76 protein-coding genes and 1 pseudogene are annotated in these 95,698 nt (G+C 70.7%); 33 read left to right on the forward strand and 44 right to left on the reverse strand.

What is annotated here, in order from left to right; all coding sequences use genetic code 11:
- The 5 genes and pseudogenes from ACWDR3_RS13250 to tkt all read right to left on the reverse strand — a co-directional run.
- Positions 1–643, reverse strand: a pseudogene (locus tag ACWDR3_RS13250) (glucose-6-phosphate isomerase); the annotation flags it as partial.
- Positions 636–1,571, reverse strand: a complete 936-nt coding sequence (opcA, locus tag ACWDR3_RS13255; RefSeq protein ID WP_401712617.1) for a glucose-6-phosphate dehydrogenase assembly protein OpcA — start codon at positions 1,569–1,571, stop codon at positions 636–638. The pseudogene ACWDR3_RS13250 and the gene opcA, both read right to left, overlap by 8 nt.
- On the reverse strand, positions 1,568–3,109 hold the full coding sequence (gene zwf, locus ACWDR3_RS13260; RefSeq protein ID WP_450352595.1) for a glucose-6-phosphate dehydrogenase: 1,542 nt from the start codon (positions 3,107–3,109) through the stop codon (positions 1,568–1,570). Before zwf ends, opcA begins: the two co-directional genes overlap by 4 nt.
- A complete protein-coding gene (gene tal, locus ACWDR3_RS13265; protein WP_450352596.1) occupies positions 3,106–4,251 on the reverse strand; it encodes a transaldolase in 1,146 nt (381 codons plus the stop codon). The genes zwf and tal overlap by 4 nt, the downstream gene beginning before the upstream one ends.
- A 19-nt stretch (positions 4,252–4,270) precedes the next feature.
- Positions 4,271–6,346 carry a transketolase gene (gene tkt / locus ACWDR3_RS13270; RefSeq protein WP_450352666.1) on the reverse strand — a complete coding sequence of 692 codons (2,076 nt, stop codon included), beginning with the start codon at positions 6,344–6,346 and terminating at the stop codon, positions 4,271–4,273.
- Between the two features lie 155 nt (positions 6,347–6,501).
- Between tkt and ACWDR3_RS13275 the strand changes: the two genes are divergently transcribed.
- Positions 6,502–7,407, forward strand: a complete 906-nt coding sequence (locus ACWDR3_RS13275) for a helix-turn-helix domain-containing protein (protein ID WP_450352597.1) — start codon at positions 6,502–6,504, stop codon at positions 7,405–7,407.
- A gap of 124 nt (positions 7,408–7,531) precedes the next feature.
- Complete coding sequence (locus tag ACWDR3_RS13280; RefSeq protein WP_450352598.1) at positions 7,532–7,822, forward strand: hypothetical protein; 291 nt, start codon at positions 7,532–7,534, stop codon at positions 7,820–7,822.
- An 80-nt stretch (positions 7,823–7,902) separates the two neighbouring features.
- Here the strand turns inward: ACWDR3_RS13280 and ACWDR3_RS13285 are convergent, their stop codons facing one another.
- From ACWDR3_RS13285 to ACWDR3_RS13295, 3 genes are all read right to left on the reverse strand, one after another.
- Positions 7,903–9,288 (reverse strand): glycoside hydrolase family 16 protein, encoded by a 1,386-nt coding sequence (locus ACWDR3_RS13285; protein WP_450352599.1) that lies wholly within the window; start codon positions 9,286–9,288, stop codon positions 7,903–7,905.
- Positions 9,289–9,503: 215 nt separating this feature from the next.
- Positions 9,504–9,860 carry a twin-arginine translocation signal domain-containing protein gene (locus ACWDR3_RS13290; RefSeq protein ID WP_450352600.1) on the reverse strand — a complete coding sequence of 119 codons (357 nt, stop codon included), beginning with the start codon at positions 9,858–9,860 and terminating at the stop codon, positions 9,504–9,506.
- Between the two features lie 158 nt (positions 9,861–10,018).
- Entirely contained in the window at positions 10,019–11,263 is a 1,245-nt protein-coding gene (locus tag ACWDR3_RS13295) for a L,D-transpeptidase (RefSeq protein WP_450352601.1), read from the reverse strand.
- Positions 11,264–11,579: 316 nt separating this feature from the next.
- On the opposite strand from ACWDR3_RS13295, the gene ACWDR3_RS13300 reads away from it, so the two are divergent.
- On the forward strand, positions 11,580–14,657 hold the full coding sequence (locus tag ACWDR3_RS13300) for an FAD/NAD(P)-binding protein (RefSeq protein WP_450352602.1): 3,078 nt from the start codon (positions 11,580–11,582) through the stop codon (positions 14,655–14,657).
- Positions 14,658–14,794: 137 nt separating this feature from the next.
- On the opposite strand, the gene ACWDR3_RS13305 is transcribed toward ACWDR3_RS13300, so the two are convergent.
- The 5 genes from ACWDR3_RS13305 to ACWDR3_RS13325 form a co-directional block, all read right to left on the reverse strand.
- On the reverse strand, positions 14,795–16,894 hold the full coding sequence (locus ACWDR3_RS13305) for an MMPL family transporter (RefSeq protein ID WP_450352667.1): 2,100 nt from the start codon (positions 16,892–16,894) through the stop codon (positions 14,795–14,797).
- Between the two features lie 180 nt (positions 16,895–17,074).
- Positions 17,075–17,773, reverse strand: coding sequence for a response regulator (locus ACWDR3_RS13310; RefSeq protein WP_450352603.1), 699 nt, complete (start codon positions 17,771–17,773; stop codon positions 17,075–17,077).
- Positions 17,770–18,972: a sensor histidine kinase gene (locus tag ACWDR3_RS13315; protein ID WP_450352604.1), complete on the reverse strand. Its 1,203-nt coding sequence runs from the start codon at positions 18,970–18,972 to the stop codon at positions 17,770–17,772. Before ACWDR3_RS13315 ends, ACWDR3_RS13310 begins: the two co-directional genes overlap by 4 nt.
- Positions 18,973–19,341: 369 nt before the next feature.
- Positions 19,342–20,103, reverse strand: coding sequence for an IclR family transcriptional regulator (locus ACWDR3_RS13320; RefSeq protein ID WP_450352605.1), 762 nt, complete (start codon positions 20,101–20,103; stop codon positions 19,342–19,344).
- Complete coding sequence (locus ACWDR3_RS13325) at positions 20,100–20,531, reverse strand: MarR family winged helix-turn-helix transcriptional regulator (protein ID WP_450352606.1); 432 nt, start codon at positions 20,529–20,531, stop codon at positions 20,100–20,102. The genes ACWDR3_RS13320 and ACWDR3_RS13325 overlap by 4 nt, the downstream gene beginning before the upstream one ends.
- 242 nt (positions 20,532–20,773) lie before the next feature.
- Here ACWDR3_RS13325 and ACWDR3_RS13330 point away from each other — a divergent pair, with 242 nt between their 5' ends.
- The 4 genes from ACWDR3_RS13330 to ACWDR3_RS13345 are packed head-to-tail and all read left to right on the forward strand — an operon-like array spanning position 20,774 to position 24,597.
- Complete coding sequence (locus ACWDR3_RS13330) at positions 20,774–21,691, forward strand: SDR family NAD(P)-dependent oxidoreductase (protein ID WP_450352607.1); 918 nt, start codon at positions 20,774–20,776, stop codon at positions 21,689–21,691.
- Between the two features lie 38 nt (positions 21,692–21,729).
- Positions 21,730–22,605: an amidohydrolase family protein gene (locus ACWDR3_RS13335; protein WP_450352608.1), complete on the forward strand. Its 876-nt coding sequence runs from the start codon at positions 21,730–21,732 to the stop codon at positions 22,603–22,605.
- Positions 22,606–22,615: 10 nt separating this feature from the next.
- Positions 22,616–24,127, forward strand: coding sequence for an o-succinylbenzoate--CoA ligase (menE, locus tag ACWDR3_RS13340; RefSeq protein WP_450352609.1), 1,512 nt, complete (start codon positions 22,616–22,618; stop codon positions 24,125–24,127).
- Between the two features lie 14 nt (positions 24,128–24,141).
- Positions 24,142–24,597 (forward strand): MaoC family dehydratase, encoded by a 456-nt coding sequence (locus ACWDR3_RS13345; RefSeq protein WP_450352610.1) that lies wholly within the window; start codon positions 24,142–24,144, stop codon positions 24,595–24,597.
- A gap of 13 nt (positions 24,598–24,610) precedes the next feature.
- Here ACWDR3_RS13345 and ACWDR3_RS13350 read toward each other — a convergent pair whose 3' ends face one another.
- The 7 genes from ACWDR3_RS13350 to ACWDR3_RS13380 form a co-directional block, all read right to left on the reverse strand.
- Complete coding sequence (locus tag ACWDR3_RS13350) at positions 24,611–26,287, reverse strand: PHP domain-containing protein (protein WP_450352611.1); 1,677 nt, start codon at positions 26,285–26,287, stop codon at positions 24,611–24,613.
- Between the two features lie 26 nt (positions 26,288–26,313).
- Positions 26,314–28,158: a LamG-like jellyroll fold domain-containing protein gene (locus tag ACWDR3_RS13355; RefSeq protein ID WP_450352612.1), complete on the reverse strand. Its 1,845-nt coding sequence runs from the start codon at positions 28,156–28,158 to the stop codon at positions 26,314–26,316.
- 34 nt (positions 28,159–28,192) lie between these two features.
- The gene (locus ACWDR3_RS13360; protein ID WP_450352613.1) at positions 28,193–31,117 is read right to left on the reverse strand and encodes a glycoside hydrolase family 2 TIM barrel-domain containing protein; all 2,925 of its coding nucleotides are present in this window, start codon (positions 31,115–31,117) and stop codon (positions 28,193–28,195) included.
- Entirely contained in the window at positions 31,114–31,950 is an 837-nt protein-coding gene (locus ACWDR3_RS13365; protein WP_450352614.1) for a carbohydrate ABC transporter permease, read from the reverse strand. The genes ACWDR3_RS13360 and ACWDR3_RS13365 overlap by 4 nt, the downstream gene beginning before the upstream one ends.
- 12 nt (positions 31,951–31,962) lie before the next feature.
- Positions 31,963–32,919 (reverse strand): carbohydrate ABC transporter permease, encoded by a 957-nt coding sequence (locus ACWDR3_RS13370; RefSeq protein WP_450352615.1) that lies wholly within the window; start codon positions 32,917–32,919, stop codon positions 31,963–31,965.
- Positions 32,919–34,205, reverse strand: coding sequence for an ABC transporter substrate-binding protein (locus ACWDR3_RS13375; RefSeq protein WP_450352616.1), 1,287 nt, complete (start codon positions 34,203–34,205; stop codon positions 32,919–32,921). Before ACWDR3_RS13375 ends, ACWDR3_RS13370 begins: the two co-directional genes overlap by 1 nt.
- 66 nt (positions 34,206–34,271) lie before the next feature.
- Positions 34,272–35,330 carry a carbohydrate kinase family protein gene (locus tag ACWDR3_RS13380; RefSeq protein ID WP_450352617.1) on the reverse strand — a complete coding sequence of 353 codons (1,059 nt, stop codon included), beginning with the start codon at positions 35,328–35,330 and terminating at the stop codon, positions 34,272–34,274.
- Positions 35,331–35,459: 129 nt separating this feature from the next.
- On the opposite strand from ACWDR3_RS13380, the gene ACWDR3_RS13385 reads away from it, so the two are divergent.
- From ACWDR3_RS13385 to ACWDR3_RS13405, 5 genes are all read left to right on the forward strand, one after another.
- The gene (locus ACWDR3_RS13385; RefSeq protein WP_124001918.1) at positions 35,460–36,224 is read left to right on the forward strand and encodes a DeoR/GlpR family DNA-binding transcription regulator; all 765 of its coding nucleotides are present in this window, start codon (positions 35,460–35,462) and stop codon (positions 36,222–36,224) included.
- Positions 36,221–37,558, forward strand: a complete 1,338-nt coding sequence (locus tag ACWDR3_RS13390; RefSeq protein ID WP_450352618.1) for a 6-phospho-beta-glucosidase — start codon at positions 36,221–36,223, stop codon at positions 37,556–37,558. Before ACWDR3_RS13385 ends, ACWDR3_RS13390 begins: the two co-directional genes overlap by 4 nt.
- 44 nt (positions 37,559–37,602) lie before the next feature.
- A complete protein-coding gene (locus tag ACWDR3_RS13395) occupies positions 37,603–40,656 on the forward strand; it encodes an alpha-mannosidase (RefSeq protein ID WP_450352619.1) in 3,054 nt (1,017 codons plus the stop codon).
- 2 nt (positions 40,657–40,658) lie between these two features.
- Positions 40,659–41,909 (forward strand): alpha-L-fucosidase, encoded by a 1,251-nt coding sequence (locus tag ACWDR3_RS13400; RefSeq protein ID WP_450352620.1) that lies wholly within the window; start codon positions 40,659–40,661, stop codon positions 41,907–41,909.
- A gap of 192 nt (positions 41,910–42,101) precedes the next feature.
- Complete coding sequence (locus ACWDR3_RS13405) at positions 42,102–43,007, forward strand: sulfotransferase family protein (protein WP_450352621.1); 906 nt, start codon at positions 42,102–42,104, stop codon at positions 43,005–43,007.
- Positions 43,008–43,060: 53 nt separating this feature from the next.
- Here ACWDR3_RS13405 and ACWDR3_RS13410 read toward each other — a convergent pair whose 3' ends face one another.
- The gene (locus ACWDR3_RS13410) at positions 43,061–44,740 is read right to left on the reverse strand and encodes a carbohydrate binding domain-containing protein (RefSeq protein WP_450352622.1); all 1,680 of its coding nucleotides are present in this window, start codon (positions 44,738–44,740) and stop codon (positions 43,061–43,063) included.
- 205 nt (positions 44,741–44,945) lie between these two features.
- The gene (locus ACWDR3_RS13415; RefSeq protein ID WP_450352623.1) at positions 44,946–46,097 is read right to left on the reverse strand and encodes an ATP-grasp domain-containing protein; all 1,152 of its coding nucleotides are present in this window, start codon (positions 46,095–46,097) and stop codon (positions 44,946–44,948) included.
- Between the two features lie 312 nt (positions 46,098–46,409).
- On the opposite strand from ACWDR3_RS13415, the gene ACWDR3_RS13420 reads away from it, so the two are divergent.
- Both ACWDR3_RS13420 and ACWDR3_RS13425 read left to right on the forward strand, forming a co-directional pair.
- Complete coding sequence (locus tag ACWDR3_RS13420) at positions 46,410–47,297, forward strand: metallophosphoesterase family protein (protein WP_450352624.1); 888 nt, start codon at positions 46,410–46,412, stop codon at positions 47,295–47,297.
- On the forward strand, positions 47,294–47,980 hold the full coding sequence (locus tag ACWDR3_RS13425) for a 4'-phosphopantetheinyl transferase family protein (protein ID WP_450352625.1): 687 nt from the start codon (positions 47,294–47,296) through the stop codon (positions 47,978–47,980). The genes ACWDR3_RS13420 and ACWDR3_RS13425 overlap by 4 nt, the downstream gene beginning before the upstream one ends.
- Before the next feature lie 19 nt (positions 47,981–47,999).
- Here ACWDR3_RS13425 and ACWDR3_RS13430 read toward each other — a convergent pair whose 3' ends face one another.
- The gene (locus tag ACWDR3_RS13430) at positions 48,000–48,233 is read right to left on the reverse strand and encodes a hypothetical protein (protein ID WP_450352626.1); all 234 of its coding nucleotides are present in this window, start codon (positions 48,231–48,233) and stop codon (positions 48,000–48,002) included.
- A gap of 207 nt (positions 48,234–48,440) precedes the next feature.
- Between ACWDR3_RS13430 and ACWDR3_RS13435 the strand changes: the two genes are divergently transcribed.
- Positions 48,441–49,469: an alpha/beta fold hydrolase gene (locus tag ACWDR3_RS13435; RefSeq protein WP_450352627.1), complete on the forward strand. Its 1,029-nt coding sequence runs from the start codon at positions 48,441–48,443 to the stop codon at positions 49,467–49,469.
- 140 nt (positions 49,470–49,609) lie between these two features.
- Here ACWDR3_RS13435 and ACWDR3_RS13440 read toward each other — a convergent pair whose 3' ends face one another.
- Together ACWDR3_RS13440 and ACWDR3_RS13445 are read right to left on the reverse strand one after the other, a co-directional pair.
- Positions 49,610–50,140: a toxin-antitoxin system, toxin component gene (locus ACWDR3_RS13440; protein WP_280874680.1), complete on the reverse strand. Its 531-nt coding sequence runs from the start codon at positions 50,138–50,140 to the stop codon at positions 49,610–49,612.
- Positions 50,141–50,172: 32 nt separating this feature from the next.
- Positions 50,173–50,823 (reverse strand): helix-turn-helix domain-containing protein, encoded by a 651-nt coding sequence (locus ACWDR3_RS13445; protein ID WP_450352628.1) that lies wholly within the window; start codon positions 50,821–50,823, stop codon positions 50,173–50,175.
- A gap of 223 nt (positions 50,824–51,046) precedes the next feature.
- Here ACWDR3_RS13445 and ACWDR3_RS13450 point away from each other — a divergent pair, with 223 nt between their 5' ends.
- The gene (locus ACWDR3_RS13450) at positions 51,047–51,709 is read left to right on the forward strand and encodes an MmyB family transcriptional regulator (protein WP_450352629.1); all 663 of its coding nucleotides are present in this window, start codon (positions 51,047–51,049) and stop codon (positions 51,707–51,709) included.
- 39 nt (positions 51,710–51,748) lie between these two features.
- Here ACWDR3_RS13450 and ACWDR3_RS13455 read toward each other — a convergent pair whose 3' ends face one another.
- Complete coding sequence (locus tag ACWDR3_RS13455) at positions 51,749–52,558, reverse strand: cache domain-containing protein (RefSeq protein WP_450352630.1); 810 nt, start codon at positions 52,556–52,558, stop codon at positions 51,749–51,751.
- A gap of 36 nt (positions 52,559–52,594) precedes the next feature.
- Positions 52,595–53,341 (reverse strand): FadR/GntR family transcriptional regulator, encoded by a 747-nt coding sequence (locus tag ACWDR3_RS13460; protein WP_450352631.1) that lies wholly within the window; start codon positions 53,339–53,341, stop codon positions 52,595–52,597.
- A gap of 104 nt (positions 53,342–53,445) precedes the next feature.
- On the opposite strand from ACWDR3_RS13460, the gene ACWDR3_RS13465 reads away from it, so the two are divergent.
- From ACWDR3_RS13465 to ACWDR3_RS13510, 10 genes are all read left to right on the forward strand, one after another.
- The gene (locus tag ACWDR3_RS13465) at positions 53,446–54,489 is read left to right on the forward strand and encodes an ABC transporter ATP-binding protein (protein ID WP_450352632.1); all 1,044 of its coding nucleotides are present in this window, start codon (positions 53,446–53,448) and stop codon (positions 54,487–54,489) included.
- A gap of 17 nt (positions 54,490–54,506) precedes the next feature.
- Complete coding sequence (locus ACWDR3_RS13470; protein WP_450352633.1) at positions 54,507–55,715, forward strand: ABC transporter substrate-binding protein; 1,209 nt, start codon at positions 54,507–54,509, stop codon at positions 55,713–55,715.
- A gap of 3 nt (positions 55,716–55,718) precedes the next feature.
- Positions 55,719–56,609, forward strand: coding sequence for an ABC transporter permease (locus ACWDR3_RS13475; RefSeq protein WP_450352635.1), 891 nt, complete (start codon positions 55,719–55,721; stop codon positions 56,607–56,609).
- Positions 56,610–56,620: 11 nt separating this feature from the next.
- The gene (locus ACWDR3_RS13480; RefSeq protein ID WP_450352636.1) at positions 56,621–57,436 is read left to right on the forward strand and encodes an ABC transporter permease; all 816 of its coding nucleotides are present in this window, start codon (positions 56,621–56,623) and stop codon (positions 57,434–57,436) included.
- 64 nt (positions 57,437–57,500) lie between these two features.
- A complete protein-coding gene (locus ACWDR3_RS13485; protein ID WP_401712510.1) occupies positions 57,501–58,496 on the forward strand; it encodes a LacI family DNA-binding transcriptional regulator in 996 nt (331 codons plus the stop codon).
- Between the two features lie 186 nt (positions 58,497–58,682).
- Positions 58,683–60,032: an ABC transporter substrate-binding protein gene (locus tag ACWDR3_RS13490; RefSeq protein ID WP_450352637.1), complete on the forward strand. Its 1,350-nt coding sequence runs from the start codon at positions 58,683–58,685 to the stop codon at positions 60,030–60,032.
- A 5-nt stretch (positions 60,033–60,037) separates the two neighbouring features.
- The gene (locus tag ACWDR3_RS13495; RefSeq protein WP_450352638.1) at positions 60,038–60,997 is read left to right on the forward strand and encodes a carbohydrate ABC transporter permease; all 960 of its coding nucleotides are present in this window, start codon (positions 60,038–60,040) and stop codon (positions 60,995–60,997) included.
- Positions 60,994–61,869 (forward strand): carbohydrate ABC transporter permease, encoded by an 876-nt coding sequence (locus ACWDR3_RS13500; RefSeq protein ID WP_450352639.1) that lies wholly within the window; start codon positions 60,994–60,996, stop codon positions 61,867–61,869. The genes ACWDR3_RS13495 and ACWDR3_RS13500 overlap by 4 nt, the downstream gene beginning before the upstream one ends.
- A 40-nt stretch (positions 61,870–61,909) precedes the next feature.
- A complete protein-coding gene (locus tag ACWDR3_RS13505; RefSeq protein ID WP_450352640.1) occupies positions 61,910–63,526 on the forward strand; it encodes a glycoside hydrolase family 13 protein in 1,617 nt (538 codons plus the stop codon).
- A 190-nt stretch (positions 63,527–63,716) separates the two neighbouring features.
- Positions 63,717–65,861 carry a galactose-binding domain-containing protein gene (locus ACWDR3_RS13510; RefSeq protein WP_450352641.1) on the forward strand — a complete coding sequence of 715 codons (2,145 nt, stop codon included), beginning with the start codon at positions 63,717–63,719 and terminating at the stop codon, positions 65,859–65,861.
- Here the strand turns inward: ACWDR3_RS13510 and ACWDR3_RS13515 are convergent.
- The 4 genes from ACWDR3_RS13515 to ACWDR3_RS13530 are packed head-to-tail and all read right to left on the reverse strand — an operon-like array spanning position 65,830 to position 69,294.
- Entirely contained in the window at positions 65,830–66,696 is an 867-nt protein-coding gene (locus tag ACWDR3_RS13515; RefSeq protein WP_450352642.1) for an ABC transporter ATP-binding protein, read from the reverse strand. The two genes, ACWDR3_RS13510 and ACWDR3_RS13515, sit on opposite strands and share 32 nt — an antisense overlap.
- Positions 66,697–66,725: 29 nt before the next feature.
- Positions 66,726–67,502, reverse strand: coding sequence for an ABC transporter permease (locus ACWDR3_RS13520; protein WP_450352668.1), 777 nt, complete (start codon positions 67,500–67,502; stop codon positions 66,726–66,728).
- Positions 67,503–67,549: 47 nt separating this feature from the next.
- Positions 67,550–68,323 carry an ABC transporter permease gene (locus tag ACWDR3_RS13525; protein ID WP_450352643.1) on the reverse strand — a complete coding sequence of 258 codons (774 nt, stop codon included), beginning with the start codon at positions 68,321–68,323 and terminating at the stop codon, positions 67,550–67,552.
- Positions 68,320–69,294 (reverse strand): ABC transporter substrate-binding protein, encoded by a 975-nt coding sequence (locus tag ACWDR3_RS13530; protein ID WP_450352644.1) that lies wholly within the window; start codon positions 69,292–69,294, stop codon positions 68,320–68,322. The genes ACWDR3_RS13525 and ACWDR3_RS13530 overlap by 4 nt, the downstream gene beginning before the upstream one ends.
- Before the next feature lie 159 nt (positions 69,295–69,453).
- Between ACWDR3_RS13530 and ACWDR3_RS13535 the strand changes: the two genes are divergently transcribed.
- Positions 69,454–70,305 carry an IclR family transcriptional regulator domain-containing protein gene (locus tag ACWDR3_RS13535; RefSeq protein ID WP_450352645.1) on the forward strand — a complete coding sequence of 284 codons (852 nt, stop codon included), beginning with the start codon at positions 69,454–69,456 and terminating at the stop codon, positions 70,303–70,305.
- Here the strand turns inward: ACWDR3_RS13535 and ACWDR3_RS13540 are convergent.
- Genes ACWDR3_RS13540 through ACWDR3_RS13550 form a run of 3 tightly spaced genes read right to left on the reverse strand, consistent with a single transcriptional unit; the run spans position 70,220 to position 72,386 of the window.
- Entirely contained in the window at positions 70,220–71,155 is a 936-nt protein-coding gene (locus tag ACWDR3_RS13540; RefSeq protein ID WP_450352646.1) for a PDR/VanB family oxidoreductase, read from the reverse strand. The two genes, ACWDR3_RS13535 and ACWDR3_RS13540, sit on opposite strands and share 86 nt — an antisense overlap.
- The gene (locus ACWDR3_RS13545; RefSeq protein WP_450352647.1) at positions 71,152–71,325 is read right to left on the reverse strand and encodes a hypothetical protein; all 174 of its coding nucleotides are present in this window, start codon (positions 71,323–71,325) and stop codon (positions 71,152–71,154) included. The genes ACWDR3_RS13540 and ACWDR3_RS13545 overlap by 4 nt, the downstream gene beginning before the upstream one ends.
- Positions 71,322–72,386 carry an aromatic ring-hydroxylating dioxygenase subunit alpha gene (locus ACWDR3_RS13550; RefSeq protein WP_450352648.1) on the reverse strand — a complete coding sequence of 355 codons (1,065 nt, stop codon included), beginning with the start codon at positions 72,384–72,386 and terminating at the stop codon, positions 71,322–71,324. Before ACWDR3_RS13550 ends, ACWDR3_RS13545 begins: the two co-directional genes overlap by 4 nt.
- A 183-nt stretch (positions 72,387–72,569) precedes the next feature.
- Between ACWDR3_RS13550 and ACWDR3_RS13555 the strand changes: the two genes are divergently transcribed.
- The 4 genes from ACWDR3_RS13555 to ACWDR3_RS13570 all read left to right on the forward strand — a co-directional run bounded on the left by ACWDR3_RS13555 (position 72,570) and on the right by ACWDR3_RS13570 (position 79,397).
- Positions 72,570–73,130 (forward strand): hypothetical protein, encoded by a 561-nt coding sequence (locus ACWDR3_RS13555; protein WP_450352649.1) that lies wholly within the window; start codon positions 72,570–72,572, stop codon positions 73,128–73,130.
- A gap of 195 nt (positions 73,131–73,325) precedes the next feature.
- Positions 73,326–74,312, forward strand: coding sequence for a hypothetical protein (locus ACWDR3_RS13560; RefSeq protein WP_450352650.1), 987 nt, complete (start codon positions 73,326–73,328; stop codon positions 74,310–74,312).
- Positions 74,313–74,358: 46 nt separating this feature from the next.
- Positions 74,359–76,215, forward strand: coding sequence for an HSP90 family protein (locus tag ACWDR3_RS13565; protein WP_450352652.1), 1,857 nt, complete (start codon positions 74,359–74,361; stop codon positions 76,213–76,215).
- A 2-nt stretch (positions 76,216–76,217) separates the two neighbouring features.
- Positions 76,218–79,397, forward strand: coding sequence for a hypothetical protein (locus ACWDR3_RS13570; RefSeq protein WP_450352653.1), 3,180 nt, complete (start codon positions 76,218–76,220; stop codon positions 79,395–79,397).
- Between the two features lie 129 nt (positions 79,398–79,526).
- Here ACWDR3_RS13570 and ligA read toward each other — a convergent pair whose 3' ends face one another.
- Positions 79,527–81,662, reverse strand: coding sequence for an NAD-dependent DNA ligase LigA (ligA, locus tag ACWDR3_RS13575; RefSeq protein WP_450352654.1), 2,136 nt, complete (start codon positions 81,660–81,662; stop codon positions 79,527–79,529).
- 378 nt (positions 81,663–82,040) lie between these two features.
- Here ligA and ACWDR3_RS13580 point away from each other — a divergent pair, with 378 nt between their 5' ends.
- Positions 82,041–82,646, forward strand: coding sequence for a lamin tail domain-containing protein (locus ACWDR3_RS13580; protein ID WP_450352655.1), 606 nt, complete (start codon positions 82,041–82,043; stop codon positions 82,644–82,646).
- A gap of 123 nt (positions 82,647–82,769) precedes the next feature.
- On the opposite strand, the gene ACWDR3_RS13585 is transcribed toward ACWDR3_RS13580, so the two are convergent.
- Entirely contained in the window at positions 82,770–83,546 is a 777-nt protein-coding gene (locus ACWDR3_RS13585; RefSeq protein ID WP_450352656.1) for an alpha/beta fold hydrolase, read from the reverse strand.
- Between the two features lie 205 nt (positions 83,547–83,751).
- On the opposite strand from ACWDR3_RS13585, the gene ACWDR3_RS13590 reads away from it, so the two are divergent.
- Positions 83,752–85,956 (forward strand): protein kinase domain-containing protein, encoded by a 2,205-nt coding sequence (locus ACWDR3_RS13590; RefSeq protein WP_450352657.1) that lies wholly within the window; start codon positions 83,752–83,754, stop codon positions 85,954–85,956.
- Between the two features lie 18 nt (positions 85,957–85,974).
- On the opposite strand, the gene ACWDR3_RS13595 is transcribed toward ACWDR3_RS13590, so the two are convergent.
- The 8 genes from ACWDR3_RS13595 to ACWDR3_RS13630 form a co-directional block, all read right to left on the reverse strand.
- On the reverse strand, positions 85,975–86,916 hold the full coding sequence (locus ACWDR3_RS13595; RefSeq protein ID WP_450352658.1) for an endo alpha-1,4 polygalactosaminidase: 942 nt from the start codon (positions 86,914–86,916) through the stop codon (positions 85,975–85,977).
- Entirely contained in the window at positions 86,916–87,575 is a 660-nt protein-coding gene (locus ACWDR3_RS13600; RefSeq protein ID WP_450352659.1) for a spherulation-specific family 4 protein, read from the reverse strand. Before ACWDR3_RS13600 ends, ACWDR3_RS13595 begins: the two co-directional genes overlap by 1 nt.
- Positions 87,572–88,483, reverse strand: a complete 912-nt coding sequence (locus ACWDR3_RS13605) for an NAD-dependent epimerase/dehydratase family protein (RefSeq protein ID WP_450352660.1) — start codon at positions 88,481–88,483, stop codon at positions 87,572–87,574. Before ACWDR3_RS13605 ends, ACWDR3_RS13600 begins: the two co-directional genes overlap by 4 nt.
- Positions 88,484–88,490: 7 nt before the next feature.
- Positions 88,491–89,204 carry a nucleotidyltransferase family protein gene (locus tag ACWDR3_RS13610; protein ID WP_450352661.1) on the reverse strand — a complete coding sequence of 238 codons (714 nt, stop codon included), beginning with the start codon at positions 89,202–89,204 and terminating at the stop codon, positions 88,491–88,493.
- Between the two features lie 31 nt (positions 89,205–89,235).
- Complete coding sequence (locus tag ACWDR3_RS13615; protein WP_450352662.1) at positions 89,236–90,237, reverse strand: GDP-mannose 4,6-dehydratase; 1,002 nt, start codon at positions 90,235–90,237, stop codon at positions 89,236–89,238.
- A gap of 91 nt (positions 90,238–90,328) precedes the next feature.
- Positions 90,329–91,738, reverse strand: coding sequence for a hypothetical protein (locus ACWDR3_RS13620; RefSeq protein ID WP_450352663.1), 1,410 nt, complete (start codon positions 91,736–91,738; stop codon positions 90,329–90,331).
- Complete coding sequence (pelF, locus tag ACWDR3_RS13625) at positions 91,735–93,267, reverse strand: GT4 family glycosyltransferase PelF (protein ID WP_450352664.1); 1,533 nt, start codon at positions 93,265–93,267, stop codon at positions 91,735–91,737. Before pelF ends, ACWDR3_RS13620 begins: the two co-directional genes overlap by 4 nt.
- Before the next feature lie 85 nt (positions 93,268–93,352).
- Positions 93,353–95,485: a hypothetical protein gene (locus ACWDR3_RS13630; RefSeq protein WP_450352665.1), complete on the reverse strand. Its 2,133-nt coding sequence runs from the start codon at positions 95,483–95,485 to the stop codon at positions 93,353–93,355.
- Positions 95,486–95,698: the final 213 nt, after the last annotated feature.

A 95,698-nucleotide genomic window follows, 5' to 3' on the forward strand; every position in this document is an offset into this window, starting at 1 on the left:
TCTCGATCGTGGTGAACGTCTTGGAGGCGACGATGAACAGCGTCTCCGCCGGGTCGAGGTCGCGGGTGGCCTCGTGGAGGTCGGCGCCGTCCACGTTCGACACGAAGCGGACCGTCAACTCCCGTGCGGTGAACGCCCGCAGGGCCTCGTAGGCCATCGCGGGACCGAGGTCGGAGCCGCCGATGCCGATGTTGACGACGTTCTTGATGCGCTTGCCGGTGTGGCCCGTCCACTCGCCGGAGCGGACCCGGTTCGCGAAGTCGCTCATTTTGTCGAGGACGGCGTGCACGGCCGGGACGACGTTCTCGCCGTCGACCTCGATGACCGCGTCGCGCGGGGCGCGCAGTGCGGTGTGCAGGACCGCGCGGTCCTCGGTGGAGTTGATGTGGTCGCCGCGGAACATGGCGTCGCGCCGCCCGAACACGTCGGTGGCGGTGGCCAGTTCCTGGAGCAGGGCCAGCGTCTCGTCGGTGATCAGGTGCTTGGAGTAGTCGATGCGCAGGTCGCCCACGCGCACGACGTACCGCTCGGCGCGTCCGGGGTCCGTCGCGAACAGCTCGCGCAACTGCGGCTGTCCCTGGGCGCGGTGGTCCTCGAGTGCCGCCCACTCGGGGCGCCGGTCCAGCGTCGGGGAGTCAGACATGAGAGGGGGTCTCCTTGGTGGCCTCGCCCCGCAGGGCGATGGCGTACATCTCGTCGGCGTCGAGGCGCCTGAGCTCCTCGGCGATGAGTTCGGAGGTGGGGCGTACCTTCAGGGCGAGGGTGCGCGGCGGCTGGTCCGGCAGGGTCAGCGTGGCCAGCGGGCCCTCGGGTCGGTCGATGACGATCTCGCCGCTCGTGGTGCCCAGGCGCACGGCCGTGACCACCGGGCCCGCGCTCTCGACCCGGTCGACGGACACCTTCAGACGGGCCTCCAGCCACCGGGCGAGCAGCTCGGCCGCCGGGTTGTCCGCCTCGCTCTCCACGGCCGCCGAGATGATCGGCATCCGCGCCTGGTCCAGGGCCGCAGCCAGCATCGAGCGCCACGGCGTCAGCCGGGTCCAGGCCAGGTCCGTGTCGCCGGGCGTGTAGGCACGGGCCCGTCCCGCCAGCGCCTCCAGCGGCCGCTCGACCGCGTACAGGTCGGTGATCCGGCGCTGGGCGAGGGCGCCCAGCGGGTCCTTGGCGGGCACCTCGGGCGCGTCCGCCGGCCACCACACGACCACCGGCGCGTCCGGCAGCAGCAGCGGCAGGACGACCGAGTCGGCGTGGTCGGACACCTCGCCGTAGGTGCGCAGCACGACCGTCTCGCCGGTGCCGGCGTCGGCGCCCACCCGGACCTCGGCGTCCAGGCGGGACGTCGTGCGGTCGCGGGGCGAGCGGGCGAGCCGCTTGATGACGACCAGGGTGCGCGAGGGGTGCTCGTGCGAGGCCTCCTCGGCCGCCTTGATCGCGTCGTAGGCGTTCTCCTCGTCCGTGACGATGACCATCGTCAGGACCATGCCCACGGCAGGGGTGCCGATGGCGCGGCGACCCTGCACCAACGCCTTGTTGATCTTGCTTGCCGTGGTGTCGGTCAGGTCGATCTTCATGGCCTGCGCCAGCTCCGTCCGTCTCGTGCGAGCATCTCGTCGGCTTCCTTCGGCCCCCAGCTGCCCGAGGGGTACTGGGCGGGTTTACCCTGCTTCGCCCAGTACTCCTCGATCGGGTCGAGGATCTTCCAGGACTCTTCCACTTCCTGGGGACGCGGGAACAGGTTGGCGTCACCCAGCAGCACGTCAAGGATGAGCCGCTCGTACGCCTCCGGGCTGGACTCCGTGAAGGACTCGCCGTACGCGAAGTCCATCGACACGTCCCGGATCTCCATCGAGGTGCCCGGCACCTTGGAGCCGAACCGGACCGTCATGCCCTCGTCCGGCTGGACGCGGATCACGATCGCGTTGGCGCCCAGTTCCTCGGTGGCCGTGGAGTCGAAGGGGGAGTGCGGGGCGACCTTGAAGACGACCGCGATCTCGGTGACCCGGCGGCCCAGGCGCTTGCCGGTGCGCAGGTAGAAGGGGATGCCCGCCCAGCGGCGGTTGTCCACCTCCAGCTTGACGGCCGCGTAGGTGTCGGTCTTCGAGTGGGGGTCGGTGCCCTCCTCCTGGAGGTAGCCGGCCACCTTCTCGCCGCCCTGCCAGCCGGTCGCGTACTGCGCCAGCACGGTGTGCTCGCCCAGGTTCTCCGGCAGCCGCACCTGCTTGAGCACCTTGAGCTTCTCGGTGAGCAGCGACTCGGCGTCGAAGGCGATGGGCTCCTCCATGGCGGTGAGCGCCATCAGCTGGAGCAGGTGGTTCTGGATGACGTCACGGGCGGCGCCGATGCCGTCGTAGTAGCCGGCCCGGCCGCCGATGCCGATGTCCTCGGCCATCGTGATCTGCACATGGTCGACGTAGGAGCGGTTCCAGATCGGCTCATACATCTGGTTGGCGAAGCGCAGCGCCAGGATGTTCTGGACCGTCTCCTTGCCCAGGTAGTGGTCGATGCGGAACACCTGGTCCGGCTCGAACACGTCGTGCACGAGCGCGTTCAGCTCCCGCGCGCTCGCCAGGTCGCGGCCGAACGGCTTCTCGATGACCGCGCGCCGCCAGGACCCCTCGGGCGCGTTCGCCAGACCGTGCTTCTTGAGCTGCTTGACGACCTTGGGGAAGAACTTCGGCGGTACGGAGAGGTAGAAGGCGAAGTTGCCCCCGGTGCCCCGGGAGGCATCCAGCTCCTCGACGGCCGACTTGAGCTGCTTGAACGCCGTGTCGTCGTCGAAGTCGCCCGGGATGAACCGCATCCCCTCGGCGAGCTGCTGCCACACCTCCTCGCGGAACGGGGTGCGGGAGTGCTCGCGCACGGAGTCGTGCACGATCTGCGCGAAGTCCTCGTCCTCCCAGTCCCGGCGGGCGAACCCGACGAGCGAGAAGCCCGGCGGCAGCATCCCGCGGTTGGCGAGGTCGTAGACGGCCGGCATCAGCTTCTTGCGGGACAGGTCGCCGGTGACGCCGAAGATGACAAGGCCGGACGGACCGGCGATGGTGGGCAGCCGCCGGTCGCGCGCGTCGCGCAGCGGGTTCGCCCAGTCGATGGCGGGACTCTCGGTCATTCTCCGTCGACCCCTTCGCTGTTCAGGGACTTCGTCACGGCGTCCAGCAGGTCCTGCCAGGCCGCCTCGAACTTGGCCACGCCCTCGTCCTCCAGCTGCTTGACGACCTCCTCGTACGAGATCCCGAGCCGCTCGACGGCCGCGAGATCGGCGCGTGCCTGGGCGTAACCGCCGGTGACCGTGTCACCGGTGATCACACCGTGGTCCGCCGTCGCCTTCAAGGTGCCCTCCGGCATCGTGTTGACGGTGCCCGGCGCGACCAGTTCGTCCACGTACAGGGTGTCCTTGTACGCCGGGTCCTTCACCCCGGTCGAGGCCCACAGCGGACGCTGCTTGTTGGCCCTCGCGCCGGCGAGAGCGGTCCAGCGACCGCCCTGGAATACATCTTCGTACGCCTCGTAGGCGAGGCGCGCGTTGGCCAGCGCCGCCCGACCCTTGAGGGCGAGGGCCTCGTCGGTGCCCAGCACGGTCAGGCGCTTGTCGATCTCGGAGTCGACGCGGGAGACGAAGAAGGAGGCCACGGAGTGGATCGTGGAGAGGTCCAGGCCCTTCGCGGCGGCCTTCTCCAGGCCCGCCAGGTAGGCGTCCATGACCTCGCGGTAGCGCTCCAGGGAGAAGATCAGCGTGACGTTGACGCTGATCCCGAGGCCGATGACCTCGGTGATCGCGGGCAGGCCCGCCTTGGTCGCCGGGATCTTGATCATGACGTTCGGGCGGTCGACCAGCCAGGACAGCTGCTTGGCCTCGGCGATCGTGGGCGCCGTCTCGTGGGCCAGACGGGGGTCGACCTCGATGGAGACCCGGCCGTCCCGGCCGCCGGTGGCGTCGTACACGGGCCGCAGCACGTCGGCGGCGGCGCGGACGTCGGCGGTCGTCATCATCCGTACGGCCTCGTCGACCGTGACACCGCGGACGGCGAGGTCGGCGAGCTGCTCCTGGTAACCCTCGCCCGTGCCGATCGCGGCCTGGAAGATCGAGGGGTTCGTCGTGACGCCCACGACGTGCTGCTTCGCGACGAGTTCGGCCAGGTTGCCGGACTCGATCCGCTTGCGCGAGAGGTCGTCCAGCCAGATGGAGACGCCTTCGTCGGACAGGCGCTTGAGGTTGTCCGCGGACGCGGTTGCATCGGTCACAATGATCATCTTCTTTCTGGCGAACGGATCAACCGCGCGCGGCGGCCACGGATTCCCGGGCGACTGCGGCGACGTTCTCGGGGGTGAAACCGAACTCGGCGAAAAGGGTCTTTGCATCGGCGGAGGCGCCGAAGTGCTCAAGAGAGACGATGCGTCCTGCGTCACCTACGAACCGGTACCACGTGAGACCCACACCCGCCTCGACGGCGACACGGGCCTTCACGGCCGGCGGCAGGATCCGCTCGCGGTACTCCCGCGGCTGCTCCTCGAACCACTCCACGGACGGCATCGACACCACGCGCGTGCCGATCCCCTCCGCCTCCAGCGCCTCACGCGCCTCGACCGCGAGGTGGACCTCGGAGCCGGTGGCGATGAGGATCACGTCCGGGGTGTCCTTGGAGGACTCGCGCAGGACGTAACCGCCCTTGGCCGCGTCCGGATTCGGCGCGTACGTCGGCACGCCCTGCCGGGTGAGGGCGAGGCCGTGCGGGGCCGGGTCGGTGGCGTGCCGCTTCAGGATCTCGGCCCAGGCGATCGCGGTCTCGTTGGCGTCGGCCGGGCGGACCACGTTCAGACCCGGGATCGCGCGCAGCGAGGCGAGGTGCTCGACCGGCTGGTGGGTCGGCCCGTCCTCGCCGAGCCCGACGGAGTCGTGCGTCCAGACGTAGGTCACCGGGAGCTGCATCAGCGCGGCCATGCGGACGGCGTTGCGCATGTAGTCGGAGAACACCAGGAAGGTGCCGCCGTAGATACGGGTGTTGCCGTGCAGCGCGATGCCGTTCATCTCGGCCGCCATGGAGAACTCGCGGATGCCGAAGTGGATCGTACGGCCGTACGGGTCGGCGCCGGGCAGCGGGTTGCCCTCGGGCAGGAACGACGACGTCTTGTCGATGGTGGTGTTGTTCGAGCCGGCCAGGTCGGCCGAGCCGCCCCACAGCTCGGGCAGCACCCCGCCGAGCGCCTGGAGCACCTTGCCGGAGGCGGCACGGGTCGCGACAGAGGCGCCCTCCTCGAAGACCGGCAGGACGTCCTGCCAGCCCTCGGGTAGCTGACCGGCGACGATCCGGTCGAACAGGGCGGCCCGCTCGGCGTCGGCGCCGCGCCACTTGTCGAGCTGCTTGTCCCAGGCCGCGTGCGCCTCCGCGCCCCGGTCCAGGGCGGTACGGGTGTGGGCGAGGACGTCGTCGGCGACCTCGAAGGACTTCTCCGGGTCGAAGCCGAGCAGCCGCTTGGTCGCGGCCACCTCGTCGGCGCCGAGCGCGGAGCCGTGGGAGGCCTCGGTGTTCTGCGCGTTCGGGGCGGGCCAGGCGATGATCGTGCGCATGGCGATGATCGAGGGCCGCGCGGTCTCGGCCTGCGCGGCCTTCAGCGCCGCGTACAGGGCCGCTACGTCGATGTCGCCGCCGAGCGCCGGCTCGATCCGCTGCACGTGCCAGCCGTAGGCCTCGTAGCGCTTGAGCACGTCCTCGGAGAACGCGGTGGCGGTGTCGCCCTCGATGGAGATGTGGTTGTCGTCGTAGAGGAAGACCAGGTTGCCGAGCTTCTGGTGGCCGGCCATCGAGGAGGCCTCGGCGGAGACGCCCTCCTCAAGGTCGCCGTCGGAGACGATCGCCCAGATGGTGTGGTCGAAGGGGGAGGTGCCCTCGGGGGCCTCGGGGTCGAAGAGGCCGCGCTCGTAGCGGGCTGCCATCGCCATGCCCACGGCGTTGGCGACGCCCTGGCCGAGCGGGCCCGTGGTGGTCTCGACGCCGGCGGTGTGCCCGTACTCGGGGTGACCCGGGGTCTTGGAGCCGTGGGTGCGGAAGGACTTGAGGTCGTCGAGTCCGACCTCGTACCCCGCGAGGAAGAGCTGGGTGTAGAGCGTCAGCGAGGTGTGGCCGGGGGAGAGGACGAAGCGGTCACGTCCGGTCCACTCCGGATCCGCCGGGTCGTGACGCATCAGCTTCTGAAAGATCGTGTATGCGGCAGGGGCCAGGCTCATCGCGGTGCCCGGGTGGCCGTTGCCGACCTTCTGCACGGCATCGGCAGCCAACACGCGGGCCGTGTCGACGGCACGCCGGTCGAGTTCGGTCCATTCGAAGCTGTCCGGTGTCTGCGCGCTCATCGTGCTCATCTTCAAGAAGTCCTCGATCGGAGCGGAGTAGCTGGTCTGACGCGTTCAAAACTAAAAGTCTGACTTTTTAGAGGGAAGGTCCCTGTGTGTCAGCCTGTGGTGAAAGTGGGACACGGACAGCGCGATCGAGGCGGCACGAGAAGGACATGGCGGACAGAACCATCCAAGGTGGCGACGGTGAAGGCGGCGTGGACGCCATCCGAACGTTTCCCTTCCCGGTCGAGCTGAGTGTGTGCGGGGTCGGCATGCAGGTCGGACCGATGGGCACCGACCGCACCTGGCACGCGGACGCCCCGCTGCACCGCGTCCACCGGATCGATTTCCACGTAGTGATGCTCTTCGACGAGGGCCCGGTCCGCCACATGATCGACTTCGCCGAGTACGAGGCGACGGCCGGCGACGTCCTGTGGATCCGCCCCGGCCAGGTCCACCGCTTCTCGCGGGACGACGAGTACCGCGGCACCGTCCTGACCATGCAGCCCGGTTTCCTGCCGCGCGCCACGGTCGAGGCGACCGGCCTCTACCGCTACGACCTGCCGCCCCTGCTCCGCCCGGACGCGCCCCAACTGGCCGCCCTGCGCTCGTCCCTGGCCCAGCTCCAACGCGAGTACGAGGACACGACCACGCTCCCGCTGAGCCTGCACACCTCGGTCCTGCGCCACTCTCTGACCGCGTTCCTGCTCCGCCTCGCCCACCTCGCGGCCAGGTCCGCGGAGGCGGCCCGCGCGCAGGCCGACACGACGTTCACCCTCTTCCGGGACGCCGTCGAGCAGGGCTTCGCCACCAACCACAGCGTCAGCGCGTACGCCGACGCGCTCGGTTACTCCCGCCGCACCCTCGTCCGCGCGGTCCGCGCCGCCACCGGCGAGACGCCCAAGGGCTTCATCGACAAACGCGTGGTCCTGGAGGCCAAGCGCCTCCTCGCCCACACGGACCTGCCCATCGGCCGCGTCGGCGCGGCGGTCGGCTTCCCCGACGCGGCGAACTTCTCCAAGTTCTTCCACCAGCACACGGATCTGACGCCGGCGGGGTTCCGGGCGGAACTTCGCTGACGGCCCGGTCCGCGACTGTGCGCGCAGACCAAAGGGGTGTGCACGCATGCGTAAGGACAGACAGGGCCACGACCCGCACCCTCGTTCTCAGACACGAGACCGAGGCTCACAACGGGAGGCAGCCGTGTTCGGGAAGATCTCGGCCACCGCGGCGGTGGCGGCAATGATCACCTTGGGAGGGGCGGGCGTCGCCGGCGCGGCCCCCAGCCCCTGGGGCGTCGGCAACGCGGCCCCGGCGGCCGTCGGGAAGGCTCAACCGGCCGCCGAACTCTCACCCGCCGCCGTCTGGCATACGGTCGGCGCCTACGAGCGGCTCTCGCAGTGCCAGGCCGCGGGCAAGATCTACGTCGCTCTGGGGGCCCTGGCATACGCCTGCGACGACGTCGGCTACTGGCGCCTGCGCATCCTGGACTGAACCGGGACTTCGCTCTGCGGGGGAGAGCGAAACTCCGTGCGGGGCCCACCGGTTCGGGGCCCCGCACGGTGGCCGGGCTGCTAGTGCCCGAAGTTGAACCAGTTGACGTTCACGAAGTCGGCCGGCTGGCCGCTGGTGAAGGTCAGATAGACGTCGTGCGTGCCCGTGACCGAGCTGATGTTGGCCGGGATCGTCCGCCAGGACTGCCAGCCACCTGTGTTGGAGAGGGCGAAGCTGCCGATGGGCGTGCTGGTACGGCTGTCGAGGCGCACCTCGACCAGGCCGCTCACGCCGGAGGCCGCACCGCTGGCCACCCGCGCGACGAACTGAGTGGCCGCCGTGGAGCCGAAGTTGACGCCCTTGTACTGCGCCCAGTCGCCGTTGGCGAGCGAGCCGATGTCCTGGCCGCCGCCGGTGTCGGTGGTCGTCTCGGGGACCGTGCCGGACTGGCTGTCGTAGGACTCGGCCTGGATGGCGCTGTAGGCGTCACGGTTGCCGGTCGGCGGAGGCGTGGTACCGCTCCCACTGGCCGACAGGACCTGGACGTAGTCGACGACCATCGGCACGCCCGACTGGGTGTCGCCGTCGAGGCCGCCGCCGAACGCGTCCGGGAAGCCGCCGCCCATCGCCACGTTCAGGATCAGGAAGAAGCCGTGGTTGGTGGCGTTGGCCCAGGTGGTCGCGTCGACCTGACTCGCCGTCACCGTGTGGTAGTTGACGCCGTCGACGTAGAAGCGGATCGCCTCGGGGCTGGCCGAGCGGTCCCACTCCATCGAGTAGGTGTGGAAGCCGGACTGGCAGGTCGTGTTCGGGCAGGCGACCGAATTGCCTATGCCCGTCGTCTCGTTGCACGGGCCGCCCGGGCTGGTGCCGCAATGCAGCGTCGCCCAGACCTTGTTGAGACCCTGGACGTTCTCCATGATGTCCAACTCGCCCACGCCGGGCCAGTTCTGGTAGTTGCCGCGGTAGGGGGCGCCCAGGGCCCAGAACGCCGGCCAGTAGCCCTCGGCCGCCGTACCGGTGACGTTGGGCATCTGGATCCGGGCCTCGACACGCAGCTTGCCGCCGGCCGGGGGCTGGAAGTCGGTACGGGTGGTCTCGATGCGGCCCGAGGTCCACTGGCCGGCCGAGTTGCGCACCGGGGTGATGCGCAGATTGCCGGAGCCGTCGAGCGAGACGTTGGTGGTGCTGTTCGTCATCGTCTCGACCTCGCCGGTGCCCCAGTTGGCGGGGCCGCCCGGATACGAAGTCCCGGTGTCGTACTGCCAGTTGGAGGTGTTCACACCGGTGCCGGCGGTGCCGTTGAAGTCGTCGAGGAAGACCTGCGACCAGCCCGCCGGGGGCGTGGGCGCGGAGGCGTTCGCGGGCAGGCTGGCGGCCGTGGCGAGAGCGGCCGCCAGACCGATCGTGGAGAGTACGGCGATGAGGGCGCGGCGGCGTCTGGGTATTCCGGAGGGTGCACTCATGGGGGTGCCTCTCGGGTACGGAGTGGGGTGGGGTGCGGGTGTTCAAGAGCCTTTGAGAGCGCTCTCAGGGTGGGGTCAATGTGCCCGCCGGTACTCCGGTCGTCAAGAGTTGAAGCAAGGAAAGTCCCTGCGGGCGGGGCGAGTTCACCCGATGAAGGACCGTATGGAAGGTATGGGTGCGAGGCGGCCGCCGGCTACGGCCGCCTCGGCCCGGGTCAGTTCAGCGGAGCGGGCGCCGGGGTGCCGTAGAAGGTGATCGGTGGCCAGCCCTTGGTGGCCGCGAGTTCGTTGAGCGCCTCGGCGATCTCCAGCGGGGAGATGACGTGGGCCGCCGATGCGTCGTTCACCGCGACGCTGAACTTGATCGTGAGGTCCCCGTTCATGTCGTCCTGAACCAGCTGGGAGTTCCCGCTGAAGAGCGTCCCGTTGGGGAAGTCGGTCGAGGTGGTCGCCGCGGTCTGCTCCGCCTCCGCGGCCTGGGCCGGCTGGGCCGCCGCCGCACCGCCGAGCACGGCGCCCGCGGTGGCCGTACCGGAGTATCCGAGCAGGGAACGTCTTGAGATGCTGGACAAAGTACCCCCTCCTTCACGGCCGCGCGGGTGACTCCCGGGGCCGTCGGCCGATCGTAGGCACGGTCGATCACCGCGAGGGGCTGAACGAGATCGTCCGCTCGTGGACGGCCTGGGCGAGACCGGCCTGGGCGAGACCGGCCGCGTACGAAGGGCGGGGCCTAAAGCGCGCTGCCCGCCTTCCAGTTGGCCCATGACATGTTCCAGCCGTTGAGGCCGTTGGACGGTTCCACCGTCTTCTCGCCGGAGTTCTTGACGATGACGACGTCACCGAGCATCGAGCTGTCGTAGAACTTGTAGCCGGGCACCGAGGTGTCGTTGGCGCCCTTGGTGTCGTGCAGGCCGACGCAGCCGTGGCTGGTGTTCTGGTTGCCGAACACCCCTGTGGACGCCCAGTAGTTGCCGTGCACGAAGGTGCCGGAGGTGGTCAGGCGCTGGGCGTGCGGGACGTCGGAGATGTCGTACTCGTCGCCGAGGCCGACCGTCGAGGACTCCATGCGGGTCTGCTTGAAGCGCTCGCTGATCACCATGATCCCGGACCAGGTGGTGTGGTCGGAGTCGCCGCCGGAGACCTTGTAGGTGGCGTGGGTCGCGCCGTCCCGCTTGACCACCATCTCCTTGGCGGACAGGTCGACCGTGCTGATCTGCTCGCGGCCGATGTGGAAGGTGACGTCCTTGGACTGGACGCCGTAGACACCGTCGGAGCCCTCGACGTCCTTCAGGCGCAGGCTGAGCGTGATCGTCGTGCCGGACGCCCAGTACGTCTCCGGGCGGAAGTCGAGCCGGGTGTCGCTGAACCAGTGGCCGACCACCTCGACGGCCGGCTCGGCGGTCACCGTGATCGCCTTCTGGACCGCGGCCCGGTCCGCCACGGCGTGCGTGAAGTTGATCGACACCGGCATGCCGACACCGGAGGTGGTGTTCGCCTCGGGCGTGAAGTAGCCGACGAAGGTCTCGCCGGGCGCCTTGGTGGTGAAGGTCGCTGTCTGCTGCGCCGCGCCCTCGGCCGTGGCGGCGACCGTGTACTTCGTACCCGAGTACGGGTTCTTCGTGGACGTCCACTTCGTCTTGGCGTCATTGAGCGAACCGGCCAGCGTGGAACCGTCGTTCCCGGTGACCTTGACCGAGGTGAGTGTGCCGTCGGTCACGGTGACCTCGACCGGGCTCGCGAAGTCGGCCTTCTTGGTGCCGTCGGCCGGGCTGACCGTGATCGTGGGCCGCTTCGTCGCCGAGGGCGAGGCCACGCCCGACGCGGCGGCCTTCGTGCTGTCGCCCTCCGAGGCGCCCGCCGAACTGCACCCGGTCAGGACGGCGGCAGGCACCACCCCGAGCGCGGTGAGCACCCCGCGCCGGGACCACCTCGCCGACTGCTGCTCGGACCGGTTCGATATGTGCGATGCGCCCACGGCAGGCCTTCCTGAGAAATCCACCTTGCGGATGCATCCTGCGCCGCGGACATGGGTTGATCCTTTGAATCCCCGGGCCGCTCCCTGAGATTCCTGTGAGGACAGGGTGAGAGAAGGCCTGAAACCACGGTTGTGGGGGTGCCCTGGTTTGTGAACAGAGTATGAACGGCCCGACCGGGCCCTGAGTATCCGGTGAGATCCCCGCTCCGGCATGGCTTCCCCACCTTCCCGGTCGGAATAGTGCGAAAGCGAGGAACGACCGAAGGCGGAGTTCCGCTTCCCGCGGCTCCGCCGCCGATCACAGCCGGAGGTTTTCGTGACCGAAGTCCGCGAGCGACACACCGTGGCCATCGTCGGAGCGGGCGCGGCGGGCACCCTCACCGCCGTCCAGCTCTGCGAGAGCGCTACGCGCCGTCGGACACCGCTCGACCTCGTCCTCCTCGATCCGGCCCCGGAAGCCGGCCGCGGCACGGCGTACGCCACGCGCGATCCACGCCACCGCCTCAACGTGCCTGCGGGCAACATGAGTTGCTACCCCGACGACCCGGGCCACTTCACCCGTTGGCTCTGCCGCCACGGCGAACCGTCCGTCACCGCCGCCGACTTCGCCACGCGCTACCGGTACGGCGCCTACCTCGCCGACACCTTGGCGCAGGCGATCGTCCGGGCCCAAGGGACGGTAGTGGTACGCCGGCTGCGCACCCGCGCCGAGAGCTGTACCGGCACCCCCGACGGCCGGGTGGACCTCCACCTCGCCGACGGGGGACACCTCACCGCGCACAGCGCCGTCCTGGCCACAGGGCCCGCCGCCCCGTCCGCAGGCTGGGCGCCTCCTGCGCTGCGCGCCTCGGCCCGCTTCGTCGCGGAGCCGTGGGCCACGGGCGCCCTCGACGGGCCGCTGGCCGACCCGGCGGGCGGGGCTTTGGGTGGGGCGCGGAGCGGTATCGCGGGCGATGCCTTGGGTGGGTCGCGGAGGGACATCGCCGACGGCGCCTCGGATGGGCAGCGGAGCGGCATCGCTGACGTCTCCCTGGGCGGGCCTCGGAACGGCATTGCCGACGACGCCTTGGGCGGGCCGCGAAGGGACACAGTCGACATTGCCCTGGGTGGGCTGCGGAGGGACACAGCCGACGTCTCCTTGGGTGGGTCGCGGAGTGGCACCGCCGATGTCCCTTTGGGCGGGCCTCGGAGCGACACGGCAGACGGTGTCTTGGATGGTTCGCGGAACGGCATCGCTGACGGCGCCCTGGGCGGGCCGAGGAGGGACACCGCCGAGGTTGCCTCGGATGGGCCCCGGAGCGACACCGACGACGTCCTCCTCGTCGGTACCGGCCTCACCGCCGTGGACCTCGCCCTCGCCCTGGACCGCCCCGGACGCACGGTGCACGCTCTCTCTCGCAGCGGGCTGCTGCCCCAGCCGCACGCGCTCACCCCGGCCGGGCCGATGGCGCCGCCGGACGGCCTCGACGACACCTCGCTCGGGCGGCTGCGCCGGGCCGTCTACCGGCACATCAGCCGTTCCGTGCGCACCCACGGCGACTGGCGACCCGCCCTCGACAGCCTGCGCCCGCACACCGCGCGCCTGTGGCACAGCCTCACCCCCGAGGACCGCGCCGAGTTCCTCGCCCACGAGGGATCCTTGTGGAACACCCACCGCCACCGCATGGCCCCGGCCACCGCCGAGTCCGTCTCCCGGGCCCGCACGGCCCGCCGGCTCACCGTCCACACGGGCGCGGTCACGGACGCCGTCGAACACGGCGGCGCGCTCACGGTCACCCTCTCCAACGGCCGTACCCTGCGCGTCGGTTGGGTGATCGACTGCACGGGACCCGGCCGCCGCTTCGACGATCCGCTGTGGCGCTCCCTGTTCGCGGCCGGCACTGCCGTCGCCGGGCCGCTCGGCATGGGCGTGGCCACGGTCGACGGACGGCTGCTCGACGCCGAAGGGCGTGCCGACCGGCCGCTGTTCACGCTGGGCGCCCCGCGCCGCGGCGAACTGTGGGAGACCACCGCGATCCCCGAGATCAGGGTCCAAGCGGCAGCCCTGGCAAGGCAGTTGCTCACCCCGGGGCACCGGTCGAGCCGGCGTCCGGCCCGCCGTCCGGTCGACGGACACGACCTCCCCCTCTCCACCCACGCCGAGTCGGCCGCCGCCTACCGCACAGGACTGGACCGGGTCCTCAAGGTCCGGGCGGGCGCCGAGGACGCCTTCGCCCGCGCGGTCGCCCTCGACCCCGGCTTCGCGCTGGGCCACGCGGCCCTCGCCCTGCTCGGCCACGAGTGCGGTGCCGCCGTCGACGTACCCCAGGCGCTGGCCGAGGCGCAGCGCAGCGCGCGCGAGCGGGCCGACGAACGGGAGCGGTCCTTCGTGGACGTGGTGACGCGCCGGGTGCACGGCGACGATGGGGACGCGGCACTCGTACGACACCTCGACGCACACCCCGCCGACGCGCTCGCCCTGGCGGTCGCCGTGCCCACCATCGCCTTCTCCGGCGTGACCGACCTCGACGACGACAGGGCGCTGCGCCTCGTCGAGGCGACCTCCGCCGCGTACGACGGCCACTGGTTCCACACCTCGCTGCTGGCCTTCCTGCGCCAGGAGCAGGGGCGGTTGCCCGAGGCCGGCGAACTCGCCCACCGCGCGCTGGCCGCCGAGCCCGCCTCCGGACACGCCGTGCACGCGCTCGCCCACGTCCACTACGAGTCCGGCGCGCACGAGGCGGGCCGCGACTGGCTGGACGGCTGGGTCGCCGGACAGGGGCGGGGCGCGGTGCACCGGGCGCACTTCTCCTGGCACATCGCGCTGCACGAACTCGCCCTCGACGACCCGGACGCCGTGCGCCGACGCTGGTTCGCCCAGCTCGCGCCGGGGCGGGTGGTGACCGGGGTGCGGGCGCTTGTCGACTCGGGGTCGCTGCTGTGGCGGGCCCGCCTGAGCGACAACTGGCCCGGCGAGCTGCCCACTTCGGACGTCCTGGAGTCGGTGACCCACGAGGTCCTGGAACGGCCCGCGACCGCTTTCACCGCCCTGCACGCGGCCGTCGCGCTGGCCGCCGCGGGTGACCTGCCGGCCCTGCGGCGGCTGCGCGACCATGCCGTCGGTGCCGACCCGGTTCAGCGCGAGGTGATCGTCCCGCTGTGCGAGGCGTTCGCCGCGCTCGTCGAGGAACGCTTCCAGGAGGCCGCCCGGGGCCTGGACGCCCTGCTCCCGGTCCTGCGCCGGGTGGGCGGCAGTTCGGCCCAACGGGAGGTCGTGGAGGAGACGTTGCTCTACGCCCTGGTGGCGGCGGGCCGGTGCGAGGCGGCTCGGCGGCTGCTGGACGCGCGGCTGGACCGGAAGGAGGCACCGCGGGACCGGCGGATGCGGGAGGGGCTTGCGGGGGTGGGGATGTGAGCCTCCGTCAGCTGTCTTGCTCGGCTGCGGTGTTCGTGTGATCGGTGTCCCCAGTACGTCGAGCCGCGGTCCGTTCTCCACCCCCGTGGGAGGACGGACCGCGGCTCCGGTGAACCCGGCAGTCAGCCGCTGCCGGATCAGCTGTGGGTCAACTCCCGCTGCTCCGGCGCCTCTTCACGCAGCCCGAACCGGTCGTGCACCCGGCGCAGTGGCCTCGGTGCCCACCAGGCGCGGCGGCCGAGCAGGGCCATCGTCGCCGGGACGAGGAGCATCCGGACGACCGTCGCGTCGATCAGGACGGCGAGGGTGAGGCCGAGGCCGATCTGCAGGATGGGGGAGAAGCCACCGGTCATGAAGGCGCCGAAGACCACGGCGAGGAGAAGCGCCGCGCAGGTGACCACGCGGCCGGAGCGGCGCAGACCGGTCACCACGGCCTCCTGGTCGTCGTGCGTCCGCGCCCGGGCCTCGCGCATCCGGGACAGGATGAACAGCTCGTAGTCCATGGCGAGTCCGAACGCGATCGCGATGATCAGCGGGGGTGCGGTCAGGCTCAGCGCGCCCAGGCCCTGTGCTCCCAGCGCTCCGGCGAGATGCCCGTCCTGAAAGACCCAGACCACCGCCCCGAGCGCCGCGCCCAGACTGAGCAGCGTGGTCAGGATCGTGCGCAGCGGGATCAGCACCGAGCCGGTGAAGGCGAACAGCAGGGCGAAGATGCCGACGAGCACGGTCACCGCCGCCCAGGGCGCCCGGTCGGAGAGCATCGCGCGGAAGTCGACCAGCCGGGCCGCGGGTCCGGTCACCTGGACCGGTGCGTCACCGCGTACGTCCCGGACCCGCTCGACCAGGTCGGTGGCCGCCTTGCCGTCCACGCTGCCGGACGGCTGGATCTCCACCACGCTTGTGCCGCCGGGCAGTTGGCGGGTCTCGGCCGTCGGCGAGAGGGCCCGGATACGGTCGGCGGTCGCCGTGTCGGTGCCCGGCTTCAGGACGACGGTGACCGGGGAGACACCGGTGCCCGGCGGGAAGTGCGCGTCGACCGTGTCGTACAACTGCCGTGCCTCGGTGCTCTTCGGGAGCTGGGTGGCGTCACCGAGCTGGATCTTCATGCCGGTGGCGGGCAGCGCCAGGACGAGCAGGAGGGGTACGACGACGGCGACCACGGCGACGCGGTGGCGGGCCGAGAAGCGGGCCAGGCGGGCGAAGACGCGGCCCTCCTCGCCGTCCGGACGGATCTTGGCCGGCGGGATCTTCCCGCCGAACCTGGCGAGGAGCGCCGGCAGCAGGGTCAGAGCGGCCAGCATGTCGATGACCACCACGGCGGCCACGGCCAGGCCCATGCTGCGCAGGAAGACGCTCGGGAAGACCAGCAGCCCGGTCAGGCTGACGGCCACCGTGACCCCGGAGAACAGCACGGTCCGCCCGGCCGCGGCGACCGTACGATGCACGGCCTCCACGACGTCGTCCGTGTGCCGGCGTTCCTCGCGGAATCGGACCAGCATCAACAGGGCGTAGTCCACGGCGAGTCCGAGCCCCAGCATCGTCGTCACCTGGATCGCGTACACGGAGATGTCGGTGACCTGGCTGAAGCCGAACAGCGCGAGGAACGCGCCCGCGATCCCGCTGACCGCGATCACCAGGGGCAGCGCGGCCGCGCGCAGTCCGCCGAACACGACGAGGAGCAGGGCCAGTACGACCGGCAGGGAGATCAACTCGGCGTTCCGGACGTCTTCTTGGGCTCGCTCGCCGATCTGCGTGCCCAGCAACGGGCCGCCGCTGACGTGGACTTCGGGCGCGTCGATCTCCTTGATCCGGTCGGCCGCCGCGTCCACAGCCCGTTCCTCGGCGTCGTCGTCGAGACCGCCGGTGAGGGTGACCGGGATGAGCAGGGCCTGCCCGTCCTGCGAGGTCAGGCCGCGGGTCGTGTACGGGTCCGGCACGGCGGCGACCCCGGCGATGTCGCGCACGTCGGCGACGGCCCGCTCGACCTGGTCGCGCAGGCCGGGGTCGGTGACCGCGACGCCCTCGACGACGGCGGTGATCGACTCGCCGGTCGGGTCGGTGCGGTCCAGGTACTGCGCGGCGTGCTCGGACTCGGTGCCGGGTACCTCGGGCACGTTGTCGGAGAGTCGCGCGAAGACGCCCGTTCCCAGGCCGAAGCCGAGCAACAGGAAGAGCACCCAGAACAGGATCACGGTGAGCGGACGACGGGTGGCCGTCCGGGCGAGTGCGGAGAGCACGGTCCCTCCCTGCGAGGTGTGCGAGGCATCGATGGACATGACCCACAGGCTCGTGCGGGAGGGGGTGCCACCGGATCGCCGGAGGGAGCGGTTTCCGGGACTCCGTCGTACGGGGGAGAGGGGGCCGGGACTCACTCCCCAGCGGGAGGAACCGGCCCCTCCGTCAACTGCCCTCCTCCGTCAACTGCCCTCCTCCGACGGCCCGTCCGTCCCGGTCGCGCCCGCCACGACCAACCCCGTCTCGTACGCGCAGATCACCGCCTGCACCCGGTCCCTGAGCCCCAACTTGCTGAGCACATTGCTGACATGGGTCTTCACGGTGTGCTCGCTGACGAAGAAGGTCGTGGCGATCTCGGCGTTGGACAGCCCGCGGGCCAGCAGCCGCAGGGTCTCCGTCTCGCGGGCAGTGAGGACGTCGAGGCGTTGCGGGGTGACCGAGGCGGTGGCCTCCTCGCGGCGGCGCCGCACGATGTCCGCGACCAGGCGCCGGGTGACCGTCGGGGCGAGGAGCGAGTCGCCGGCGGCGACGACCCGCACGGCGTGCACGAGGTCGTCGCGGCGGACGTCCTTGAGCAGAAAGCCGCTGGCGCCCGCGTACAGGGCCTCGTACACGTACTCGTCCAGGTCGAACGTGGTCAGCATGACGACCTTGCAGCTCGACTGCGCGCACACCCGCCGCGCCGCTTCAAGGCCGTCCATCACCGGCATCCGGATGTCGAGGAGCAGCACGTCGGGCGCGTGCCGACGCACAGCGGCGACCGCCTCCTCGCCGTCCCCGGCCTCGGCGACCACCTCGATGTCCCGCTGCGCCTCCAGGATCATGGTGAAGCCGCTGCGCACCAGTTCCTGGTCGTCGGCGACGACCACGCGGATGCTCACCCCAGCGCCGCCTGCCGGTCGGCGGCCACCGGCAGGCGTACGACGACCCGGAAGCCCCCGTCCGGCCCGCGCCCCGCCTCGGCGGAGCCCCCGCAGGCCGCCGCCCGCTCCCGGATGCCGATCAGCCCGTGGCCGCCGTCGCCGGGAGCCGACGGACCTCGGCCGTCGTCCGTCACCGTCACCGTCAACTCCCGTTCCGTCCAGTCGAGTCGGACCGTCGCGGAGGAAGCGTACGCATGCTTCATGGTGTTGGTCAGGGCTTCCTGGACCACCCGGTAGACGGCGATCCCAGTGTCCGGGGGCAGCGGGCGCGGTTCGCCCGTGGTGCGCAACTCGACGGTCAGGCCCGTGGAATCACCGACCTGGCGCAGCAGGTCGGGCAGCGTGGTCACCCCCGGCTGCGGTGAAGTCCCTTGTCTCTGCTCCTCCTTGAGGACTCCGAGGATCCGCCGCAGCTGCCCCATCGCGTCCCGCCCGGCCCCCGCGATCGCCTCGAACGCGGCCTCCGCGCGCGCCGGATCACTGCGCACGACGACCGGTCCCGCCTCCGCCTGCACCACCATCAGGCTCACCGCGTGCGCCAGGATGTCGTGCATGTCCCGGGCGATCCGGGCGCGTTCCTGTGCCGTCGCCCGCGCGGTGTCCGCGGCGCGTTCCCGCTCCAGGCGGCGCGCCCGGTCCTCCAACTCCGCGGTGTAGGCGCGCTGGACGCGGGTGAGCACCCCGAGCGCGTAGGCGCAGACGATGGTCATCAGATGGAACGCGTACTCGAAGGGCCGGGCGCCCTCCTTGTGCTGCATGGTCAGCGTGACCCCGACGATCCAGCCGACCAGCATCACGCGCCGCTGCCAGGGCCGGCCCTGGGCGCCCATCGTGTAGAGGACCACCAGTCCGCCGTAGACAACGTCCGGCGGTGGCGCGTGGTAGATCGCCATCGCGGGTGACGTGACCGACACGGCGCACGCGGTGCCGAACGGCGCTCTGCGCCGCCACACCAGCGGCACCGCCGTGGCGGCGCCCAGCAGCCAGCCCTGCCAGGTCAGGCGGTCGTCGCCCTCGTCGGGGAAGAGCCACTGGAGCGAGACGGCGAACAGCACGAGGGCGGCGAGCGCGGTGTCGACGACGTAGGGATTCGCGCTGCGCAGGCGGGTGTTGAGGCGCGCGTACCAGGAGTGCGCGACGGAGGACTGCGGGGACATGGGCGGCTCCTCGGGGCAAGGGCCGTTCCAGTATCACGAGGTCAGGGTGGCCCGGTCCTCACCGGTGAGAGGGATATCCGGCGCCCTAGGGACTGTCGTCTGGATCAGTCCGGCGTCGCGGGGTCTGGCACGCACATCTGCGGCGTTGTCGTCAGTCGCCGACTCCCCCACGCTCGGCTTCGCTCGCGCGGGGGGACCCCCATCGCGTCGCCCGCCGCGGCAGCGGCTGATGTCAACGTCTCCTCCGCCTTGCAGCTGCACGCACCAGACCCCGCTCGGCTCGGCCAAGAAGCACCGAGCCCTCACAGCCGACCTGATCCAAACGACAGCCCCTAGCGGACGGCGTCCACCTCACCGGGCCGCGGGAGTTCACGTCTCCTTCCGCTCCGGCCGCCATCCCAGCGCCCGCGAAATTCCGCGCGCCGCCAGCCGCACCGCGGGCCCCAACACCGGTACCTGGGCCTCGACTTCGGGCACCACCACCGACACGGCCGCGACCACCGAACCGCCCGGCCCCCGCACCGGTGCGGCCACCGAGAGGGCGTCGGACGTCACCTGCCGGCTGCTCACCGCGATCCCGGTCCGCCGCACCTCGGCCAGCAGCCGGCGCAGCCGTCCCGGATCGGTGACGGTGTACGGCGTGAACGAGGCGAGCGGCCCCGCGCAGTACTCCTCCTGGAACTCCGCCTCCCCGTGCGCCAGCAGCGCGAGGCCGACCCCGGTGGCGTGCAGCGGCCAGCGCGCCCCGACCCTGATGTGCACGCCCACCGCCGAACGCCCCGACAGCCACTCGGTGTAGACGACCTCGCCGCCGTCCCGGACCGCCAACTGCACGTTCTCGTGCGTCGCTTCGTACAGGTCCTCCAGATACGGCAGGGCGACCTGGCGCAGCGCGAGCCCGCGCGGGGCCAGCGCCGAGATCTCCCACAGCCGCAGCCCGACGTGGTAGACGCCCTCCTCGTCCCGCTCCAGCGCGCCCCACTCGGTCAGCGCGGCCACCAACCGGTGCGCGGTGGTGAGGGTGAGACCGGCCCGGCGACTGATGTCGGTCAGACACAGGCCGGGGTGCTCGTGGTCGAAGGCGGCGAGCACGGCGAGCAGCCGGTCGGGCGCGGAGCGGGCATCGCTCATGGCGAGCCGAAGCCCTCCTCGGTCAGCCGCAGCAGCAGCGCGTGCAGCGTCTCGCGCTCGGCCGCACCGAGCGGGCCCAGCAGGTCGTTCGTCACGCGCAGGCCCGCCTCGTCCGTGTCCCGCAGGAAGGCGCGGCCGTCCTCGGTCAGGACGACGATCCGGCTGCGCCGGTCGTCGGGGGAGGGCCGGCGCTCGGCGAAGCCCTGCTTCTCCAGGTCGTCGACCAGGCCGACGATCGCGCTCGGGTCGTAACCGAGCCGGGAGCTCAGCTCGCGCTGCAGGGCGCCCTCGGACGTGGCGAGGAAGCGCAGCACCGCGTAGTGGCGCAGGCGCAGCCCCGACTCCTGGAGGAACGTGTTGAACAGCTGACCGGCGCGTAGGCCCAGGCGGTACAGCAGATAGCCCGTGTCCGCGTGCAGCCCGCGCATCCACGGCTCGTCCGCGTCGATGGGGTTCGGGGTGACGTGCTGGCGTGCGATGGCGGGCTCCCGGTGCGGCTCGGTACGTGGTCAGAACTCCAGCATCCCGCACCCTTGAGTAATCAACAACTATTGACGTCAACAATTATTGCTCTTAGCTTCGATCTCGAAGCCGCAGCAACGCGTCTCGCAGCGACGGCCGCGCGCCTCGAAGCCGCACCACCCGCATCAGCTCGTGAAGGGACCCACCCGTGCCCAGCATCGATCTCACCGGCAAGGTCGCCGTCGTCACCGGAAGCGGCCGGGGCCTCGGCCTCGCCTATGCCCACGCCCTGGCCGCCCATGGGGCCTCCGTGGTGGTCAACGACGTCGACGAGGCGGTGGCCGAGCAGGCCGTGAAGTCCATCGTCGAGGCGGGCGGCACGGCCGTCGCCGAGGTCGTCCCGGTCGGCACCACCGAGGCCGCGGAGCGACTGGTGAACCGGGCGGTGACCGAGTTCGGCCGGCTGGACGTGCTGGTCACCAACGCGGGCATCCTGCGCGACAAGGTGCTGTGGAAGATGACCGACGACGACTTCGACGCGGTGCTCACCACCCACCTCAAGGGCACCTTCACCTGCGCCCGCGCCGCCGCCGTCCGCATGCGCGAGCAGGGCGAGGGCGGCACGCTGATCCTCGTGGGCTCCCCGGCAGGACAGCGCGGCAACTTCGGGCAGACGAACTACGCCGCCGCCAAGGCAGGCATCGCCGCCATGGCCCGTACCTGGTCGATGGAGCTGGGCCGCGCGGGCATCACGGTCAACGCGATCGTGCCGGTCGCCGCGACCGCGATGACCGAGACGATCCCCGCCTTCGCCCCGTACGTCGAGGCCATGAAGAACGGCGAGCCGCTGCCCGACTTCCTGCGCAAGGGCGAGGGCTTCGGCACCCCCGAGGACTGCGCGGCCCTGGTCCCCTTCCTCGCCTCCGAGCAGGCACGCGGAGTGACCGGCCAGGCCATCGGCATCGGCGGCGACAAGGTGGCACTCTGGTCCCATCCGCAGGAGATCAGGACGGCGTACGCCGACGGCGGCTGGACCCCCGACACCCTCGCCGACGCCTTCCCCACCTCGGTCGGCGCCGAGCTCCAGTCGGTCGGCATCCCGGCGCCCAAGTTCCCGGAGGCGTGATGTCACCCTCGGCTCCCTCGACGCCCTCGACTTCCTCGATGAACGTCGACGAACTGGTCGCGATCGACGTGCACACCCACGCCGAGGTCTCCTCCAAGGGCCACGCCTCCCTCGACGACGACCTGCACGACGCCTCCTCCGCCTACTTCAAGGTCGAGGGCAACCGGAAGCCCACCCTGGAGGAGACGGCCGCCCACTACCGCGAGCGCGGGATGGCCGCCGTGATCTTCACCGTGGACTCCGAGTCCGCGACCGGCACCGCGCCCGTCCCGAACGAGGAGGTCGCCGAGGCCGCCGCGGCCAACGCGGACGTGCTCATCCCCTTCGCGTCCATCGACCCGTTCCGGGGTAGGGCGGGCGTGAAGCAGGCCCGGCGGCTGGTCGAGGAGTACGGGGTCAAGGGCTTCAAGTTCCACCCCAACATCCAGGGCTTCTTCCCCAACGACCGGGCGGTGGCGTACGAGTTGTACGAGGTGATCGAGGAGACCGGCACGATCGCCCTCTTCCACACCGGGCAGACGGGCATCGGTGCGGGGGTGCCGGGAGGCGGCGGGATCCGCCTCAAGTACTCCAATCCCCTGCACGTCGACGACGTCGCCGTCGACTTCCCGCACCTCAAGATCATCCTGGCGCACCCGTCCTTCCCCTGGCAGGACGAGGCCCTCGCCGTCGCCACGCACAAGCCGGGTGTGCACATCGACCTGTCGGGCTGGTCGCCGAAGTACTTCCCGCCGCAGCTCGTGCAGTACGCGAACACGCTGCTCAAGGACAAGGTCCTCTTCGGCTCCGACTTCCCCGTCCTCACCCCGGACCGCTGGCTCGCCGACTTCGAGAAGCTGCCGATCAAGGACGAGGTCAGACCGAAGATCCTCAAGGAGAACGCCGCCCGACTGCTCGGGCTGACCACACCGTAAGGGGCCGGACATGCGCAACGAGGGACTGGGGTCGTGGCCCGCACGCCGGGCCCGCAAGACCCCGCACCGCACCGCCCTGATCCACGGCACCACCACGCTCACGTACGCAGAGCTGTACGAACGAAGCACCCGCCTCGCCCACGCCCTGCGCGCCCGTGGCATCCGGCGCGGCGATCGCGTTGCCTACCTCGGCCCCAATCACCCCTCCTACCTGGAGACGTTGTTCGCGGCCGGCACGCTCGGCGCGGTCTTCGTCCCCCTCAACACCCGGCTGACCGGGCCCGAGATCGCCTACCAGCTCGCCGACTCCGGCGCCAAGGCCCTCGTCCACGGCCCCTCGCACACCGGTCTCGTCGCCGGACTTCCGGGCAGCACCGACGTCCGGACCTACGTCGAAGTCGGCGCCGAATACGAGGAGTTGCTGACCTCCGCCGCGGTCGACCCGATCGACGAACCCGTCATCCCCGACGACACCTGCGTCATCATGTACACCTCGGGCACGACCGGCCGCCCCAAGGGCGCGATGCTCACCCACGGCAACCTCACCTGGAACGCGCTCAACGTCCTCGTCGACACCGACCTGATCGCCGACGAACGCGCCCTGGTCTCGGCCCCGTTGTTCCACACGGCGGGTCTGAACATGCTGACGCTCCCGGTCCTGCTCAAGGGCGGCACCTGTGTCCTGGTCGAGGCCTTCGACCCGGGCCGGACCCTCGAACTGATCCAACGGCACCGGATCACCTTCATGTTCGGGGTGCCGACGATGTTCGACCAAGTGGCCAGACACCCGGGCTGGCCCGCCGCCGACCTCTCCTCCCTGCGCATCCTGACCTGCGGCGGCTCCCCGGTGTCGACCCCGCTGATCGCCGCCTACCAGGAACGCGGACTGACCTTCCTGCAGGGCTACGGCATGACGGAGGCGTCCCCCGGCGCGCTGTTCCTGGACGCCGAACACGCGGTGAGCAAGGCGGGTTCGGCCGGCGTGCCGCACTTCTTCAGCGATGTGCGCGTGGTCCGCCCCGACATGGTCCCCGTCGACATCGGCGAGACCGGCGAGGTGGTGGTCCGCGGGCCGCACGTCATGCCCGGCTACTGGGGACTGCCCGAGGAGACGGCCGCCTCCTTCACGGACGGCTGGTTCCGCAGCGGGGACGCGGCCCGGGTCGACGAGGACGGGTACGTCCATATCGTCGACCGCATCAAGGACATGATCATCTCCGGCGGCGAGAACATCTACCCCGCCGAGATCGAGGACCTGCTCCTCGGCCACCCCGACATCGTCGAGTGCGCGGTCATCGGCGTGCCGGACGAGAAGTGGGGCGAGGTGCCGCGGGCCGTGATTGTGCCCAGGGAAGGCGCCTCGCTCGACCCCGACGAGGTGCTCGCCTCGCTGTCCGGGCGGCTCGCCAAGTACAAGATCCCGAAGTCGGTCGTGCTCGCGGACGAACTCCCGCGCACCGCCTCCGGCAAGCTCCTCAAGTCCCGGGTGCGCAAGCGCTTCGGCGACCGACAACTCCCGTAAGGAACACGCTACTTATGAGCATCACCGTCAACGGCCTCGACGAACTCAAGAAGCTCGCCGGCAGCGACCTCGGCACCAGCGAGTGGATCGAGGTCACCCAGGAGCGGATCGACACCTTCGCCGACGCCACGGGCGACCACCAGTGGATCCACGTCGACCCGGAGCGGGCGGCGCAGGGCCCCTTCGGCGCGCCCATCGCGCACGGCTACCTCACCCTCTCCCTCTTCATCCCTTTGTTCACCGAGCTGTTGGACGTCCAGGGCGTCACCACAAAGGTCAACTACGGCCTGAACAAGGTGCGTTTCCCCTCACCCGTGACGGTCGGCTCGCGCATCCGCCTGATCGGAAAGCTGGCGTCGGTCGAGGAAGTGCCGGGTGGGGTGCAGATCACCGTCGACGGCACCATAGAGATCGACGGCGGCGGGAAGCCCGCCGCCGTCCTGCAGAGCCTGTCCAGGTTCTACGCCTGATCCCCGCTGCCTTCTACCTGCTCACGTCCACGAAGACCGGGTTGGAGTAGAACCACGTGTCCGCCCACGGGTCACCGTTGCCCGGCTCGTGCGTGATCGGCCCGTGCGGGTCGACGGAGGCGCCGAGGTAACCGGCCCCGTGCCGGTTGCCGTCGCTCCCGCGCAGTCGGACGTAGAAGGACTCGTCCCCGGCCGTGAGCGGGATGCGCAGGGTGTACGTCCCCTTGCGGCCCGACACGTCCTTCGAGTGCACGACCTTGGTGTCCGGCGCCTTCCAGCTGTCCCGGTCGCTCACCTTGCCGCGCACCGCGCCCCGGATGACGTCGACGTGCGCCAACTCGGGCAGGATTCCCTGGGGGTTGGCCCGGGAGGCGCTCGTCACCGTCACGTACAGCGTGATCTTCTCGCCCCTGCGCACGCGCAGTCGGCCGCCGAGGGTGACACCGCGGCCGGAGTCGCAGTCCCGCTTGACCCGCACGTCGAGCCCGTCCAGGAGATGGCCGTGGTCCAGCCAGACCCGGCCCGCGCGCAGGCCCGCCATCACCGCGGTGTAGCCGTAGCGGGTGACGCCCACGTGGGTGCGGCTGAACTCGCCGGGCCAGAAGTCGCTGCCGGGCTGCGGGGTGTCGGTGTTCACCGGGTCGGGCAGCCTGCCGGTGTTGTCGAAGTTCTGCCCGGCCGGCCAGTCGCCGTTCTTCCACGTGTCGAAGACCGTGCGGTGGTTGTCGGAGTTGGTGCTGATCGAGAACAGCTTGCCCTCGGCCAGCATCGAGTCCCACAGTCCGCCGACGGTCGCGGTCGCCCAGTCGAAGCCGCCGTAGGTGAGGTAGGCGTCGGCCGGGTAGCCCGCCCAGGACTGCGCGGAGGGCTTGTTCTCGTACTCGCCGCGGATCGAGGTGGCGCCGCGCCAGCCGGGGATCGCCGCGCCCTGGGCGCCGGGCGCGCCCTCCATGCCGATCATGACCTCGGGGGCCGCGTCACGCCAGTTGCGGATCTCGTGCGGGGAGTCGATGCCCAGCCGCAGCGGGTGGTTGGCGAGGACCAGGACGTCGTCGACGTAGCCCGAACGACGCTGCTCGGCCAGCCACTTGATGGCCTTGACGGCGTGTGCCTCGTTGCGGGCGGTGTCGGTCGCGCCGGCCGCGCCCTCGGTGTAGCCCAGCAGCTTGCCGTCGTAGGCCAGCTCGAACTGCGTGAGCAGGTCCACCTCGTGCCGGCCCGGTGCGGCGAACACCGTGCAGTGCTCGGCGGCCGGGATGTACCACTCCAGGCCCTGGAAGATCAGCTGACGCGGGTTCTGCGCGCGGGCCTTGAGGATCTCCTTGTGCTCCAGCGCGGCGCCGTAGTTGGCGTGCCCGAAGTTGGAGTGCTCGTTGAACACCATCCAGTCCAGGCCGTACTTGGCGGCGGCCTTCGCCTGCTGGGAGAACGTGTACTTCGCGTCGTGGCTGTAGACGGAGTGCACATGGTGGTCGCCGACCAGGTAGGCCAGGCGCGGGTCATTGCCGCCGTAGCCGCCGCGGTCGGTGCGGTCGGCCGCGAGCGCGGGCGTCGCGGCCGAGCCGAGGGCGAACGCGGCGCCGAACAGGCCCGCGTTGCGCAGGAGTTGGCGTCGCGAGGAGCCCTGGGCGTCCAGGGCGGCGGGAGAGACGGAGGGGTCGGCCCATTCGGGCAGCTGCTGCTCGGTCATGATCTGGAAGGTCCTCTTCGAGGGCGTCAGTGGGTCATGAAGGACGTGACGGGCAGCGCCCGCGAGACGATCCGCACATCGCCGAGGCGGCCGTGCAGGATCTGGTCGATCTTCCCGCCGTACTCGTAACCGCCGAGCAGCCACGGCAGGCCGACGGAGGTGAGTCCGATCGCGGCCGCGTGCGGATTGCGGGCCACCGGGCAGCCCTGGACGTACAGCGTGGTGTGCCGGCCGTCGTTGACGACGGCGAGGTGCCACCAGGTCTCGCGGGCGGTCTCGTCGCCCCAGTTGGTGGCGATGCCCTCCTGGTTGAGCGGGCGGACGGCCCACTGCGGTCCCGGTCCGTCCGAGATCGAGAGCGTGGCCAGCGGCTCGTCGGGGTCGTCCGCGGTCTTGCCGGCCGCGCCGCCCGTGCCGGTCCGGCTGACCAGCCCGGACCAGGCGTTGTGCGAGGCGTCCCAGTCCGCGGGCAGCCAGTAGAACGCCTCGATGGTGTAACCGCTCCGGAAAGTCGCCGAGTTGAGCGGCGCCTGGTCGACCGTCTTCAGATACGCCCCCTTCAGCGGGGACTTGAAGCCGCTGAACTCCAGGCTGCCGTGGCCGGGTTGGTCGGGGTGGTGCGTCGCCGACCAGCCCAGCGTGCCGCCGCCCACCGAGACCGTGGTGAGGTCGTTGCCGCGACCGGTCAGGTCACGGACGGTGCCGGAGACGGGTCCGTCGAAGCGCCAGTACGCCACCGTGCCCGGGATCAGCATCCGCGAGGCGGGCCGGGCCGGGCGCACCGGCACCGGGTCGAAGCCGGCGAAGCGCTCGGTGAAGTCGATGTCGACGGAGAAGCGGTCGCCGTCACCGCTCAGCTCCATCTCCTGCCGCTCCAGCTCGTTGAGGCCCTTCGCGGCCCGGCCGAGGATCCACGGGGAGACCGTCTCGACGTCGATGACGTCGCGGTCCAGGTCGAAGTGGTAGAGGCGGATCATCGCCGCGCCGCCGAAGTAGCGGTTCTGATAGTTCGTCAGATGCAGGTGGACGTCGTGGCCCGCCGCGTTCTCGCGGACCACCCGACCGGCGGGCCAGTAGTGTCCGTTGAGGGTGAGGAAGATCTGGTCGTGGTCCTTCACCAACTGGTCCCACAGCTGCTGCCCGTACGAGGACAGGGTGTCCTCCTCGACGACCAGCTCGTGCGTGGTGAGGACGACCGGGGTCTTCGGGTGCCGGGCCAGGACGTCCTTCGCCCAGGCGTAGCCCTTCGCCGACAGCCGCCAGTCCAGCGCGAGCACCATCCACTCGCGCCCGCCGGCCGTGAACAGGTGGTACGTGTTGTAGCCGTCGTCGGACGCGCCGCCGAAGGTCTTCTTGTTCTTGAACCGCTTCGGTCCGAAGGTGTTCAGATAGGGCGTCGAGCCGCGCTGGTCGTCCGTCGAGGAGTTCACGTCGTGGTTGCCGGCCAGGACGCTGTAGCCCACGCCCCGCCGGTCCAGGATCTCGAACGTCTCGCCGATGGCGTCGAATTCGGCCTCGGCACCGTTCTGGGTGAGGTCGCCGAGGTGGCTCAGGAAGACGATGTTGTCGTCCTTGCCGTGCTCCAGCAGATAGCGCAACGAGGCTTCCAGCGGCGCCGGGTAGATGCTCGGTCCGTCGAAGAGGTACTGGGTGTCGGGCATCACGGCGAGGGTGAAGCGCCGGCTGTTCGGGTCGGGCCGCCAACCGCTCTTCTTCTCGGCCGCCTCGGCGACGGTCGGCAGCGCGACCCCGGCCGTGGCGGCGGCGCCGAGCAGCGCGGTGGCGCGCAGGAAGCCGCGTCTGCCGGCCCCGGACGGGACGGCCTCGCACTGGGCGGCCTCGTCCTGGTTGTGGTCATGCGAAGTACACACGGGTGCTCCGTAAGTGACGTGAGAAAGCCTGGGATCACAGCACGCGCAGGGTCCAGCTCCAGCGGTGGAGGCCCGGTGCGATGCGGTACGAGGGGAAGGTGTCCGGGCCGCACGAGGCGGTGCCCAGACCGCGGTGCGCCGCGTCGATGTGCACCACGCACCCGGCGCGCGGCGCCAGTTCGTCGTGGTGAGTGGCGGCGATCAGGTCGTCGGCGCGGAAGCGCGTGACGGAGACCTGGCGCGGCTCGTCCAGCGCGACCGCGAGGCCGGTGGCGTCCGCGGCCGAGAGCGTGAAGCGCCGCACCCCGTGCCGGCCGCCGCTCTCCTGCGGACGCAGGTAAGGGGTGAACAACTCGTCGACGGGGACGGAGTGATGACCGACCGGAGCGCCCGCGCAGCGGTCGGGGTACGACTCCCAGGGCCCCTGCCCGAACCACTCCAGCAGGTCGAGTCCCGCCACCGTCTCGAAGACCGACCCGACCCGGGCCACGTCGTCGAACTCCTCGGGCAGCTCGGCTTCCTCGTCGATCCGGATGCCGCCCTCGACCGGGGTGAGCTCCTGCCGGTGCCGTACGACACCGCCGGTGCCGGCGTACTCGGCGAGCACGGTCACGCTCGACCCGGTCTGCCGCACCGACACGACCTTGCGGACCAGCGAGTCGAGCCCCCAGGTCCGCCAGCGCAGCGCCATGCCGCCCAGCTCGTCGTTGTCGGTGGGCGCCCGCCACAGGGACAACGTCGGCGCGGCCGTCAGCAGCGGGTGCATCAGCAGCCCCTCGCCGTCGACCTCGACGGGCCGGTCCACCGTCACGCCCTCGGGCACGACGGGCCCGCGCAGCCGCACCTGAGGTGCGCACACCTCGGTGCCGACCGGCGCCCACGGCAGCTCCTCGGCCGTGGTCACCCGCAGGGTCAGCCAGGCCTCGCCGCCGTCCCGCGGCACCTCGAAGGGCAGCGGCACGGCGACCGTCTCGCCGGGCACCAGAGCGGGCAGCACGGCGGGCACGGTCAGCGTACGGCCGTCGGCCAGGACCAGCTCCCAGGTGCCGGACAGCCAGTCCAGGCCCCGGAAGTGCTGGTGGTTGCCCAGCACGATGCCCTCGTGCCGGTAGCACTCGATGCGCAGCGGTGCCGCGATCTCCCGGTGCTCGAACAGCATGGGCTTGGGGGTGCGGTCGGGGAAGACCACCCCGTCGGCGATGAACGCGCCGTCGTGGATGGTCTCGCCGAAGTCGCCGCCGTACGCCCAGCGGTGACCGGGCGCGGCGACACCGTTGTCGTACAGCCCGGCGCCAGCGCGCCCGGTGGGTCTTCCGTCGCTCACGCGTTGCAGAATTCCGTGGTCCCAGAACTCCCAGATGAACCCGCCCTGAAGACCGGGAGTTGACTCGATGGCGGCCCAATGGTCGGAGAGTGTGCCGTTGCTGTTGCCCATGGCGTGCGAGTACTCGCACTGGATGAGCGGCCGGGTCTGCAGGCCCGACAGCGCGTGGGCGACGCAGTCCTCCAGCGGCGCGTACATCGGACAGGCGATGTCGGAGGCGTCGTCGGTGGCCGCCCAGTCCAGCTTCGCGGCCCCCTCGTACTGGAGGGGCCGGGTCGGGTCGTGCCGGCGCAGCCAGCCCGCCGCCGCGTCGTGGTTGGCGCCGTAGTCCGACTCGTTGCCCAGCGACCAGATGATGATCGACGGATGGTTCTTGTCGCGCAGCGCCATCCGCGCGACCCGGTCCACGAAGGCGTTCAGATAGCGCGGGTCGTCGGCGATCTCGTGCGCGTGGTCGTGCGACTCGATGTCCGCCTCGTCGACGACGTAGAACCCCAGCTCGTCCGCGAGGTCGTACAGGGACGGGTCGTTCGGGTAGTGCGAGGTGCGGATCGCGTTGAAGCCGAACCGTTTCAGCAGCACCAGGTCCGCGCGCATGTCCTCGTACGACACCGTGCGGCCGGTCAGCGGATGGAAGTCGTGCCGGTTCACGCCCCGGATGTACACGCGCTCGCCGTTGACCAGCAGGTCCCGCCCGTCGATCGTGACGTCCCGGAAACCGATGCGGTGGTACGAAGTGTCGGCGACCGTTCCGTCGGCGCGGTGCAGCCGGACGGTGAGGCCGTACAGCTCGGGCGTCTCGGCGTTCCAGGTGCGCACCTCGGGCACGACCGCGTCGATGCGCGCCTCGCCGAGGAAGTCCGAGACGCGGTCGTCATCGGCGTTGGCCCGGTCGAACTCCACGTTCTGCGCGAGGAGTTGACCGTCGAGGTCACCGCTCACCCACCAGCCCACGGGCAGCGCCCCGCCCGCGTCCCGCACCAGACAGTCCACCCGCAACTCGCCCGCGAAGGACGCCCGCACGGTCACGTCGGCCAGATGCAGCGGATCCGTCGCGTACAGCAGCACCGACCGGGTGATCCCGGCGTGCCACCACTGGTCCTGGTCCTCCAGGTGCGAGGCGTCGGACCACTTGACCACGGTGAGCCGTACGGTGGCCCGCTCGCCGGCGCGGACGAGATCGCTCAGGTCGAACTCGGCGGCCAGGTGGGAGTCCTTGGAGACGCCGACGGGTCGCCCGTCCACGTGCACGAGCAGCACGCTCTCGGCGGCGCCGACCTGGAGCACGATCCGGCGCCCGGCCCAGTCGGCGGGCACCTCCACCTCACGCTCGTACACACCCGTCGGGTTGGCCGCGGGGGAGTGCGGCGGGAACTCGGCGAACGGCATCTGGACGTTGGTGTATTGGGGGAGGTCGTCCGTGTCCTGCACGGTCCAGGCGCCGGGGACGTACGCCGACGACCAGGTTTCGGTGAGCGAGGCGTCCGGACTCGGCAGCAGTTGGAAGCGCCAGTCGCCGTCGAGGGAGACCGCCTCGCGGCGGCGGTCGACGGCGTTCATGGGCAACCGCCCCCAGGAGGTCACCTCAGGTGCCTCCCAGGGGCGGAGCGCCAACAGGGGGTCCAGCTCCCTCACTTGATGGCTCCCTTGGCGAGGTCCCCGATGATCTGCCGGGCACCGATCGCGAAGACGATCAGGAGCGGAACGAGTGCGAGCAGGGCTCCGGTCATGACCATTCCGTAGTCCGTGGTGCCGTGGGTGCCGTTGAGCTGGGACAGCGCGACCTGGAGGGTGACGTTGTCCGGGTTGGTGAGGGCGATCAGGGGCCAGGCGTAGTCGTTCCACTGACCCATGAACGTGAAGATGCCGAGGAAGGCCAGGCCGGGGCGGACCACGGGCAGGGCCACGTGCCAGTACTGGCGCAGGAAGTTGGCGCCGTCGATGCGCGAGGCGTCGAGGAGTTCGTCGTGGATCGCGGTCTTCATGTACTGGCGCATCCAGAAGATGCCGAACGCGTTGGCCGCGGCCGGCACGATCAGCGCGGTCATCGAGCCGATCCAGCCGAGCTTCGCCATGATCACGAACTGCGGGATCGCGGACAGCTGCGCCGGCACCATGAAGATGACCATCAGCAGCGCGAACAGCACGTTCTTGCCCGGGAACTGGAACTTGGCGAAGACGAACGCGGCCAGCGAGTCGAAGAACAGGACCAGGAAGGTCACCGAACCCGCCACCAGCAGCGAGTTGAACATCGAGCCGAAGAAGTCGATGTTGTCGAAGAGGCTGCGCGCGTTCTCCAGGAAGTGCGAACTGGGCAGCAGCTTGGGCGGATAGGAGAAGATCTCGCTCGTCGTGTGGGTCGACATGATGACGGCCCAGTAGAACGGGAAGGCCGAGAGCAGCAGCCCGACGACCAGGACGGCGTGCAGCGCGATTCCGCGGCTGCGGGTTCCCTTGATGGATGCCATGGCGCGGCCTCCCTAGTCTTCGCCCCGGCGCTGCACAAGGCGCCAGTTGACGATCGAGAAGATGATGACGACGAGGAAGATGCCCCACGCCACGGCGGCGCCGTAGCCGAAGTCGTTGTTGTCGAAGGTCTGCTGGAAGAAGTAGAGGACCATCGTCTGGCCGGAGTGACCCGGACCGCCCGCGTACGTCGAGTCGTTGGACGTGGTCTGCAGCAGCACCTGCGGTTCGGAGAAGCTCTGCAGACCCGTGACCGTCGAGATGATGAGTACGAACAGCAGCACCGGCCGCATCATCGGGAGCGTGATCCGGAAGAAGGTCTGCACGGGTCCCGCGCCGTCCATGCGGGCCGCCTCGTACAGCTCGCTGGGGATGGTCTGGAGTCCGGCGAGGAAGATGATCGCGTTGTAGCCGGTCCACTGCCAGGTCATCAGCGTGGCGATGGCGATCTTGATGCCCCACGGGGTGTTCAGCCAGGCCACCTGGTCCAGGCCGACCGCCTGCAGAAAGGCGTTCACCAGGCCGAAGTTGGTGGAGAACACCGAGCCGAAGATGATCGCGATGGCGACCACCGAGGTGACGTTCGGCAGGAAGTACGCGAAGCGGTAGACGTTCTTGAAGCGGACCGCCGAGTTGAGCATCACGGCCGTCACCATCGCCAGGAAGATCATGGGGAAGGTGGCCAGCGCCCAGATGATGATCGTGTTCCCGACCGCGTTCCAGAAGTCGGTGTCGCCCAGCAGGTACTGGTACTGCGACAGGCCCGCCCACTCCATCGAGCCCAGGCCGTCCCAGCGGTGCAGGGAGACGTAGAGCGAGAAGCCGACCGGGATCAGGCCGAAGCAGAGGAAGAGCAGATAGAAGGGGGAGATCGCCGCGTACAGGTGCCAGTACTTGCGGAATCCCGTACGCGGGCGGGTGGCCGTCACCGTCTCGACGGTGACCGGGGGCTTGTCCAGTGCGGTGGCCATCAGTAGCTCACCCCCAGGTGCTTCGCGATCCGCCGGCACTTGCTCATGGCGTCACTCCAGGCCTTCTTGGGGTCCTTGCCGAGGACACCGACGTTCTTGATCTCGTCCTTGAGGGGCTGCCCCAGCGCCACGTCGAAGGGGCTGTTGTAGGCGACCGTGATCTCCTGCGCGGCCGGCCCGAAGACGTCCATCGTGACCTGACCGCCGAAGAACGGATCGGGCTGACGGAGCGTCTTGAGGTCGTACGAGGCGGGGGTGGAGGGGAAGAGCCCCGCGTCGGCGAAGCCCTGTGCCTGGTTGGCCGCGTTCAGGATCCACGTGATGATCTGGAACGCCTGCTCGGGTTCGCGGCACTCCTTGGTGATCGACAGGAACGAACCGCCGTTGTTGGAGGGCCGCACCGGCATCTGCGCCACTCGCCAGCGGCCCTTGGTCTTCGGCACCCCGGTCTTGAGGTCGCTCGTCGCCCACGAGGCGCCCAACTGGCTGGGCAGCTTGCCGTCCTGGACCGCCGACAACTGGTCCGGCGTACCGCTCACCAGATCCGAGACGATCTTGCGCTGCTTGGCCTGCACGGCCAGCGCCCAGGCGTCGCGCACATGCTGCTGGTCGCCGATGAAGTGGCGGTCCTTGTCGACGTACCGCTTGCTGCCCTGCTGCACCACGTTCTCGAAGATCGAGTTGACGTCGGTGACCAGGGACGTGCCCGGGATCCGCTTCCGCAGCTGCTCGCCGGCCGCGAAGAACTTCTCCCAGGTGTTCAACTCCTTGGAGACGTCGTCCGGTTCGTACGGCAGGCCGGCCTTCTGGAAGACGGCGAACTGGTAGTAGTGCGCGACCGGACCGCAGTCGATCGGGAAGCCGACCATCGTGCCGTCGTCGGCGATGCCCTGGTCCCACTTCCAGTCCAGGTACTGGCTCTTGTACTTCTCCGCGCCCAGTGTGCGCAGGTCCACGAACTGGTTGGCGTTGGGCAGGTAGGACGCCATGTCCTCGCCCTTGAGGCCCGCGATGTCGGGGACATGGGCGTTGCCCGCCATCGTGGTGATCAGCTTGGACCGGTAGTAGCCGCCGATCTTGATGGCCTGGAGGTCGACGTTGCTGTCGTAGCGGGCCTTGGCGTTCTTCAGGACCGTGTCGCCGAGGCCGCCGTCCCAGTACCACAGGACCATGTTCCGGCCGGTGGAACCGGTCGGAACGGCACAGCCGGACGTCAGGCCGCCGAGCGCCGTGGCGGCCGTACCGGCCAGGCCCGCGCGGAGCAGGCCTCTTCGTGAGAGCCGCACAGCTCCCACCGCCTTTCGGATCTTTTCAGGACGTGCGAACGAGGGGCTTGTGGGGGGCGTTGGGGATCAGTGCTGCCGTGCGGTGTCGCGTGGGGGGAAGGGGTCGTGCCGGGCCGGCGGGGTGACCGGGGCGTGGCGCACCGGCGGGCCGACGTCCGCCGGCAGCCGGTCCGCCAGGAAGCCGTACGCCCGCTTGAGGTCCGGGTCGGTCAGCGAGCGCCACCAGCGGTCGACGCCGTACCAGCCGGGTGCCGCGAGCGCCCCGCCGTGGTGCTGGACCGACAGTCCGGCCGACAGCACGGCGAACCGCAGCCGCTCGGCCAGCGGCCAGCCTGCCAGCGAGGCGGTCACGAAGCTCGCACCGAAGACGTCACCGGCGCCCGTCGCGTCGAGGACGTCGACGTCCAGGGCCGGAACCTCCGCGTACTCGCCGGTGGTCTGGTCGACGGCCACCGCGCCGTCGCCGCCGCGCGTGACCACGGCCACCGGGACCAGCTCGGAGAGCGTGCCGAGGGCCGCCACCGCGCTGTCGGTGCGGGTGTAGGCCATCGCCTCGGTCTCGTTGGGGAGGAAGGCGTGGCACAGCGAGAGCTGGTCGAGCAGGTCCGAGGACCACTGCTGGGTGGGGTCCCAGCCGACGTCGGCGTAGATCTGCGTGCCGTTCGCCGCGGCCTTGGCGAGCCAGGCCCGGGGCTCCGCCTCGATGTGCACGAGTGCGGTGCGCGCCTCGGGCGGGTCGCCCATCAGCGCGTCCTGCGAGTACGGCGGTTCCTGGCCGTGGGTGACCAGGGCCCGGTCGTGGCCGTGCGCGAGGGAGACGGTGACGGGGGTGGGCCAGCCGTCCGCGACGCGGGAGAGCGAGAGGTCGACGCCTTCCTGACCGGCGAGGACCTCATGGCAGTAGGCGCCGTAGAAGTCGTCGCCGAAGACCGTGGCCAGCGAGGTGCGCAGGCCGAACCGGGACGCGGCGACCGCCAGGTTGGCGATGCCGCCGGGGCCGCAGCCCATGCCGGCCGTCCAGATCTCCTCACCGGGCGTCGGGGGCTTGCCGAGACCGGTCAGGACCAGGTCGTAGAAGAGCAGCCCTGTCAGCAGCACGTCGGGCCGATCGTGGTCCTCGGACACGAAGGCGGTCCTCTCGTCAGAACTCTTCAAATTCGATGCAGGGAATCGTGCGCCCCGCTGCGAGATTGGTCAATAGTCGAGCAGAACTGAGCATAGAAATGATTGAAGATGACGAGTAGTGTTCAGCGCGTGCTGGCGGAACGACGACATCAACTCATCCTGCGGGCCCTTCGCTCCGGCGGCCCCGCGGCCGTGACCGATCTCTCCGAGCAGCTGGGCGTGAGCCCGGCCACGATCAGGCGAGACCTGCTCAAGCTGGAGGAGGACGGTCTGCTCACCCGGGTCCACGGCGGCGCCGTGGCCGAGGAGGGCGACCAGCCCTTCGCCGAGGTCGCCGAGGTACGGGTGGCCGAGAAGGACGCGATAGCGGCGCGCGGCGCGGCCATGGTCAAGGACGGTCAGTCGGTGCTGCTCGACATCGGCACCACCGCCTACCGCCTGGCCCGGCAGCTGCACGGCCGCCGCCTCACCGTGATCACCAGCAACCTGGTGGTCTACGAGGAACTCGCCGACGACGAGGGCATCGAGCTGGTCCTGCTCGGCGGCATGGTCCGCCGCGAGTACCGCTCCCTGGTCGGTTTCCTCACCGAGGACAACCTGCGCCAGCTCCATGCCGACTGGCTCTTCCTCGGCACCAGTGGAGTGCGCCCCGGTGGGCAGGTGATGGACACGACGGTCGTCGAGGTGCCGGTCAAGCGAGCCATGATCCAGGCGAGCGACCGGGTCGTCCTCCTCGCCGACCAGGCGAAGTTCCCGGGCACGGGCATGGCGAAGGTCTGCGGTCCCGAGGACCTGGACGTGGTGGTGACGAACGCGCCGGTCGACGCGGCGACCCGCTCCTCCTTCGAGGAGGCGGGCGTCGAGATCGTGCTGGCAGGAAAGGTGCAGGCGTGAAGCTGACGATTCTGGGCGGCGGCGGATTCCGGGTCCCGCTCGTGTACGGGGCGCTCCTGACGGACCATGCCGAGGGCCGGGTCACCCAGGTGGTGCTGCACGACCTGGACGCGGGCCGCCTCTCGGCGGTGACCCGGGTCCTGGCCGAACAGGCCGCGGCCGTGCCGGACGCCCCGGAGGTGACCGCGACGACCGACCTCGACGAGGCACTGCGCGGCGCCGACTTCGTCTTCTCCGCGATCCGCGTCGGCGGCCTGGAAGGCCGGGCGAACGACGAGCGGGTGGCGCTCGCCGAGGGCGTGCTCGGTCAGGAGACGGTGGGCGCGGGCGGCATCGCCTACGGACTGCGCACCGTGCCGGTCGCCGAGGACATCGCCCGCCGCGTGGCACGCCTCGCGCCCGACGCCTGGGTCATCAACTTCACCAACCCCGCGGGCCTGGTCACCGAGGCCATGTCCCGCCACCTCGGCGACCGTGTCATCGGCATCTGCGACTCCCCGGTCGGCCTCGGCCGCCGTATCGCCCGTGTTCTCGGCGGCAACCCGAAGGAGGCGTGGATCGACTACGTCGGTCTCAACCACCTCGGCTGGGTCCGCGGCCTGAAGATCGCCGGGCGCGACGAACTGCCCCGGCTGCTCGCCGACCCCGACCTGCTCGGCTCCTTCGAGGAGGGCAAGCTCTTCGGCGTCGACTGGCTCCAGTCCCTCGGCGCGATCCCGAACGAGTACCTGCACTACTACTACTTCAACCGCGAGGCCGTCCGCTCCTACCAGCAGGTGGAGAAGACCCGCGGCGCCTTCCTGCGCGACCAGCAGGCGAGCTTCTACGACGGGATGCGCGACCCCGGCGCCCGCGCGCTGGCCGCCTGGGAGTCCACCCGCGCCGAGCGCGAGGCCACCTACATGGCCGAGAACCGCGAGACCGCGGGCGCCGGCGAGCGCGACGCCGACGACCTGTCCGGCGGCTACGAGAAGGTCGCCCTGGCGCTGATGCGGGCCATCGCCCGCGACGAGCGCACCACCCTGATCCTCAACGTCCGCAACGCCGGCACCCTCTCCGCCCTGGACGGGGAAGCCGTCATCGAGGTCCCCTGCCTGGTCGACGCCAACGGCGCCCACCCGGTCACGGTGGACCCGCTGCCCGACCACGCCACCGGCCTGGTCTGCGCGGTGAAGGCGGTCGAGCGCGAGGTGCTCGCCGCCGCCGAGTCCGGGTCCCGCGCCACCGCCGTGAAGGCGTTCGCGCTGCATCCGCTCGTCGACTCGGTCAACGTGGCCCGTCGGCTCGTCGAGGGGTACACCGGGGTCCACCCGGGCCTGGCGTATCTTAAGTAGCCGACCGCCGGAAAGCGCTTTCCATCCTTCTTCTGGAGACTTCCATGCACGACGAACGCCGCCGGATCGAGGAGCGCGTCGAGCGCCTCCACAACCAGCGCATCAAGCCCGCGATCTACGCCGCCTCCGTCCCCTTCGAGGTGGAGGCCTGGCAGGCGCCGGGCGAGCCGGTGCCCTTCGAGGAGGCGTCCGCCGCTCCGTACGAGCCCTTCGCGATGGAGACCCCCTGGGGTCCGCCGTGGGGGACGACCTGGTTCCGGATGCGCGGGCAGGTGCCCGCGGAGTGGGCCGGGAAGCGCGTCGAGTCGGTCATCGACCTCGGCTTCGTGGGCGACTGGCCCGGCAACCAGGCCGAGGCGCTGGTCCATCTGACCGACGGGACACCGCTGAAGGCGGTCAACCCGCTCAACCAGTACGTGGCGATCGCCAACCCGGCGGTCGGCGGGGAGCAGATCGACTACCTGGTCGAGGCCGCCTCCAACCCCGACATCCTCGCCAACGACTTCGCGGCGCCGACCCCGCTCGGTGACGTCCTCACCGCGGGCGACAAGCCGCTCTACACCTTCAAGCGCGCCGACCTCGCCGTCCTCGACGAGAACGTCTTCCACCTCGACCTCGACATCCAGGTGCTGCGCGAGCTCATGCTGGAGCTGGGCGAGCACGACCCGCGCCGGCACGAGATCATGCACGCCCTCGACCGCGCCATGGACCTGCTCGACCTGGACGACATCGCCGGCTCGGCCGTGGCCGTGCGCGAGGCCCTGGCGCCCGTGCTCGCCAAGCCCGCCAACGCCAGCGCGCACATCGTCTCCGGCGTCGGCCACGCGCACATCGACTCCGCCTGGCTCTGGCCGATCCGCGAGACCAAGCGCAAGACCTCCCGCACCTTCTCCAACGTCACCTCGCTGGCCGACGAGTACGAGGACTTCATCTTCGCCTGCTCGCAGGCCCAGCAGTACGAGTGGGTCCGCGACAACTACCCGCAGGTCTGGGCCCGCATCCAGGAGTCCGTCAAGAAGGGCCAGTGGGCGCCGGTCGGCGGCATGTGGGTCGAGGCCGACGGCAACCTGCCCGGCGGCGAGGCCGTCGCCCGTCAACTCATCCACGGCAAGCGGTTCTTCATCGAGCACTTCGGCGTCGAGACCAAGGGCGTCTGGCTGCCCGACTCCTTCGGCTACAACGCGGCCTACCCGCAGCTCGCCAAGCTCGCGGGCAACGACTGGTTCCTCACGCAGAAGATCTCCTGGAACCAGACCAACAAGTTCCCCCACCACACCTTCTGGTGGGAGGGCATCGACGGCACCCGCATCTTCACCCACTTCCCGCCGGTCGACACCTACAACGCCCGCTTCAGCGGCGAGGAGATGTCCCGCGCGGTCCGCAACTACCAGGAGAAGGGCAACGCCACCCGCTCCCTGGCCCCCTTCGGCTGGGGCGACGGCGGTGGCGGCCCGACCCGCGAAATCATGGAGCGCGCCCGCCGGTTGAAGGATCTGGAGGGCTCCGCGAAGGTCGAGATCGAGCACCCCGACGCCTTCTTCGCCAAGGCCCGCGAGGAGTACCCGGACGCCCCCGTCTGGGTCGGCGAGCTCTACCTGGAGCTGCACCGCGCCACCTACACCTCGCAGGCCCGCACCAAGCAGGGCAACCGGCGCAGCGAACACAAGCTCCGCGAGGCCGAGTTGTGGGCGACCACGGCCGTCCTGCACGCACCGGACTACGCCTACCCGTACGAGAAGCTCGACCGCCTGTGGAAGACGGTCCTGCTGCACCAGTTCCACGACATCCTGCCGGGCTCCTCGATCGCCTGGGTGCACCGCGAGGCCGAGGCCGAATACGCGCGGGTGGCACAGGAGGTGGAGGTGCTGACCGCCGAGGCGGTGGCCGCGCTGGGCGCCGACGGGACCCGGGTGTTCAACGCCGGCCCCTTCGACCGCGCCGAGGTCGTGCGGACGGCCGCGGGTGTCGCCGCGTACGTCGAGGTCCCGGGCAGCGGCAGCGCGCCCCTCACCGACGCCGAGCCCCCGCAGCCGGTGACCGTCACGGGCCGCGTCCTCGACAACGGCCTGATCCGCGTCGAGGTCGCCGAGGACGGCACGCTCTCCTCCGTGCGCGACCTGCGCGCGGGCGGCCGTGAAGTCCTCGCCGAACAGGGCAACTTGCTGCGTCTGCACACCGACCTCCCGAACTACTGGGACGCCTGGGACGTCGACAAGCACTACAAGAACCGCTACACGGACCTGCTGGACGCCGACTCCGTCGAGATCGCCGACGAGGACCCGCTGCTCGGCTCGATCCGCGTCACGCGCTCCTTCGGCAAGGGCTCGAAGATCACCCAGACGATCACGGTCCGCGCGGGCAGCCCCCGGATCGACTTCGAGACGGACATCGACTGGCACGAGGCCGAGAAGTTCCTCAAGGCCGGCTTCCCCGTCGACATCCGCGCCCCGCACTCCTCCGCGGAGATCGCCTTCGGCCACGTCCAGCGGCCCACGCACACCAACACCAGCTGGGAGGCGGCCCGTTTCGAGGTCTCCGGCCACCGCTGGGTGCACATCGGCGAGCCCGGCTACGGCGTCGCCGTCATCAACGACTCGACCTACGGCCACGACGTCTCCCGCACGGTCCGCGAGGACGGCGGTACGACCACCACGGTCCGCCTCTCCCTCGTCCGCGCCCCGCGCGTCCCGGACCCCGGGGCCGACCAGGGCCGCCACCGCTTCACCTACGCACTGCTGCCCGGCGCGAGCATCGAGGACGCGGTCGCCGAGGGGTACGCCCTCAACCTCCCGCTGCGCATCGCCGATTCGGCGGGCACCCCGGAGCCGGTCGTCTCGGTGACCGGCGACGGCGTCACCGTCGAGGCGGTCAAGCTCGCCGACGACGAGTCCGGCGATGTCGTGGTGCGGCTCTACGAGTCCCGCGGCGGCCGTGCCCAGGGCGTCCTGCGCCCCGGCTTCCCGCTCGCGGGCGCCGAGGTGACCGACCTCCTGGAGCGACCCCTGGAGACTGCCTCCGTCGAGGATGGCGGTGTCCTGGTCGAGCTGCGCCCCTTCCAGATCCTCACGCTGCGCCTGAAGCGGGCCGGGGTGAGCTGACCTTGGCCATGCAACCCTGGTTCACCGACGCCAAGTTGGGGATCTTCGTGCACTGGGGCATCTATGCCGTCGACGGCGTCCAGGAGTCCTGGTCGTTCTACGACGACATCGTGCCGCACGACCGGTACATGTCCCAGCTGGAGCGCTTCACCGGCGCCAAGTACGACCCGCGCGCCTGGGCGGACCTGTTCGCCCGGGCGGGCGCGAAGTACGCGGTCCTGACGAGCCGTCACCACGACGGAGTCGCCCTGTGGGACACGGAGTTCGGCGACCTCAACCTCGGCCGGGACTATCTGACCGGCTATGCCGAGGCGCTGCGCGAGAAGGACCTCAAGGTCGGCTTCTACTACTCGCACTCCGACTGGAACCACCCCGACTACGCCTCCACGCGCAAGCCGGGCCGCCCGCCGGAGCAGGAGGACAACCGCTACTCCGAGGTCGCCGCCGAGCACGAGGACCTGGCGGCCTGGGAACGCTTCCTCGTCTACCGCGACGGCCAGATCCGCGAACTGGCCTCTCGGTACCGCCCCGACCTGATGTGGTTCGACGGCGAGTGGGACCGCAGCGAGGAGCAGTGGCGGATCCCCGAGCTGGCCGCGCTCATCCGGTCGTACACGCCGGATGTCGTCTTCAACGCGCGCATGCTCAGCGAGGGCGACTACGCCACCCCCGAGCAGGGCGCCCCCATCGTGCCGCCGGACGGCCCGTGGGAGCTGTGCCTGACGATCAACGACTCGTGGGGCTTCCAGCACCACGACCACAACCACAAGTCGCTCGCGCAGCTCGTCCGCTACTTCACCGAGACCATCGGTGGCGGCGGCAACCTGCTGCTCGACGTCGGCCCGATGGAGGACGGCACCATCCCGCAGCCGCAGGTCGAGCGGCTGGAGGGGCTGGGGGAGTGGATCCGCAAGCACTCCGAGGCCGTGTACGGGACCGTGCGCGGACTGCCGGCCGGGCACCACTACGGGCCCAGCACGCTGTCCGCCGACGGCCGGACCCTCTACCTCACGCTGTTCGACGCCCCGCGCGCCGAGATCGGGGTACGGGGGCTGGCCACGAAGGTCCGCCGCGTGAGTGTGCTCGGCAGTGGCACGGAACTCGCCCACCGGGTGGTCGGCGGCCTGCACGAGGCCGTCGGCGTGGTGTGGATCGACCCGCCCGGCGCGGCGGACCTCGACCCGTACGCCACCGTGCTCGCGGTCGAGCTGGACGGGGAGCTGGAGCTGTACCGGGGTGCCGGGCGGTTCTGAAGCTGCACCGGGGCGCCGGGAGGTTCTGATTCTCCCGGCGTGCTGATTCCCATGGAGAATTAAGAGAACGGTAAGTCCCCTGGTCAAGGGCCGCATTTAGGCTCCTCTGGCCAGGGGTGTTCCTTTTTTGGACACCTGGAGTTCGCCTGCCGCGCCTGAGATGCGCCGGTAAGGCGAGAGAAAGGTGTGAGCGTGCGCGACCCGCGAATGTCCGCGATAGGGAAGGGCCTCAGGCGCCGGGGACGCCTCATGGCCGAGGCGGTGAGCCCGCCGCGGCGGAGCCTGGACGCGATGCCCGCGCCCCGCTCCGCCCCCAAGAACCCGACGGCCACGAAGAGTTCGGCCACGTCGTCGTACACCGCCCCGTGCGCACCGCGGCTGGTCGAGTCGCCGGTCTTCGTGCTCTCCTCGGTCCGCTCGGGGTCGACGCTGCTGCGGGTCCTGCTCAACAGCCACAGCCGGATCCGCGCCCCGCACGAGATGCATCTGCGCACCCTGCACGTCGACCTGAGCCGCACGTTCAGCGCGGACGCGATGCAGGCCCTCCAACTCGACAAGGACGAGCTGGAGCACATGCTGTGGGACCGGGTGCTGCACCTGGAACTCACCCGCAGCGGCAAGGACGTCATCGTCGACAAGACCCCGCCCAACACCCTCATCTGGCCGCGCCTGCACCGATGTTGGCCCGACGCCCGCTACATCCTGTTGCTGCGGCACCCCGGCGCGATCGTCGCGTCCCTCACCGACCGCCGCAAGGACCCGGACCACGAGGCCATCCGCGCCGAAGTCCTGTGCTACGCCGAGAAGTTGGAGGAGGCCCGGCAGGGTCTCGACGCCGCCCACGTCATCACGTACGAGGACCTCACCGCCGACCCGGAGCGGGTCACGCGCGGGCTGTGCGACCACCTCGGGGTCGCCTGGGAGCCCGCCATGCTGGACTACGGCAGCAAGGACCACGGGACCTTCCGCCCCCAGCTCGGCGACTGGTCCAGCACCATCAAGTCGGGCCGCATCCAGCCCGCCAGACCCGCCGACGCCACGGCCGAACTGCCGCCGAGGCTCGTGGAGTTGGCGAAGGCGTGGGGGTACCCGGGCTAGCGGGCACCCCCACGCGTCCGATCTCTTGACGGACTGTCCGTTCTCCTGACGGACTAGCCGGTGAAGCCGGCCGTGATCGAGGTGAACTGCCAGGTGTTCTGGCTGATGCCGGAGCAGTTGCTCACCACGCCGCCGCCCGGGCACGGCCGGTCGCGGTTGACCGCCCAGAACGCGAGACGGGCGATGTGGTGACTGTTCGACCAGTCCTTGATCTGGGTCCAGATCGCGGGCGTGGTGTTCTCCTGCTGGTCGGACAGGCCGTTCATGCCCGAGATGCCGATGTGGGAGTACGCGGTGGCGTCGTCCCAGCCGAACGTCGACTTCAGCTTGGTCTTCAGGCCCTCCGCCGCGTTGACGGTGTTGCCGTACATGTCCGCGCCGCCGCCGAAGTCGAACGGCATGATGGTGAAGACGTCGATGTTCGCGCCGAGCGACTGGGCCTGCTCGATGAGCCGGTTGCCGTAGTAGGTCGGCCCGGTGGTCGACGTCCCGAAGGTGACGATGGTCTTGAGGCCGGGGTTGTTGGCCTTGACCGTCTTCAGGGCGGTGAGGATCTTCGCCTGCGTGGCCTCGTTCTCGAACTCGTCGGTGTTCTCGATGTCCATGTCGACGGCCTTGAGCCCGTAGGCGTCGATCACCTTCTGGATCGCTCCGGCCAGCGCGCTCGCGGAGGAGCAGTTGGCGCCGAGCTTGCTGCCCTGCCAGCCGCCGAACGACGGGACGATGTCACCGCCGGCCGAGCGGATCTGGTTGATCGCGGTCTGGTCGACGCCGCCGGTCAGCGCCCGCTGGCCGTCCCAGGCGGGGTTGCAGCCGCCGGAGTCCAGCACGAAGGCCATCGTGAACCACTTGACGCCGGTCGCGGCCATCACCGTGGTCGGGCTCGGCGGGTCGCCCCAGCCCTCGAAGAGGTAGGGCGCGGCCTGCTTGAACCCGGTGGGGGTGCCGGTGCCCGCGTCCGTCGTGACGCTCACGGAGTTGGAGGCCGCCGAGGAGTTGCCGGCCGCGTCACGCGCCCGGACGGTGAAGGTGTAGGCGGTGCTGGGCGAGAGCCCGCTGACCGTCGCCGTCGTACTGGAGACGCTGAGCACCTGACTGGAGCCGGCGTAGATGTCGTAGGCCGTGACACCTACGTTGTCCGTCGAGGCGTTCCACTTCAGCGACACGCTCGACGAGGTCTTGCCGGTGGAGCTGAGCGCGCCGGGTGTCGTGGGCGCCTGGGTGTCGTTGCTGCCGCCGGGCCCGTCCAGGCTGATGTCGTCGGCGTAGTAGGTGCCCTGCGCGTACCAGCCGTGCGTGTAGATCGTCGCGCTGGTCTGCGAGGCGCCGGTGGTGAAGGAGACGCTCAACTGGCTGTACGCCGACGGGGACGTGGTCCACGTCGAGGCGCCGCCGTTCACGCCGAGGTAGACGTAGGAGCCGCGGACCCAACCGGTCAGCGCGTACGTCGTGTTCGGCTGGACCGCGACGGTCTGGCTGCACTGCGCGATGTCGCTCGAACTCACCGCGCCCTGAAGGGCTTTGGTGCCCCCGTGGACGGGGGAGGAGACGACCGAGCCCAGGTTGCCGGTGCAGGTCCAGGGGGAGAGAGCACCCGACTCGAAGCCGGGGTTGGGGAGGATGTTGGCCGCTTCGGCCGTGGTCGGCAGGGCGACGGCTCCGGCGAGCGCGAGAGCGGCGGTGCCGAGGAGTGCGAGGAGTCGACGTTCGGGACGTCTGAGTGGGTTACGCACGCGATCTCCCTGAAGTAATGGGGATGTTCGGGAGTGCAGACTCGGGAGTACCGAGCAGAGCGGGGTGCGTCACCCAAGTTGGTATGGACCAATCGCGGTGTCAAGGTGCTGCGGTGCGATTGGTCCAGACCGGTATGAAGTTGTTCGTCCGGGCGTGATCCGCCGGGTATCCCCGGCGTCCCGAGCGCGCTCCGCCGGGCAGGTCCTAGAAGGACGCGCCCGCGTGGCTGCCGGCCGACTGCGGGGCGACCTCGACGGACTCGGCCGGCTGCTGCGCGGGCATCGCCGGCAGAGGCGCCTGCTCGTCCTCGTCCAGCCGCTGGTGCGACACCGACCGCGGGCGCAGCTGACGCGGCCCGGACACCACCGTGTAGTCCTGGCCGAGGAACGGCGGGACGATTTCGCCCGGGTCCTCGCCGAGCGCCAACTGCACAGCCGCCCAAGGGGCGTTGACCCCGCACAGCGACAGCTGGTGCAGCCCGCCGGCGGGCCGTGTGTTGACGTCCATCAGCACCGGGCGGTCACCGAACATCCGGAACTGGATGTTGGACAGATAGTGCAGCCCGAAGCCCTCCGCGATCCGCCGTGCCGGCTCCAGCCACTGCTCGTGCAGCGTGAACCCGCGCCGCCGACCGTTCTTCGTCCGGCCGATCGCCAGCCGCACCCGGTTGTCGGGACCGGTGAGGCAGTCCACCGACACCTCCGGCTCCTCAAGACGCGGCATCACCAGCCAGTCGACCGGCTCGTCGGTCTCCTTGAGCGCGCCGAGCACCAGATCCAGCGGCACGTACGAGCTCGGGAACCCGGTCAGATGCATCATCGAGAACGGCGTACGCGTGATGACCCGGAAGCCCACCCCGCCCGCACCGGACGCCGGCTTGAAGCACGCCTTGTGTCCGTCGGCCTCCAACTCCTCGACGGCGGCGAGGAGTTCGTCGGCGTTGCGGACACGGAACCACGACGGCACGGGCACGCCGATCGCCTGCACGGCCTCGTAGGCGATCACCTTGTCGTGGAAGACGGCGACCGCCTCGGGCGGCGGGGCCAGCAGTGCGGTGCCGACCGACTCGAAGTCGGCGCGGTGCGCGACGATCGCCGACTGGTGCAGCCGGGGCACGAAGACATCGATGCCACGGCGCTGGCACTGGTCGAGCGCGAACTCGACGTAGGCGGCCGGGGACAGGCCCGCGGGCTCCAGTTCGGCGGTGTCGGCGGCGGCCAGCACGGGAGAGTCCGCGTCCCCGTGCGTCGCATGGATCTCGACGGCGCGATCGCTGGGATTTCGCCGCAGCTGATCCATGAAGAACACGTTCTCCGCGTACGTGCGGTTGAGCCAGACGCGTACGCGAGAGACCATGCAGGCCGCCTTTCACGGTTCGCGGGCAGGGCAAAGCAGGCCCGTGCCCGGGCAGGGAGGAGGAAGGGTCGCCAAACCAGCCCTGTGTGAAGGGAAGTTCGTGGCGGTGGTGTTGGGGCGATCATACGGCTTCGAAAGGGTGCCGCGTGCAACGTACGTGTTACGGATTTTCCGATCATGCCCACCCGGATCAGGAGTTCCGCGCACGTCGACCGGGTCCGCGCCGGACCGCCTTGTCGGGGCGCCGCGAATATGTTGTCGTGGTCCCGACCGGTGCGCGTGGGACGCGCCGGTCTGCGGAGGGGGCGCGAGGTGACGTCGACGGCCGGTGGTGCCGGACAGCTGCTGGCCATCAGTGACCTGCACATCGGATACGCCGAGAACCGCGCCCTCGTCGAGGAGATGCGGCCGGACACCGACGAGGACTGGCTGCTCGTGGCCGGCGACGTCTCCGAGAGCGTGGCCGACATCCGCTGGGCGCTGAAGACCCTCGCGAGCCGCTTCCGCAAGGTGGTCTGGGCGCCCGGCAACCACGAGCTGTGGACCCACCCCAAGGACCCCGTCACCCTGCGCGGCACCGCCCGCTACGAGCACCTGGTCACCATGTGCCGGGAACTGGGCGTGACCACCCCGGAGGACCCGTATCCCGTCTGGGAAGGACCCGGCGGCCCGGTCGCCGTGGCCCCGCTCTTCCTGCTGTACGACTACTCGTTCCTGCCGGCCGGCTGTGTCACCAAGGCACAGGGGCTGGAGTACGCGTACAAGACCGGCATCGTCTGCAACGACGAGTACCTCCTGCACCCCGACCCGTTCCCGAGCCGCGAGGCCTGGTGTCGGGCCCGGGTCGCCGAGACCGAACGCCGGCTCGCCGAGATCCCCGACGACCTGCCCACGGTCCTCGTCAACCACTACCCGCTGGACCGGCACCCCACCGACGTCCTGTGGCACCCCGAGTTCGCCATGTGGTGCGGCACCGAGCTCACCGCCGACTGGCACCGCCGGTTCCGGGTCGCGACCATGGTCTACGGACACCTGCACATCCCGCGCACCACCTGGCACGAGGGCATCCGCTTCGAGGAGGTGTCGGTCGGCTATCCGCGGGAGTGGCGCAAGCGGTCGCAGCCGCCGGGCAGGCTGCGGCGGATTCTGCCGTACGACCCGGGCGCGTCGGACGTGTCGAAGGAGGTCGGGACCCGGTGATCGAGGAGCTGCTGCCGCCCGAGGTGGTCGCCGTGGAAGTGCTCGGCGACGACGGGAGCGAACCCGCCCCGCTGTACCCGGAGGAGGCGGCGGTGGTGGAGCGGGCCGTCGCCAAGCGCCGCCGCGAGTTCGCCCTGGTCCGCGCCTGCGCGCGCCGCGCCATGGAGAAGCTCGGTGTGCCCCCGGGGCCCTTGCTGCCCGGCGAGCGTGGCGCACCAGGCTGGCCCGCCGGACTGGTCGGCAGCATGACCCACTGCGACGGCTACTGCGCCGCCGCCCTCGTCCGCGCCGGCGACCTCGCCTCCCTCGGCATCGACGCCGAACCCCACGGGCCGCTCCCCGAGGGAGTCCTGGACGCCGTGTCCCTGCCCGCGGAGGCGGTCCGGCTGCGGGCGCTGGCCCAGGAGCGCCCCGGCGTCCACTGGGACCGGCTGCTGTTCAGCGCCAAGGAGTCCGTCTACAAGGCGTGGTTCCCCCTCACCGGGCAGTGGCTGGAGTTCACCGAGGCCGACATCGAGGTCTTCCTCGACCCCGGCGAACCCCTGCACGGCACCTTCCGCGCCGAACTGCTCGTGCCGGGCCCGCTGGTCGGCCGACGGCGCGTCAGCCACTTCGAGGGCCGCTGGACAGTCCAGCGCGGCCTGGTGGCGACGGCGATCAGCGTGCCGCACGCCACCACCTGAACCGCGGTCACGACGGCTCCTAGCCGCCGGGGCACCAGCTCTGCAGCAGTCGGAAGAACTCCTCCTCGTTGCCCTGCAACCCGGCGTCCGCCAGCGCCCGTTCCGCCTCCGCCAGGACGGCGGGCGGGACGACGGGTGGTCGGTGGGTCTCCGGCGGGCCGTCGGCGTCGAAGGCGGCTCGCACGGTGTGCAGCAGTCGCATGTAGGCCTGCACGGCGGTGCGCTCGCGGTCGGTCAGAACGGCGGTGGGCATCATCGGGCGGCTCCTTCTGGATCGGCGTCGTCGGTCGCTCGTCCCAAGCTTGCCGTCCACCACTGACAATCGGGTTTCGCCGCCTTCCGGTTCGCCCGCTTAGCGGAGGCGAAACGTCCCCGAAATCCCTTGTGGGAAAGCAGTCCTACGCTGGGAGAAAGAGCTTTCGGCCGTGTTCCGCACGGTCATGGAACGGGAGGCGAACGCGTGGTCGACGTCCCGCGTCGGCGCCCGGTGCGCGCCGTACGGCTGCGTCCGGTGGGCGACGACGAACTCGAACTGCGGTACCGCGTCGTGCACGGCTACCGGCGCGCCTTCCGCATGGCCGGCGAAGGGCCCGCGCTGGTCCTCATCCACGGCATCGGCGACTCGTCGGCGACCTGGACCGAACTGATCCCCGACCTCGCCCGCACCCACACCGTCATCGCGCCCGACCTGCTCGGCCACGGCGCTTCCGACAAGCCCCGCGCCGACTACTCGGTGGCCGCGTACGCCAACGGGGTGCGGGACCTGTTGACGGCCCTCGGCATCGAGTCGGCCACCCTGGTCGGGCACTCGCTGGGCGGGGGAGTGGCGATGCAGTTCGCCTACCAGTTCCCCGAGCGCACCGAGCGGCTCATCCTGGTGAGCGCCGGAGGTGTGGGGTGCGAGGTCAACCCCCTGCTGCGGCTGGTCTCGCTGCCGGGCGCGCATCTCATGCTGTCGTCCCTGCGGCTGCCGGGGATGCGGCTCCAAGTCGGCCTGACGATACGGCTGATGAAGCTGCTGAACACCGACCTGGGGCAGGACGCCGGCGAGTGGCTGACGCTGGTCGACGCCCTGCCCGACGAGACCGCGCGCAATGCCTTCGTACGTAGCCTGCGCGCGGTCGTCGACTGGCGCGGGCAGGTCGTCACCATGCTCGACCGGTGCTATCTGACCGAGGGCATGCCGACCATGCTGCTGTGGGGCGACCGGGACAGCGTGGTGCCGGTGCGGCACGCGTACGGGGCGCACGAGGCGATGCCGGGCAGCCGCCTGGAGATCTTCGAGGGCGCCGGGCACTTCCCCTTCCACAGCGATCCCGGGCGATTCGTGTCGCTGGTCGAGGAGTTCACCCGGACCACGGATCCGGCCGACTGGAGCCGCGAGCACTGGCGGGAGCTGCTCTGCGAGGGACAGCCGGACACGGACACGGCGTACGGCCGGGCGGCGGAGGCGGATCTGCGGGAGGCGAGTGAGCGCAGTGCCACGTGACGGTGTGCGGATGCGGATGCGGGTGCCAGTGAGCGGGTGCGATTGCGAGTGCCGGTGCGCAGGGTGAGCGGCGCTCGGTAACGCGCCGCTCCGGTACGGGATTTGACCGCGCGCGGCGCTCTGTCACCGCGCGTAGCGTTTCAGCCCTGTGGCCCCAGATACCCCAGGGATGCTCCGATGCGGCCCGCCAGGTGGTCGCGCTGCACCGGGCCGCGCAGCCCCGAACCGGCGAGCCACGTACGGCACTTGCTGGCCAGCAGCAGCCCGAAGGCCTCGGCCTCCTGCTCCTCGGCCTGGTCGAAGTGGCTGCGGGCGGCGACCGCGCGGACGGTGGCCAGCAGGTCCGCCCCGTCGTCCAGGAGTCGGGCCGCGACCTTGGCGCCCTCGACGTGATGGCCGTGGTGGCCGGCCTGCATGTGCCACAGCTCGTGGCCCAGGATCACCAACTGGTGGTCGGGCGCGGTGCGTTCCTCGATGACGACGAGGTCCTGGTCGGTCATGTCGAGCCACAGGCCGCTGGCCGTCGCCGTGGGGAAGGCCGCCGTGCGGAAGTGCACCGGACGGCCGCGGCGCCTGCTCATCGCGGAGCACAAAGCGCCGTACAGGTCCGCCGGTGGCGCGGGCGCGGGCAGCGTGAGCTCCGTGACCAACTCGCCGCACAGGCGGCGCATCTGCTTGCCGATGCCCACAGTTCTCCCCCGGCTCACGACTCGGGCCGCTTGACGCTCTCCAGGAGCATGTCCAGCCACTCCGCGACCTTGTCGCGGTGCTGGTCGGTGGGGAGTTGGGCGGCCCGCCAGGCGATCCCGCGCACCCCGTGGTCCTGCAGCAGCCGCTCCAGCGGATCCTGGCCGGTGCCGTCCGCCTCCCGCTCGGCGAGCTTCTGCAGCAGCTCCTGCTCGGTGCTCTGCAGGGCGCCGGTGAGGGCCTCGGGGTCCTCGGCGGTCAGGAAGCCCGCGTGCACCCGGAAGAAGCGCTGGATGGCGTCGCAGTGCTCCATGGTGGGGCGCCGGTCGCCGTTGATGAGCGCGCCGGCCTGCTGGCGGGACATGCCCGCGCCGTCGGCGATCTCCTGCTGGGTGTATTTGCGGCCGTTGGGCTTCAGGCGGGTACGGCGCAGCAGGCCGAGGCGCTGGAGGAAGCGGGCCTGGACGTCGGGTTCGCCCGCCGGACGGCCGTTCAGCAGATCCCTGACCACCGGCTGCGGCACTCCGGAGGCGGCGGAGAGGCGGCCGACGTCGAAGACCTCCGTGTGCGCGACGCCGAGGCGGTCGGCGAGCGCGGCGACGCGAGCGACGACGGCCGGCAGCGCAGCGGTCGCCGTGGTGCCCGGACCCTCGAAGCCATCCGTCACCGACAGATCTCCTACGTTTCTCACCGGCTTTTCACAAGCCGTTGCCGTGAACCCGACGGACATTACCCGTAGGTTCGAACTCACATCCAGGTCTCGCCACAACTGTGGCCAATTTAAGCCGTCAACAGGCACGGAATGCCACGATAGTTGACACGGCTCGCGTCGGGACCGCAGGATCAAGGCGCCGCGTGAAGGCCGCATAGGCAAGAGGGGTGACCTCCCGATGGCGTATCAGGCAGGAGGGCAGCGGCCGGCACCGCGGCCCGTCCCCGAGAGTCCCGAGGCCCAGGCGTATCTGCAGGACTACGCCACCCTCGTGGAGGCTGTCCCCTTTCCGTCCGTCGTCTTCGACCACCGCTGGGACGTGGTTCTCTCCAACAGTGCATTCGCGTCACTTTTCCGCGAGATGAGCCCGCATCCGACCGCGATGCCGGGCGACAACCTGCTCCGTTTCGTGCTGTTCCACCCGGACGCGGGCACGGTCCTCGGCGATCACGAGTCGCTGTGGTGCCTGCCGATGCTGGCGCACTTCTCGTCCGCCGTGGAGCGGTGCGCGCACGACCATGGACTTCAGGCCATTCGGCGCGAGATCGCCCAGGACCCGATCATGGAGGCCGCCTACCGGCAGGGCCTGCCGCACTGGATGTGCGTGGCCGGGGAGGACGCCCTGGAGCAGGACGGTGTCGTGCGGCCCGTGCACCATCCCGATCCGCGCTGGGGCGCCACCGAGTGCCGGGTGGTGGACGAGACACCGCGCACGCTGCGCGAGATGGGATACCGGCGGCTGACGCTGGTGCTGCGCGAGACCCGCCGTGAGCGGTCCCGGCCGCGCGGTGCCAGGTCCACGGCCGCGCATCTCAGGGTGGTCCCCACCCCCGAGACCTGACCGGGCACCGTCGGCGTTCAGGTCGCCGACGGCGCCTAGTCAGTGAACCTCCGCCCGGCGGGCGGTCGTCACCAGGACCAGCGGGATGCCGTGGCACGGGAACAGCCGCACCCCGTCGAGGTCCGCGGCACGCGAGCGCTCCAACACCCCCGCGAAATCAGGGCCCTTGGTCAGCGAGCCGGCGAGATGGGCGGGGTCCGCGGAGGCCGCCACCCGGCCGCGCGCGTTCACCAGATACGCCGGTCCCGGCAGCCCTCGTAGCAACGGCAGGGCGGCCGCCTCGAAGTGCCGCAGGTACACGTCCGCCGCGGCCACGCCGACGAAGCGGCCCGCCACCTCGACGGGCGCGGAGAGCGTGAGGCTGTACTCGTCCGAGCAGAGGTAGTCGACGTACGGGCCCGCCACCGCGCGCCGGCCGGTGTCGCGGGGCAGCGCGAACCAGTCCCAGTGCGTGTAGTCCGAGTACGCGGAGTGCTGCGGGTCGAGGTCCAACAGGAGGGGTTTCACGTCCCCTTGGGCGCCGGTCTGCCACCACTCCAGCCAGGCCGGCACGTCCGACAGCAGACCCGGGGCGGCGACGAAGCCGACGCCGGAGACCAACTCCTGCCGGGTCAGGCGCAGATGGAGACCGGGGCGGAGCGCGGCCAGGTCGGCGGTCGCGGGGCGGCGCCGCAGGGCGGCCACCCGGGTCAGCAACTCCGTTGCGTCCACGCGGGTTTCGGCGACCGCGTCGAACACCGCCTCCAGCGCGTCGCCCACCCGCGCGGCCATCTGTTCCTCGGCCTGTTCCCCGGCGGACGCGACGAGCGTCGGGGTCGCCGTGCCGACGAGGCCGGGGCTGCTGCTCATGGGGCCCTCCAGCGGACGGGGACCGGTGCGGCGCGGCTACAGGGCGAGGCGTACGGCGATGAGCCGCGCCGTCGACTCCTGGACGCACCGCTCGGCCAGTTCCCTGGCCGAATCGTGGGCCCCATCTTGCACCGCCGAGATTACGGAGCGGTGACGGTCCGCCACCTCTTCACGATATTCGTCGTCGCCGAGCACAAGGCACAGCAGCGCCCCGACCTCCGTCTGCAGCGCGACCTGCTCCCGGGTGAGCCGGGCGGACTGCGCGGCGGCGGCCAGCTCCACATGGAAGCGTCCGTACATCCGGGAACAGGCCGCGGGGTCCGGTGCCTCGCTCAACTCGGTGGCGGTGCGGTGCAGTTGGACGAGGTCGTCGGGTTCCGTGCGGTCCGCGGCGAGGCGGGCCGAGGCGCCCGACAGGGCCGCCCAGTGGTCGCCCAGGTCGCGCAGCTCCTCCGGACTCCAGCCGCGCAGCCGGACCCGGAGGCGCTCCTCGCCGGGGTCCTCGGGCAGCGAGACGAAGGAGCCGCCGCCGCGGCCCCTGCGGGTGGTGACCAGGCCCTGCTGGCGCAGCGCCATGAGTGCCTCGCGCAAGGTCACGGTGGACACGCCGAGCTGCCCGGCCAGCTCGCTCTCGCCGGGCAGCTGCTCCCCGTCGGCGAGCAGGCCGAGCTCGATGGCGTCGCCGAGCCGGCGTACCACCGCGTCCACGCGCGCCCGGTTGTCCACGGGCGCGAAGACGGCTCTGCGGGCGCCGCCGTCGGTCGATTGCTTCACGGCCACCACCTTGTGCGTTGACTCAAGCTTTACCCTAAGGGGGCCTTGAGATTTGAACTATGACTTCATATGTTTCCGTGCAACGAACGAGAGCGCCAGAAAGGTTCCCGCCCATGGAGGGAAGTGCGATCCGGCTGCACGAACTGCGGAAGTCGTTCGGTGGGACGACCGCCGTGGCCGGCATCGACCTGGAGATCCGGGACGGGGAGTTCTTCTCGCTGCTCGGTCCCTCCGGCTCCGGCAAGACCACCGTCCTGCGCATGATCGCCGGGTTCGAGACACCGACCGGCGGCCGGATCGAGCTGGCCGGCCAGGACGTCACCGGGCTCGCGCCCTTCGAGCGGGACGTCCACACCGTCTTCCAGGACTACGCGCTCTTCCCGCACATGACCGTCGAGCAGAACGTCGCCTACGCCCTGAAGGTCCGGGGTGTGCCCAAGGCCGAGCGGCTCGTACGGGCCCGCAAGGCGCTCGCCGAGGTGCGTCTGGACGGGTACGGGAAGCGCCGGCCCGGCCAGCTCTCCGGCGGACAGCGCCAACGCGTCGCCCTCGCCCGCGCCTTGGTCGGCCGGCCCCGGGTGCTGCTCCTGGACGAACCGCTCGGCGCCCTCGACCTCAAGCTGCGCGAGCAGATGCAGGTCGAACTCAAGGCGCTCCAGCGCGAGGTGGGCATCACCTTCGTCTTCGTCACCCACGACCAGGAGGAGGCCCTGACGATGAGCGACCGCATCGCCGTCTTCGACCAGGGCCGGCTCGAACAGGTCGGCACCCCCGCCGAGATCTACGAACGCCCCCTCACCTCGTTCGTCGCGTCCTTCGTCGGCACCTCGAACCTTCTGGTTGGCGAGGCGGCCCAGCGAGTCGTCGGCAAGGCCGGCACCTTCAGCGTCCGGCCCGAGAAGATCCGGATCGTCGAGGAGACCGCCGAGGAGTTCACCGAGGCCGATTCGCCCGAGCATACGACCGCCGTCGGCACCGTCGCCGAGGTCGTCTACCTCGGCGACTCCACCCGCTTCCTGGTCGACCTCGACGCGGGCGGCCGCCTCACCGCCCTCCAGCAGAACCTGGAGACCTCCGCCGAGGACGTCGCCGCCTACCGAGGCACCCGGGTCCGCCTGCGCTGGCAGCGCCGCCACACCGTCCACGTCCCCGACTGATCCGCCGTCCCTCACGTATGGAGAACGTCGTGCGCCACATCCGTACCCTCCAGACCGCGGCCGCCGCCGCGCTGCTCCTCGCTGTCACCGCCTGCGGTTCCTCCGACTCCGGCAGCGGCTCGGCCGGCGGCCTCAACCCCCCTGATCTCAAAGAGCAGTCGAAGCTCGGCAAGACCGAGGGCCAGGTCAACCTGATCGCCTGGGCCGGCTATGTCGAGGACGGCTCCAACGACCCGAAGGTCGACTGGGTCAGCGACTTCGAGAAGCAGACCGGCTGCCAGGTCAACTCCAAGGTCGCGGCCAGCTCCGACGAGATGGTCAAGCTCATGAAGACCGGTGAGTACGACGCCGTCTCGGCCTCCGGCGACGCCTCCCTGCGCCTCATAGCCTCCGGCGACGCCGCGCCCGTCAACACCAAGCTCGTGCCCAACTACGCTGACGTCTTCGCCGGGTTGAAGGACGGCAACTGGAACTCCGTCGACGGGCAGATGTACGGCATCCCGCACGGCCGCGGCGCCAACCTGCTGATGTACAACACCGAGAAGGTGACGCCCGCGCCGACGTCCTGGGCGGCCGTCTTCGACGACGCGTCGAAGTACAAGGGCCATGTCACCGCGTACGACTCGCCGATCTACATCGCCGACGCGGCCCTGTATCTCAAGGCCACCAAGCCGGAGTTGAAGATCAAGGATCCCTACGCGCTGGACCAGAAGCAGTTCGACGCGGCGGTGGCGCTGCTCAAGACGCAGAACTCCAGCATCGGCGAGTACTGGGGCGACTACCTGAAGGAGATCTCCGCCTTCAAGAGCGGGGACTCCGTCGTCGGCACCACCTGGCAGGTCATCGCCAACCTGGCGTCCGACGAGGGCGCGAAGGTCAAGGCCTTCGTGCCGAAGGAGGGTTCGACCGGCTGGTCCGACACCTGGATGGTCTCGGCGAAGGCCAAGCACCCCAACTGCGCCTACAAATGGCTGGACTGGATCATCTCGCCGAAGGTCAACGCGCAGGTCGCCGAGTACTTCGGCGAGGCCCCCGCCAACTCCAAGGCGTGCGACCTGACCAGCGACAAGAACTTCTGCACCACCTACCACGCGGCCGACGAGAGCTACTGGAAGAACATCGCGTTCTGGAACACGCCCATCGAGCAGTGCCTGGACGGCCGCACGGACGTCAAGTGCGTGCCGTACGCCAAGTGGGTCCAGGCCTGGACCGAGATCAAGGGCTGATCCATGACCGTAGAGGCGCAGACCGCCGGGCGGGGGACCGTCCGGCGGCTCGCCGGGGCGCTGCACCGGCGCCCCCGGCTCCGGCTGGGGCTGCTGCTGACCGCCCCGCTGCTGTGGCTGGCCGTGCTCTATCTCGGCTCGCTCGCCGTGCTGTTCGTCTCCGCGTTCTGGACGACGGACTCCTTCACCTCCGAGGTGGTGAAGGTCTGGTCGACCGACAACTTCCACGAGCTGTTCACGACGCCGGTGTACCGGCAGGTGATCCTGCGCAGTGTCGGCGTAGCGCTCGCGGTGACCGTGCTGTGCGCGGTGATCGCCTTCCCGCTCGCCTTCTACACCGCACGGGTGGCGCGGCCGAAGTGGCGGCCGCTGCTCGTGGTCGCCATCCTCACGCCGCTGTGGGCGAGTTACCTGGTGAAGGTGTACGCGTGGCGGCTGATCCTGTCCCAGGGCGGGCTCGCCGACTGGATGCTGAAGCCGTTCGGGCTGAGCGGGACGGGGTTCGGTCTGCCGGCCACCGTGCTGACCCTGACCTACCTCTGGCTGCCGTACATGGTGCTGCCGATCCACACCGCGCTGGTCCAGCTGCCCGCCAACCTCCTTGACGCGTCAGCCGACTTGGGCGCCCGGGCCGGGCGGACCTTCCGGTCGGTCGTGCTGCCGATGGTGCTGCCGTCCGTGGCCGCCGGGTCCATCTTCACGTTCTCGCTCAGCCTCGGCGACTACATCACCGTGCAGATCGTCGGCGGCAAGACGCAGCTGATCGGCAACCTCGTCTACTCCAACATCGAACTCAATCTGCCCATGGCCGCCACCCTCGCCACGGTCCCCGTCGCCGTCATCGTGCTGTACCTGCTCGCGATGCGCCGCACGGGCGCGTTGAGCAGCCTGTAGAGGAGCCCGTCGTGCAACTCTCCCGTTCCGCGCGGATCGCGCTGCGCGTCGCCGCCGGGCTGGGCTTCGCGGTGATCTACGTGCCGCTGCTGCTCGTCCTCGTCAACTCCCTGAACCCGGACCGCAGCGCGAGCTGGCCGCCGCCCGGACTCACCCTGCACTGGTGGTCCGTGGCCAAGGACAACTCCGGTGCGCGGGAGGCCCTTTGGGTCTCGGTGAAGGCGGGCCTCGGGGCCACCGCGATCGCCCTCGTGCTGGGCACCCTGATCGCCTTCGCGGTCTCCCGGTACCGCTTCTTCGGCCGGAGCGCCCTGTCCTTCGTCGTCGTCCTGCCGATCGCGCTGCCCGGCATCGTCACGGGCATCGCCCTCAACTCGGCCTTCAGCACGGTACTTGAGCCGCTCGGCGTCGGCCTCGGCCTGTTCACCGTGGTCGTCGGGCACGCCACCTTCTGCATCGTCGTGGTCTTCAACAACGTCGTCGCCCGGCTGCGCCGCACCTCGGGGACGTACGAGGAGGCCGCGATGGACCTCGGTGCCAACACCTTCCGCGCCTTCGTTGACGTCACCTTCCCGCTGGTGCGCTCGGCGCTGTTCGCGGGCGGACTGCTCGCCTTCGCGCTCTCCTTCGACGAGATCGTCGTGACCACCTTCACGGCCGGACCGGGTGTCCAGACCCTGCCGCTCTGGATCTTCGACAACATGACCCGACCGCAGCAGGCGCCGGTCGTGAACGTGGTGGCGGCCGTCCTTGTACTGTTCTCCGTGATCCCGATCTACGTCGCTCAGCGGATGTCGGCCGACACGGCGACGAGCAGCCGGGTCTGAGGATCCGGCCCCGGATCCGAGCTCTACGCAAGCCGTTTGCGTTTCTTGCGCTATTCTTGCGCTCATGACGCGACGACTTGCCGAGGTAGCGAAGAAGGTCGGGGTCTCCGAGGCCACGGTCAGCCGGGTGCTCAACGGCAAGCCGGGGGTCTCCGAGCCCACCCGGCAGGCGGTGCTCAGCGCCCTGGACGTACTGGGCTACGAGCGGCCCACCCAACTGCGCGGCGAGCGCGCGCGACTGGTCGGTCTGGTCCTGCCCGAGCTGCAGAACCCGATCTTTCCCGCCTTCGCGGAAGTGATCGGCGGAGCGCTGGCCCAGGCCGGGCTGACCCCGGTGCTGTGCACCCAGACCAAGGGCGGTGTCTCCGAGGCGGACTACGTGGATCTGCTCCTGCAGCAGCAGGTCTCGGGCGTCGTTTTCGCCGGCGGTCTCTACGCCCAGGCGGACGCGCCGCACCATCACTACCGGCGGCTTGCCGAGCGCAACATTCCGGTTGTGCTGGTCAACGCGTCCATCGACGACCTCGGTTTCCCGGGTGTCTCCTGTGACGACGCGGTGGCCGTGGAGCAGGCGTGGCGGCACCTCGCCTCGCTCGGACACGAGCGGATCGGCCTCGTCCTGGGGCCGGACGACCACATGCCGTCGGCGCGCAAGCTGACCGCGGCGCGCGCTCTCGGCGAGCTGCCCGACGAGCACATCGCCCGGGCCATGTTCTCCATCGAGGGCGGCCACGCGGCGGCCACCCGGCTCATCGACCGCGGGGTCACCGGCTTCATCTGCGCCAGCGACCCGCTTGCGCTCGGCGTCATCCGGGCCGCCCGCCGCAAGGGTCTCGACGTGCCGGGCCGGATCTCCGTCGTCGGCTACGACGACTCCGCGCTGATGAACTGCACCGAGCCGCCCCTCACCACCGTGCGCCAGCCCATCGAGGCCATGGGGCGAGCGGCGGTCGAGCTGCTGAACGCACAGGTCGGCGGTAGCGCCGTACCGGCCGACGAGCTGCTCTTCGAGCCGGAGCTGGTGGTCCGGGGCTCGACCGCGCAAGCGCCGCGGGACTGATTCCGGGCAGCCGCTGGACCGATTTCCGGCAGAGCTGTCGGCCGCTGACGATGCACAGTCAATCGGAGATCCATCACATCCAATCCTCTGTCAAATAATTACGGATTCTGCGCGACATCTTGCGGACAGCTGTCGGCGGTGCTTGAGTGTGCGGCGCCCACCGCTCCTGCCACGAGGGGTCCACCGATGAGAATCACCGGGTTCCGCCGTACTTTCGCCGCGCTCAGTGTCTGTTCGCTTGCCCTGGCCGCCTCCGCCTGCGGGTCGGGCGACGACGACTCGGCGAGCGGCAAGACCCGCATCACGGTCAACTGCATGCCGCCCAAGAGCGCCAAGGTCGACCGCTCCTTCTTCGAGCAGGACATCGCGTCCTTCGAGAAGAAGAACCCGAACATCGACGTCGTCGCGCACGACGCGTTCCCCTGCCAGGACCCCAAGACCTTCGACGCCAAGCTCGCCGGCGGTCAGATGGAGGACGTGTTCTACACGTACTTCACCGACGCCAAGCACGTGGTCGACGTCCGCCAGGCAGCCGATCTCACTCCGTACGTCAAGGAGTTGAAGAGCTACGACACCATCCAGAAGCAGCTGCGCGACATCTACACCGTGGACGGCAAGATCTACGGCATCCCGCGCACCGGCTACTCGATGGGTCTGATCTACAACCGCGCGCTCTTCGAGAAGGCCGGCCTCGACCCCGACACGCCTCCGACCACCTGGGAGGAGGTGCGCGCCGACGCCAAGAAGATCGCCGCGCTCGGCAACGGCACCGTCGGCTACGCCGACTACTCCGCCCAGAACCAAGGCGGTTGGCACTTCACCGCCGAGATGTACTCCCAGGGCGGCGACGTCGTCACCGCCGACGGCAAGAAGGCCAGCATCGACACCCCGCAGGGGCACGCGGTCCTGCAGAACCTGCACGACATGCGGTGGACCGACAACTCGATGGGCAGCAAGCAGCTGCTGGTCATCAACGACGTCCAGCAGATGATGGGTTCGGGCAAGCTCGGCATGTACCTCTCGGCGCCGGACAACATCCCGATCCTGGTCAAGGAGAAGGGCGGCAACTACAAGGACCTCGCCCTCGCTCCCATGCCCGGCGGCCAGGGCACGCTCATCGGCGGCGACGGCTACATGTTCAACAAGAACGACTCGCCCGCCCAGATCCGCGCCGGCCTCAAGTGGCTCGACTCCATGTTCCTCACCCCCGGAGACGGCTTCCTCGGCGACTACGCCCGCGCCAAGCAGAACAACGCCCCGGTCGGCCTGCCCGAGCCGCGCCTGTTCACCGGCGCCGCCGACGCCAAGGACCAAGAGGTCAAGAAGGCCAACGCCAACGTGCCGGTGGAGAACTACCAGGCCTTCCTGGACGGCAACCAGTCGCTCCAGATGAAGATCGAGCCGCCCAACGCCCAGCAGATCTACTCCGTCCTCGACGGGGCCGTCTCCGCCGTCCTCACCAAGAAGGACGCCGACATCGACAAGCTCCTCAAGGATGCCTCCGGCAAGATCGACAGCATCCTGGCCCGGGGCTGACCGAGATGCCCAAGACCACCGCAGCGCGCCGACCCGTCGAGACGGTCGCCGTGCGCCCGGTGCAGGCGCCGCCTCCGGCAGGGGACCGGAGGCGGCGCCGTCTCGCCGACCAGGCGCGCGCCTACGCCTTCCTCGTCGGCGGCCTGATCTGCTTCGCGCTGTTCTCCTGGTACCCGGCGATCCGCGCCGTCGTGATCTCCTTCCAGAAGTACACGCCGGGCTCGGACCCCGAGTGGGTCGGCACCGACAACTTCACCCGCGTCTGGCACGACCCCGAGTTCACCGCCGCCTGGCGCAACACGCTCACCTTCACGCTGCTCGCCCTGCTCATCGGCTTCGCGATCCCGTTCGTGATGGCTCTGGTCCTCAACGAACTGCGGCACGCCAAGGCCTTCTTCAGGGTCGTGGTCTACCTGCCGGTGATGATCCCGCCGGTGGTCAGCGCACTGCTGTGGAAGTGGTTCTACGATCCCGGGGCCGGCCTCGCCAACGAGGCGCTGCGCTTTCTGCACCTGCCCACCTCGAACTGGTCCAACGGCGCCGACACGGCCCTCATCTCCCTGGTCATCGTGGCCACTTGGGCCAACATGGGCGGCACCGTCCTGATCTACCTGGCCGCCCTCCAGTCCATCCCGGGCGAGCTGTACGAGGCGGCCGAGCTGGACGGCGCGAACATCCTCCAGCGCATCCGCCACGTGACGATCCCTCAGACCCGGTTCGTCATCCTCATGCTGATGCTCCTTCAGATCATCGCCACCATGCAGGTCTTCACCGAGCCGTTCGTGATCACGGGCGGCGGCCCGGAGAACGCCACGGTCACCGTCCTGTACCTCATCTACAAGTACGCGTTCCTCTACAACGACTTCGGCGGCGCCTGCGCGCTGAGCGTGATGCTCCTCGTGCTGCTGGGCGTCTTCTCCGCCGTATACCTGCGCCTGACCCGATCCGGGGAGGACTTCGCGTGAGCACCCGCACCCTGGTCTCCCCGGCGGCGCTGGCCCGGCCGCGCGGCAGGGCCGTCTACTGGACCGTCTTCACCGGCGTCGTCCTCCTCTTCGCGCTGGCCTTCCTCTTCCCGGTCTACTGGATGGTGACCGGAGCGATGAAGTCGCCGGACGAGGTCACCCAGACCCCGCCGACGCTGATTCCCAAGCACTGGCACATCAGCGGGTACACCGACGCCTGGGACCTGATGCAGCTGCCCCAGCATCTGTGGAACACCGTGGTCCAGGCGGCCGGCGCCTGGTTCTTCCAGCTGGTGCTGTGCACGGCCGCCGCCTACGCCCTGTCCAAGCTGAAGCCGGCCTTCGGCAAGCTGATACTCGGCGGCATCCTGGCCACCCTGATGGTGCCGGCCCAGGCCCTGGTCGTACCGAAGTACCTGACCGTCGCCGATCTGCCGCTGATCCACACCAGTCTGCTCAACGACCCGCTGGGCATCTGGCTGCCGGCCGTGGCCAACGCCTTCAACCTCTATCTGCTCAAGCGGTTCTTCGACCAGATCCCGCGTGACGTGCTGGAGGCCGCCGAGATCGACGGCGCCGGCAAGCTGCGCATCCTGTGGTCGATCGTGCTGCCGATGTCACGGCCGGTCCTGGGCGTGGTCTCCATCTTCGCCCTGGTCGCCGTCTGGCAGGACTTCCTCTGGCCGCTGATGGTCTTCTCCGACACCGACAAACAGCCGATCAGCGTGGCGCTCGTCCAGTTGTCGCAGAACATCCAGCTGACCGTGCTCATCGCGGCGATGGTCATCGCCAGCATCCCCATGGTCGCGATGTTCCTGATCTTCCAGCGGCACATCATCGCCGGAATCAGCACGGGCAGCACGAAGGGCTGACACCGACCGCCCTCCGACCCGAGACAGAAAGGCAGGCACAGTGGGACAGCCCAGCCATGCCCAGAAGCAGCCGCAGCACCAGGACTGGTGGCGCTCCGCCGTCATCTACCAGGTCTACGTCCGCAGCTTCGCCGACGGCGACGCGGACGGCACAGGCGACCTCGCCGGCGTCCGCGCCAAGCTGCCGTACCTCGCCCAACTCGGTGTGGACGCCCTGTGGTTCAACCCCTGGTACCTGTCGCCGCTCAAGGACGGCGGCTACGACGTCGCCGACTACCGCGCGATCGACCCGGCCTTCGGCACCCTCGCCGAGGCGGAGAAGCTGATCTCGGAGGCGCGGGAGCTGGGCATCCGCACCATCGTCGACATCGTGCCCAACCACGTCTCCGACCAGCACCCGTGGTTCCGGGCCGCGCTCGCCGCAGGACCCGGCAGCCCCGAGCGCGAGCTGTTCCACTTCCGGCCCGGGCGCGGGGAGCACGGCGAACTCCCGCCCAACGACTGGCCCTCGCAGTTCGTCGGCTCCACCGAGCCGGTGTGGACCCGGCTGCCCGACGGCGACTGGTACCTCCACCTGTTCACGCCGGAACAGCCCGACCTCAACTGGGCCCACCCGGCCGTCCGTCAGGAGCACGAGGACATCCTGCGCTTCTGGTTCGAGCGGGGCGTCGCGGGCGTCCGCATCGACTCGGCCGCGCTGCTCGCCAAGGACCCCGACCTGCCGGACTGGGTCGAGGGCCGCGACCCCAACCCCTTCGTCGACCGCGACGAACTCCACGACATCTACCGCGCCTGGCGCGCGGTCGCCGACGAGTTCGGCGGTGTCTTCGTCGGCGAGGTGTGGCTGCCCGACGCCGAGCGCTTCGCCCGCTACCTGCGCCCCGACGAACTGCACACCGCCTTCAACTTCTCGTTCCTGTCCTGCCCTTGGGACGCGGACAGACTCCGTACGTCGATCGACACCACGCTCGCCGAGCACGCACCGGTGGGTGCGCCCGCCACCTGGGTGCTGTGCAACCACGACGTCACCCGGACCGTCACCCGCTACGGCCGCGCCGACACCGGCTTCGACTTCGCCGCCAAGGCCTTCGGCACCCCGACCGACCTCGTCCTCGGCACCCGGCGCGCCCGCGCGGCGGCCCTGCTCTCGCTCGCGCTGCCGGGCGCGGTCTACGTCTACCAGGGCGAGGAGTTGGGGCTGCCCGAGGCCGACATCCCGCGCGACCGCATCGAGGACCCGATGTACTTCCGCTCCGGCGGTACGGATCCCGGACGCGACGGCTGCCGGGTCCCGCTGCCCTGGATCGCCGACGCGCCCTACGCGGGCTTCGGCTCGCAACACGAACCGTGGCTGCCGCAGCCCGCGGGCTGGGCCTCGTACGCGGCCGATCTCCAGGCGGCCGACCCCCGCTCGATGCTCTCCCTCTACCGCGAGGCCATCAGGCTCCGCCCGCTTCTCGGTGACGGGCCGCTCGGCTGGCTGCCCGCGCCCGAGGGCGTTCTCGCCTTCACCCGGGGGGCCGGCGTGCTGTGCGTGGTCAACCTCGCCGACGCGCCCGCCGACCTGCCCACGCACACCGAACTGCTCCTCGTCAGCGGCCCGTTGGACGCCGACGGCCGACTGCCGAGGGACACCGCGGCCTGGCTGCGCACCTGACCCCGCGGCCAGGCCGCGCGCACCTCGCCGTCCCCCAGCCTCCTACCTCTACCTCGCCGTCCCCCAGCCCCCTACCTCCACCTCGCCGTCCCTCAGCACCTACCTCCACCTCGCCAACCCCCACCCCCGCCTCGCTATCCCCTTTACCCCCACCACGAAGGGATCAGCAATGCACAGAACTGTCAGGGGCATGCCAGCCTTGATGGTGGTCGCCCTCTCCGCCGGACTCCTCACCGCGATCGCCCCGACCGCCGCCCACGCGGCCTCCGGAGCGAGCCTCCCCTTCACCTCCGTGGAGGCCGAGTCCGCGACCACGACCGGCACGAAGATCGGCCCCGACTACACCCAGGGCACGCTCGCCTCCGAGGCATCGGGACGACAGGCCGTACGCATCGCCTCAGGCCAGCGCGTCGAGTTCACCGTGCCGAGCGCCGCCAACGCCGTGAACGTCTCCTACAGCGTCCCGGACGGGCAGTCGGGCACGCTCGACGTCTACGTCAACGGGACCAAGCTCGCCAAGACGCTCGCGGTCACGTCCAAGTACTCGTACGTCGACACCGGTTGGATCGCCGGCGCCAAGACGCACCACTTCTTCGACAACGCCCGGCTGCTGCTGGGGCGGAACGTGCAGGCGGGTGACAAGGTCGCCTTCCAGTCGACGGGCACCCAAGTCACCGTCGACGTGGCCGACTTCGAGCAGGTGGCCGCGGCCGCCGGTCAGCCCGCCGGTTCGGTCTCCGTCACCTCCAAGGGCGCCGATCCCAGCGGCAACGGCGACTCGACGCAGGCCTTCCGGGACGCGATCGCCTCCGCGCAAGGGGGAGTCGTGTGGATCCCGCCGGGCGACTACAGGCTGACGTCCTCGCTCAGCGGCGTCCAGAACGTCACCCTCCAGGGCGCCGGCAGCTGGTACTCCGTCGTGCACTCCTCCCGGTTCATCGACCAGTCAGGGTCCTCCGGCAACCTCCGCATCCGGGACTTCGCGGTCCTCGGCGAGGTCACCGAGCGCGTCGACTCCAACCCGGACAACTTCGTCAACGGCACGCTGGGACCGAACAGTTCGGTCTCCGGCATGTGGATCCAGCACCTCAAGGTCGGCTTCTGGCTGATGGGCAACAACGACAACCTGGTCGTCGAGAACAACCGCATCCTCGACACCACCGCCGACGGCCTCAACCTCAACGGCAACGCCCACGGGGTCCGCGTCCGCAACAACTTCCTGCGCAACCAGGGCGACGACTCGCTCGCCATGTGGTCGCTGAACGGGGCGGACAGCAACAGCAGCTTCGAGAACAACACGATCTCGCAGCCCAACCTCGCCAACGGCATCGCGATCTACGGCGGTACCGACATCGCGGTCAGGAACAATCTGATCTCCGACACCAACGCCCTCGGCAGCGGTATCGCGATCTCCAACCAGAAGTTCCTCGACCCCTTCTCCCCGCTGGCCGGCACGATCACCGTCGACGGCAACACGCTCGTCCGCGCGGGAGCCATCAACCCCAACTGGGGTCACCCGATGGGCGCCTTGCGCGTCGACTCCTACGACAGCGCCATCAACGCCACGGTCAACATCACCAACACGACGATCACCGACAGCCCCTACAGCGCCTTCGAGTTCGTCTCCGGCGGCGGCCAGGGCTACCCGGTCCGGAACGTCAACGTGACCGGCGCGACCGTCCGGAACACCGGCACGGTCGTCGTCCAGGCCGAGGCCCAGGGCGCGGCCACCTTCCGCAACGTGACGGCCACCTCGGTCGGCGCGGCGGGCATCTACAACTGCCCCTACCCGGCGAACTCCGGCACCTTCGCCCTCACCGACGGCGGCGGCAACTCCGGCTGGAGCAGCACCTGGTCGAACTGCTCGGCCTGGCCGCAGCCCGGCCGGGGCAACCCCGACCCGGGCACCGGCGGCAACCTCGCCCAGGGCCGCCCGGCCTCCGCGACCGGCTCGCAGGGCGGCTTCGCGCCCGGCAACGCCGTGGACGGGAACGCGAACAGCTACTGGGAGTCCACCAACAACGCTTTCCCGCAGGCGCTGACGGTCGACCTGGGCGCGACCAAGAACGTCCGCCGGCTGGTGCTGAAGCTGCCGCCGTCCTCGGCCTGGGGCGCCCGTACCCAGACCATCACCGTGCAGGGCGGCACCGAGGCCGGGACCGCCTCGACCGTCGTCGGCGCCACCGGCTACCGCTTCGACCCGGCCACCGGCAACACGGTCACCATCGCCGTGCCCAGCACCACCAACCTGCGCTATCTGCGGCTGTCCGTCAGCGCCAACACCGGGTGGCCGGCCGCGCAGTTCAGTGAAGTGGAGGCGTACTCGACTTCGTGACCGTGTCCGACTCGGTCACCGTGTCCGACTTCGTGATCGAGATCGACTTCGGGACCGCGTCCTGAGGTGTCCCGCGCTTCGCCGCCTGGATCTGCTCGTACACATGGGTCCGCAGCTCGGCGAAGCGCGGGGCCACGCGCGTGTGCAACTGGTCGCGCTCGTCGGGCAGATCGATCTTCAGCTGCTCCCGCACGACGGTCGGGGAGGCGGAGAGCACGATCACCCGCTCGCCCAAGTACACGGCCTCGTCGATGTCGTGGGTGACGAACAGGATCGTGATCCCGCGCTCGCGCCACAATCCCCGTACCAGGTCTTCGAGATCGGCTCGCGTCTGCGCGTCGACCGCCGCGAAGGGCTCGTCCATCAGCAGGACCTGCGGCTCGTACGCCAACGCCCGTGCGATGGCGACCCGTTGCTGCATGCCGCCCGACAGCTGCCACGGGTATGCGCCGGCGGCGTCCGTGAGGCCGACCGACTCCAGCGCGTCCGCGACCAGCTCCTTGCGCTGCGCCTTGGTCAAGTCCTTCTGCTTCAGGGGGAGTTCGACGTTCTGGCCGACCCGCATCCAGGGGAAGAGGCTGCGGCCGTACTCCTGGAAGACGAACGCCATCCCGGGCGGCGGGCCGCTGACCGGCTTGCCGGACAGCAGCACCTGGCCGGCCGTCGGGGTGAGCAGTCCGCCCATGCACTTCAGCAGGGTTGTCTTGCCGCAGCCCGACGGGCCGACAAGGCAGACGAGTTCACCGGCCGACACCGTGAAGGTGAGGTCGCGCACGGCTTCCACCCGGCGCCCCGAACCCTCGTAGACCTTGTTCAGGCCGCGTACGTCGAGCATGGACTGGACCGCCCCTTCACGAAGTTCACTCAGGACCGCCGGGTGGAGGCGCGCAGACCGTGGTACCAGCCGAGCACCCGGCGCTCGACCAGTTGGAAGACGACGGACAGCAGGAAGCCGAGCAGACCGAGGACGAGGATCCCGGTCCACATGTCGGGGATGGCGAAGCTGCGTTGGAACTGGACGACGGTGAAGCCGATGCCGTTGCTGGCGGCGAACATCTCGCTGATGACCATCAGGATGATGCCGATCGACAGCGCCTGGCGCAGGCCCGCGAAGATCTGCGGACTGGCCGCGGGCAGGACCAAGTAGGTCAGCCGGGCAGGGCCGTTGACGCCGTACGAGCGGGCCGTCTCCAGCATCACGGAGTCCACCGCGCGGACGCCTTCGACCGTGTTGAGCAGGATCGGCCAGACGCAGCCGCTCGCGATCACCACGATCTTCATCGTGTCGCCGATGCCCGCGAACAGCATGATGACCGGGATCAACACCGGTGGCGGCACCGCCCGCAGGAACTCCAGGACCGGCTCGCACACCGCCCGCACCCTGCGGTAGGAGCCGATGACCGTGCCGAGCGCCATGCCGACGACGGCCGCCGTGGCGTAGCCCGCGAGGAGCCGCAGGACGCTCGGTACGACGTCCGTGCGCAGCCGGTCGGCGGTCCAGACGTCCGGGAAGGTTTTGAGGATCGTCCGCAGCGGGGGCCAGAAGGGATCGGTGTTCCCGTCCGACGCGGCCCACCACAGGGCGACCAGCACCACGGGCAGCGCGAGCACGAACAGCAGCCGCAGCAGCAGGCGTCCGATCACACCGTCACGCACAGGGCCACGTACGGCGCCCTTCACATCGCCGCTCACACCGCCACCTCCCCGCGCACCGACTGGTGCCAGGCCAGCGCCCGCCGTTCCACCGTACGCGCGCCGACATTGATGAGCAGCCCCAGCACCCCGGTGACCACGATCAGCGCGTACATCTCCGGCACCGCCTGCGAGGTCTGCGCGACGGCGATCTCCTGGCCCAACCCCGGTGCGCCGATGACGAGTTCGGCGGTGATGGCGAGGATCAGCGCGACCGCGGCGGCGAGCCGCACCCCGGTCATGACGTACGGCAGCGCGGTCGGCCACAGCACATGGCGCACGCGCGCCCAGGTGCCGAGACCGTACGAGCGTGCCGTCTCCTCGGCGACCGGGTCCACGTCCTGGACGCCGTACAGCGTCTGGACGAGCACCTGCCAGAAGGAGGCGTACACGACGAGGATGAGCACCGACTTCAGTTCGGCGCCGTAGAGCAGGACGGCCAGCGGGATGAGGGCGACCGACGGGATCGGGCGCAGGAACTCGATCGTCGAGGCGGTCGCCTCGCGCAGGTAGGGCACGATCGAGATCGTCACGCCCACGACGACACCCGCGCAGACCGCTATGGCCAGGCCCACCGCCCAGCCGGTGAGGGTGTCGCGGAGCGCCGACCAGAAGCCGTCGGTGGTGACCTCGTCCCACAGGGCCGAGGCGATGCGGCTGGCCGGCGGGAAGTAGGCCTCCTTGACGAGGCCGAGCCGCGGCACCGCCTCGCCCAGGGCGAGGAAGGCCGCGAGCCCGGCCGCGCCGAGTGCGGTGTTCAATCCCCTCACGGCAGCAGCTTGTTGAGGTCCGGGGCGTTCTTGAAGAGGCCGTTCTCGTCGCTCAGCTTCTCCAGCGCCTCGATCGAGGAACGGTTCGCCTCGGTCGGCCACTTGGGCAGGGTCATCGCGGCCAGCACGTCGGCCGGGGTCTTGGTGTACGTGGTGACGATCTGACGGACCTCGTCCTGGTGCGCGTCGGCGTAGGCCAGGGACTCGGCGGTGGCGTCCTGGAACTTCTTCACGATCTCGGGGTTCTTCTGCGCGTACGCGGTCGACGTGAAGTACATGGCGACCGTGAGGTTCGGGGCCACGTCGACCAGGGGGGAGGCGATCTCGACGGCACCCTGGAGCTTCATGGTGGTGAGCGCCGGCTCGACCGCCATCGCCGCGTCGATCTGGCCCGAGTCCAGCGCGGCCGGCATCTGGTCGAAGGCGAGCTCGACGAGGTTGACCTTGTCCGGGTCGCCGCCGGCCCGGCGGACCGAGTCGCGGACCACGATCTCGTTGATGTTCTTGAGGGTGTTGACGGCGACCTTCTTGCCCTCCAGCTCCTTCGGGGACTTGATGGGGCTGCCCTTCTTCACCACGAGCCCGCCGAAGTCCTTGCCCTTGACGCCCGTTGAGGCGACGCCGTTGGCGATGGCCTCGATGGGCACGTTGTTGGACTGGGCGACCATCAACGAGGTCATGTTGGAGAACCCGAACTGGAACTGACCGCTCGTCACCCCGGGCACGATGGCCGCGCCGCCCTGGGCGAGCGTCATCGAGAGCTTCAGGCCCTGCTTGCTGAAGAAGCCCTGTTTCTGGCCTAGATAGAGCGGGGCGACATCGACGATGGGGATGATCCCCACCTTGACGGTGGTCGTGCCGCCGGACGACGAGCCCTTGTCCGACGACGAGTTGGAGTCGTCGGACGAGCCACAGGCGGTCGCGACGAGCAGGAAGGCACCGGCGGTGAGACCGGCGAGCAGACGGCGCATGGCTCCTCCTGTGCAGACAACAACGGTGCAACGGTGTTCCGACAGGTCGTGCGCAAGGCGCACAGTAGTGCGCGAACTCGCACAGCCGGAAGGTAGAAGGCGCAACGGGTCGGGTCAATGGGTTCGCCAACAACATTGTTGACACTTTTGGAGGCGGCAATGCCAGCGGATGCCCGTGCGTCACACTTCGTGAGGTCCTTCGAACGCGGACTCGCCGTGATCCGCGCCTTCGACGGGGAGCATCCCGTCCGCACCCTGAGCGAGGTCGCCGACACCTGCGAGCTGACCCGCGCGGCCACCCGCCGACTGCTCCTGACCCTGGTCGACCTGGGGTACGTCCATCAGGACGGGCGCCTGTTCCGCCTCACCCCGCGCGTCCTGGAACTCGGCTACTCCTACCTCTCCAGCGTCACCCTGCCGCAGATCGCCGAGCCCCATCTGGAGCAACTCGTCGCGCAGGTACGGGAGTCGTCGTCACTGTGCGTCCTCGACGGCGACGACATCGTCTACGTGGTCCGGGTGTCGACCCGCCGCATCATGGCCGCCACGATCACCGTCGGCACCCGCTTCCCCGCCCATGTGACCTCGGTGGGGCGGGTCGTCCTCGCCCACCTCCCGGACGAGGAGGTCGACGCCCGGCTCGCCCGCGTGGAACTGCGCCCGCTGACCGACCGGACCATCGTCTCGCCGGGGGCCCTGCGGGCGGAGCTGCGTCGGGTGCGCCGACAGGGATACGCCATCGTGGACCAGGAGTTGGAGGAGGGGCTGCGGTCGGTCGCCGCCCCGGTGCGGGACCGGGACGGCGAGGTGGTCGCGGCGGTCAACCTCGCGGTGCCCGCCGGCCGCACCTCCGTCGAGTCGATCCGCCGGGACCTGCTGCCGCACCTGTTCGCGACGGTCGACCGGATCGACGCCGACCTCGCGATCACAGGTCCAGCACGAGCCGCTTCCCCCGGCAGCGGGACACGCAGATCATCATCGTCTCGCCGCCCGCCCGCTCCTCTTCGGTGAGCACCGAGTCCCGGTGGTCCGGGACGCCGTCGAGCACATCGGTCTCGCAGGTGCCGCAGGTCCCCTCGGTGCAGGAGAACAGCACCTCGACACCGGCGGCGCGGACGGCGTCGAGTACGGACACGTCCGGGCCGACCGTGACGGTACGCCCGCTCTGCGCGAGCTCCACCTCGCACTCTCCGTTCTCGCCGCCCTGTTGGGCCTTCGGCTGGAACCGCTCGACGCGCAGCACCGGCGCCGGACACCGCTCCTCGACCGCGTCCAGCAACGGCCCGGGACCGCAGCAGTAGACGAGGGTGCCCTCGGGCAGGTCGTCCAGCACGGAGGCGAGGTCGAGCAGCCCGGTCTCGTCCTGCGGGGCGACGGTGACCCGGTCCCCGTACCGCCCCAACTCCTCGGTGAACGCGATGGATTGACGGGTCCGCCCGCCGTACAGCAGCGTCCATCGGGCTCCCGCCGCCTCGGCCGCGGCCAGCATCGGCAGGATCGGGGTGATCCCGATCCCGCCGGCGATGAACCGGTAGCCGGGCGCGGGCTCCAGTCGGAAGTGGTTACGAGGTCCACGTACCCGCACCTTGTCGCCGACGCCCAACTGCTCGTGGACGAAGGCGGATCCACCCCGTCCGTCGGGTTCCCGCAGCACCGCGATTCGCCACTCGGAGCGGTTTCCGGGATCCCCGCAGAGCGAGAACTGCCGTTCCAGCTCCGGCCCGAGCACGACGTCCAGATGTGCTCCCGGTTCCCAGGCGGGGAGTTCGTCGCCCAGGGGATGCCGGAGAGTGAGGGCGACGACCCCTTCCGCGGCCGACTCCCTCGTGTTCACGACCAGTTCGGCCTCGTACAGGCTCATGCGCCGTGCTCCGGGGGTCGGTGTCCTTCGGGGTGGCCGAGCATCCACTCCCACATCTCCACGGGGTCCTGGGCGGTGTGCTCGGCGCCGCAGTGACACGTACCGTGCAGGACGTCCGTGCCAGGCAGCCAGTCGATGCGGTAGACCTCCCCGGTGGGGCTGCCGCTCACAGCACCTTCTCCACGGGCTTGTCGCCCTCCTCGACCAGCCGGGCGAGGATGCGGCGGGCGGCCAGGCCGCCGGTGTCGATGTTGATGCTGAGCTCCTGGTAGCCCGACCGCTCCGAACCGAGCGTCTTCTGCAGCAGGTTGAGCGCGTCGACGTCCTGCATCACGACGGTGTGGTTGTTGCCCCGCAGGAACTCGGTGACCTCGGCGTCGTCGATCGCCCAGTCGCGTGAGACGGCCCAGAAGTCGTAGACATGACCGTCGGCGGAGGGCGTGATGGCGTACGTGATCTCGGTGTGGAAGCCGTTCGGGTCGCTGCCGTCGGCCTCCGGCAGCACACCGACGGGCGCGATCCGGCTGTGCAGCAGATAGAGGCAGGGTGCGTGGTACTCGATGTCCTGCCAGCGGGTGATCCGGCCCCTGATCCCGGTCGACTTGGCGTAGAACGGCGGGCATTCGGCGTCGTCCATGTGCCGGCTCACGCGCACGATCCCGGCGCCCTCGTCGACCTCCGTGGTGATCGGCGTCTCGGCGACCTCGGGCGTACCGATGTAGCCGCCGTGCAGATACGTCTCGTGGGAGAGGTCGAGCAGGTTGTCGACGAGCAGCCCGTAGTCGGCGTCGATGGGCTCCATGCCGGAGACGGTGACCCAGCCGGGGGAGTCGAGGTGCCGGGCGCGCGGGATGGTCTGGGGGTCGGCGAGGGCCGGGTCGCCGATCCACACCCAGATCAGGGCGTCCAGCTCGACGACCGGGTAGGAGGCCACGCGCGCGGTGCGGGGTATCCGTTTCTGCCCGGGCACGTACACGCAGGCGCCGGTCGTGTCGTACGTGAACCCGTGGTACCCGCAGACGATCCGGTCACCGTCGAGCCCGCTCTCGGACAGGGGGTAGCGGCGGTGCACGCACCGGTCGTGCAGGACGACGGGGGTGCCCTCGTCCTCGGTGCGGTAGAGGACGAGGGGCTCACCGAGGATCGTCCGGCCGAGCAGCTCCCGGCCGATCTCGTGGCTGTAGGCGGCGACGTACCACTGATTGCGGGCGAAGGCGGTGGTGTGCGGCATGGCGATCCCGTCCCTGAGAGCGGGGCGGCTCTGCCCCGCGTGCCTGGTTGGAATCAGGGTCGTGAGACTTGCGGTGTGTCGGCAAGGTGGCTTCCGCGAGACGGAAGGGCTTCCGCGAGCGGGCTGGTCAGAGCACTGGTTCAGCTCCCGGAGCAACCCACGCGGGCGTGCGAGGGGATTACGTTGGTCGGCGTGAACCTGCTGGGGTGGAGCTACCGGTATGTGGGACCGCCTGATCTGCGGCGCCTTGTTCGGCCGGAGGCCGAAGGCAGAGGCATTCACTCGGCGGCGGCCTTCGATGACTGGGCTTCGACTGTGGCAGCGGTGGAACTGGCCGAGCCCTTCACGTACGTCATCGACGCGGCCGGTGTGCTGCGGCTGGCGCCGCGCCGGAGCGAGCATGTGGTGTGTGCCGGCGGTGGCCCCGTGCTGGGCGCCGGGGAGATGAGCTTCCGCGTGGAGGCCGGGCAGTGGGTGGTTGACGAGGTGAGCAACCAGTCGACCGGATACTGCCCGGACATCAGCTCATGGCCCGCCGTCGCGAAGGCTCTGGACGCGGCAGGGATCGATCATCCTTCCGGCTTCACCCACGAGGTGGTGTTCCGGCGCTGTCTCGCCTGCGGTCAGGTGAACATCGTTCGGGAGGAGGACTTCGTCTGCGTCTTCTGCGACGAGGAGCTGCCGCGGGAGTGGAACGTGGAAGCGGCCGGGCGACAGGGGACGAGGTTCGAGGGGCCTGAGTAGAGGGTGCGGTCGTCCTTGATGTGGGTTGTAGGCAGCTTCTGTCAGGCGGGAAGAGCGGTCGGGGGGACGCCGGAGGGAGACAGGACCGGGCCCGGTTCGCCCCGTGAAGCCCAGGTGAAAACCCTGTGGAAGCCCTGTCGGTGGTGCCGTTTATGCTGCTCCGGACGATCACGCGGGACCAGGGGAGGGCGCGGCATGTTGGGGAAGCTGTTCGGGAGAGGTGCGGAGAGACCGGCGGAGGTTCTGCACGCCCTTTCCGTGCCGCGCCGGCAGAAGAACGGGGTGTATCCGCTGCGCGCGCTCGGGGACGTGCGGGTGCTGGAACTGGTGGAGGCGGCCGACGCGGGGGAGTGGGAGGCGGTCAAGGCCGCGCTGGTTCCGTTCGATCTCGGGCGGGAGCACCAAGTCCTCGGCGAGCTGGCCGAGTTGGACGGAGTGCAGGACTGGATCGGGCGGGCCGTCGAGGAGGACAAGGAGCACCGGGCGACCGCCCTGCTGATATCCGGGGCCCGGCACATCAGCTGGGGCTGGGAGGCGCGTACCGCCGACCGTGCCGTGAACGTCACGCAGGAGCAGTGGCGGATCTTCCACGAGCGGCTGCACATCGCCGAGGAACTGCTGCTGGAGGCCGCCGAGTTGCGGCCCGAGTGGATCACGCCGTGGCGCCGGCTGCTGACCTCCGGCCGGGGCATGTCGCTGGGCCACGCCGTCAACGAGACCCGGCGCGACGCCGCCCTGCGCCGCGACCCGCTGGACCTGGAGACCCACGTCGAGTGGATCTCGTACCTCCAGCCCCGCTGGAGCGGAGAGCCGGGCCAGGCCCTCGCGTTCGCCCGTGAGGCGTTCGCAGGCGCGCCCGAAGGCCACCGGCTCGGCTGTGTGATCGCCATGGCCCACATCGAGAACTGGGTGGAGTCCGACAACAAGAGCTGCCTCGAAACCCCCGAGATCCAGGACGAGTTGCTGGAGGCGGCCGAGCACAGCATCCTCCACCCCGGCTACCAGCGGTTCCCGGGCTGGCAGGAGGACTTCAACACCTTCGCCATGGCGATGTCGCTGGCCTCCTCGCGCAGCGCGCTGCCGCGCATCTTCGAGCAGCTCGAAGGCGCCTTCACCCCATGGCCGTGGAAGTACATGGCGCAGCCGGAGAAGATGTACGCCCGCGCCCGGCGCAGCGCCTGATTCCGTCGCCCACCCGCTCGTCGCTCACCTCACACCGGACTGCCCGATGACACTGCCCGACACCCCTTCGAGCCAGGCCGGCGCCGACCGCACCTTCCAGGTGGATCTGCGCGGCCTCGTCGACCTCCTCTCCCATCACCTCTACTCCAGCCCCCGCGTCTACCTGCGGGAGCTGATGCAGAACGCGGTCGACGCGCTGACCGCCCGGCACCGCCTCGAACCCGGCGCGCCCGCCGACGCGTTCGGCATCCGGCTGTACGCCGACGGATCCGTCGTACGCGTCGAGGACGACGGCGTCGGTCTCACCGAGGCCGACGTGCACACCTTCCTCGCCACGATCGGCCGCAGCAGCAAGCGCGCGGAGAAGATCGCCGAGCAACGCGGCGACTTCATCGGCCAGTTCGGCATCGGACTGCTCTCCTGCTTCCTGGTCGCGGACGAGATCCACGTCCTGAGCCGGTCCGCGGCCTCGCCCGAGGCGCCCGCCGTGGAGTGGCGGGGACGCGGCGACGGCAGCTACACCGTCCGCGCCCTGCCCGCCTCCGCCCGGCCCCGGCCCGGCACCACCGTCACGCTGACCCCGCGCGCCGACGCGGGCGAGTGGACCCGCCCGGCCCAAGTGCACGCGCTCGCCCGGCACTTCGGGTCCCTGCTGCGCCACCCGGTGACCTTCGACGACGGCAAGGGCGGTCCGGCCGGCACCGGTGCGTCCGTCAACCCCGAGCCGGCCCCCTGGGCGCGCACGTACCCCACGCCGGGAGCCCGCTCCCGTGCGCTGGCCGCGTTCGGCGAAGAAGCCCTCGGATTCACGCCGTTGGACACCATCGAGCTGGACCTGCCGGCGGTGGGCCTCAAGGGCATCGCCTGCGTCCTGCCCGAGGCCGTGCCCGCCGGTCGCCGCCACGGCCACCGCGTGCACGTCAAGGGCATGCTGCTGTCCGAGCAGGCCGAGGAGATCCTGCCCGAGTGGGCCTTCTTCGTGCGCTGCGTCGTCGACGCCGAGAGCCTGCGCCCGACGGCCTCGCGTGAATCCCTGTACGAGGACGACACCCTTGCAGCCGTCCGTGACGCCCTCGCCGAGCGGCTGCGCGCGTGGATCGCCCGGGCCGCCGCCAGCGACCCGGACCTGCTCGGCCGTTTCCTCCAGGCTCACCACCTGGCCGTGAAGTCCCTCGCCGTGCACGACGACGAGATCCTGCGAATGCTGCTGCCCTGGCTGCCGTTCGAGACCACCGACGGGCACTGCACCCTCGACGAGTTCGCGCGCACCCACCGCACCGTGCTGGTGACCTCCAGCGTGGAGGAGTTCCGGCAGGTCGCGGCCATCGCCTCGGCCGCGGGGCTCGGCGTCGTCAACGGCGGCTACACCTACGACCGTGAACTGGTCCACCGGCTGCCCGAGATCAGGCCCGAGGTCACCGTCGCCGACCTCGACCCGGCGACCCTCACCGCCCACCTCGACCCCGTCGACCGGGAGACGGAACTCGCCGCCGCGGCCTATCTCGCCCAGGCCCGCGACGCCCTCGCCGTCTTCGACTGCGACGTCGCACTGCGCACCTTCCACCCCGCCTCCGCGCCCGCCCTCCTGGTCGACAGCCGCGAGGCCCGGCACGAGCGCACCCGCTCCCAGCTCGCCCGCGAGTCGGAGGGCGGCCTGTGGGGCGACATCCTCGGCGCCCTGCGCCAGGAGGCACCGCGCGCCCAGCTGATCCTCAACCAGCTCAACCCGCTGGTGCGCACCGCCGTCTCCATCGACGAGCCCGAGCTGGCCCGCACCAGCGCCGAAGCCCTCTACGGGCAGGCCGCGATGCTCTCCCGGCGCCCGCTGCGGCCCGCCGAGTCGAGCCTCATCAACCGCTCCTTCCTCGACCTTCTCGCCCACGCCCTCCGCAAGGACAGCTGACGATGCCGACCGCACCCCACCCCCAGAACACGGACGAGCTGTTCCAGGCGCTGCAGGAGAACGACCGCCGCCCCTACGGCCGCACCCGCACCGTCACCGCCGAGGAACTCGTCGACGTGGCCGAGCAGTTGGCGGAGCCCGTACCCCTCGTCCACGCGCTGCTCGAACTCCAGGAGGCGTACACCTACGGCTCCGAACCCCGGAAGTCGCCCGTCGTCTTCGCCCGTCTGCTCACCCTCTTCGACGAGCAGCCCGACGTCTTCGACGAGCGCCTGCGCCACATGCTCTTCTGGCGGTTCAAGTGGGTGGCCACCGCGCTGCTCGCCCTGCCCGAGATACCGCTGGCCAGCCTGCGCCAGTGGCTGACGGAGATGCGCGACCGCTACGAGAAGGCCGGCCTCGACCTCCAGCCCTACTACGGCCAGGCGTACCACCTCGCCGTCCACGCGGGCGAGGACACCGACCTCGCCTACGAACTGTGGGCGGGCCGCAGCCGCGTCCGGCTCAGCGACTGCGAGGCCTGCGAGACCTGCGCGCGCGCCCTGCACCACCTCACCGCCGGCGACGACGAACGGGCGCTCGGCACCTGGGAGCCCGTCCTCGCCGGCAAGGAGTCCTGCCAGGAGGAACCGGCCCGCTCCGTCTCGTACGCGCTGCTGCCCCTGCTGCGCACCGGCCGCAGCGACCGGGCCCGCGAACTGCACCTGGCCGGCTACCGCGGCTGCCGCCGCAACCCCTCGATGTCCCAAGAGGTCGGCCGGCACCTGGAGTTCTGCGCGCTGACCGGCAACGAGGCGCGCGGCCTGGAACTGCTCGCCGAGAACCGGAACCTGTTCGAGGACGTCGACTCGCCGCTGGACCAGCTCGGCTTCCTCACCGGCGTCGAAGTCCTCCTCCAGCGCGTCGAGTTCCTCGGCCACGGCGAACTGCCCGCCGCCGGGTACGCGGGCCGCAGCTGGACGGTGACCGGCCTGCGCGCCGAGGTGCGCGACCGCGCCGACGGCCTGGCCGCCCGCTTCGACGCCCGCAACGGAACGACCGCCCACACCGACCGCCGCAAGGCCCGCCTCGACCGCGCCCCGCTCCTGGACGCGCTCGACCTGACCCTGCGCACCCGCAGCCTCGACGACGTCGCCACGGCGGCCGTGCCGGTCGCCGCGCCCGCCCCGCGCACGGACGCCGCCCTCCCCGACTCCCTGCCCGAACTCATCCTCCGGGCAAGGACGTTGGACCAGCAGGGCCACCCGGACGCGACGGCCTGCTGGGCACGCCTGCGCACACTCGTGGCGGCCCGGGACTACACCCACCCCGACGACCCGGCCGTGGGCCCGCTCGAACGGCTGCGCGCGGACCTGCTCTCCGACGAGGCGAACCGGGCGGGCGAGAAGGACGAGTACGCCGACGCCGCCGCACTCCACGAGGAGGCCGCGGCCCTGTACGAGGACGCCGGAGAGCTGGGCGAGGCGGCGTTCTCCCGGGCTTGCGCGGTGCTGGCCCTCGCGGAGATGCCTGCGGAGGACACTGACGGGGCCGGGCCGTCGGGCGCCGACGGAGTCGACGCGACGGCCGCCAAGGGTGTTGAGGCGGAGGACGCGGCTGGTGCCGATGAGGACGTCACCGGCGGTATCGAGGCGCGCGGTGCGGCCGGCGCCGAGGCAAGGGCCGTGGACGGTGTCGACTCGAAGGCCACCAAGGGTGTTGAGGCAAAGGTTGCGGAAGGTGGTGACGCGGGGACCGCGGACCGTACCTCGGTTGCAGACCCCGTCGCCGATGCCAAGGTCGTCGCGCTGACCGCCGCTCACGCCTCCCTCGTCCGGCTTCACGAGGAGACGCCCGGGCTCGCCCCGTACCAGGAGGCCCGGCTGCTGCGGATGCGGGCGACCGCGCTCGGCCTGCGGTTGCAGGCATCCGGGAGCGACGAGCATGCCGCGTCGGTGTTCGCCGAGGTGGACCTGCTGGAGGCCTTCGCCACCGAACACGACGTCGTCACACAGATCTCCGGCGCCGTGCTGATGCGGGCCAGCTCGTACGCCCTCTCCGGCGACCTGCCCGCCGCGATCACCGAGATCGACGCCCTTCTCGACCGGCTGAAGGCACAGGGTCCCGCCTGGCACCTGCCCCGGACGCTCGGCCTCCGCGGGCGGCTCCAACTCGGCCTCCGGGACGCGCAGACCGCGTACGACAACCTCACCGAAGGCCTGCGACTGGCCGCCGAGTGGCCGGCCGACTCGGTCGACACCTCCCGCCTCCAGAGCGATCTGGCCGAGGCCGCCCTGCGCCTGGGCCGCCCCGACGAGGCACTGCGGCACCTGACGCGCTCGGCGGAGGTGGCCCTGCGCCGCGGCAACCGGACGGAGGCGTACTGCACGTACAGCAATGCGGCCCAGCTCACCCTCGACCTGGGCCGCATCGAGGACTGCATCGCCCTGCTCGACTCCCTGCTGGCCGAACCGGTCGTCACCGCGGGAGAGTTGGACGACCGGCTCGTCGCCCAGCTGCGGCTGACCCGCGCCCGCGCACTGTGCGCGGGGGAGGACCTCAAGGCCGCCACCGCCGAGTACGTCACCCTGGCAGCCGCGTCGGCCGGCTGGGACGACGACCCGGGCAGCCACGCGATGATCGCCGCGGAGACCGCCGTACTCCTCGGTGAGTCCGGCGAGTTCGCCCGGGCCCGCGAGGTCGCGGACCAGGCGCTCGCCGCCCACGCCCATGCCCCGCGCTACGAGCAGCTCAGCAGCTGCCTGCGCGAACTCGCCCGCCTCCAGACCCAGCAGCAGGGCCCCGACGGCCTGGCCGACGCGCTCCGCTTCCTCGACGACGCGGGCCGGATCGCCGACGAGGCGCGCGCCGCCGAACACCACCACCACGGCCGGTCCCTGGACTCCGCCCTGGCCTACGAACACGGGCGGGTCAACGCCTACGCGGGCGAGTACGAGGACGCGCTGGTCGCCCTGGAGAAGGCGCTCTCGCTGATCGGCGAGCCGGGACCGGACGACGAACGCGCCGGCGAGTGGGCCGAGTGCGTCCGTCTCGCGGGTGTCGTGGAGGGTCTCTACCTGGAGCGCACGGAACCCGCACTCACCCGCCTCGACGCGGCCGTCGCCCGCCTGACGGCCCTGGGCCACACCGAACTGACCGAGGAACTGCTCGCCTTGACGGCCCGACTGCGGGACGAGGAGTGACGCGACGGGAGTGACGGCGACGGGAGTGACGGCGACGGGACTGACGGCGGTCGGAGGGTCGGACTGGCGTCGGCCGGAGTGACGTTGCGAGGGTCGACCCGGCCAAGGGCGACCCCGCAAGGGCGCCGATCAGCCGATGAAGTCCGCGACCAGGGCGGCGAACTCGTCCGGCGTGGCCAGCCGGACGCCGAGCGTCTCCGCCTTGGTGCGCTTGGATCCGGCACCCTCTCCGGCGACCACGAGAGTGGTCTTCTTGGAGACGCTGGAGGAGGAGCGGCCACCGGCGCGTTCCACGAGTTCGTTCATCTGGTTGCGGCTGAGCTTCTCCAACGGGCCGGTCATCGCGCCGGTGACCACGACCGTCATCCCGGCCAGCGGCCCGCCCGCAGATTCGGCGGTCTCCGCCTGGCCGTCGGAGCCGGAGCCCTCGGAGCCCGTGCCTTTGGAGCCGGAACCGGCGTCGGTCTCGGCGTCCTCCGCGGCCGGCGGAGTGGCGCCGGGCTCCGTCATGTTCACCCCGGCGGTCGCCAACTTGTCGATGAGCGGCGCGAGTTCGGCGACCTCGGCCACGATGGACGGGGCCTTCTCGGTGCCGATGCCCTCGACCCGCTGCATCGTCTCGGCGTCCGCCGCCCGGATGTGGTCCATCGTGGCGAAGTAGCGGGCGATCCGGCGGGACATGGAGCGGCCGGTGCCGCGGATGCCGAGCGCGCACAGCACCCGCGACAGGGGCTGCCCCTTGGCCGCGGCGATCCCGGCGAGGAGGTTGTCGGTGCTCGTCTCGCCCATCCGCTCCAGGTCCAGGAGCTGTTCGCGGGTGAGGGCGAACAGGTCGGCGAGGTCGGTCACCAGGCCCGCGTCCACGAGCTGCACGACCCGGGTGTGGCCGAGGCCCTCGATGTCGAGCTGGTCGCGCCCCGCGGCGTAGGAGAGGGCGGCCACCAGATGGCAGTTGCGTCCGTTCGCACAGCGCCAGCGCTGCTCGCTCGTGTCGATGTCGGCCCCGCAGCGCGGGCACACCTCGGGGAAGGCGATGGGCTGTTCGTCGCCGGTGCGCAGATGGCCGACGGGGGCCTCGACACGGGGGATGACGTCGCCGGCCCGGTGGACCATGACGTGGTCGCCCAGGCGCAGATCGCGGCGGGTGATGTCGGCCGGGTTGTGGAGCGTGGCGTAGGTGATGGTGGCGCCGTCGATCTCGACCGGTTCGAGGACCGCGCGCGGGGCGATGATGCCCGTGCGGCCCACGTTCCACTCCACCTCCAGCAGGCGGGTGATCTTCTCGACGGCGGGCAGCTTGTAGGCGATCGCCCAACGCGGGGCGCGCGTCCCCGAACCGGCCGTCCGCTGGTCGTCGGCGAGGTCCGCCTTGATGACGATCCCGTCGATCCCGAACGGCAGCTCGGCCCGCAGGGCGGCGATCTCGCGCACCCGGTCCAGCACCTCCTCGACCGTGTCGACGGCGGTGCCGGGCACGGCGGTGGTCGCGGTGGTGTTCACCCCGTACTCGGCGGCCCGCGCCATCAGTTCGCTGTGCGCGAGGTCGCCGAGCAGGTCGGCGAGGTCCGTCCCGGTGCCGGGCAGGGGCAGCAGGCCGTAGCCGAAGAACGTCATCGGCACGGTGTAGGTGCGCTCCTTGGCCCGCAGGGTGCCCGCGGACGCGCCGCGCGGGTTCGCGAACGGCTGGCCGCCGTGCGCGGTGCGCACCTCGTTGGCGTGCTCGAACTGGGCCGTGGTCATGAGGACTTCGCCGCGCACCTCGACCGTGACCGGCTCGGTCAGCTCGACGGGCAGCCCCTCGATGGTGCCGATCGCGTGCGAGACGTCCTCCCCGGCCGTCCCGTCCCCTCGGGTGATCAGCTGTCTGAGTCGGCCGTCGGTGTAGCGCGCCGCGATGGCGAGTCCGTCCAGCTTCGGCTCGACGCTGAAGCGCTCGACGTCGTGGCCCAGACGCCGGGCCAGGGACGCGGTCCAGGCGGTGAACTCCTCCGGCGAGAACACGTTGTCCAGGCTCAGCATCGCCACCGTGTGCGGCACATCGCCCTCCACGGCCCCGCCGGCCACCTTCCCGGTCGGTGAATCGGGCTTCACCTGGTCCGGATGGTCGGCCTCCCACGCGGCGATACCGCGCACCAGCCGGTCGTAGGCGTCGTCGTCCAGCGCGGACGTGTCGCCCGCGTAATAGGCGGCCGAAGCCTTCACCGCGTCCTCGACCGCCTGCGCGTAGGCGGCGGCATCCACGATCACTGCAACTGGTGTCGTCATGCCCTCCATCCTGCCTGCCACCACTGACAACGCCCTCGGAGCGATTCCGCGGCACCTCGGCTGTTACTCACTTTCGGGTGAACGCCCTCGGCGGTGCGGGGTGGCGTGATGTGGCGAAAGCGGGGGTGCGGCCAATGGCCGCACGGAAGTTGATCGTCAACCTCGCGCATACACGACATACATGGACAGTGCAGTCGAGCGTTACGAAAGCATGGTCAACAGGCAAAAGCATCCACGTTTCCCACCCGTGTCCCGCACTCGGTGGACAGAGTGTGGGTGTGAGGCCGACCGGCCGCACAAGCACACCGCACCGAATCTCTCGGGGACAGTGATGACCGCTGCCCGCGAGAGGGTGCCCGCACTATGCAGGGGGACTCTGTGTCCGATTCCGCTTCTGTCACCGCCCGCCGTCTCGCCGCCGCCGCACTGGCCGCCGGCGCCCTGGTTTCCGTGGTGACGTTGCCGGCGTCCGCGGCCGACCACGCTCGGCCGCACGGGCCGAAGGTGGAGATCTCGGCCCTCCAGTACGACTCCCCGGGACGCGAGGACCGCTCGAACCGTTCGCTGAACAACGAGTGGGTGGACCTGACCAACACCACCCGCGACGCGGTCAACCTGGACGGCTGGACCCTCAAGGACGACCACGGCCGTACGTACACGTTCCACCACTACCGCCTGGCCCCCCGCGCCACGGTCCGCGTCCACTCCGGTGAGGGCCGCGACAGCCGCAGGGACCTCTTCCAGGACCGTCGCAACTACGTGTGGGACAACGACCGCGGCACCGTCACCCTGCGCAACGACCGCAACCGCCTCGTCGACGACTTCTCCTGGGGTCGCCACCAGGGCGGCGGCCACCAGGGCGGCGGTCAGGGTGGCGGTCACCAGGGTGGTGGCCACCAGGGCGGCGGTCACGAGGGTGGCGGTCACCAGGGTGGCGGTCACGGCGGTGGCCACGACGGCGCCGGCCGCGACATGCGCCGCTGACACCGCGCACCGATCGGGGGGTTGATCGAGTAGCCCGTAACGGGCGATGAACAGACGGCGCGTCGGGCCTCCGGGTCCGGCGCGCCGTCCGCGTTGTGCGGTGCGGGCGGGGGGCGTGAGACGTCAACTCCCTGCCGCGGCCCGCAGGATCAGCCTGCTGATCACTTCCGGGTGCGTCACGAGCGACAGGTGTCCCGCGTCGACCTCGATGGTCGTGGCGCCCATGCGGCGGGCCATGAAGCGCTCCAGGTCGGGATCGATGGTGCGGTCGTTCTTCGAGACCGCGTACCAGGACGGCCGCTGGTGCCAGGCGGCGACGCTCGTGGTGGGCGCGGCGGTGGAGAGCGGGCCCTGGGCGGCGTAGAGCGTCAGGGCCTCCTTGCGGGGGACGCCGTTCGCGAAGTCCCGCAGGAAAGCGGGCCGGCCGATGAACTTGAAGCCGCCCGAGGTGATGATCCCGGCGTTCACCGGAGGGGTGGGGAACGTCGCGGAGAGCGCGGCGTAGTCCTCGCCGGCCTCCGGGGCGCGGGCGGCGACGTAGACGAGGCCCCTGACCTTCGGGTCGAGTCCGGCCTGGGAGATGACGGTGCCGCCGTAGGAGTGGGCGACCAGGACCGTGGGGCCGTCCACCCGGGACAGGGCGAAGTTCGTGGCGGCGACGTCGTCGGCGAGCGAGGTCAGGGGGTTCTGCACCGCGATGACGTTCAGCCCCGCCGCCTGGAGCAGTGGGATGACCTTCGCCCAGGAGGAGCCGTCCGCGTAGGCGCCGTGAACCAGGACGACATTGCGTACTGCGGGCTTGCCGCTGTGGGTCGTCGCGCGGGCCGTCGTGGCACCGGCGAGCGTGATCGCCGCGGCTCCCGCGCCGGCAGCGGAGAACTGACGTCGACTGAACACCATCGTTACCGTCCTTCGTCGATCTTCCCTTATGGGGGAATTTACGCGCAGAAGGGGACCTGTGTCGGAACCGCCCCCTGGGACGAGAGGGACGTGGAGAGGGTCGAGTGGCGCAGGCGTTAGCCTGATGCCGCCGAACGGCTGTGCGGCGCAGCGGGGTTGGAGAGGGTAACCGGCGATGCCACCAAGGACCGGGGAATCGGGGCCCATGGGGTCCATAGGCGGCTACGCGCTGATCGACCGGCTCGGCAGCGGTGGCATGGGGGTCGTCTATCTGGGTCTCTCGGCCTCCGGACGGCAGGCCGCGGTCAAGGTCGTGCACGCGCAGTACGCGCTGGACGAGGAGTTCCGTACCCGCTTCCGGCAGGAGATCGCGGCGGCGAGACGGGTGAGCGGCGCGTTCACCGCGCCCGTCGTGGACGCCGATCCCGACGCCGAGGTCCCGTGGATGGCGACGCTGTACGTGCCGGGCCGCACCCTGGCCGAAGCGGTGGAGAAGGACGGCCCGTTGGGCGGGCGCGCCCTGCGCATGCTGGCGCTCGGCCTGGTCGAGGCGCTGCGGGACATCCACCAGGCGGGCGTGGTGCACCGGGACCTGAAGCCGAGCAACGTCCTGATGGCCGAGGACGGCCCGCGCGTCATCGACTTCGGCATCTCCCGCGCCGCCGACAACCAGGCCCTCACCGTCACCGGCCGCCTGATCGGCACCCCGCCCTTCATGTCACCGGAACAGTTCTCCTCCCCGAAGGACGTCACCGCCGCCTCGGACGTCTTCTCGCTCGGCTCGCTCCTGGTGTACGCGGCCACCGGCAACCGCCCCTTCGACGGCGCCAGCCCGTACTTGACGGGCTATCAGGTCATGTACGAGCAGCCCCAGTTGGACGGAGTGCCCGAACCGCTGCGGACCATCGCCACCCGCTGCCTCGACAAGAACGCGGCGAACCGCCCCCAACTCGCCGAACTGCACAGCCTGTTGCTGGACCTGCCGGACATGACGGGCCCGCCGACGGTGCCGGGACACCGCAATGCCCCTCGCGGGCCCGGCGGCGGCACGACGATCGCACCGGCAACCGGCGCCACCGCCGAGGGAGTTCGCACACGTCGGGTACGGCGGCTCGTCGTCCTCGGTGCGGCGCTGGCCGGCACCGTCGTGTGCGCGTCGACGGCGTACTACCTGACGTCCGGCCCGAGCGGCCGCGCGAACCCGGGCGCCGTGCGGGCCTCCGCGTCCGGCGGCTCCGCGGCTCCCGCCGTGACGCTGCCCGCCGGGTGGCAGCCCTGGCAGACCAGCCTGGTCAAGGCCGTGAAGAACACGTCCCTGGTCGTCAACGTGGACAGCGTGAAATCCGGCTGCGTGTCCGCCGACTCCGCCGTGTACTGCTCGGGGACCGGCTTCACGGTCGCCCGGATCGACGGCGCCACGGGCCGCGTCAAGTGGCGCTTCGGCAGCAGCCCGCAGAGCTCGGAGCGACCCCTCGGGGTCGAGGACGGGATCGTGTACGGATTCGACCAGCCGGACGCGAACGAAGTGAACTCCGCCCAGCGGGTGTTCGCGCTCGACGCCGAGACCGGGAAGCCGGTCTGGACGCGCACGGTCGACGCGGGCACGCCCGCCGTCCTCTTCGACGGCGGCGTCCTCGCGATGCGAGAGGGCGCCGAGGAGTTCGTCGCCCTCGACGCGATGACGGGCCAGGACCTGTGGCGGACACCGGCGAAGTCGTCGGCCGGCACCAACTGCGCCCCCATGGTCCTGGGCGACGCCCCCTACGGTGTGTGCGTCGACGCGAACGACCCCACAGTCGGCCAGGCCGGCCTCCTGCGCCTGGAACCGGCCGACGGTACGGCGCACGAGGTCCACAAGCTGCCCGTCACCGCGTCGCCGCTCGGCGCCGTCGGCGGGAAGCCGCTGTTCCTGGTGCCCCAGCAGGCGGAGTGGGAGTCGAACGACGGCCGGGACGAGGCGTACAAGAGCCTGCTCCAGGTGGACCCGGACACCGGCACGGCCGTCCGGATCCCCTTGGAGGGCACCCCGCGCGGCTCGGCCACCGTCGTCGACGGCACCGTCTACTTCGTCCGCCCCGACGGGACCGTCACCGCGAACAGGGCGACCGACGGCGCCAGGCTGTGGCAGCAGGGGACGCAGATCGAGAACCTCTCGGCGCCGGTCCGCTCGACGACGTACGACGATCTCTACTTCGCCAACCGCTACGGCCGGCTGCTCGCGCTCGACCGCAGGACGGGTGCCGTCGCGTGGACCACGGACAAGGTGGACGACCTGGGGACCTCGGCGGAGGACCGGATCCCGAGTCTGGTGCTGGTGAAGGACGCGATCGTGGCCGTGGCGGGCGACAAGGCCTTCTCCGTACGACCTGACCGCCCCTCGGGCACACAGACGCCCGCCGCCGCCAACTGATCTATCTCCGCCCGGTGTTCAGCAGGGTCGGCGCCACACCCCGAGGTCCAGTTTCTTGCTCATCGACGACAGCTTCAGCTTGCGCGACTCGGCGCAGAACTCGCTGTTGGGCACCTCGTACTCGACGTGGAACACCGCCTTGTCCGCCGCGGTGAACGGGCGGAGCCGCCCGCACTCGTCGTACTGCGCGCACTCCTCGTTGACCGCGAAGTCGAAGTGCCGGACAAGTTCGGGGATTTGGGCGAGGTCGTTCTTGAGGCCGACGGACAGGCCGCGGGCGTGCGCGATGTTCGCGATCATTCGGTTGTACGCGAGTTGGTCGGCGGCGGTCAGCGGGAAGCCCGTCTTGTTGGCGTAGCCCTCCACCAAGTCCGGTTCCACGGCGTCGAATCCCTTGTCGCGGCACATGTCGAAGCGGTGCTCCATGATCGGCCGCAGCACGTCGAGCCGGCGGATGTCCAGCCAGCGCTCGCCCGCCCAGCCGTTGCCGGCGCCGAGCACCGACTTGGGGAAGTCGTCCTTGTCGGGGCGGTAGTTCTCCCAGGCGCCCACGTTGATGTAGCAGATGACCTTGCGGCCCGCGCGGTGCAGCCGGGCCACGTCCGCCTTCGTGTTCTCGAAGCCGTCGATGTCGTAGACGGGCACGTCGACGGACGGGGTGACCTCGCCGTCGAGCTGCCACTGCCAGGCGACGCCGGGGGTCGGCTGCCAGCGTTTCGGTGTGGCGGGAGTCGTCGCGGTGGGTGTGCGCGTGGCGGTCGGCCGTTCGGTCGGCGAGGCGGACCGCGCGGTGGCGGACGGGGAGGGCCGCCCGGTCGTGGCGGGGTCGGTGGACCGGTCCGGGGCGCTCGACGTCGTACGGTCGCCGCCGTCGGCCCGGTCGTCGTCCCCCGCTCCCGAGCACGCGCTCAGCACCAGGGACGCCGTCAGCAATCCGCACGCCAGGGCGGTACGCCTCATCACTTCGTGTCCTCCAGTGCGGGTGTCAACTGCGTCCAGGGGTTGGGGAGTTCACCCGTCACCGGGCCGGCCACACCCGCGCCGCGTTCGCGGGCGGTGCGTACGGCCAGGGGCACCAGCGCCTCGGGCACACCGTAGACGAGATGACAGAACCGCTCGGGCGGATGCCGGGACGTCCATTCCGGCCGGCTGAACGTCGAGACGTACGTCGACCAGTGGCCCTCGAAGGTGACGACGAGGTCGGCGAGCCGGGCGTACCCGGGCGCCGGGTGGATGCCGGGGTTGAGGACGACCGGCGTGGCACCGAGCTTGCGCAGGGACCTCACCAGGCGTCTGCAGGCGGGCAGTTCGTCCGGTGAGGCGGTCACCTGGTCGAGGAAGCAGCCGTCGGTCTGGTACCACTCGCGGTACCGGCGGACGTCGTCCGTCATCTCCGCCGGACTGCGGGCGCCGTAGTCGGTGTCGACGTACGCCAGCAGCCGGGCACCGGCCGCGCGCAGCGCCCCCGCCGCCGCGGTGAACGCGGGATCGGGCGCCGGACCCGGCCCGTTCGCCGGGTTGATCACGACCGCGTAGGTCCCGGCCGCCGCCCCGATCAGCCGGTGCCAGGCGCCGGGATCCTCGGCGGGATGGACGTACAGCGGAATGAGCAGGCTCACGGCGTCCGGTCGCCTTCCGGGGCCGCCGTCGCCGTCCACAGTGCGGTGAGTGAGTCGTCGAGGGGGTACGAGGGCCGCCAGCCGAGGGCCTCTTCGGCGGCCGTGATGTCGGAACACTGCCACGAGACCTCCCCCGACCGCGCGGAACCGCCGCCGTTCTCCTCGATCCGCCCCCGGAACCCGGAGACGCGCGCCAGCGTGTGCACCAAGTCCCGTACGGGAGTGGCCTGTCCGCCGCCGATGTTGAGGACGCCCGGCAGGGTGCGGGGTGCCGACACCGCGAGCGCCGCGGCCCGTGCCACGTCCCGCGCGTCGACGAAGTCGCGGTACGCGGACAGGTCGCCGAGCCGGATCACCGCTCCGGGGTCTCCGCCCGCCTCGCGCAGCAGCCCTGCGACCCGGCCGGGCAGTCCGGCCGCCGGGGCGCCCGCGCCCACGGGGTTGCCGACCCGCAGCACCACCGCGTCGAGTCCCGAGGTGGTGACCGCGACCGTGCCGGCCAGCTTGGTGGCGCCGTACACGGCGACCGGGCGGGTGGCCGCCGACTCGGTCACCTTCACGTCCGGTTCGCCGGGGCCGTACTCGGCGGCCGAGCCCAAATGGATCAGCCGGGCCGTCGGCGCCGCCTTGCGCAGCGCCGCGCAAAGGACCGCGGGGCCGCGGGAGTTGACCTCGGCGAGGGTCACGGCGTCGCCCCCGGTGGTGCCCGCGCAGTTGATCACGGCGTCGGGTGCCGCGTCGGCCAGTGCCCGCGCCAGGTCGTCCGCGCGGGCGGTGGCGAGGTCGATGCCGAACTCCGCGGCGGGGGAGCGGCCGCCGCCGAGCACCCGGACACCCGTGAGGGTGCGCAGGTGATCGGCGACATGGCCGCCCAGATAGCCGGTGAAGCCCAGGACGAGAATGCGCATGGAAAGGTCAGGCTCCCTTGAGCAACAGTGACTTGCGGGAGGTGAACTCGGCGTTGGCCCGGTCGTAGTCGTCCGGGCGTCCGATGTCCAGCCAGTACCCCTCGAAGTCGTAGGCGTGCGGCGGGTTCTCCGTCTTCAGCAGGTCGAGGACCAACTCGTCGAAGCCCAGAGGCAGTCCGGCGGTGTAGCCGGCGAGCGTGGACCGGGACAGGCCGTACACGCCCATGGAGACGCGGTAGTCCATGCTCGGCTTCTCGGTGAAGGCGACGACCCGGCCGTCGTCGGTGGTCAGCACCCCGAAGTCGATGTGCACCTTGCGGGAGTACGTCGCGATGGTCAACGGCGCGTCCGCCTCGCGGTGTTGCTGAAGGACGTCCGCGTAGTCGAGGTCGGTCAGGATGTCGCCGTTCATGACGAGGAACGTCTCCGGCAGTCGGTCGAGCATGGTGAGCAGTGGGCCCATGGTGCCCAGCGGGCTCTCCTCGGTGGCGTAGTCGATGTTCATGCCCCACTGGCTGCCGTCGCCCACATAGGCGCGGATGATCTCGCCCAGGTGGCCGATCGCGATGGTGCAGCGGGTGAATCCCGCCCCGGCGAGCTGGCGCAGCACGATCTCCAGTATCGCGTGCTGATCTCCGATGGGCACGAGCGGCTTGGGCAGTGCCGTGGTGTAGGGCCGCAGCCGGACGCCCTTGCCTCCGGCCAGGATCACTGCGTGCATGGGACTCCTCCTTCTGGACGTACCGGTCGGGTCAGATGTTGTAGATGCCGGTCTTGTACCGGGCGAGGTTGGCCGGGTCGCGGAAGAATTCCACGGTCCCGGCGAGGCCTTCCTCCAGGGAGTGCGCGGGCTGCCAGCCGGTCGCGGCGGTGAGCCGGCTCGCGTCGGCGACCAGCCGCATCACCTCGGAGTTGGCGGGACGGATGCGCGCGGTGTCCTCGCGCACGTCGAGGTCGGTGTCCATCACCTTGCCGATCAGCGAGACGAGATCGCCGATGGAGATCTCCCCGCCGGTGCCGGCGTTGAAGGTCCGGCCCACGACCTGCTCGGCGGGCGCGGTGCCGACCGTGAGGAAGGCCTGCGCGGTGTCCTTGACGTAGGTGAAGTCGCGGGTGGGGCGCAGGTCCCCGAGGGTGATCGTCCGTTCCCCGGCGGCCACTTGGCCGATGACGGTGGGGATGACCGCCCGCATCGACTGGCGCGGACCGAAGGTGTTGAAGGGCCGCAGGGTCACCACCGGGGTGTCGAAGCTGGCGTGGTAGCTGTCGGCCAGCCGGTCCCCGCCCGCCTTCGAAGCGGCGTACGGGGACTGGGTGTTGATGGGGTGGTCCTCGGTGATCGGCACGGTCTGCGCGGTCCCGTAGGTCTCGCTGGTCGAGGTGTGCACCAGCCGGGGCGTGCCCAGCGCGCGGACCGCCTCCAGCACGTTCAGGGTGCCGGTGACGTTGGTGTCCACGTAGCTGTGCGGTGCCTGGTAGGAGTACGGGATCGCGATCAGCGCGGCCAAGTGGTAGGCGGTGTCGGCGCCTTCGAGCAGACCGCGGACCGAGCCCGGGTCGCGGACGTCGCCGAGGACGATGTCGACCTGGTCGAGGACGTCCGCCGGCAGGGTCTCCAGCCAGCCGTAGGAGGAGAAGGAGTTGTACTGCGCCATGGCCCTCACCCGATGCCCGGAGGCGACCAGCGCCTCGGTGAGGTGGGAGCCGATGAAACCCTCGGCTCCGGTGACTGCGGCGAGTGGTGCGGTGGTCAACTCGTGCTTCCTTCCGGTCGGTTGTGCTTCCTGTGGGGGGTTTCGCGATATGGAGGTGGTGCACGTCCGGACGGGGACTCGGTCCAGGCGGTCAGGCGTGCGGAGCGGGGCGTCCCAGCAGGCGCAGCACACACGCCGTGAGACACAGGGCGGCGACGCCGCAACAGAGCGACAGGGCCTCGGTGCCCGGCAGCGAGTCCATGAGGGTGAGCGCGCCCGCCGCCGCGGCGGCGACGAGACAGACCCCGGCCGGCGGCCAGGCCGCCCCGAACGCCTGGAGCAGCAGGGCCGTCCACAGTGCCGCGGCGAGCAGCAGCAGCGGGGCCGGGTCGGAGTCGGTGAGCAGGGCCGCCGGGAGCAGGGGCAGCAGATAGGCGCACAGGCAGAGGACGAGGATGCCCGCCGAGCGCAGCTGGAAGGCGGTCGGGGTGGCGGTGGCCCGCAGCGCCGCCACCGACAGTCCGCGGTAGCGGTACAGCAGCCACTCGGCGGGACCCATGCTGACGGTCAGCACGATCACCGCGTACGGCTGGTCCTGCCCGGTCAGCAGCACCAGTGATCCGGCGGCCAGTCCGAACAGGCCGTAGGGCACCGAACGGCGCAGCGGGGGACGGGAGTTGCCCGGCGCCGGGGTGGTGGCGAGAGCGGCGCGCAGGGTCCAGGCGGCCACGGCCACCGCGCCGAGCAGGGACAGCAGCGGCAGCCCGGCCCGCAGCAGGGTGCCCGGCTCCCACCACGGCAGCACGGCAGCGCCGGCGATCATCGGCGTGAGCGCGGCCAGCAGCAGCCGTTCTCCGCCGAGGACCAACAGCACGCCCGCCGCCGCGAGATACACCGACTGTGCCCCCGCGGCCAGTGCCGCCGTTCCGGAGCCGGTGACCAGTGAGCCCGCCGCCGTCGCCACCGCGGCACCCAGCGGGGCGCCCTTGAGCAGGGTGCGGGCCGCCTCCCGCCGGCCCGCGGTCATGCGCAGGAAGGCCCGGTGGCCCAGCGCCTGGCCCCAGGCCCAGGAGATCAGTCCGGCCACGACCAGCACCGAGACCGAGCGCTCGGCGTGCCACAGCGGTCCGGTGAGCAGATAGGCCAGGCCCGGCAGCGCGAACAGGGCCCCGCGCAGGGCGCAGCGCACATGGTCGGGGCGCCAGGGGTCGGTCGGCCGCGCGGGCTCCGGGAAGGTGCGCGGCACCCGTTCGTAGAGGGCGGCGGCCAGCGAGAACAGGCTCGGATGGCCGTACCGCTCCTTGATCACCTCGGCGGTCAGGCCCTCCGACTCCAGCAGCGCGGCGACCTCGTAGGCGTGCACGGCCGGTCCTATGCGGTCGGCCAGCTCGGCGGCGAGTTCGTCGACCGCGGCGTGGTCCGCGCCCCAGTGCGGCTGGCGCAGCGCCAGGGTGCGGTCGTCGCCGAGCAGTCGCCCGCGGCGTGAGCGGTCCTCGGCCAGCCGGAGGGAGAGCGTGTCCCCCTCCGAGCCGTCCGGTTCGAGCGCCATCGGCCCGCTCATCCGGCCATGCTCCCGGTCCTTGACGACACCGAGCCGCCCTCGCGCGCCTCGGCGAGTTCCACGGAGGTGTCCGGTGTCCACATGCGGCCCAGTGCCGACAGCTCCAGATAGATCGAGCGGAAGGTGTCGACGGTCTGGCGCAGCGTGAACTGCTCGATGACCCGCAGCCGGGCCGCCTCGCCCATCGTGCGGCGGCGTTCGCGGTCGGCCAGCAGCTCCAGGGCCGCGGCGGCCATCCGCGCCGGGTCGCGGGGCGGTACGACCAGACCGGTGTCCCCGACGGCCTCCCGCACCCCGCCGACGTCCGTCGAGACGGTCGCCCGCCCGCAGGACATGGCCTCTATCAGGGTGAACGGGAAGCCCTCGCTGATGCTGGAGAGCATCACGACGTTCCCGGCCGCGTAGGCGTCCTTGATGTCCTCGACCCGGCCCTCGAAGGTGACCGCGTCGCCGTGCCCCAACTCGGCGGCCAGCGCCTCGCAGCGCTCCCGGTAGGCCTCGCCGCCGCGCGGGGTGCCGCCGAACAACCGCAGTGCCGCGTCCGGGAGTTGACCCCGGACCAGCGCGAAGGCGCGGATGAGCGTCTCCAGGTCCTTGATCGGGTCGACCCGGCCGGCCCAGCTCAGGGTGGGCCGCTCCGGCTCGGGACCGGCCATCGGGAAGGCGCCGGGGTCCACGCCGTTGTAGACCGTGCGGATCGACCCGGGGTCCGCGCCGCCCTGTTCCTCCCACAGCCGGTTGTAGCGGTTGCCCGGGGTGATCAGGGCCGCCCGCCGGTAGGTCTCCGCGGCCAGCAGCCGGAAGAAGCCCAGCACGACGGCCTTCACGGGCCAGCGGTAGGGGGCGGTGCGATAGCCGAGGTAGCGCTCGCGCAGATAGACGCCGTGCTCGGTCAACAGCAGCGGTACGCCGTGCTGTTCGAGCGCGGCGAGCCCCGGCAGCGCGGCGACCCCGCCGCTGACCGCGTGCGCCACCCCGTCCTCGGGCAGCGGCGAGGCCAGCGGCCGCAGCGCGTGCTCCAGCAGGGCGGTCGCGGTGATCGCGTCGTGCAGACTCGGCCGGGCCTCGCGTACGGCCAGGCCCGGACGGTTCCACACCGCCGTCAGCACACCGATCGCCCGGTCGCCGCGCAGGAACGGGCTCAGCGTGCCGTCCGCCGCGGCCCGCGCCATCGTGTACAGCGCGTCGGCGAAGCCGTGCTCGGCCCGCGGGTCCAGCAGCGCCGTGAGGAACTGCTCGTAGGCGTGGGCGAGTTGGTTGCGGGCCCTGCCGCGCGGCGGGCGGCCGTCGGGCGCCGGACCCCACATGGGGACGGAGACCACGCGCGAGACGTGGTCCGGGATGTCCCACACCAGGGGTTCGCGTCCGGTGCCGGTCACGGCGACGACCTCGAAGTCGAGGTCGGGCATTCCGGTGACGAGCTGGTCGCACCAGACGCTCACCCCGCCGTGACTGTGCGGGTAGGTGCCTTCGGTGAGCAGGGTGACGCGCGTTGAGCCGGAGCGTCGCGCGCCGTCGTGAACGTGCATGGTTGGGCTCCACGGCCGAGGTCGGTGGCGGTCGTTCCGGCCCCGGCCGCGTTGGGTGCGACCGGGACCGTCGGGCGTGCCGCGCTCAGTTCTCCGGGACGTAGGGCACCTGCTCGGTCACACCGGCGGGCACCTTGGTCGGGGGAGTGGTGGAGGTGGTCGCCGGGTCCGCCGCGTCGGCGGTCGCGGTCAGGGAAGGGGTGGACGAGGGCAGGTCGAGGGTGAGCGGCGCTCCCGTGGAGGTGGCCCAGCCGGAGACCTCGCCCGCGTACGCGGAGCCGAACGCCGAGCCGCCCTGTGTGGTGCCGGTGGGCAGTGTCGCGCTCACGGGCACGCCGTTGGGCGCCTGGACGGTCACCGTGTCGCCGATGCGGTACGCGGTGACCTGACCGGCGTCGAGCGCCGCGTCCCGGGCCGCGCGTCGCTGCAGCTCGGTGCCGATGTCCTTCATCCGCAGGTTCACCACCGGGGTGTTGTCCGCGAACAGACCGTTGTAGCCGTCCAGGACACCGTCGAGCACCGGGTAGGCGATCCGGTCCTCGGTGAGGTTGGACTGGTGGATGAAGTGCGGCTTGGGGTCGTTGGAGAGCACGTGCCCGAGCGCGGTCCTGGTCTCCAGCGGCACGATGTAGTCGGCGTAGCCGGTGGAGGTGGACAGCGGCGCGGCCAGACAGGTCGAGGTCGCCGGGTTGTCCTCGCAGATGCCGCTGCCGCCCTGGGCCCGGCCGGTGTAGATCCAGTTGTACTCGTCGACCTGCTCGGCGGTCCGCCCCGCGTTGTAGAAGACGTTCATCGGGTAGCGCGAGACCGTCGTCGCCGGACCGACCTGACGCTGCACCGGGTCACGGGAGTTGTCGGAGGCGAGCCACTTCACACCGTTGGCGGTCAGCGCCGGCGCCAGGTTGGGGTTGTCCACCGGCTGCTGCGGCAGGATCCGCAGACCCGAGTGCTCGCCGGTCACCAACTCCTGTGTGTCCAGCGGGAGTCCGACCGACTGGCCCCAGGCGCGGTTGGTCGCGATCTCGTCGGAGATCTCGTTCTCGCTGACCCACTGGGTGCTGCCGTCGGCGTTGGTGGCGCACTTCCACGGCACCACGGTGACGTTCTGCACACAGCCCAGGAACGGGTGCGAGTAGGTGTGGTTGACCCAGCGGAAGCTGTTGCGGTCGGTGACGAACTCGTCGGCGAGCTCGTCGACGCCGTCGTTGTCCTCGCGCTGGTTCACGCTGCCGACGCCGTTGTAGACCATGTCGAGGGTGATGCCGTGGTCGGTCTGCCAGTCGGCCGCGTAGTCGACGTCGGCCGCGGTCATCCGGATCGGGTTCTCCACGCCCTGGCCGGGCGGGCAGTCGATGTCGCCGGGCGTGCAGTTGAGGGTGGAGTCCCAGCGGTCGTCGGCCGCGAACACGTCGTCCACGTGGACCGCGAAGTAGTTGCGGGAGGCGCCGAGATGCACCCCGCCGGTCATCCACTCCACGATGCCGCGGGCCAGCAGCCGGAACTGTTCCTGGTACTGGTTGTAGACGAACGTGACGACGAGCTCCCGTCGGCCGTCGTGCCGGTACTCGCCCACCAGCGAGCCCCGGGTCGTCCTGCCGGGGATCGGGGCGTCGACGTACGAGGTGAAGTCCGCGCCCGCCACGGGCGTCGACAGGTAGGCGTAACTCTCGCCCACGGTGGGGGAGTTGTCCTCGAAGGGCACGGGCCCGTCCAGGTAGCCGAACGGTCCGGCGGCGCCGGCCGTGGTGACCTGCGCGGAGACACCGTCCAGGCTGCCCGAATAGCCGCCGTTGACCGGGTAGTTGAGCCCGGCCTCCGGACGCGCGTAGGTGTAGGCGTCGACCTGCGGGATCGCGTAGGTCTGCTCGTAGGCCGCGAGGGCCGTCATCTCGGCCGAACCGGCCGCGAACGGGTTGTCGTTGGGCAGGACCACGGCCTGGAACTTGGCGCGCGGAACGCCGTCCACCGTGTCCGCGAGGAAGGCCGCGTCGATCACGGGTCTCGCGGAGTCCTGCAGGTCTACCTCGGTGTAAGGCGTTCCCTCGGTGTCCAGTTCGGCCGCGACGGCGTCGGTGGACGGGCCTCCGTCGCTCACGATCAGGACCCGCAGATCGACGCGGGGCGTGACCGCGTCGGCGTGGGCCGTGGCCGCCGGCAGGGCGAACGAGGCTATGAGGGCGCCCACAGTGAGCGCGGTCGTGCGTATGGTCCGCTTCATGCGGTGTTGTTCCCTCCCCGGGCAGGGGTCGCCACTTGCTCCCGCCGGAGCGGACGCACCCCCATGCGTGACGCCACGCCCCCCTCAGACGCCAGTCGTCACGCATCAGTCGCGTCACATAGTGGTGCCCCTGTGTAGCTTTTGTGGTCATGCTGCGAAACGTGACGGAAAAGTGAGGCGTCCATTCGGTCGTCGCGTCGCGCTCACCGAGTG

This window comes from Streptomyces sp. NPDC001002 (assembly GCF_053599215.1).

Coding starts and splice junctions, on each gene's coding strand:
- ACWDR3_RS13530 (WP_450352644.1), bottom strand. CDS start 69,294: ATGCGCCGTCTGCTCGCCGGTCTCACCGCCGGTGCCTTCCTGCTCGTC.
- pelF (WP_450352664.1), bottom strand. CDS start 93,267: ATGCACGTTCACGACGGCGCGCGACGCTCCGGCTCAACGCGCGTCACC.
- ACWDR3_RS13370 (WP_450352615.1), bottom strand. CDS start 32,919: ATGGCCACCGCACTGGACAAGCCCCCGGTCACCGTCGAGACGGTGACG.
- ACWDR3_RS13285 (WP_450352599.1), bottom strand. CDS start 9,288: ATGAGTGCACCCTCCGGAATACCCAGACGCCGCCGCGCCCTCATCGCC.
- ACWDR3_RS13415 (WP_450352623.1), bottom strand. CDS start 46,097: ATGGTCTCTCGCGTACGCGTCTGGCTCAACCGCACGTACGCGGAGAAC.
- ACWDR3_RS13590 (WP_450352657.1), top strand. CDS start 83,752: ATGGGGTCCATAGGCGGCTACGCGCTGATCGACCGGCTCGGCAGCGGT.
- ACWDR3_RS13510 (WP_450352641.1), top strand. CDS start 63,717: ATGCCAGCCTTGATGGTGGTCGCCCTCTCCGCCGGACTCCTCACCGCG.
- ACWDR3_RS13335 (WP_450352608.1), top strand. CDS start 21,730: ATGAACGTCGACGAACTGGTCGCGATCGACGTGCACACCCACGCCGAG.
- ACWDR3_RS13490 (WP_450352637.1), top strand. CDS start 58,683: ATGAGAATCACCGGGTTCCGCCGTACTTTCGCCGCGCTCAGTGTCTGT.
- ACWDR3_RS13495 (WP_450352638.1), top strand. CDS start 60,038: ATGCCCAAGACCACCGCAGCGCGCCGACCCGTCGAGACGGTCGCCGTG.
- ACWDR3_RS13465 (WP_450352632.1), top strand. CDS start 53,446: ATGGAGGGAAGTGCGATCCGGCTGCACGAACTGCGGAAGTCGTTCGGT.
- ACWDR3_RS13395 (WP_450352619.1), top strand. CDS start 37,603: ATGCACGACGAACGCCGCCGGATCGAGGAGCGCGTCGAGCGCCTCCAC.
- ACWDR3_RS13540 (WP_450352646.1), bottom strand. CDS start 71,155: ATGAGCCTGTACGAGGCCGAACTGGTCGTGAACACGAGGGAGTCGGCC.
- zwf (WP_450352595.1), bottom strand. CDS start 3,109: ATGACCGAGAGTCCCGCCATCGACTGGGCGAACCCGCTGCGCGACGCG.
- ACWDR3_RS13350 (WP_450352611.1), bottom strand. CDS start 26,287: ATGACCGAGCAGCAGCTGCCCGAATGGGCCGACCCCTCCGTCTCTCCC.
- ACWDR3_RS13595 (WP_450352658.1), bottom strand. CDS start 86,916: ATGAGGCGTACCGCCCTGGCGTGCGGATTGCTGACGGCGTCCCTGGTG.
- ACWDR3_RS13535 (WP_450352645.1), top strand. CDS start 69,454: ATGCCAGCGGATGCCCGTGCGTCACACTTCGTGAGGTCCTTCGAACGC.
- ACWDR3_RS13325 (WP_450352606.1), bottom strand. CDS start 20,531: ATGCGCGGGCTGCACGCGGACACGGGCTATCTGCTGTACCGCCTGGGC.
- ACWDR3_RS13470 (WP_450352633.1), top strand. CDS start 54,507: ATGGAGAACGTCGTGCGCCACATCCGTACCCTCCAGACCGCGGCCGCC.
- ACWDR3_RS13565 (WP_450352652.1), top strand. CDS start 74,359: ATGACACTGCCCGACACCCCTTCGAGCCAGGCCGGCGCCGACCGCACC.
- opcA (WP_401712617.1), bottom strand. CDS start 1,571: ATGAAGATCGACCTGACCGACACCACGGCAAGCAAGATCAACAAGGCG.
- ACWDR3_RS13605 (WP_450352660.1), bottom strand. CDS start 88,483: ATGCGCATTCTCGTCCTGGGCTTCACCGGCTATCTGGGCGGCCATGTC.
- ACWDR3_RS13440 (WP_280874680.1), bottom strand. CDS start 50,140: ATGCGCCGCCTGTGCGGCGAGTTGGTCACGGAGCTCACGCTGCCCGCG.
- ACWDR3_RS13320 (WP_450352605.1), bottom strand. CDS start 20,103: ATGAGCGATGCCCGCTCCGCGCCCGACCGGCTGCTCGCCGTGCTCGCC.
- ACWDR3_RS13345 (WP_450352610.1), top strand. CDS start 24,142: ATGAGCATCACCGTCAACGGCCTCGACGAACTCAAGAAGCTCGCCGGC.
- ACWDR3_RS13560 (WP_450352650.1), top strand. CDS start 73,326: ATGTTGGGGAAGCTGTTCGGGAGAGGTGCGGAGAGACCGGCGGAGGTT.
- ACWDR3_RS13455 (WP_450352630.1), bottom strand. CDS start 52,558: ATGAGCAGCAGCCCCGGCCTCGTCGGCACGGCGACCCCGACGCTCGTC.
- ACWDR3_RS13585 (WP_450352656.1), bottom strand. CDS start 83,546: ATGGTGTTCAGTCGACGTCAGTTCTCCGCTGCCGGCGCGGGAGCCGCG.
- menE (WP_450352609.1), top strand. CDS start 22,616: ATGCGCAACGAGGGACTGGGGTCGTGGCCCGCACGCCGGGCCCGCAAG.
- ACWDR3_RS13450 (WP_450352629.1), top strand. CDS start 51,047: ATGGCGTATCAGGCAGGAGGGCAGCGGCCGGCACCGCGGCCCGTCCCC.
- ACWDR3_RS13315 (WP_450352604.1), bottom strand. CDS start 18,972: ATGTCCCCGCAGTCCTCCGTCGCGCACTCCTGGTACGCGCGCCTCAAC.
- ACWDR3_RS13610 (WP_450352661.1), bottom strand. CDS start 89,204: ATGCACGCAGTGATCCTGGCCGGAGGCAAGGGCGTCCGGCTGCGGCCC.
- ACWDR3_RS13475 (WP_450352635.1), top strand. CDS start 55,719: ATGACCGTAGAGGCGCAGACCGCCGGGCGGGGGACCGTCCGGCGGCTC.
- ACWDR3_RS13570 (WP_450352653.1), top strand. CDS start 76,218: ATGCCGACCGCACCCCACCCCCAGAACACGGACGAGCTGTTCCAGGCG.
- tkt (WP_450352666.1), bottom strand. CDS start 6,346: ATGAGCGCGCAGACACCGGACAGCTTCGAATGGACCGAACTCGACCGG.
- ACWDR3_RS13620 (WP_450352663.1), bottom strand. CDS start 91,738: ATGAGCGGGCCGATGGCGCTCGAACCGGACGGCTCGGAGGGGGACACG.
- ligA (WP_450352654.1), bottom strand. CDS start 81,662: ATGACGACACCAGTTGCAGTGATCGTGGATGCCGCCGCCTACGCGCAG.
- ACWDR3_RS13485 (WP_401712510.1), top strand. CDS start 57,501: ATGACGCGACGACTTGCCGAGGTAGCGAAGAAGGTCGGGGTCTCCGAG.
- ACWDR3_RS13515 (WP_450352642.1), bottom strand. CDS start 66,696: ATGCTCGACGTACGCGGCCTGAACAAGGTCTACGAGGGTTCGGGGCGC.
- ACWDR3_RS13430 (WP_450352626.1), bottom strand. CDS start 48,233: ATGCCCACCGCCGTTCTGACCGACCGCGAGCGCACCGCCGTGCAGGCC.
- ACWDR3_RS13550 (WP_450352648.1), bottom strand. CDS start 72,386: ATGCCGCACACCACCGCCTTCGCCCGCAATCAGTGGTACGTCGCCGCC.
- ACWDR3_RS13365 (WP_450352614.1), bottom strand. CDS start 31,950: ATGGCATCCATCAAGGGAACCCGCAGCCGCGGAATCGCGCTGCACGCC.
- ACWDR3_RS13275 (WP_450352597.1), top strand. CDS start 6,502: ATGGCGGACAGAACCATCCAAGGTGGCGACGGTGAAGGCGGCGTGGAC.
- tal (WP_450352596.1), bottom strand. CDS start 4,251: ATGATCATTGTGACCGATGCAACCGCGTCCGCGGACAACCTCAAGCGC.
- ACWDR3_RS13630 (WP_450352665.1), bottom strand. CDS start 95,485: ATGAAGCGGACCATACGCACGACCGCGCTCACTGTGGGCGCCCTCATA.